Raw genomic sequence first — 115343 nt, forward strand, 5'->3', positions numbered from 1 at the left:
AGTGAACACTTAAAAGTTTCACGAGTGCTTCACCGCTATAAAAAAATGATTGAGGAGTTGTAGGAAATTATGATGTTACATCCGTCTATTGATAGCTTACTAGAAAAAATCGATTCAAAATATTCATTGGTGATTTTAGCCAGCAAACGCGCTCATGAGTTACATGATAACGCAATGCCAATGTTAGAAGAGTATCAATCTTATAAAAATGTCGGCCGCGCTTTGGAAGAAGTAGAAGCAGGAGACTTAGTCATTGATCCAACAACTGTTGGACCAGAAGAATAAACGATTAAATAAAGAAATTCAACGAGAAGAAGCAAAGGCGAGTTTGTGCGCTTTTGCTTCTTTTCTATTCTAAATCCATGCTAAAAAAGTTTAACCAAGACTTTAACGGAATTCCAAAGACAAAACGACTTTTTTTTAGTAAAATAGAAAAGAATGATTTCAAACAAGGGAGTTGTTGGGTATGTTAAAAAACAAAAAAATTGCCGTTTATGTTACAGGTGGCATTGCTGTTTATAAAGTTTGTGATTTGGTGCGGAAATTTATTAAAGCAGGAGCAGATGTAAAAGTAGCAATGACTGCTTCTGCCACTGAATTTGTCACACCATTGACTTTTCAAGTGTTAAGTAAAAATGATGTTTACCTAGATACTTTTGATGAAAAGGTGAGTTCAGAAGTCGCACATATTCACTTGGCTGATTGGTGTGATTTAGCTGTCGTAGCTCCGGCAACCGCTAATATCATTGCCAAAATGGCGAACGGAATTGCAGATGACTTCGTTTCAACCGCTCTTTTAGCGACAACAGCCCCAATTTTTATCGCACCTGCAATGAATCAACACATGTTTGAAAATCCGGCAACTGTCCGCAATTTAACTACATTACAAGTCGATGGACGAATGATTATTGAACCAAATACTGGTTTTTTAGCAGAAGGCTATGTTGGAAAAGGTCGCCTACCTGAACCAGATGAAATTTTAGCATTTATTGAAGCTGGATTATTGGAACAACAAATTGATTTGCCATTATCAACTAAAAAAGTCATCATCACAGCTGGTGGGACCAAAGAACGAATTGATCCAGTTCGCTTTATTACCAATGATTCCTCAGGGAAAATGGGATACAGCTTAGCAAAATCAGCGAGCTTATTAGGTGCTGACGTAACCTTAATCAGCACAACGAGCAATTTGCCCTTACCCGTTAATGTGACGAGAGTCATCGTTGAATCCTCACAGGAAATGGAGCAAGCCGTCCTAGAACGATTTGCAACAAGCGATATCGTAATTATGGCAGCTGCCGTTTCAGATTATCGACCAATTCAAGAAGCGAAAGAAAAAATAAAAAAAACGGAGTCCTTGCTTACTTTAGAATTAGAAAAGACAACCGATATTTTAGCGACGCTAGGCAAAATGAAAGACCATCAATTACTAATTGGCTTTGCGGCAGAAACAACTAATTTAGCAGAATACGCTAAAGGAAAGTTAGCTAAAAAGAAAGCCGATATGATTGTTGCAAATGATGTCTCAAAAAGTAATGCTGGATTTAATTCAGATACCAATGAAGTGACCATTTTCACGAATGATCAAGAACCTATTCATGTGTCTGTCCGCAGTAAAGATTTAATTGCTGACGAAATTCTACAAGTGGCATTATCAAAAATCAAGAAATAAAGGGTGTGAGAAAACATGGTTTCCATTGCAAAAGTGATTGTTGACGTGCCAACAATGCAAACAAATCGACCTTATGATTATGGCATTCCAGAAGCATTTGAAAGTCAATTAAAACGTGGAATGCGAGTAGAAGTTCCATTTGGTAAAGGTGGCAGAAAAGTTCAAGGGTTTGTAGTGGAAATCCAACACTCAACAGATTATGAAGGCATCCTTAAATTTATTGACAACGTGATGGACTTAACACCCGTTTTGAACGAAGAAATGCTATCCCTAGGCACCTATATGGCAGCCACTACGTTTGCGTTTCAAATTACCTGTCTGCAAACGATGCTGCCAAGCGTGATGAAGGCGAAATACGAGAAAAAAATTCGTCTAGTCTCAGAATCAATCGATCCAGACATTCAAAAATTCTTTAAAGACAACCTAGAAATCAGCTGGGAAGAAGCCGAAGAAAAAGAGTTGCTAGTTCCTCTAATGAAATTAAAACAACAACAACTCGTTGAAGTGATTTATGTTGTAAAAAATCAAGCCCGAACGAAGAAGAAGCGGATGGTCAAAAATTTATTAACATTCACTGAAATCAAAGAAGCCCATGATTCTCTCGGGAAAAGAGGACCTAAACAACATCAATTACTAGATTTTCTTGAAACTTTAGGTGAGGAAACAACCAGTGTGGAAGAAATTACTCAATTAACAGAGTTGACTTCTGCTGTTTTAAGAGAAGGCGCTAATAAAAAATGGATAGAAATTTTTGAAACTGAAGTGTACCGTGATCCATTTAAAGATAAAGAGTTTGCACAAACAGAAGCATTTACGTTAACGTCAAGTCAAGCAGTAGCGTTAGCCCCCATTTTAAAAGCTGTTACAGAAGATCGCAATGAAACCTTCCTTTTAAAAGGCGTTACAGGTAGTGGCAAGACAGAGGTCTACTTACAAACCATTGCTGAAACACTTAAAAGAGGCAAGAGTGCCTTAATGTTAGTACCTGAAATTGCATTGACTCCGCAAATGGTCAATCATTTCAAAGGTCGTTTTGGCGAAGCGGTAGCTGTTTTGCATAGCGGATTATCAGTTGGTGAAAAGTACGACGAATGGCGTAAGATTGAACGAGGCGAAGCAAAGGTTGTAGTAGGGGCAAGATCGTCTATTTTTGCTCCAGTTGAAAACATCGGAGTCATTATAATTGATGAAGAACATGAAGCAACCTATAAGCAAGATGAAAGCCCTCGTTACCATGCACGAGATATCGCGTTGTGGCGTAGTGAGTATCATCACTGCCCAGTAATCTTAGGAAGTGCGACGCCCTCCTTAGAATCACGTGCTAGAGCGCAAAAAAAAGTATACACATTGCTTGAACTAACTGAGCGAGCAAATAAAAAAGCACTGCCGGAAGTTGAAGTTGTGGATATGCGAGAAGAAGTTAAAAAACAAAATCGTAGTAGCTTTTCATTAGTTTTACAAGAAAAAATCCGAGAACGCATTGCCAAAAAAGAACAAATCGTGTTATTGTTGAACAGACGTGGCTATTCTTCCTTTGTAATGTGTCGCGATTGTGGCTTTGTATTGCCTTGTCCAAATTGTGATATTTCATTAACGCTTCACATGGACACGAAGACAATGAAATGCCATTATTGCGGGCATGAAGAAGGAATTCCCCATACTTGTCCAAGTTGTAAAGGGCACAAAATCCGTTATTATGGCACAGGTACTCAAAAAATTGAAGAAGAGTTACTAACGCTGATTCCAGAAGCTTCTGTGATTCGAATGGATGTCGACACAACTAGAAAAAAAGGGGCTCATGAAAAGCTTTTAACGGCCTTTGGCAATGGCGAAGCAGATATTTTATTGGGTACACAAATGATTGCAAAGGGACTTGACTTTCCTAACATTACCTTAGTGGGTGTTATCAATGCTGATACAGCACTAGGGTTACCCGATTTTAGAGCAAGTGAACGAACTTTCCAACTCCTCACTCAAGTTAGTGGGAGAGCGGGACGTGCTGAACTGACTGGTGAAGTCATTGTCCAAACCTACAATCCAGAACACTATGCAATACAACTAGCAAAAGAACATGACTACGATCATTTTTATCAACATGAAATGCTTTTAAGACATCGTGGCGGCTATCCGCCTTACTACTTTACAATTCTAATTACCACAAGTCATGAAGAAGAGCTAAAGGCAGCCAAAAAAATGCAAGACATTATTCAGGTGATTAAACCTGTTATAAAGCCCGAGACAATTCTTTTAGGACCAACACCCAAAGCAGTGGCTCGTGTTAATAATCGCTACTATTATCAAACGATTATCAAATATAAAAATGAACCCCAACTGTTTACAACTTTACATGAAATTTTAAATCAATCGCAACGAGAAATGGCAAAAGGTTTGCAAGTCAGTATTGATTCTGAACCCATGCACTTTATTTAAGGCGAATTAGCAGAAAGAAGGAATCTATAATGGCCGTTTTACCAGTAGTGAAATACCCAGATGAAATTTTAGAAACCCCTACTAAGAGAGTCAAAGAAATTACAGATGAAATCATCCAACTACTTGAAGATATGTACGACACAATGATTCAACATGATGGCATTGGTATCGCAGCACCTCAGGTCAATCAAGATCTTAGAATTGCTATTGTCGAATTAGACGAAGATACTGGCTTATTTGAAATGATTAACCCAGAAATCATTGAATCATCTGGTAGCAGTATTGATGTGGAGGGTTGCTTAAGCTTTCCAGAAGTCTATGGAACTGTCGAGCGAGCTGAACGCGTTGTCGTTCGTTACTTTGACCGCACAGGTGAAGAATACGAAGTTGAAGCCGATGATTATCTCGCAAGAGCTTTTCAACATGAAATCGAACATTTAGATGGCAAATTATTTACCGATAAAATTATTGATCCAATAGCCCCTGAAGACTTGGAAGCCTATATGGAAGGAGAAGAGTAATATGACAAAAATCGTTTTTATGGGAACACCTGCATTTTCAGTTCCAATATTAGAAGCTTTAATTGAGGAAAACTATGAAATTCTTGCAGTGGTTACGCAACCAGACCGTCCAGTCGGTCGTAAAAAAATCTTAACTCCTCCGCCAGTCAAAGAAGCGGCATTGAAGCATCATTTAAAAGTTTTACAACCTGAAAAAATCAGTGGTTCTCCTGAAATGGCAGAAATTATCGAGTTAGCACCAGATTTAATTGTGACAGCTGCCTTTGGTCAATTTCTACCAACTAAATTATTAGAAGTGCCTAAATATCGTGCGATTAATGTCCATGCTTCATTATTGCCAAAATACCGTGGTGGCGCTCCAGTACATTATTCATTAATAAAAGGCGAAAAAGAAACCGGTGTTTCAATTATGTATATGGAAAAGAAAATGGATGCAGGAGATATTTTAAATCAGCGTTCCTTACCAATTACAAGAGCCGATGATGTAGGGACGTTATTTGACCGTTTGAGCGTACTGGGTCGTGATTTACTATTAGAAACCATTCCAGAACTCATTGCAGGAAATATCCAACCGATTAAGCAAGATGAAGAAAAAGTAACGTATTCACCTAATATTACCCGTGAAGAAGAAGTGATTGATTGGAATAAAAACGCTACTGAAATCGATTGCCAAGTAAGAGGCATGCGTCCGTGGCCAGGAGCGTATACAACACTTGGTGGGAATCGTCTTAAAATATGGGCAGTAACCCCGACTAAAAAAGAAACAAAGGCTGAACCAGGAACGATTATTACAATTGAACCGACAAGTATCGCTGTTGCTTGTGGCGCAAATACAGTTTTAGAATTAAATGAAATTCAACCAGCAGGAAAAGGACGATTATCAGTAGAAGAATACCTACGCGGTGTTGGCCATAAACTTGAAGTTGGAGAAATGGTGGGAACGAATGACTAACGAAGTGAAAAAAGAGAAACGCAATACTAAAAAAACAAGCCGTTACATTGCAATGTCTATCTTAGATAAGACTGAAAAAAATAATGCCTATTCAAATTTATTGCTAAATGATGCAATTGAAAAAAACAAACTGAGTGGACCAGATGCGGGGTTATTAACCGAGCTTGTTTACGGCGTTTTACAACGTAAAATCACCTTGGATTTCTATCTGTCAGATTTTATTGACCCTGCAAAAAAAGTGGATACATGGGTGCAAAATCTATTGCGTTTGTCGATCTATCAAATGATTTACTTAGACAAAATTCCACAACATGCGATTCTTTTTGAAGCCGCAGAAATTGCAAAGAAAAAAGGACACGATGGAGTTAGTAAATTTGTCAATGGAGTTTTGCGTAACGCTGAACGCCGTGGCTTTAAAAATATTGCAGACATCAAAGACGATATCAAACGTCTTAGTCTTGAAATCAGCATGCCAGAATGGTTGGTAGAAAATTTTGTTGCAGAACTTGGATTAGAAGAAACAAAAGCGATGGGACTTTCCTTATTACAACCAAGTCATGCGAGCGCTCGAGTAAATGAACGCTTTTTAACCGTTGATGAAGCGATTGAAGCGATGGAAGAAGAAGGCTTTGACGTTCGTAAAAGTGAAGTATCACCTGTGGGCATCATTAGCAATGGAGGACATTTTGCTTCTTCGCCGTTATTCTCATCCGGTCAATTAACCATTCAAGATGAAAGCTCAATGCTTGTCGCACCTGCGCTTCAAATCGAACCCCATCATTTAGTTTTAGATGCCTGTTCAGCTCCAGGTGGAAAAACGACTCATATTGCATCTTATCTGGATAAAGAAGCAGGTGGAAAAGTAATTGCTTTAGATTTACATGCCCATAAAGTTAAACTAGTAGAAGAAAATGCAGCTCGTTTACACGTTTCAGAAGTCGTAGAAGGCCGTACGTTAGATGCTAGAAAAGTTGATGAGGTATTTGAAGATGGATTATTTGATCGTATTTTAGTTGACGCTCCATGCTCAGGTTTAGGTTTAATGCGTCGCAAGCCAGACATTAAATACACTAAAAAAGCAGCAGACTTCAAAAATTTACAAAAAATTCAATTAGAAATCTTAGAAAGTGTAGCGCCAAAGTTGAAACTTTACGGTATAATGGTTTATAGTACTTGTACGATTACGAAACAAGAAAATACTGAAACCGTTGAAGCATTTTTGAAAAATCATCCAGAATTTGAGAAAATTGAAGTAGCCGTTGGCGAAAAATTACAGCCTTGTGTAACTGCAGATGGTTTTGTACAAATTTATCCTCATGATTTTGAAACAGATGGATTTTTTATTAGTTGCATCAAAAAAATAGCAGAATAATCAATCATGAAGACATAAACGAGGTGGAGAAATGCAAATTGTATTTCATAGTGATATTGGAAAAATAAGAAAAAATAATCAAGACTACGCTGGACATTTTAAAAATAAAAAAGGCATCACTTTAGCTGTTGTTTGTGATGGCATGGGTGGGCATAAAGCTGGTGATGTTGCCAGTGAAATGGCAGTTTCTCACTTAGGTCATGCTTGGGAAGAAAGTCAGCTAACGACTTCTGAGGAAGTAACAAAATGGATGTTAAAACATATTAGTATCGAAAATGAGCGCATTGTAGGGAAATCTAATCAGTATTCTGATTTAGATGGCATGGGAACGACATTAGTCGCAGCTGCATTATTCGATTCAGAAATCGTGATTGCCAATATTGGTGATAGTCGTGGTTATTTATATGGAAATGACAAAATGTTGCAACTAACAGAAGACCATTCGCTAGTAAATGAACTATTAAAAAGTGGTGAAATTTCATCCGAAGCAGCCGTTAACCACCCAAGAAAAAACGTGTTAACTCGTTCGTTGGGTGTTTCAGCAGAAATTGATATCGATATTGCGATTTTCCCTGTTGGAGTTGAAAATAGTTTATTACTTTGTTCAGATGGTTTAACGAATATGTTATCAGATAATGAAATCAAAGAGATCCTAAAAGAGCCAATTTCAGTTGATTTAAAAGTTGAAAAATTAGTATCATTAGCTAATGAACGAGGTGGAATTGATAATATAACCGTATTATTAGCTAATTTTGCCACAAGAGAGGAGCAATAATATCCATGGAAATAGGAAAAAAGTTAAGTGGAAGATATAAAATCATTGGTACTGTTGGTGGCGGTGGGATGGCAAATGTCTATCTTGCACATGATTTAATTTTAGATCGTGATGTTGCTGTTAAAGTATTGCGTTATGATTTTAGAGAAGACCAAGATGTTATCCGCCGTTTCCAAAGAGAAGCCCTTTCCGCAACAGAATTGGTTCATCCAAATATCGTGAGCGTTTATGATGTGGGTGAAGAAGATAATTCGCAATATATTGTGATGGAATATGTTAAAGGGACGGATTTAAAAAAATACATCCATAACTATTTTCCAATACCGTATCAAAAAGTGATTGATATGATGGAACAAATTCTATCCGCCGTGGCTGATGCCCATCACAATCGGATTATTCATCGTGATTTAAAACCACAAAATATTTTAGTTGATGAAAATGGTGTCGTAAAAATTACTGATTTCGGAATTGCGGTTGCACTATCTGAAACTTCCATTACACAAACAAATTCCTTATTAGGCTCTGTTCATTATTTATCACCAGAACAAGCAAGAGGCAGCATGGCGACGAAACAATCGGATATTTATGCCATGGGGATTATCTTGTATGAGATGTTAACAGGCACCGTTCCCTTTGAAGGCGAATCAGCTGTCTCGATTGCGTTAAAACATTTCCAAGAAACGGTTCCATCGGTAAAAGACTTTGATACGAGAATTCCACAAGCCTTGGAAAATGTCGTTTTAAAAGCGACTGCTAAAGAAGCAACAGATCGTTATACTTCAGCAGAAGAAATGGCGAGTGATTTAGCAACATCTTTGTCACCACAACGACTTGATGAACCTAAATTTGAGCCAGCTAGCATGTTAGAAGTGACTAGAATTCACGAACAGCTACCTGTTGAACCACCTGTTGAGGAAAAATCCGCTTCTCCAATTAAAGAAGAAGTAACACAAGATAATCAAAAAAAGAAAAAAAAGAAAAAGAAAAAACTAATTTTCTTCTCAATTTTAGGCATCTTACTACTAGCAGTGATTGGCTTTTTTGCCATTGCCTTAAGCGCCCCAAAAGAAGTAACGATTCCTGATTTATCAGGAATGACAGAATCACAAGCAGAACGTGAATTGGCTAAGCTTAAGTTGAAGGTAGGAAAAGTAACAGAGGAAGCCAATGAAAAAATTGCAGAAGGCAAAGTGATTCGAACAGATCCTAAAGAAGAGAAGGAAGTAAAAGAAAACTCAGCTGTAGACTTATTTATCAGTTCAGGTAAAAAAACAGTGAAGTTTGGGAATTATGTTGGCGATGACTACCAAGAAGTCAAAGCAAAATTAGTACGTCAAGGATACAAAGTAGAATTTACTGAAGAGAGTAGCGATTCTGTAACCTCAGGGTCAATTATTAGCCAAGATCTTGACTCAGGTTCAGAAGTGATTCCAAGTGAAACAACAGTTAGTTTTGTAGTCAGTTCTGGAGAAAAAGGACAAACCTTGATTGATTTTGCAGGTTATTCGAAAAAAGGTGTTCAAGATTATGCAACTAGCTTAGGTCTAAAAGTAACATTTACAGAAGAGTTTTCAGATGAAATCACCAATGGACAAGTAATCTCTCAAGAACCAAAAGCCGGTTCAACCGTTTATAGTGGTAACTCTATTTCAGCTGTTATTTCAAAAGGCCCAAAAGAAGTTCCAGTCAACACCTTTACTAAATCAATTACAGTCCCTTACAAAGCATCTCAAACAATGGATAGTGCAGTAAGCAGCGACAGCAGTTCAAGCGATAGCAGCAGTTCACAAAATTCAGCATCTTCAAGCAGTACACTTACACCAAATACAATTGAAATTTATATTGAAGACGATGAACATAGTTACGGAACAGTTTACCAAAAACTGACGATTACGAAAGACACCGTTATTGACTTGACCTTTAAATTAAAAGAAGGAACAGCAGGGAAATATAAAGTAGTACGTGATGGGGTTACCATTCTAGAAGATAACAACGTTGTGAAATAAGTTAAAAGCCAATTCATTCTTACTAAATGAATTGGCTTTTTAAATATCTCTAAAATCATCAGAAAATAGTTGCAATCTAAGCGTTCTTTCAGTAGAGTAAAATAAGAGAACTTTTATTCAATAAAAGGAGTGGATTTTTTGACAATTGGTCAAATTCGAAAAGCATTAAGTGGGTTTTATTATGTCTATCATGAGGGCGAAACTTATCAAACAAGAGGAAGAGGAAATTTTAGAAATCAAAATCTAACCCCATTAGTTGGTGATGAGGTCCTTTTTGAAAGTGACAACGTAACAGATGGAATTTTAAAAAAGCTTTTGCCTCGAAAAAATGAACTGATTCGACCAGCTGTTGCCAATGTTGATTTAGGCGTTGTAGTAATGTCAGCGATTGAACCAACTTTTTCAACCAATTTATTAGATCGTTTTTTAGTCACGCTGGAAAGTAAAAAAATCAAAGGCTTGATTTACATTACTAAAACAGATTTACTTGATGAAACAGCCTACCAAGAAATGATCGCTTTTAAAAAAGCCTATCAAAAAATTGGTTATTCAGTTATTTTACCTGATCCAAAAGAACCTCCCCAAGCTGTTGAGGAACTGACTGCTGCGTTTAAAGATAAGTTAACCGTTTTTATGGGGCAATCAGGAGCAGGAAAGTCAACGCTACTCAATCAAATCGCGCCAGAACTTGATTTAGAAACAGGTGTCATTTCAAACGCCTTAGGCCGTGGAAAGCATACTACAAGGCACGTCGAACTACTGCCACTATTTGGTGGACTTGTAGCAGATACACCCGGTTTTGGTTCAATTGAATTTGCTGAAATCGAATCAGAAGAACTTCCAGAACTTTTCCCTGAATTTGTTGAGGTTCAAGCAGGATGTCGTTTTAGAGGCTGTATGCATCGTAAAGAACCTGGCTGTAAAGTTCAAGAAGAATTGGCAACTGGAGAAATTGAAGCGTATCGTTACCAACATTACTTGCAATTTTTAGAAGAAATTGAAAATCGCAAACCTAAATACACAAAAAAACATTAAAAAGGAGCATCACTATGAAAATTTCACCATCTATTTTAAGTGCCGATTTTGCTAATTTAGAAAGAGATATCCGTATTGTCGAAGAAGGAGGCGCAGATTATATTCATGTGGACGTAATGGATGGTCATTTTGTGCCAAATATTACCCTTGGACCAAACATCGTTTCAGCGATTCGTCCAGTAACCAAACTTCCTTTAGATTGCCATTTAATGATTGAAAATCCAGAAAAATACATTGAAGATTTTGCAAAAGCGGGTGCAGATATTATCACGGTTCACGTTGAAAGTACACCACACATTCATCGTGCTATTCAAATGATTAAAAATGCAGGGGTTAGAGCGGGTGTTGTATTAAATCCGGGAACACCAGTAGCAGCTGTTGAATACGTTCTTTCAGAATGTGACATGGTTTTAGTCATGACCGTTAATCCTGGTTTTGGTGGCCAAAGTTTTATTCCAGAAACATTGAAAAAAATTGAAAAGCTAAAGCAATTAAAAGAAGCAAACCACTATCATTATGAAATTGAAGTTGACGGTGGCATTGTGCCAGAAACAGCAAAACAATGTAAGCAAGCGGGGGCAGATGTTTTTGTAGCAGGTTCTTACGTTTACAATGCTGAAGATCCTCAAAAACAAATTCAACATTTGAAGGAGGCTCTTGCTAAATGAGTTCGAAAGTAATCGCTATTTTGCTGGGTGGACCATTAGAATCAGTTCCTGATCTTATGGAGTGGTCAAAAAAAGTAGATGGTTGGATTGGTGTCGATCGTGGCTCATTACGCTTAGTAAAAGCTGGCATCAATCAATTAATTGCGTTAGGTGACTTCGATTCCATTACAGCAACGGATTACGAACTTATTCAAGAGCATGTAAAAGATGTTCGACGATGCCAGTCTGAAAAAGATGAAACAGATGCAGAGTTGGCTTTATCAGTAGCGTTAGATGAACTAGAAGCTACAAAAGTCATTTTATTCGGAGCAACAGGAGGTCGTTTAGATCATTTCCTTTCCAATCTGTGGATGGTCTTACAGCCACGTTTCAAAAAAAATGCAGCTAAAATTCAATTAGTCGATCAAAACAATTCCATTCGTTATTATCTACCAGGACATTATCAACTGACAAAAGAGCCAGATAAAAAATATTTAGGTTTTACGTGTCTGACACCTGTTACAAAGTTGTCTTTATTTGATGAAAAATATCAATTAGATCAAGCTGACTTTGCGTATCCAACATCATTAGGAAGTAATGAATTCCTAAAAGAGACGGGTGAATTTTCTTTTGAGTCAGGAATCATTGCAGTCATCCAAAGTAAAGACTGAGAAAAAATCCCAGCTAACACGTCGTTAGCTGGGATTTTTTAGATAAAAAAAGAACCTATCTCTGATAAGAGCAGGTTCTTCAATGCTTTAAATTAAACACGTTCAACTTTACCTGATTTAAGTGCACGAGCTGAAACCCAAACTTTTTTAGGTTTGCCGTCAACTAAAATACGAACTTTTTGTAAGTTAGCTTTCCAAGTACGTTTGTTAGCATTCATCGCGTGAGAGCGACGGTTACCACTTTTACTCTTGCGTCCAGTAATTACACAAACTTTTGCCATTATTCTTTCCTCCTTTGCCGATATCTCGAAGCAAAGCTTCAATAATTCATACCTCAATAATTTATCATAATTAGCGATGCTTTGCAATAGTTTTCTTTCAAGTATTTTTACTTGACACTTAATTGAACCTATAAAAGAGTAAAATAGTAGTGAGAAATTGTTTATTTTGATTGTCAAAGTCTAAAAAATTAGTTATATTGTTTTAAGTAAATGGCATGTTTATAAGAGTTTATCGGATAAACCTTTTAAAATCGAGGGAGCTATGCTAAAATATAGAATAGTAATTTATGGCTTATTTAGCCAAAGGGAGGATTTTTAACATGGCAGTTAAAATCAAAACACAATTTGGAACAATCGACATTACTAATGAAGTTATTGCAACTGTAGTTGGTGGTGCGGCAACAGATATCTATGGAATCGTGGGTATGGCAAGTAAAAACCAAATTCGTGACAACTTAAATGATATTCTAAAAAAAGAAAACTATTCACGTGGCGTTGTAGTCAAACAAGAAGAAAATGGAGTAGCTGTAGATGTCTTTATCATCGTAAGTTACGGAACAAAAATTTCTGAAGTTTGTCGTAACGTACAAGAAAAAGTGAAGTATAATTTAGAAACAATGTTAGGCGTATCAGCAAATGCAGTGAACGTATATGTTCAAGGCGTTCGTGTAATGAAAGACTAATAACAAATGGTCAATGTCACTCATTAAAATAAGAGTGACAAAGGAGGATAATATCGGTGGAAGTAACAAAATTAGAAGGTAAACAATTTCAGGCAATGGTCGCAATTGGCGCGAATCGTCTAAATAAAAATGCTGAGTTTGTCAATTCATTAAATGTTTTTCCAGTTCCAGATGGAGATACAGGAACAAATATGAATTTATCAATGACAAGTGGTGCAAAAGCTGTCAACTCTTCAACTTCTGAAAGTATTGGAGAATTAGCTGAAGCTTTATCAAAGGGATTATTAATGGGAGCTAGAGGAAACTCTGGTGTTATTTTGTCGCAATTATTTAGAGGGTTTTCAAAAGCAATCGTTGGAAAAGAAACATTAACAGCCAGTGAATTTGCAGCAGCCTTTACAAATGGTGTTGAAACAGCTTATAAAGCAGTTATGAAGCCCGTTGAAGGTACCATTTTAACAGTAGCTCGTGAATCAGCAAAAGCGGGTGAGCGTAAAGCAAAAGACACAACTGATGTCATCGAAGTGATGGAAGCCGTTGTTCGTGGTGCAAAAAAATCATTAGCTAAAACGCCGGATTTATTACCCGTCTTAAAAGAAGTGGGTGTTGTAGATAGTGGTGGTCAAGGTTTACTCTTTATTTATGAAGGTTTCCTAGAAGTTTTATCAGGAAATGTTGTCGAAGAAGACTACCATCAACCAAACCAAAAAGAGATGACCGAAATGGTGAATGCAGAACATCACCGTAGCGTATCAAACCATATTGCGACAGAAGAAATCAAATTTGGTTACTGTACTGAAATCATGGTTAAAATTGGCGAAGGCGAAACAGTCGACAGCGAATTTGATTATGACACTTTCCGAAATCATTTAAATTCAATTGGCGATTCTTTATTAGTTGTTGCTGATGACGAAATTATTAAAGTTCATGTTCATACAGAACGTCCAGGCGAAGTCATGAATTATGGTCAAAAATTCGGTTCATTAATGAAGATCAAAGTAGACAATATGCGTTTACAACATGAAACCATTTTAGAACACGAAAAAGAAACACCAGCAGCGCCTGCTAAAAAAATTCCTTATGGCATTATTGCAATCGCAGCAGGTGAAGGCGTGCAAAACTTATTCAAGAGTTTAGGGGCTCACTATATTATTAGTGGCGGCCAAACAATGAATCCAAGTACAGAAGACATTTTAAAAGCAGTAGCAGCAGTAAATGCTGAAAAAGTGATCATCTTACCAAACAATAAAAACATCTTTATGGCTGCCGATCAAGCTGCAGAAGTAAGCGAAACGCCAGTTGTTGTCGTACCAAGTAAAACCATTTCACAAGGAATGACAGCAATGTTAGCCTTCAATGAAATGAATGATTTAGCAACAAATAAAGAAGAAATGACGAATGAACTTGAAAACGTTGTTAGTGGTCAAGTAACTGTCGCTGTTAGAGATACCGCAATTGATGGTGTTTCAATTAGTAAAGACGATTACATGGGGATTATCGAAGGCAAAATTAAAATTGCTAAACCAAGTCGTGAAGAAGTAACAGTGGAAACATTGAGACAAATGATTTCAGAAGATAGCGAAATCGTGACGATTATTCTTGGTGAGGATGCTGAATTAGCAGAAGCAGAAAATATTGCTGCAGCAATTGAAGCCGATTTTGAAGATGTTGAAGTAGAAATCCATGAAGGAAATCAACCTGTTTACCCATACATTCTTTCTGTTGAGTAGAAGGGTTTAGTAAAGTAGGGATAGTTATGGCAAATCGCTTTCACAGTGTGTTTGATATTATTGGTCCAATTATGGTAGGTCCTAGCAGTTCTCATACTGCAGGAGCTGCTAGAATTGGTAAGGTAGTAAGAAAAATTTTTGGTTCAATGCCAACACAAGTCGATATTTATTTGTATGAATCATTTGCCAAAACGTATCGTGGACATGGAACGGATATTGCGTTAGTTGGCGGCTTATTAGGAATGGATCCAGATGATGAACATTTGGCTGATTCAATTGAAATTGCAAACGAAAATGGGATGAAAGTAGTTTTTATTCCAACAAATGATGAAGCAGACCACCCAAATTCAGTTAAAATGGTCGTTTCTAATGAAACGAAATCATTATCTGTCGTAGGGGCTTCAATCGGTGGCGGTAAAATTCAAATTTCTGAAGTGAACGGGTTTAAAATTCAGTTGGAAGAAAATCAACCAACTTTCTTAATCGTTCATCAAGATGTCCCAGGTATGATTGCAAAAGTTTCTAATATTCTAGCAGAACAAGCGATTAATATTGGAACGATGACTGTTTCGAGAGAATCAAAAGGCAAGCAAGCCATTATGATAATCGAAGTCGATCAGTTTGAAGTTGGCGAAACACTAAAAGAATTAAAAGAAGTTCCGCATATTATGCAAGTGAGCTTTTTCAAATAGATACGTTAGAAAAGCTGAACAAGTAGTATTTGTTCAGCTTTTCTGTTAATTATTTTAATTTAAGGAGATTTCAATTATGTTTCAAAATGTAAGTGAACTAGTAGAACAAGCCAACCAATTAGGCAGTGTCTTTGAAGTAATGATCGCACTAGAAATGGAAACCACACGCATGCCGCGCACCGAAATTTTAAAAAAAATGGAACAGCAGTTGACAGTAATGGAAAATGCTGTTGAAAAAGGTGTCAATGGTGTCTCTTCAGCAACTGGTTTGACAGGCGGAGACGCGACCAAATTAAAAGAGTACATCGAAAGGGGTAATTTTTTAAGTGGAGAAACCATTTTGACAGCTGTTCGTAATGCTGTTGCTACGAATGAAGTCAATGCTGCAATGGGATTAGTATGTGCAACACCAACAGCAGGAAGTGCTGGCGTAGTTCCAGGTGTGCTATTTGCTGCTAAAGATCGTTTAAACATGAATAGAGAAGCGATGGTACGTTTTTTATTTACTGCAGGGGCATTCGGGTTAGTAATTGCCAATAATGCTTCCATCAGTGGCGCAGAAGGTGGTTGCCAAGCTGAGATTGGAAGTGCTAGTGCCATTGCCAGTGCGGCTTTAGTTGATGCTAGTGGAGGCACACCAGAAATGTGTAGTGCCGCGATTGCTATGACGTTGAAAAACATGATGGGCTTAATTTGTGATCCTGTTGCAGGTTTAGTTGAGGTTCCTTGTGTCAAACGGAACGCCTTAGGTGCAGCACAAGCCATGATTTCAGCAGATATGGCCTTAGCTGGAATTACAAGTGTGATTCCAACGGATGAAGTCATTGAAGCAATGTATAAAGTAGGACGTCAAATGCCGTCTATTTTCAAAGAAACTGCAGAAGGAGGGTTGGCAGATACGCCAACAGGACGTGAAATTAAAATGCGTATTTTTGGCAATCCTGCATAAAATATGGGGAAATCAATCTATGATCCAGTAACCGTGCTTCCTCAAGTTGGTGCTAAACGCTTGGAGGCACTCCATCAGCTTGGTATTTTTACCGTATTAGACTTACTTTCTCACTATCCTTTCCGTTATGAAGACATTCAAGTCAAAGACTTATCAGAAATTGAAGACCAAGAAAAAGTAACTTTAAAAGGCGATGTTGTTTCAGAAGCTGTTTTAACTAGATTTGGACCAAAAAAAAATCGCCTTGTTTTTCGCATGGCCATCGATCACGCTGTAATTGCGGTTACTTTCTTTAACCAACCCTACTTAAAAAGTAAAATTCATGCAGGCGAGGAAATTGCGGTTTTCGGAAAATGGGACGACAAACGAAAAAGTTTAACTGGAATGAAAATTCTTGGGGCACAGATAGAACAAGAAGAAGCCGGTTTTGAATCAATTTATAGCGCAAATAAAGGAATTAAGCAAAAAACCATTTTAAATCTAGTAACCGAAGCCTTTGCTCGCTATGAAGCATTGATTCCAGAGATTATCCCAGCCTATTTAAAAGAAAAATACCGATTAATCAGTCATCGAGATGCCATCTACGCGATGCATTTTCCAACAAGCGAAGAACAGACGAAACAAGCGAGACGTGAAGTTGTTTTTGAAGAATTTTTTGTTTTTCAAATGAAAATGCAAGTGTTAAGAAAACAAGAAAAAGCGGTTGGTAAAGGGACAGAATTGACATACAACGTTGCAGATTTAAGACGTTTTATTGCCTCATTACCCTTTGAATTAACAAATGCTCAAAAAAGAGTTGTCAATGAAATTTGCGGTGATCTTCGAAAATCCCTACATATGCATCGTTTATTACAAGGAGATGTAGGGAGTGGAAAGACCATCGTAGCTGCCATTGCTCTCTTTGCAACAAGCAACGCAGGCTTTCAATCCGCTCTAATGGTACCAACTGAAATTCTAGCAGAACAACATATGGAAAGTTTGGTACAGCTTTTTGATCCATTAGAAGTGCGAATTGCCCTGTTGACAGGTTCCACAAAAACTAAAATGCGTCGTGAAATCTTAACTGAATTAGCAAATGGGGAATTGGATGTCCTAATAGGAACCCATGCGTTAATTCAAGAAGATGTTTCCTTTCACAATTTAGGTTTAGTCATTACGGATGAGCAGCATCGCTTTGGTGTGAATCAACGGAAAATTTTAAGAGAAAAGGGAGATCACCCTGATGTTCTCTTTATGACTGCGACACCTATTCCCAGAACCCTTGCAATTACAGCATATGGCGAAATGGATGTGTCGATTATTGATGAACTTCCAGCCGGTCGAATACCTATTGAAACAACTTGGACCCGACCGAAAAACTTTGAACATACCTTGCATTTTATTGAAACTCAGTTAAGAAAAGGTTCACAAGCTTATGTGATTTGTCCTTTAATTGAAGAATCAGAAAGCTTAGATGTAAAAAATGCTACCGATATTTATGAAAAGCTACAAGCGTATTACGAACCTAATTTTCAAGTAGGATTGTTACATGGGAAAATGAAACCTGCTGAAAAAGAAGCTGTAATGGAGCGCTTCAAAAACAACCAATTGCAAGTTTTAGTTTCAACAACCGTTATTGAAGTTGGTGTAAACGTGCCAAATGCGACTACAATGGTTATCTATGATGCCGATCGTTTTGGATTATCACAACTACACCAATTACGCGGACGTGTTGGACGTGGAACGAAAGAATCTTATTGTATTTTAGTGGCAAATCCTAAAAATGATACCGGCATCGAACGGATGAAAATCATGACAGAAACGACAGATGGCTTTGTTTTAAGCGAAAAAGATTTAGAATTACGTGGTGCCGGTGATTTATTCGGGTCAAAACAGTCAGGTGCTCCAGAATTTAAAGTCGGCGATATTATCGGTGACTTTGGTGCGTTAGAAGCAGCAAGAAATGAAGCGGCTCTTTTAGTTAACCAAGAAGCATTTTACGTTTCACCTGACTATCAAAGTTTGCGTCGTGAAATTGGGATTGAAAATATGGATTCCCTTGGCTTTGATTAACCGAAAGAATCCAGGGAATTAATTAAATTCAGTTGCCATCTAAAAAAAATATGAGATAATAGACAAGTAACATAGTTTTAGGGTACCAATTAAGGAGGGTAACTTTTGAGAATTGCAGTAGACGCAATGGGAGGCGACAACGCTCCTAAGGCCATTGTAGAAGGTGTTGTAATGGCAGCAAAAGAATTTAACGATATTGAATTTATATTATATGGAAAAGAAGATGCGATTCGTAAATATATGACGGATGAAACAAATATTAAGATTGTTCATACCGATGAAAAAATCGCAAGTGATGACGACCCTGTTCGTTCTGTTAGAAGAAAAAAAAATGCTTCCATGGTTTTAGCTGCGCAAGCCGTTAAAAATAAAGAAGCCGATGCTCTTTTTTCAGCAGGGAATACGGGTGCATTGTTAACAGCGGGCTTATTAATCATTGGTAGAATTAAAGGAATTGATCGTCCAGGCTTGATGCCGACATTACCTGTTGTAGGAAATGATGAACGAGTCTTTAACTTAATGGATGTAGGTGCTAATGCAGATACAAAACCTGAAAACATTCATCAGTATGCCATTTTAGCTAGCTATTATGCAAAATTTGTTCGAGGTGTTAAAAAACCAACTGTTGGACTTTTAAATAACGGAACAGAAGAAAATAAAGGCAATGATGTGACAAAACGTGCCTATGCATTGTTAGCCGCAGAACCAGAAATTGACTTTATTGGAAATGTTGAGGCGCGTGAATTATTAAATGGCGTTGCCGATGTGGTGGTTACGGATGGTTTTACTGGAAATGCTGTGTTAAAAACAATTGAAGGAACCGCAATGTCCATGATGAAATTGTTAAAAGCAGCAATTTATGACAATGGTGTGAAAGAAAAAATTGGAGGCGCGCTATTAAAAAATGGTTTAATGGATATGAAAGAAAAATTAGACTATTCAAGATATGGCGGAGCTGTTTTATTTGGAGTAAAGGCACCTGTTGTAAAAACACATGGTTCTACTGAAAAAGAATCTGTTTATTTTACCATCAAGCAAATTCACGAAATGCTAGAATCACATGTGATCGACGATTTAGTGACGTATTTTGAAACAAAAGAGACACCAATTGAAGATTAAATTTAGTATAAAATAAAAAAATACTAGACAAAAGCATTCTTTATCAGTAAAATAATTGTGATACAAATGGAACATACGTTAAAGACTATCAAACAAAATGATCCAGTAAGTAGATGGAGGTGGAGCAGTTGTCTCAAAATGAAACTTTTGAAAAAGTTGCAAAAATTATTGTAGAACGTTTTGGCGTGGACAATGAAAAAGTCACTAGTGAATTGACTTTTAAAGACGATTTGGGAGCAGATTCATTAGACATCGTTGAACTTGTAATGGAATTGGAAGATGTTTTCGGTACTGAAATTTCCGACGAAGATGCCGAACAAATCGAAACCGTTGGCGATGCAGTGAAATACATCGACGCTCATCTTCAATAATAATGAATAAATTCAACAAAACCCAGCTTGTAGGATCTTTTAGATTTTACAGACTGGGTTTTTATAGTGGAAAATGAGAGTTAAAAGATGAAAACCCCATTATTATTAAGAAAACCTTTTTTTTCAGCGGAAAAATTTTATTTTTATAGAAAAACCAAGTATAATAGAATAGGTTTAACTTGTTATACTTAAAAAGGAGTGTCGAAATGAATGAATTATTTTTAAACGAACTGAAAGAAAAATTTGGCATCACGTTTAAAAACTTAGCTTTTTTACAAGAAGCATTTACCCATTCATCATATGTGAATGAGCACAGGGATTGCAAAATTCAAGACAACGAACGAATTGAATTTTTAGGAGATGCCGTTTTAGAATTAACAGTTTCTCGCTATTTATTCGATCATTATCCAGAATTACCTGAAGGAAAGTTAACTAAACTGCGTGCAACAATTGTCTGCGAAGCCAGTTTAAGTTTATTTGCTAAAGAATATGGATTTGATAAATACATTCGTTTAGGCCGTGGAGAAGAAAGAATGAATGGCAGAAATAGACCCGCGCTACTTTGCGATTTATACGAATCTTTTATCGGAGCGCTTTATTTGGATCAAGGAATTGAGGCTGTTTTAGACTTTCTAAGACAAACCATGTTCCCTAAAATTGCAACCGGTGCTTTCTCACATGTGATGGATCACAAAACAAACTTACAAGAGTGGCTCCAACAAGACGGTGAAATCATCATTGAATATCGTTTAATTGACGAAGTTGGTCCAGCCCATGAAAAAGAATTTATTGTAGAAGTCAGTGCAAAAGGAAAAGTGTTAGGCTCAGGAAGTGGAAAAACGAAAAAAGCAGCAGAACAATCTGCTGCTGAAAATGCTTTAAAAACAATTCAATCAAGATAAGAAAGGAGCCACGACTACAGTGCATTTAAAAAGAATTGACATTACTGGATTTAAATCCTTTGCAGATAAAACGATCATTGAATTTGTAGATGGCGTTACTGCAGTCGTTGGTCCTAATGGTAGTGGGAAAAGTAACATTACAGAAGCTATCCGTTGGGTACTAGGTGAAACTTCAGCTAAAAGTTTGCGTGGTGGCAGAATGAACGATGTGATTTTTGCAGGTTCTGAATCTAGAAAGCCTTTAAACTTCGCTGAAGTGACTCTTGTCTTAGAAAATGAAGATCATTTTTTACCGCTAGATTTTAGTGAAATCAGCATTACAAGACGCTTAAATCGCAATGGAGATAGTGATTTTTACTTGAACAAGCAAAGCTGTAGATTAAAAGATATCGTTGATTTGTTTATGGATTCAGGATTAGGAAAAGAATCGTTTTCCATCATTTCTCAAGGGAAAGTAGAAGCCATCTTCAATAGTAAACCAGAAGATCGACGCTCTATTTTTGAAGAAGCAGCAGGGGTTTTAAAGTACAAAACACGTAAGAAAAAAGCGGAGCAAAAATTATTTGAAACAGAAGATAATTTGAATCGCGTTCAAGACATTGTGTACGAACTAGAAGATCAAGTCGAGCCTTTGCGAGAACAAAGTAGTATTGCCAAAGATTATTTATCCCAAAAAGAACAATTAAGTGAAGTTGAAATTGCTCTAACCGTTGTTGAAATCGACTTATTGAAAGAAAAATGGCAAGCAAGCCAAAAAGAACTTTCCCAGTATCAACGTGAATTAGCAACAATTCGAGATCTGCTTAAGCATAATGAACAATCAGTTGGTGAACTACGAGAAAAGCGTCAACAATTAGATAGCGAGTTAGATCGAACGCAAGCGTTACTTGTCACGATTATTCAACAATACGAACAAACAGAAGCCTCAAAGAAAGTTTTAAGTGAACGAAGTAAAAACACAAAAGAAAATCTAGAACAATTCCAACAAAACAAAGCAAAAATTGAAGCAAAAATAAGCCAATTAAATCAGCAACACGAAGAAATTAAAGAACGGATTGCCGTTAAACAAGAGGAAGAAAAAAAACTAAAAGCAGACTTACTTCAAGCAGAAAAAGAACGAAATATGCTTTTAGAAGACAGCGCTTATACCATAGAAACTTTACGAGATGACTATGTGGAATGGATGCAAAAACAAACCACACTAAGAAATGAACAAAGTTACTTAGAAAAAAGTTTTCTTCATAGTTCACAAAAAAACAAACAATCCGACGAAGCCGGCAAACGATTGGAAGAAGAATTAACCGAAGCCATCGCTAAAAAAGCAGCTGTCACAGAACAATTAAAAACCATTCAACAAGATTTGGCTACTAAATTATTAAATCATCAAGAGTTACAAACTGAATATCAAAAAAATCAAGGAACGTTAGAAATCTACGAACGAAATATGTTTGATGCAATGCGTTTAGTTCAACAAGCCAAAGCAAAAAGAGACAGCTTATCTGATTTAAACGAAGATTATGCTGGATTCTATCAAGGTGTTCGAGAAGTTTTAAAACGTAAAACCGAGATTGGCGGAGTTATTGGTGCAGTTGCGGAAGTCATCAACGTTCCAAAGCAAACGGAATTAGCCATTGATATCGCTCTTGGTGCTCAGAGCCAAAATGTCATCGTAAAAGATGAAGAAAGTGGACGAAAAGGAATTACCTACCTCAAACAAAAACGTTTAGGTCGCGCCACTTTCTTACCACTTACAACTATTAAGCCAAGGCAATTGCCAAGTAGCGTAGAAGCAACGGTTCGCAACAATGCTGGCTTTATTGGAATTGCTAGTGAATTAGTCGACTATCCAGCAGAAGTAGCAACAGTCATCCAAAACCTATTAGGGACCACGATTATTGCGGAAGATTTAACCTCAGCAAATGCTATTGCACGTCTTATTCAATTCAAATACCGTGTTGTAACGTTAGACGGTGACGTTATGAATGCTGGTGGATCAATGACAGGTGGAGCTAGTAAAAAAGGCAATCAAGGCAGTATTTTTGCTAGGAAAAATGAGCTTGCTACCTTAAATCAACAGATAGAAGCAATGGAAAAAACATTAAACGAAAAAGAGATTGAAGTACGAAGTTTAAAACAAGCTTTAAAAAAAGCTGAGCATCACTTAGAAGAGCTCCGCATGGCAGGCGAACAAAAACGCTTGGAAGAACAGCAATTAAAAAATGATTGCGAGTTATACAGCGAAAAAGAACGTCGTTTATCTCGTGAATTAAAAGCTCATAGCTTTGAATTTCAAGAAGCAAAAGAAGAAGCCGATCATTATCATTCAAGGACAGTCGAAATTAAAGCTGAAATGCTCCTAATTGAAGATGAAATGAAAAAAATCAACCATCAAATTGACATGCTTTCTTCCGAAAACGAGAAACGAACACTCTTACAAAAAGAAGCCAGTGAAAAAGTTCAACAATTGACAGCTACTGTTGCCGTCGTTAAAGAGCAACTTGCAGGCTCAAGAAAAGAACAAGCCAATTTATTGGAAGCCATCCAACAAGAAGAAGAAAATGTGAATGGGATTCAGTTACAAATCCAAGCAATTGACGAAAACAATGGCAACCATCAATTGACAAAAGAAGAATTAGAAGTGAAAGTAGCGTCGTTGCTTTCAGAAAAAGAAACGCTTGAAGGTCAAATGCTTGAAGGCAAAGAAAAGCGTAGCATTATGGAAGCAGAAATTGATGAGCTTGACCGCTCAATTGCAGAACAGAATAATCAACAACATATTGTGTTAGAGCAAAAATCAAAAGCGGAAGTAACGATGAATCGTCAAGACGTTGAAATCGAAAATCGCTTAAATCATTTAAGTGAAGAATATGGATTGAGCTTTGAATTTGCAAAAGCGAACCATTCTTTGACGATAACACTTGAAGAAGCACGTCAAAAAGTGAAGTTATTGAAATTAGGAATTGAAGAACTAGGCTCTGTGAATCTAGGGGCAATTGAAGAATTTGACCGTGTGAATGAGCGTTTTACATTTTTAACCGAGCAACGAGACGATTTATTAACGGCAAAATCAAGTCTATTTGAAACGATGGATGAGATGGATGAAGAAGTGAAAAAACGTTTTTCTGAAGTGTTTGAAGCGATTCGTGAAAAATTTTCCGATGTGTTTCCAAAAATGTTTGGCGGCGGATATGCAGAACTAAGGTTAAGCGATCCGTCAGACTTGCTAAATACCGGAATCGAGATTATTGCTCAGCCGCCAGGGAAAAAATTACAAAATTTAAGTTTGCTCTCTGGTGGAGAACGCGCCTTTACAGCAATTGCGTTGTTGTTTTCAATTATTCAAGTGCGTCCCGTTCCATTTTGTATTTTAGATGAAGTTGAAGCCGCGTTAGACGAAGCCAATGTTGCGCGATTTGGACGTTATTTAAATCAATTTGAAGGGGATACGCAGTTTATTGTCATTACGCATCGCAAAGGAACAATGGAAGAAGCCGATGTTTTGTATGGAGTAACGATGCAAGAATCAGGTGTTTCCAGAATTGTTTCCGTTCGCTTAGAAGAAATTGCAGAAACAGGCGAAATTACAACGACGAGTTAACGAAAAAAGCAAAAAGACAAGAAGTTTTTCGTCTTTTTGCTTTTTTTGATTCACAATACTTTCAAGAACACGTATACTAAAAGAGTAGACAGATAAGAAGGAGCAAACGAATGATAAAATTAATTGCAATCGATTTAGATGGAACACTATTAAATAATGAAAAACAAATTACACCACGAACCAAGCTTGCTTTGCAACGTGCTAAAGAAAAAGGTGTTAAAGTTGTTTTATGTACAGGGCGCCCTTTACTGGGAATGGTTCACTATTTAGATGAACTAGGATTGCGCGACGAAGGTGACTTTGGAATCACGTATAATGGCGGTTTAGTTCAAAAAACTAATAATGGCGAAATCTTAGCTCAAAAAACGCTGACCAAACACCATATTGAAGAGCTTTACCAATTGAGTCAAGCCCTTGAATTGCCGATGAATTTTATCGATTTGAAACAGGTGTATGCTTTGCCACATCCTGAAAATCGCGCTTCTTTATATGGCACCGTGATGAAAGCTTTGCCAATGGTTTCCGTTGTGATGGAAGAAGTGCCAGCAGACATTGCGGTTAACAAAGCTGTTTTTTGTTTCGATCAAGTAATTTTAGACGAAGCCATTACCAGAATTCCAGCTAGCTTAACTGAAAAATATACCATCATGAAATCAAGACCATTTTTACTAGAACTATTGCCACAAGGTGTTGACAAGGGTCAAGGAATCGCCTCACTTTGCAAGTTGCTAAATATTGACGCCAATGAAGTAATGACCTTAGGCGATGAAGAAAATGATTTGGCAATGATTGAATTCGCAGGGTTAGGTATTGCAATGGGGAATGCGACAGATGAAGTCAAAAAAGCAGCCCAATTTGTCACAAAAACAAACGAAGAAGAAGGCGTTGCCTACGCTGTTGAAGAATTCGTTCTTGCTGGAAAAACACTGGAGAATATCTAACAGAATCTAGTTTGAAATTGTGTTACAATAAGAACAAAGAAAGCAATGAAATGAGGAAATAATATGGGATTTTTTGATAAAATAAAAAAAGCTTTTACAGGTGAAGAAGTCGAAACAACAGAAGTCACCGAGAAATACGAAAAGGGCTTAGAAAAAACACGTAAAAGCTTTTCAGAACGAATGAATGAATTATTTGCCAACTTTAGAACCGTTGACGAAGACTTCTTTGACGAACTAGAAGAGGTTTTAATAGGCGCGGATGTAGGCTTTGATACCACAATGGAAATTACCGATGCCCTACGTCAAGAAGTAAAATTAAGAAATGCTAAAAATCAAGGAGCCGTTCAAGAAGCGATTATTGAAAAATTAGTCGAAATTTATGAAAAAGGCGAACCTGAAAAACCAGAAATCAACTTAAATCCTGATGGTTTAACGATTATGCTTTTTGTTGGCGTAAACGGAGTAGGAAAAACAACTACAATTGGAAAGCTAGCCCACCAATACCAAGCAGAAGGCAAAAAAGTATTATTAGCTGCAGGGGATACCTTTAGAGCAGGCGCCATCGATCAGTTGGTCGTTTGGGGCGAGCGTGTGGGGGTAGATGTTGTTCATGGCGTACCAGGTGGAGATCCAGCAGCAGTCGTTTACGACGCAGTAAAACAGGCTAAAAGCGAGCATGCGGATATCTTAATGGTAGATACAGCCGGTCGCTTACAAAATAAAGTCAATTTAATGAACGAGCTTGAAAAAATGAAACGCATTATTGAACGAGAAGTCCCAGGAGCGCCTCATGAAGTATTACTGGTACTAGATGCGACAACAGGTCAAAACGCAATGATTCAAGCAAAACAATTTAAAGAAACAACTGACGTCACAGGTCTTGTTTTAACAAAATTAGACGGTACAGCAAAAGGCGGAATTGTTTTAGCAATCCGTAACGAACTGCACATTCCAGTTAAATTAGTCGGACTTGGCGAAGGAATGGATGATCTACAAGAATTCGATCCAAGCGAATACGTTTACGGTTTGTTTAGTCAGTTATTACTAAAAAATGAAGAAAAGTAAAAAAAGTAAAGCTCTAAATTTATTTAGAGCTTTACTTTTTCATTTTAAAGAAGAGAGGCAATTTCAACCTTTACCAAAGCAACCTATTCTTTTTTGATAAATTCCTATTTTATAACGAATAACTATTGACTAAAGACTGAAAAATAGGTACGCTAGTGAAGTGTGTAAACTAAAATCACTTGACAGAACGTCTAATAAGAAAGAAGGATCAGAAATGGAAATTGAAAAAACAAATCGTATCAATGGCTTGTTTGAATTTTATGAGTCCTTACTAACTGAAAAACAACAAAATTACATGCAGTTGTATTATGCAGATGATTTTTCATTAGGCGAAATAGCTGAAGAGTTTGGTGTCAGCCGTCAAGCAGTGTATGACAACATCAAAAGAACCGAACATATCTTGTTAGAATATGAAAAAAAATTGCATATCGTAGCTGATTTTAAACGCACGGAACAGATTGTAGAAGAATTGGCAAGCTATGTGGAAGCCAACTACTCAACTGATAAAAAGTTAACGACACTTATCCAGCAACTTCAAGATGAAAAAGATGAAAAATAAGGAAAAGGTGAATTTATATGGCATTTGAAGGATTATCAGAACGTCTCCAAGCAGCAATGAATAAAATGCGTCGCAAAGGGAAGATTTCTGAAGCAGACGTAAAAGAAATGATGCGTGAAGTTCGACTTGCATTACTAGAAGCCGATGTAAACTTTAAAGTAGTAAAAGAGTTTGTAAAAACGGTCAGCGAGCGATCTATTGGGGAAGAAGTGTTGGAGAGTCTATCTCCTTCTCAACAAGTGATTAAGATTGTAAACGAAGAATTAACTGCTTTAATGGGCGGAGAACAATCAACGATTCAAACGGCACCAAAGTCACCAACTGTTATTATGATGGTTGGGTTACAAGGGGCAGGTAAAACAACAACAGCTGGGAAATTAGCTAACTATCTAAGAAAAAACCAAAACCGTCGACCAATGCTTGTAGCAGCGGATATTTATCGTCCTGCCGCAATCCAACAATTAGAAACGATTGGGGAACAATTGGATATTCCTGTGTTTTCAATGGGCAATCAAGTTAGCCCCGTTGAAATTGCACAAAAAGGGATTGAAAAAGCAAAAGAAGAGCACCGCGATTTTGTTATTATCGATACAGCCGGTCGTTTGCATATCGATGAAACCTTAATGACTGAATTAACTGACATTAAAGCATTGGCCAACCCTACCGAAATCTTCTTAGTAGTAGATGCAATGACAGGGCAAGATGCCGTTAATGTAGCGGAATCCTTTAATGAACAATTAGACATCACAGGAGTCATCTTAACTAAATTAGACGGCGATACTCGTGGTGGGGCAGCCCTTTCTATCCGTTCAGTGACAGGAAAACCAATTAAATTTACTGGACAAGGTGAGAAGTTAGACGCTTTAGAACCTTTCTATCCAGAACGGATGGCAAGTCGTATTCTAGGCATGGGGGACATGTTGACGCTGATTGAAAAAGCGCAACTTGACTTTGACGAACAAAAAGCCGAAGAAATGACGAAAAAATTAAAAGAAAATAGCTTTGACTTTAACGACTTTATCGATCAAATGGATCAGTTAAATAACATGGGACCATTAGAAGATATTTTAAAAATGATTCCTGGTATGAGCAACGCACCAGGCTTAGATCAAATTAAAATCGATCCAAAAGATACCGCTCGTATGAAGGCCGTTGTTTTATCAATGACACCACAAGAACGCGAAAATCCGGATATTTTATCTCAAAGTCGCCGTCGTCGTATCGCTCGTGGCTCAGGTCGCCCAATTGCCGAAGTAAATCGCATGATCAAACAGTTTAATGAATCTAAAAAAATGATGAATCAAATGTCAAAAGGCAATTTTAATGGCATGGATAATATGTTTGGTAGTGGTATTAAAGGCAAGCTAGGCAAAATGGCCATGAACCAAATGGTGAAAAAAAACAAAAAGAAAAAGAAAAATAAGCGCAAAAAATAAGCGTTAAAAAGCTTGCAACCAAAGTGTTTCACTCTGATTTGAAAAAAAAATCACCCTGTAAAGAAAAAACACTTTACAGGGGAGTGATTTACTGGTAATATATATAAATGTGAGATAGTTATTGGAGGTGTAAAGAGACATGGCAGTAAAAATTCGTTTAAAACGTATGGGATCTAAAAGAAACCCATTTTATCGTATGGTAGTCGCTGATTCACGTTCTCCACGTGACGGACGTTACATCGAAGTAGTAGGAACATACAACCCAGTTGTAAGCCCTGCAGAAGTTAAAGTGGAAGAAGAAAAAGTATTAAGCTGGTTAGCTACAGGCGCACAACCTTCTGATACAGTTCGTAACATCCTTTCAAAAGAAGGTATTATGAAAAAATTCCATGATTCAAAAAACGTTAAATAAAAAGGATGTTTTCTATGGCTGACATGAAAGAATTAATTCTTACAGTTGTTCGTCCTTTAGTCACCCATCCGGAAGAATTGGATATTGTGATTGAGGAATCTAATGAGTATCTTGAGTATCAATTATCGGTTCATCCAGATGATATTGGTAGAGTAATTGGCAAACAAGGTCGCGTAGCTAAATCAATTCGTACGATCGTGTACAGTGTGAGGGTCAATGGACCTAAACGTGTGCGATTATCGATTGTCGAATAGTAAATCCAAAATAATAACGAAAAAACCATTTCAACTGAGATGGTTTTTTATTTTCCCACTATTTCCAAAGAAATCATTGAAAATGACAGAAATAATGCTAAAATATGGTACAATAAATAAGATCAAATAAATGAAAATGAGGGAATTAATGTGTCTGAATTATATAACGTAGGTAAAATCGTCAATACACAAGGGTTAAAAGGAGACGTTCGAGTGATTTCAAGAACGGATTTTCCAGAAGAACGCTATAAAAAAGGAGCAAAATTATTGCTTTGTCAAGACAATAAAGCACCATTAGAAATGACGGTTAACAGTCATCGTAAACATAAGAATTTTGATATTATTTCTTTTGTTGATCATCACAATATCAACGATGTAGAAAAATACCGCGATGCTATTTTAAAAATTACATCGGAACAATTACAAGAATTACCAGAGCATGAATTTTATTATCATGAAATTATTGGCTTAACTGTCATAGATGAAGAAGAAAATGAACTTGGCAAAATCAAAGAAATTTTATCTCCAGGAGCTAATGACGTTTGGGTAATTCAACGTCCAAAAGGAAAAGATTTACTAGTACCGTACATTGAGGATGTTGTAGTTAAAGTCGATTTAGAAAAACAATTGGTGATCGTTCATTTAATGGAAGGATTGTTGGATTAATGAGAATCGATGTCTTGACGCTATTTCCTAAAATGTTTGAAGGTCCGTTAACAGAGTCAATTTTAGGAAAAGCGATTGAAAAAAAACTGTTAGAAGTGAATGTTGCTAATTTTCGCGATTTTTCTGAAAACAAACATCAAAATGTTGACGATTACCCATATGGTGGTGGTGCAGGGATGTTGCTGACTGCTCAACCTATTTTTAGCGGAATCGAAGCGATTGAAGCAGAAACGCCAACGACTAAAAAAAGAGTGATTCTGTTAGATCCAGCTGGAGTCCCTTTTACCCAATCGGTCGCAGAAGAACTAGCAAATGAAGAGCATCTGATTTTTATTTGTGGGCATTACGAAGGCTATGATGAACGTATCCGGACGCTTGTAACAGATGAAATCTCATTAGGGGACTATGTGTTAACCGGAGGAGAACTAGGTGCTATGGTGATGATAGACGCGACTGTACGCTTATTGCCAGATGTGCTAGGGAATAACTTATCGGCTCAAACAGATTCTCATTCCACAGGCTTATTAGAGCACCCTCAATACACAAGACCTGCCGATTTTAGAGGAATGAAAGTTCCTGAAGTTTTAACTAACGGCAATCACAAATTGATTCACGAATGGCAGGAAAAAGAATCGTTACGTCGAACGTATTTGCGCCGCCCGGATATGTTGGCAGCATTAGACTTAACAAAAGAGCAAGAACAATGGTTAGCTGAAATTAAAGAAGAAGAAAAGTAATGAATGAAGACAACTAGCTGGATTAGTTGTCTTTTTTTAATTGGTAAAAAAGTGAATCAAAAGGGAGGGGATTTAAGGAGTTTTATGTTAATCTAGAGATAGATATTCAATCAAAAGAAATGATAAAAAATCGAAGGATAGAAAATGAACATAAAAATAGTCACAGGGGGGGAATGTGAATGGAAAAGAATAAAAATGAGTTGCATGGTCAATCAAAACAGCAAGATACGCTCGTTAACAATGAAAAAAAAATCATCTCTATCGATGCAGGTCGAAAATATATTTCTAAAGCTGAGTTGAAGGAAATTATCAATCAAGCCAATTTAATGGGGTATACAGGCATGGGGCTTATCGTAGGGAATAACGGTTTGCGTTTTTTGTTAGATGATATGACAGTAACAATAAATGAAAAGGTATACAAAAATGATGAAGTAGGTGCAGCTTTACTTAAGGGGAATCAACACTATTACAATGATCCTAATGGAAATGCGTTAACTCAAGCTGAAATGGATGAGTTGCTGCAGTTTGCGTCAGAAAAAGAGATTGAAATCATCCCTGTCATTAACAGTCCCGGTCATATGGATACAATCATAGCGATTATGAAGGAATTAAAGATTTTAAATCCAGCATTTAAATCGTCAAAAAGTACGATTGATTTAGACAACGACTTAGCTGTGGCCTTTACCAAAGCGATTGTAAAAAACTATGTGGCTTATTTTTCAACTTATGCTGAAATCATTAATTTTGGATGTGACGAATACGCCAACGATGTCGTGGAAGATGGCGGCTGGGTAGCCATTCAAAAACAAGGTACGTATCAAAAATTTATAGCTTATGCCAATGAATTAGCCCTAATGGCTAAAACCTATAAAATGAAACCCATGATCTTCAATGATGGGGTCTATTACAATAATGACGATACTTTTGGTCGTTTTGATAAGGACTTTATAATTGCTTACTGGACATCTGGTTGGGAAAATTACGATGTTGCTTTGCCTGAATATCTAGTGGAAAAAGGGCATCCAATTTTAAATACAAATGACGAATGGTATTGGGTAATTGGGAGAAAGACAATAGCAGATGGGTATTATAACTTTAACCAAGCAGTAGAAGGTATCACGCATTTAGAAGCTTCGATGGTTAAAGGAGCCAAAGGTCCACTTGCTACTATCGGGAATATGCAAGGAATCTGGTCGGATGAACCTAACCAGCCACTTGATTTGTCAGATTTGTTTAAATTGATGCATCTTTATTCTGATAAGTACTTAAAAGAATAGAAAAACGGTTCGTGTGAAGAGGTATAAACGAATACATCCATCAAACTGTAAAGAGAGGGTTCTATATGGCAGATAGTTTAGTGATGATTGATTTACAAAAAGGCTTGCATTCTCCAACAAATAAATAGCGATTCATGGTGCTTAATGGAGGAGCTGGACCATCAGCCAACAGATTATTACCTATTGAAAACCCACGCCAACTCTTTTTTCCAAACAAACCTACAAGCAACGTTAACTGAATTAGGAGTAGAATCAATTGAATTTTGTGGGGCGCCAACAGAATATTGCGTAGATACGACTATTCGAGTTGCCCACAGTTTAGGCCTATCACTGCTGGATGAAAAGTGACTTGCATACGACAGTGGACAGTCCATTATTAACAGCGCCAGTCATCATCGCTCATCACGAAGCAATTTGGGAAAATCGTTTTTTAAACTTACTATAAAAAAGGAGAATCATTATGAATCGAATCAATTTAATTTGTCTAGGAGTTACTAATTTAAAAGCATCATTGCATTTTTACAAAGAGCTAGGTTTTCAAACACCTGAAAAATCAGAAGATCCACAGATTGTGTTTTTTAATAACAAAGGAACCAAATTAGAATTATTCCCGATTGCAGAACTAGCCAAAGATATGAACCTTTCAGAGCCACCTAAAGAAAATAAGGCCTTTAACGGCATCACTTTCGCAATCAATGTAAAACATGAAGCAGAAGTGGATGAATTGATTCAAAAAGCGGCTACATTAGGCGGGGAAATCGTTAAGCCTCCTGAAAAAGTATTCTGGGGCGGTTATAGCGGTTACTTTAAAGACTTAGATGGTTATCATTGGGAAGTTGCCTACGCGGATAGTTGGAAATTTGATGACCAAGACATGTTGATTATTGAATAAAGTCAAAAATAAAATTATCAAGGAAAACCCCTTTACACCAAAGTAGAGATATGATAAACTATTTGAGGTGAGTAAAGAGAAACTTTACTCGATAAACGGTATTCCGCTAAGCCCAATTGGAGGCTTATGAATGGTTGTTGGAAGGAGAAAAAAACATGAGTCAATTAATGGAATCAATCACAAACGAACAATTACGTTCTGATATCCCAACGTTCCGTCCTGGAGATACAGTTCGTGTACACGCACGCGTAGTTGAGGGTACTAGAGAACGTATCCAATTATTCGAAGGCGTAGTAATTAAACGTCGTGGTGCTGGAATCAGCGAAACTTATACCGTTCGTAAAATTTCTGGCGGTGTTGGTGTTGAGCGTACATTCCCAGTTCACACTCCACGTGTTGCACAAATCGAAGTTATTCGTCATGGTAAAGTACGTCGTGCTAAATTGTACTACTTACGTGCATTACATGGTAAAGCAGCTCGTATCAAAGAAGCTCGTCGTTAAGATGAGTGTTGAGACCCTTGAGTATTCAAGGGTTTTTTGTTGTCCAAAAAGTTGCTGAATAGTGATTAGGATGCTACGATAAATAGGAAGAAACGAAAGGAGCAGAATATGAAAAAAATTGAACGCATTCTCTCAATCATTGTATTGCTGTTAGAAAATGAAGTCATACCAGCTACACAACTAGCTACGCGCTTCAATGTAACCAAGCGCACCATTTTTAGAGATATTGAAACAATTGAAATGGCAGGCTTTCCGATTGTTTCATTTACTGGGAGAAAGGGTGGCTATTCTTTATTAAATTCATTTAAACTTCGTACATATACCTATACAGATGCTGAAAAACAGGATATTTTAAGTGCTTTGCAAATGAAAGAACGATTTATCGAACCAACAGACAAACAACATACAATTAAAGAAAAAATTCATCTAATGCAATTGCATCCATCAAATGAAGTCACGAACCCGCTGATTTCGTTTGCATCTCCAACACTCCATCGTGCTGAGATTGAAGTGGAGACAAAGCAAAAAAATACCCAATTAACCAATGCCTTACACAACTATTTGAAGCTGACAATTGAGTATGTCAGCAACCAAGGCGAAGGAACTGAACGAACAATCCATCCTTATGAATTGATGCTGCTAAATGGCAGTTGGTACGTGCATGCGTATTGTGAAAAAAGAGCAGCATTTAGACACTTTAAAGTGACAAGAATACGGAAAATGACTATTTTGGATCAACACTTTGACCTACAAATACCACCTACAAAAAAAGAACTTCTCACAGGTGAGTGGGTCAAATTATATTTTAAAAAGGATGAGCTAGGAAAACTTTACGATTATTACACCCAAGATGAAATTCGAGTAGTAGATAATCACGTTGAGGTAACTTTTTTTTCAGAATATCAAAAGCATTTAATTCCATTTTTACTTATGTTTGGAAATGGAGTACAAGTGATAACACCACTATCTTTAAAAAAACAACATCAAGCAGCAATCATTCACTTACAAAAAGCGTATTCAAGTAATTGAACGATGACAGCTACTTGTCATCATTTGTGGGTTACATTGATATTGAAAAGAAATTATTTAATTAGAAAAGGGGAAAAATACCTATGAAACCAATTAGAAATATAGAGGTTGCTGCTGTTTTTAAAAAGTATCCAAAAATTTATCGTACACCATTATTAGAAATAAGGCAGCTTATTTTTGATACAGCTGATGGTATAGCAGAAGTTGGCGAAATTGAAGAGAGTTTAAAATGGAACCAACCGAGCTACGCAACCAATCAAACAAAATCAGGCACGTCGATTCGAATTGATCGATTTGGTGAACATCAGATAGCACTTTTTGTTCATTGCCAAACAACCTTAATTGAAGAGTTCAGACCTTTATTTAACGGTACGTTTGAATTTTCTAAAAATCGGGGAATCCTCCTTGATCCTCAAAAAGAACTTCCTATTCAAGAATTGGCCTTTTGTATTGAAAAAGCATTGACGTACCATCTAGTTTGAACTTAAAGAAACGGACAATGGATGAATTAGTTAAATGTAAAAAAAGAAACCCCCACTAATTATGGAGGCTAGAAAAAATTATTTTTTGTATTATTCGAAGTTAAAATAAGGATTCCATGTCATGATGTCTAAATAGTCATCATTTGCATCTCCTGTTATAGAAGTATTTTCTACAACTTTTGAGTTATAAGCAACTCTATAAGTGACTGTTCCCCCAGACATATTGGTAAGGCTAATATTGATTGTATTAAAACCAAGCCGATGCTTCGGATCTAAATTTTTTTAAAACTGTGATGATACGTAACCTACAGTACCTACATATGGTGGCACAAAATCTTGTCCATCATCATATCTTATTGTCTTAACTACTGCTTCAGTGGTATCTTCTTGTGTTTTTACTTGGAAGGCTAAAAGAGTAGAATGTTTTTTGTCTTTAAATAAGCTTTTTTTTAAATTATAGGATTCTCCATTTTCAAGAGTAACCATTTTAACATCGGTTGTGATTCTAGTACTAGGGTGCAATGCGTCCCTTTCAATCGTTGTTTCTTGAGCAGTTGCTGTGCGGGTAAATACGAATGCTGAAAATAAACTTAATCCAATAATTAATAATTTAATTTTTTTCATTTCAAAATCCCCTTTTATATTAATCATATACCTATAGTTATTTATTGTTAAAATAAAAAAACGTATATTTTTTTATTTTAACAATCTAATTTTTTTAACAGCTTTAATCCCTAAAAAAATACTTACAAATAAAGTATAAACCAATATCTTTAAGGGAATGAAGGGAAAAAATAACTTAAAATTCAAAGAAATAAACAGAACCCTAGTTTTTATCCAAGGTCGGTGCTATAATAGTTTTAAATTCTTTATGAAAGAACAGCTTTTTATGAATGAAGGGGTCTAGTAAAAATGAGAAATTATTATTTTTTGGAATACGGTAGTTCAAAATGTGTTTCAGTGGTAGAAAATGACTTAGAAGAACGCTTTAAATTAGAGTTCAATAAGCATGGCGATCACCTATTAGGAAGCTGTATTAATTATTCAGGAAAGTACGCTGACCAAATGTTGATTAAACAGAATTTATACGGCGAAGAATGGCAATATCCTGAACATAAAGAGTATGAAACCATTGTTGCAATCAGTTTCGTTGAAGGACGAGACAAAGAAAAAATGAACAAGATTGAAACGATTAAAAAATGGTTTACTGAATTAGAGCATGTACAACTTTTAAAAGAAGAAACACTTAAAGGTTAAAAATAGAGAGTGAACATTTCGTTATTTTAACAAATGTTCCTTTTTTTCTTAAATAATTGACTATAAAAAGGAGTTTAACAATGACTGCTATCCAAGCATTTGAAGAATTACTTAGAGCAAAACAAATCCCATTAGTTAAATCAACAGAAAATTCCAATGGGACTTCTTATAGTGGGAGTTTTCAAGCAAGCCCTGAAAATGAAATTCTTTTTGACATTGTCTTCAAAGAAGCGACAAAACAAACGGATGTTACAATCACATATCATCGATTAATAGCGTGTTCTAATGAAGACAATCGTCTTCAACTAGTAGCGTTAATCAATCAATTAAACCAAGAAAAAACCTCTTATTATCGTTTAGTTTTAACAAATGAGGGAGAAGTTTCTTTATTATTTGAAGGTCGAACAGGAGAAGAGATTTTACCACTTTATGAAATTTTATTAGTAGGTTCTTCGCTATTAAGTGATTTGATGAGGGAATTAAAATTCGGCTTAGTTTAGGGGGCGCATCTCAGTGAATCAAAACGAAAAAAGTATTTATCAAACAACAGCCATTAATGAAACTGGAGTTGCTGGTGTTGCGTATATTGAAGGCAGTGAGGGCTGGAAAGTAAACGTGTCTAGTCCAGTCAGTAAAGAGCCTGGGACGAACCCAGAAGAATTGCTAGCATTGGCATATAGCACCTGTTTGAATGCAACGGTTGAAACAATTTTAAAAGAGCAACAACAGCCCAAAAAAAGCTCAGTCAAAGTAACGATTGCACTGATTCCTGAAACAATCGGGTATCATTTTAATGTAACAGCAAAAGTATTTATTGAATCCCTTAGTCAACCTGAAATTCAAGAAATAATTGAATTAGCCAATCAGCGATGCCCCATTTCTAAACTGATGAAGGGCAGTCAAACAGTCACTGTAATGGCCACAACGACTCCATAAAAATAGCACCTAAATCCTTTAACGGTTTAGGTGCTATTTTGTATTTTGCTTAGCGGAAGTTCGTAAATTGCAACTCAACTTTTAAATCAGCATCTCTAAGTAATGAAATGACTTGTTGCAAATCGTCACGACTTTTACCTGTGACGCGAATTTGGTCATCTTGAATGGTGCTTTTAACTTTAATGCCAGATTGTTTAATCAAGGTATTGATTTTTTTTGCATTTTCTTTATCAATCCCACTAATTAAATCAGCGTGTTGACGAACATTTCCGCCAAACGCTTTTTCGCTTTCACCATAATGAATATTTTTAGTTGGGACGTCACGTTTAATTAATTTACTCGTTAAAATATCTTTAACTTGACCAATCTTATACTCATCTTCAGAGACAAGAACTAATTGATTTTTTTCCAGTTTAATTTCACTAATAGACCCTTTAAAATCAAAGCGATTGGTAATTTCTTTTTTTGCAAGTGCAATTGCATTTTTTACTTCTTCTTGGTTGATTTCCGATACAATATCAAAACTAGCTTCTTTTGCCACTAAAAAAGTCACTTCCTTCCTTTATTTCACAATTCATTGAACGCTTACATTCTACCATTTTACAGTCAAAATGTGAAGAAGCTAAGAAAACGAAAAAACTCAGTAAATTTTTCTTTCTTTATCTTGAAAAACTTGTTATATTTTAATCTGATAAATCGATTGGAGGTTTCTTTAGTGGCAAAATTAAAAGTTCCCAATATGTGGGCAGAGTTTTCAAAAAAAATGTTCTTTATTTTCTTTGCAGCACTAACAAATGCAATTGCGTTAAATAATTTTTTGATCCCAGCAAGAGTGTATGGTGCTGGTTTAAATGGGGTTTCACAGTTGATTTCCTCGTCTCTTTTTGACTTTGCTCATATTCATGTCAGTACAGGACTTTTAATTATCTTGTTCAATGCACCGATTGCCTTACTTGGTTGGTACAAAATTGGACGTGATTTTACGCTGTATAGCTTTATGACGGTTGCGTTAATGTCGATTTTTTCAATGATTTTTCCCATTATTGAATTAACTCCAGATCCTATTATGAATGCCGTTGCAGGCGGCGTAATGAGTGGCGTGGGGATTGGTTGTGCGTTGAAGTACGGTTTTTCAACAGGCGGAATGGATATCATTTCAATGGTATTGTCTAAAACAACTGGACGCTCGATTGGAAGTTTAATGTTTGGCATTAATTTAATCATCATTTCAACAGCCGGTTTTGTTTATGGATGGGAATATGCATTGTATACATTACTATCCATCTATGTGATGACTAAAGTTGTCGATACGATTCATACGAGTCATCAAAAAGTAACAGCCATGATTGTCACAAAACACAGCGACGAAATGATCAAAGCCATTAATGATAAATTAATTCGTGGCATTACAGTGATACCAGCTAAAGGCGGCTATACTGGAGACGATAGTGCCGTTTTAATGATCGTTATTACGCGTTATGAATTGTACGATCTAGAAATTGCAGTTAAAGAAACCGATACAAGTGCTTTTGTTAATATTTTACAAACGAATAAATTGATTGGCGAATTTTGGGATACAGATCAGCAAAAACGCCAAAAAGAGCAATTATAAATTAAAAAGGTTCAAAGGAATTTTCCTTTGAACCTTTTTTATGTGACACTTCTAAATTTAAGCTAAGTGTAAGTAATTTTCTAAATAAGAGGCAAGACCATCTTCATTATTTGTTTTTTGAGTGATATCATTAGCAATCGATTTTAATGCATCAATTCCATTTTTCATGACAACGCCATGTCCAGCATATTGAATCATTTCATAATCGTTGTCCTCATCTCCAAAAGCGATGATATCTTGCTGTTTAAAGCCGTATGCATCAGCGATACACTCAACCCCAAGAGCCTTTTGAACACCAGCAGAAACAATCTCTAAACAAGGTGTGTCGCCGCCCCAAGTTCGAATCTCAATCGAATCGCCATAGCGAGTAATTAATTCATTAGTGATGAAAGCTTGGTTTTCTTTTTTAGTAAAGACACAAACAGAAGTTGGATCATCTTTTAAATTCTTAGCTGTTAATGTGTTCGTTCCTTTTTTTCCATCTGGAAAAAAATCTTTGTTAGGCATATAAAATTGATCCGCATAAACACTGTCTTTTACTTCAGCTGCAATCATGTCAATTTCCATATGTTTTTTTAGCGAAAGCATGTCTAAAGCGATATCACGATGGAGCGTTTTATGGTATTGAGCAGCCCATTCTAATTCATGTGGCATGTGACAAAGCGCACCATTGAAATTGACAATCGGTGTGTCTAAGCCTAATTGTTGGTAATATTGTTTACTAATACGGTACGGACGACCTGTTACAATTGAAATCATATGTCCTGCATGTTGAGCTTTTTTAAAGACTTCGATTGTTTTAGGGGTAATTTTTGATTCGTTGTTTAGTGTCGTGCCATCTAAATCGATGGTAATTAATTTTTTAGTCATACATACCTCCAGAAGATTAATTTTCACAAAAAAGAGTACTCTTATGTTAAAATCAACTAAGAGAACTACTAATAGTGTACCATAAAATGAAAACATTTGTGACGTACTTTCATAAAAGAAAAGAGGAAAAGAAAATGATTGTAGTAAAACATGTCGTTGTAGCAGAAATTCCTTTGTTAGAAATGGTTGAATCTGATATCGACCACCAAAAGCTCCCAACTGTCTTGTTTTATCATGGTTGGGGAAGCTGTAAGGAAAGTGCGATGGTAAATGGGTATGAACTGGCAAAACAGGGATTTCGCGCGGTATTACCAGAAGCGTATTTACATGGTGAACGAAAAGAAGGCACCTTGAATGAGGAAGCGTATATGGAATTTTGGCAAGTTGTGGCACATAGTATCGAAGAATTCCCAACGTTAACTGATTATTATATTTCAAAAGGTTTAACAGACCCTAATCGAATAGGTGTAACGGGTTTATCCATGGGAGGCATTACAACCTGTGCTTTACTCACACAATATCCTTCCATCAAAACAGCCGTTTGTTTGATGGGCAGTCCGGCACCCGTTTTATTTTCAAGATGGTTATTAAACTCTTCATGGGCGGAGGGTTTAAATATTGACGAAGCGAACTATCAAGCAGAATTGGAGCAATTAAAGCCGATTGATTTAAGCTTACAGCCAGAAAAAATAGCCGGTCGATACTTGCATTTTTGGCATGGAACAGCAGACAATACCGTTCCATACCAACCAACCCTTGATTTTTACGAAAGAGTGATCAATGAGCAGCCTGAAGCAGCAAAACATGTTAGCTTTACCTCCACAAAAGGTGCAGGCCATAAAGTACCGTATGAAAGCTCAGTTGAAATGGCGACATTCTTTGCGAAACGCCTTTAAGAATTATCTTATTGAGAGATTTACTTTTTTTCTGAAACACGGTATGATAGTGTGGAACTTACGTGGAGGTGACGTTTATGACAGATGAAAATAAAAATTGGTCGCAAGAAGAAATAGATGGAATCAAAGAACGAATTATTCAAGCATTAGAACAAGTAATCGATCCAGAGCTAGGAATTGATATTGTGAACCTTGGCTTGGTTTATGAAGTAGAATTAGAAAATAACGGTCACTGTATTGTAAAAATGACGTTAACGACAATGGGATGCCCATTAGCAGACGTTATCACCGATCAAATTATGACAGCCTTAAAAGACGTACCAGAAGTAACCAAATCAGAAGTGCAGTTGGTTTGGTATCCTGCGTGGACAACGGATAGAATGAGCCGTTATGCACGGATTGCGTTGGGGATTAGATAATTTAATTGAAGATTAATCCTTCTGTAGTGTCAAAAAACTCTTTCACTAACACTTAGTTGTTAGTGAAAGAGTTTTTTTGAAAAATAAAATTGGTTAAGCAAGCAAATGGTTTGGAGGACACTGCATTGAAAAATATAAAATTAATTAGTCTAACCAGTCTATTAACAACTCTAGTAATAGTAACGATCTACACTATTTTAAATTCTCCATTATTTTTTGATCCACCAGATAGTTACCGTGAGCATGGAACGTCAGCAACTGGAAATTTTATCAGAATTGATGAGGAGTACACGATAAATACGACGAGTGCAATAACTTCAAGCTTGTATTACAAGACCGGCACAGCAAGCTCTATTCCTAATATTGTTGAACATGTCAATCAGGTGAATTCAGATAAAACTTATATAATAATTAGGTCGGTTTCTGATAATTTTTACAGTTTTTTTAATAAAAAATATCGGTACTATATCGTGAAAAAGACAAATCAACAAGTAGTTTCTTTTGAAACAGAAAAAGAATTTGTAGCTGAATGCCAAAAACTTAATATTTACCCTAAACTAAGGAGCTTAGATAAGTTCGATTGGTACAATAGCGAGGAAGTATATTAGCTAAATTTTTATATTTGATGAACTTAAAGCTTATCTTTTTCTCTTATTATTAAGATTCGTTAGTATTTCTAATATTTTTTTGAAACCGCTTTACAAAAGAGAGTCGTTTAGATTAATATTAATGTAAAAGGAGGTTCATCATGAAGAAAATCGGCTTTGTATTAACAGTCAGCACTGGAATAAATTATGGTTCAATATTTTCTGTACCACTTATCAAGAATCACGATGATTTAAAAGAGTATTTTTCTAAGTATTACGACGTTTCAATTAACTATATTAGGGATAAAGACGCAGTTGATTATTTGATCGTTCCTAAACCCTTTACGCCGTTTGATAATGAAAATAATCTCCCAATAATCGAAGTACCAGCAATCTTATTTATGGAAAAGGATTTTGAAAAAATCAAAACGTATATTGACAATTATTTTTCTGTTAATCCTTAAAAAGATAAAAGAAAAAGTACTCTTATGTTTTTTTTGCGGTTGTCAAGCTTCGAGAAGCGGATATTTTCAATAGGAAGAAGTCTGATAAAAAACGGAAAATGTTGAAGAGTTCTAAAACTCTCGTAAATGTCATTTTGAAAAAAACTGTCCAAAATAAAAGAGCTACAAATTAACTTAGTCAACAAATACAGCTTTTTTGCATGACTGCTAATTGTATTATTAAGTTTTCAATGTCGAATCTTTAAAAAGAGTCTGTTGAAAAACCAAATCATGGTATAATGTGAATGTAAAACGAATACATTCATAAGGGGGAAAAGAAATGCAAGAAAAGAAAACATTTTATTTAAACGGTTACTTAGGCATTGTTTTACTCATTTTACTAGGTTTGTTTGGAGCATTTTTAGGATTTAATGGAGTTGTTAATGAAAATATCGGCTTAATTGTAGCAGGAGCTTTATTTTTAATTATTGCGTATTTATTTTTCACATCGCTAACGATCGTAGCACCCAATCAAGCCAAAGTCATTACCTTTTTTGGAAAATACCTAGGAACCATTCGAGCAAATGGCTTATTTATCACAGTTCCTTTAACTCAAAAAGCAATGATTTCGTTACGTGTTCGTAATTTCAATAGCGCCAAGCTTAAGGTGAATGATGTGGATGGAAATCCCATTGAAATAGCAGCAGTGGTCGTTTTTAAAGTAGTAGACACTGCCAAAGCTTCTTTTGATGTTGATTTCTATGAAAATTTTATTGAAATCCAAAGTGAAACGGCAATTCGCCATGTAGCGACAAAATATCCTTATGATTCATTTACCGATCAAGACATTACATTGCGAGGAAATGCTTCTGAAGTATCGGAAGAACTAGCCCAAGAATTGCAAAATCGATTAGAAGTGGCGGGTGTTGAAATTATTGAAGCACGCTTAACGCATTTAGCGTATTCAACCGAGATTGCTAGTGCGATGCTGCAACGTCAACAAGCAAAGGCCATTTTAAGTGCCCGTCAAATTATTGTTGAGGGAGCGGTAGGCATGACACAACTAGCTATTGCCCAATTAGAAGAGCAGTCTGTCTTAAAATTAACGGATGAACGTCGCCTACAATTAGTTAACAATTTATTAGTATCTATTATTACGGATAAAGGAACGCAACCAGTTATCAATACTGGAGATGTCGAATAAATCTTTTAGCATGGGAGTCATTTCCATGCTTTTTTTGTTGCAGTTCAAGTAAAATAAAAGGATTATCATGTTTTTGTAATCGATTCATAAGTATTTTTAAAGAACGCTGTTAAAACCGCTGATAATTCCTTTTAATATAGAAGGAAAGTGTTATAATAAACGCAAGCTTAAGAAATGTAGAAATCCATCAAATGGGAGCGCATGTATGTTAAAAGGAAAAGAAGCAACTGAAAAACCAGATTTTAAAGCAACATCAATTCGTCGTATTGGAGCAGCTATTTTATATGGAATGCTAGCAAGTATTGGAATTAATTTTTTCTTAGTACCCGCTAAAGTCTATTCAAGTGGAATCACCGGTTTAGCGCAATTATTATCAAAAATTTTAACAGATTATATCCACTTGAATTTATCTATTTCAACATTAATCCTCTTATTAAATTTACCCTTAGTATTTCTTTCATGGAAAAAATTAGGCAGTAGTTTTACTTGTTATAGTTTGATTTCGGTGATTGCCTCTTCCATCTTTTTGAAGATCGTTCCTGTTATGACGATTACCACAAATCCATTAGTCGCCGCAATTTTTGGTGGTGGATTGTGTGGAATGGGTGTTGGAATTTGTTTGCGATATGGACTTTCAACAGGTGGCGTTGATATTATAGCGGTTGTCATTCAGCTAGCAACAGGTCGTAAAGTCGGGCAATTAGGCTTTCTAGTTAATGGGATGATTTTGATTGTAGCAGGCTTTTTATACGGTTGGGAATTAGCCTTATATAGTATTATTGCCATCTATGTTAATGCACATATGGTTGATTTTTTCCATACACGACAACAAAAAATGACCGTGACGATTATTACGAAAAAATCAGAAGAATTAGAAGAGGCGCTGACTTCGAAGTTTATTCATGGGGTGACAGTTATTGATCATGGTTATGGCTTATATACAAAAGAACCTGTAAAAATGTACATTACTGTTGTCTCAAAATATGAATTGTTTTATTTGGAAGCACTCGTTCAAGAAGCCGATTCTAAGGCCTTTGTAAATGTGCAACAAACAACAGACCTAGTCGGTAATTTTAGGCAAATATAAAAAAATAAGAAACTTGATTTAAGAGAAGCCTATCCTTTTAAATCAGGTTTTTTTTGTAAAAAAATTTTTAGATTTTTTAAGGGTTATTTATTGACCTTTTTTGACCAATGGGTGTATAATTGACTCAAAGATAAATTTAAGGGAGGTTACAAACATATGGATTTAGAAAAATTAACATCAACGATGCAACAAGCTTTAGGAGACGCTAGAGAAATTGCGATTACAAGACACAATCAAGATATCGACATTGTTCATCTATGGAAAATCTTTTTAACACCTGATCATTTTGCAAGAGGATTGTATCAAGATCTTGGTTTAAATATGAACCAATTTGAACAAAAAGTTGATGCAGAGTTAGATCGTTACCCATCGATTGAAGGCGGAAATGTTCAATATGGACAAGGTCTTAGCCAAAATTTATACAATTTACTAATTGAAGCAGATAAAATCAGAGAAAGCTTTAAAGATGAATACACATCTACTGAAACAGTAGTTCTTGGTTTAATGAAATTAAAAAATTATTCTTTGACAAAATATTTAAAAGAACAAGGAATTACTGAAAAAGCCTTAAAAGAAGAAATCGAAAAAATGAGAGGAGGAGAGCGTGTGACATCTCAAAATCAAGAAGAACAATACCAAGCGCTAGAAAAATATGGAACAGACTTAGTTCAAGCCGTAAAATCAGGGAAACAAGATCCTGTTATTGGACGTGATGAGGAAATTCGAGACGTTATTCGGATTCTATCTCGTAAAACAAAAAATAACCCAGTCTTGATTGGAGAACCTGGGGTTGGTAAAACCGCGATTGTTGAAGGCTTAGCGCAACGAATCGTTCGAAAAGACGTACCAGAAAACTTAAAAGATAAAACGATTTTCTCATTAGATATGGGGGCGTTGATTGCAGGCGCTAAATTCCGTGGTGAATTTGAAGAGCGTTTAAAAGCAGTTTTAAAAGAAGTGAAAAAAAGCGACGGTCGTATTATTCTCTTTATTGATGAAATTCATACAATCGTAGGCGCTGGTAAAACAGAAGGCAGTATGGACGCTGGGAACCTATTAAAACCAATGCTGGCTCGTGGTGAGTTGCACTGTATTGGAGCAACAACATTAGACGAGTACCGTGAATACATGGAAAAAGACAAAGCCTTAGAGCGTCGTTTCCAAAAGGTATTGGTAAATGAACCAACCGTTGAAGATACAATTAGTATTTTACGTGGGTTAAAAGAACGCTTTGAAATTCATCACAGTGTGAATATCCATGATAACGCCTTAGTTGCAGCCGCTACTTTATCAACTCGTTACATTACAGATCGTTATTTACCAGATAAAGCGATTGATTTAGTTGATGAGGCTTGCGCAACAATTCGAGTTGAAATGAATTCAATGCCAACGGAACTAGACCAAGTGACAAGACGTTTAATGCAACTAGAAATTGAAGAAGCGGCTTTGAAAAAAGAAAATGACGATGCAAGTAAGAAACGTTTGAACTTGTTACAAGAAGAATTGGCAGATTTAAGAGAACAAGCCAACCAATTGAAAATGAAATGGGAAACCGAAAAAGAAGAAGTATCTAAATTACGTGACAAACGTGCCGAACTAGACCAAGCACGTCGCGAACTTGAAGATGCAGAAAGTAGCTACGATTTGGAACGCGCAGCAGTCTTAAGACACGGTCAAATTCCCGCTCTAGAAAAAGAGCTAGCTGAAATCGAACAAGAAGGAGCCAGCTACAAACAAGAAAATAGCCGTTTAGTACAAGAATCGGTCACTGAAAATGAAATTGCAGAAGTAATCGGCAGAATGACCGGTATTCCAGTTTCTAAACTAGTTGAAGGCGAACGAGAAAAGCTATTGCAACTAGGTGAAACCTTGCATAAACGCGTGATTGGTCAAAACGAAGCTGTTGATAGCGTAACAGACGCGGTTATTCGTGCCCGTGCAGGCTTACAAGACCCTAGTCGTCCGTTAGGTTCGTTCCTATTTTTAGGACCAACAGGTGTTGGGAAAACAGAATTAGCTAAAGCTTTAGCAGAAAACTTGTTTGATTCAGAAGACCACATGGTTCGAATTGATATGAGTGAGTATATGGAAAAACACAGCGTTTCCCGTTTAGTTGGTGCGCCTCCTGGTTATGTAGGGTATGAAGAAGGCGGACAATTAACAGAAGCAGTTCGCAGAAGTCCTTACACTATCGTTCTATTAGATGAAATTGAAAAAGCTCATCCCGATGTTTTCAATATTTTATTACAAGTATTAGATGATGGTCGCTTAACAGATTCGAAAGGACGCGTCGTTGATTTTAAAAATACTGTTTTAATTATGACAAGCAATATCGGTTCTAACTTATTATTAGAAGGAACTGATGCAGAGGGTCACATTGAACCAGCGGTGGAAGATGAAGTAATGACCTTATTAAAAGGCTCCTTCAAACCAGAATTTTTAAATCGAATTGACGATACCGTCTTATTTACGCCACTTAGCCTAGAAAATGTGAAGGGCATCATCGTTAAAATGACGAAAACATTAAGCCAACGTTTAGCGGATCAAGAAATTTTATTAGAAGTTTCTGAAGAAGCTCAAACATGGATAGCAGAAAATGCTTATGACCCAATCTATGGCGCAAGACCATTGAAACGCTTCTTAACCAAAGAAGTGGAGACGCCGCTTGCAAAAGAAATCATCGCAGGTCGCGTTTTACCAAAAACCAAAGTCATTGTAAGTTTGTTAGACAATCATTTGGTTTTTGAAAACATTGCTTTAAGTGATGAAGAATTTTCAGAAAATAGTTAAATTAAAAAGACCTAGAGGGATTTGCTCTAGGTCTTTTTTGTTAATTCTCAGTTTTAGCAGGGGCAGATTCGTTGACAACCGCACCGATTCCAAGACAAATCAATCCAGCAATCAAACCAATGATTGTAGCTGTTTTGAAATCATAGGTACCATTTACAAGCGCACTACCGATGTAGTTGACAGCTTGTCCAACAGCGAAAGCCCAGAAAAAAGTGGTTAAATATTTCATAGTTTTGCACCTCTTTTCATTCGCCTTCATTTTATCACATTCTCCCTAATTGTAAAGAATTATCTCCAAGTTGGAAAAAAGAAGATGTTCGATTGCGAATCCTTCCTATTACAGGGTATAATAAACAAGAGAAAAGCGAATAGGAGTGAAAAAAATGTCTTTTGTACAGTTACAAGTAATTAGCGCATACAGTTTATTAAAAAGTACCACTTCTATTGAACAGCTTGTTATTTGTGCGAAAAAAAATGGCTACAAAGCAATTGCCCTAACCGATTATAATGTCTTATACGGCGTTGTTGATTTTTATAAAGCTTGTTTAAAACATGAAATCAAACCTATTATTGGTTTAACGATAGAAGTAACCGGTGCAATGCACCCAGAAACAACGTATCCAATAGTTTTATTGGCAAAAAATTACCAAGGCTACCAAAATTTAATGGCTTTATCAACCAAAAAAATGCTAGTAACAGATCATCAAGTTTTGGAATATCAACTATTAAAAGACTATTCAGAAGACTTGATTGCAATCACCCCAGGAGAAACGGGTGAAATCGAACAAGCACTTTTAAACCATCATCTTGAAGATGCCCAGCAAATGGTATCCAACTGGTTAGCTATTTTTGCTAAAGATCAATTTTATCTTGGCGTTCAACTTCATCAAACGATAAGGGATATTAATGAGGAACTGCAAGGACTAGCACAACAACATCAAATCAAAACGGTTGCCATGCACGATGTGCGTTATTTATCACCAAATGATGATTTTAGCACAAAAGTTTTACGAGCAGTTGACGAAGGCATCAAATTAGATTTAAGCATCACCTCAACAAGTGGCCCTTATTATTTGCCAACAGTTGAGACCATCGAAGCGAAATTTAGTGAAGCCGGGTTGACAGAAGCGGCGCAAGAAACAGAAAAAATTGCCAATACCATTCAAGTCGAGATTCCACTACACCAACACTTATTACCAAAATTCCCATTAAAAGAGGGGCAAGAAACGGCTGGATTTTTACGAGAACGTTGTTTTGAAGGGTTAAAAAAACGCGTTCCAGCAGCAGATGAACGTTATCAAAAACAATTAGAGCATGAATTGACAATCATCCATAAAATGGGATTTGAAGATTACTTTCTGATTGTTTGGGATTTAATGGCATACGCCCACCGTTCGAAGATTATCACAGGTGCTGGTCGTGGTTCAGCAGCGGGCTCCTTGGTTTCTTATGTGCTGGAAATCACCGACGTCGATCCAATCGAATTTGATTTATTATTTGAGCGTTTCTTGAATGAAGAACGTTATACAATGCCTGATATTGACCTAGATTTTCCTGATAATCGTCGAGAAGAAATGCTTCAATATGTTAAAAATAAATACGGACAAGATCATGTTGCACAAATTGCCACATTTGGAACCTTAGCTGCTAAAATGGCCTTGCGAGATGTGGCACGTGTTTTTGGTTTAAACCAAAACGAAGCCAATGTTTGGTCAAAAGCAATCCCAAAAGTTTTAGGAATTACGTTAGAATCAGCCTACAAACAATCCAAATCACTCCAACAACTCGTTGCAAAAAATGACAAAAATAAATTGCTTTTTGATACAGCAAAAAGAATAGAAGGTTTACCTCGCCACATCTCAACTCATGCGGCTGGTGTAGTTATTAGTGATCAACCACTCGTTTCACTAATCCCTTTGCAATTAGGAAGTGGAGAAATTCATTTAACACAGTACGCGATGGGAAATGTCGAAGAAATTGGCCTGTTAAAAATGGATTTTTTGGGTTTACGAAACCTTCAAATCCTAGACAACGCTATTCAATTAGTCAAGCAAGAAAAGGGGATAGTGATTGATTTACATCAAATCCCAATGGATGACGAAGAGACCTTAACTATCTTTAGAAAAGCAGATACATCAGGTGTATTTCAATTTGAATCGACAGGTATTAAAAATGTCCTTCGAAAACTAGGGCCAACATCCCTTGAAGATATTGCCGCTGTAAATGCTTTATACCGTCCAGGTCCTATGGAACAAATCGACCTGTTTATTGACCGTAAAAAAGGCAAAGTGGCGATTGCTTATCCAGATGATAGTTTAAAAGATATTTTAGGAGTCACGTATGGCGTGATGGTCTATCAAGAACAAGTGATGCAAGTCGCTTCGAAAATGGGTGGTTTTACTCTTGGGCAAGCAGATATTTTAAGAAGAGCCATGAGTAAAAAAGAAAAATCAGTAATTGACAGAGAACGAGGACATTTTATTGAAGGTGCTTTGGCGAAAGGCTATAGTGAAGAAACAGCGGCAACCGTCTATCAATATATTGAACGCTTTGCGAACTATGGTTTCAACCGTTCACATGCAGTAGGATATGCTTTTATTGCCTATCAACTTGCGTATTTAAAAGCACATTACCCTCATGCTTTTTTTGCCGCCTTATTAAATTCGGCTATGAATAATCCAACAAAAATTAAAGAATATCTACTAGAAGCAAAAAAACGTAAAATTGACGTTTTCGCTCCAGATATCAATAAAAGCTTTTATGTTTTCTCATTAAAAAAAGGCGCGATTCAATTTGGGTTAGGCAGTATTAAAGGTGTGCGACGCGATATGATTTTAGAAGTGATTCGCTTAAGAAAAGAATATGGACCTTATCGTGATTTAATTGACTTTTTACGAAAAATTGATCCGAAGTGGTTGAAATTTGAGTTGATTGAACCTTTTATTTATGCAGGCGCTTTTGATTCATTTGAGTACCCTAGAGGCGTGTTAATTGCTTCTTTGGAAGGGATTATTGATAACATTAAAATTAGTGGCAATAACGAAACTCTGATAAAATCGTTAGAGCCAAAATATGAAGTAGCACCAGATCTGACATTAGATACACGCTTAGAAAAAGAGGAAGAATTTTTAGGTGCCTATCTTTCAGGGCATCCGGCTGAGCGTTTTGAAAATGTTCGTTTTTTAAAACAAGCAGGCTATATTAAAGATTTGCAAAGCAATCAACTGGCTAAAATTATAGGTGCTGTGAAAAGCAGTCGTTTGATTCGAACTAAAAAAGGCGAACAAATGGCATTTGTGGTGATTAACGATCAATCAGGTGAATGCTCGATTACACTTTTTCCAAAAACCTATCGTCAGTACGCGAAATATTTAGAGAAAAACAACATTCTTTATATTGAAGGCAAAGCTGAGGAAGGTTTGCAAGAAGAAAAACAATTAATCGTTAATAAAATAGAAGATGCGAGTGAGTTAAGTAAGAAAAGTAGTTTCGATAAGCTTTTTATACGTGTTCAAACAGACAAAGAAAAAACAGAAACGTTGACTGAAATGCATCAAATCTTAAAAGCTGAAACTGGGAATGTACCTGTTATTTTATATTATGTTGAATCCAATAAAAAAATCGTTTTAAATGACACTGAATGGGTAACTATTTCAGAAGGCTTATTGTCTCGATTAGAAGAATTACTAGGAAAACAAAATATTGTTTGGCAAAAAGGGACTTAATTTTCAAAGAAAACGGTTCAAACAAAGAAAAAACGGACTTTTTTTGAAAATTGCTCATTTTGAAAAGACAATTGCTAAGAAAAGTGTTAGAATGTTGATGTGAGCTTTTAAGTTTGTCATGAAACAACACGTTTTGGCAACTCAATGACAAATGAAAAGGTTTAGGAAGCCGTAAAAAATAACATGACTGTTTAGGGATTATTTTTTACAATAATAACGTATGAGGTGAGAGGTATATGAAACGTATCGCTGTTTTAACAAGTGGTGGAGACGCTCCTGGTATGAACGCTGCCGTTCGCGCGGTTGTTCGTAAAGGAATCTACGAAGGTATGGAAGTTTATGGAATCAATTATGGTTTTGCTGGCTTAGTAGCAGGCGACATTCGTAAACTATCAATTAGTGATGTAGGAGATATGATCCAACGAGGAGGAACATTCCTATATTCTGCACGTTATCCGGAATTTGCCACTGAGGAAGGCCAATTAAAAGGGATCGAGCAATTGAAAAAATTTGGTATTGAAGGATTAGTTGTGATTGGTGGCGATGGTTCTTATCATGGAGCGATGGCTTTAACAAAACATGGTTACCCAGCAATTGGTTTACCAGGCACAATCGATAATGATATTCCAGGAACTGATTTTTGTATTGGATTTGACACAGCCACAAACACGGTTTTAGAATCAATTGACCGTATTCGTGATACTGCAACAAGTCATGTTCGTACTTTTATTATTGAAGTAATGGGACGTGATGCTGGGGATATCGCTCTTTGGGCTGGTGTTGCTGGTGGAGCAGAACAAATCATTATCCCTGAAAAAGATTTTGATATGGCAGAAGTTGCTAAAACAATTCAAAAAGGCCGCGATCGTGGTAAAAAACACAGTTTAATCGTGGTTGCAGAAGGCGTAATGGGTGGCAATGAGTTTGCTGATGAATTAGCAAAACATGGCGATTATCATGCACGTGTAACAGTTTTAGGACATGTTCAACGTGGTGGAGCACCAAGCGCTCGTGACCGTGTACTTGCTAGTACTTTTGGTGCACATGCTGTTGATTTATTGAAATCTGGAAAAGGTGGACTTTGTGTTGGAATTCGCGACAACAAACTTGTGGAAAATGACATTATCGACGTCCTTGAAAATGGCAAACATAAAGCCGATTTATCTTTATACCAATTAAATCAAGAAATTTCTTATTAAGCGAAGCATAACTTCTAACCTCTTACTAATCCTAGGCGGTTAAAAATAAATTTTGGGAGAGATAATTAAATTATGAAAAAAACAAAAATAGTATGTACGATTGGACCTGCAAGTGAATCAGTAGAAACATTGGTGAAATTGATTGAATCAGGCATGAACGTTTGTCGTTTAAACTTTTCACATGGTGATTTTGAAGAGCACGGAAACCGTATCAAAAACATTCGTGAAGCATCAAAAATCACGGGTAAAATGGTTGCGATTCTTTTAGATACAAAAGGTCCTGAAATCCGTACGCATGACATGAAAGATGGAAAAATTGATTTTTCAACTGGCGATGTTGTTCGTCTTGCAATGACGCAAATCGAAGGAACAAAAGAAAAATTTTCAATTTCATACCCAGAATTAATCAACGATGTAAACCCAGGGTCACACATTTTGTTAGATGATGGTTTAATCGATTTAGAAGTAACAGATATCGATAAAGCAGCAAATGAAATCGTAACAGTTGTTAAAAATGCTGGAACATTGAAAAATAAAAAAGGTGTGAATGTACCAAACGTATCAATCAATTTACCAGGAATCACTGAAAAAGATGCAGCAGATATCCGTTTCGGTATTGAAAACGATGTTGATTTTATCGCAGCAAGCTTTGTACGTCGTCCAAGTGACGTTTTAGAAATCACTCAAATTTTAGAAGAAAACAATGCAACACACATTCAAATCATTCCTAAGATTGAAAACCAAGAAGGTGTGGACAACATTGATGAAATTCTAAAAATTTCTGATGGTTTAATGGTTGCTCGTGGAGATCTTGGAGTTGAAATCCCAACTGAGGAAGTTCCAATTGCTCAAAAATTATTGATTTCAAAATGTAACGCTTTAGGTAAACCAGTTATTACTGCAACTCAAATGCTTGATTCTATGCAAAAAAATCCACGTCCAACACGTGCTGAAGCCAGTGATGTTGCCAATGCGATTTTTGATGGAACAGATGCTATCATGCTTTCAGGTGAAACAGCTGCTGGGGATTACCCAGTTGAAGCCGTTCAAACAATGAACCGCATTGCAATCCGTACGGAAGAAGCATTAGTAAATCAAGATGCATTTGCATTAAAAGCATATAGCAAAACAGATATGACGGAAGCAATTGGTCAATCAGTTGGTCACACTGCACGTAACTTAGGAATTCAAACAATTGTAGCTGCTACTGAATCTGGTCACACTGCACGTATGATTTCTAAATACCGTCCTAAATCACATATTGTTGCAATTACATTTACAGAACGTCAAATGCGCGGTTTAGCTCTTTCATGGGGTGTTTATCCTCAAGTAGCTGAAAAACCAAGCTCAACAGATGATATGTTCAACCTTGCAACTCGTGTTTCTCAAGAATCAGGATTTGCTAAAGAAGGCGACTTAATCATTATCACTGCGGGTGTTCCAGTTGGTGAACGTGGAACAACGAACTTAATGAAGATCCAATTAATTGGTTCTAAATTAGCTACTGGCCACGGTGTTGGTACGACTTCAGTTATTGCGAAAGCAGTTGTAGCAACTTCTGCTGAAGAAGCAAACAAAAATGCAATTGATGGCGGAATCTTAGTTGTTAAAACAACTGACAAAGATTACCTTCCTGCAATTGAAAAATCAGCTGCTATCGTAGTTGAAGAAGGTGGCTTAACTAGCCATGCTGCAGTAGTTGGAATTGCTATGAGCATTCCGGTTATCGTTGGCGCAACAAATGCAACATCATTAATTAAAAATGATGAATTAATCACTGTTGATTCTCGTCGTGGAATCATTTACCGTGGTGCTACAACAGCTATCTAAATTTTAAAAAAGTTAAAAACTCATAAATCAGAAATACCTGATTTATGAGTTTTTTTATTTACATAATAAAATTATGGTAAACTAATTATTTTCTTTCCTTCTTTCGATTTTTTCGTTAAACTAGTTAGAGAGAATAAAGGAGTGAGAGCGTTGTTAGAAAGTTGGCTATTTTTAGGTATTATTTTAATCATTGCATTAATTGCAAAAAATCAATCGTTGATTATTGCTACAGCATTTATTTTACTAATTAAATTAATTCCTCAAACAGATAAATTATTAGAAATGGTTCAATTGAAAGGGATAAATTGGGGAGTTACGATTATTACCGCTTCTATACTAGTCCCAATTGCAACAGGTCAAATAGGATTTAAAGATTTACTTGAAGCGTTTAAATCCCCCGTGGGTTGGGTAGCAATCCTTTGTGGAATCGGAGTATCATTACTATCAAGCAAAGGAGTGGGCTTACTGTCTGCTAGTCCAGAAGTAACAATTGCCTTGGTGTTTGGAACCATCATGGGAGTTGTTTTGTTAAAAGGTGTTGCAGCAGGACCTGTTATTGCGGCAGGTTTGACCTATTGTATTTTACAAATTTTGCCTTTTACGAAGTAATGACTCAGATTTTAAAAGGATTCGATAGGCAAGAGAGCCATTCTACGCTATAATAGAACAAGAAGAAAATGATGGAGGCATAATAATGAATCAATCCTTAGGTACAGTTGTTACGGGAATCGTAACAGATGAAAATGATAAATCTTATTTTATCCAAAAAGATGGTGTAACATACAAATTAGCTAAAACAGAAGAAACAAACTATGAATTAGGTGACCCAGTAGAAGGTTTTGTATACATTTCAATGAATAAAGACTTTGTTATGACACAGACGATTCCTAATGTTCAAGCTGGAAAGTTTGCTTGGGGAATTGTTATAGATACGAGAAAAGACTTAGGTGTCTTTGTAGACATCGGCTTGCCAGACAAGGAAATGGTCGTTTCTTTAGATGAACTTCCAACTGAAAAACATTTATGGCCTAAAAAAGGCGATCAGTTATTGATTGGCATTCATGTTGATGCAAAAGACCGTATGTGGGGAACTTTAGCGCCAGAAGAATTTTACTACTCAATCGCTAAAAAAGCGACAGATGAAGAAGCGTTAAAAAATAAAAATATTAAAGGTACTGCGTTCCGTTTGAAGGTAGTGGGCACTTATTTAATCATGGAAGAAGATTATTTAGGTTTTGTACACCCTAGTGAGCGAAAAGATGAGCCGCGTTTAGGTGAGGTCGTTGAAGGCCGTGTTATTGGAGTTCGTGAAGATGGGATTTTAAATATTTCGTTGATGCCTCGTGCTCACGAAGCAATTGAAGACGATGCTGGTATGTTACTAGCGATTTTAGAACGCACCCGTACAGGAAGTTTCCCTTACACAGATAAAAGTGATCCAGAAGAAATTAAAGAACGTTTTGGAATCAGTAAAGGTCAATTTAAACGTGCGTTAGGAAATCTAATGAGACAACGCAAAATCATTCAAATAGATGGTGAAACTCGCTTAGTTGAATCGCCAATTGAGAATGAAAGTGAGTAAAGTCTCATAAAAATGTTCAATAACACTTAAATTGATTGCAATTAGATTGTAATTTTTATAAACTAGAAGAGAAGATGTAGAAGTCAGATTATAAAGATTATAAATAAGAGAGGCTATTACTTTGAAAACAACAGAATCTCCTTTACTAAAAATCAAAAATCAATTACATGAAGCAGGTTTCAAATTAACGCCACAACGGGAAGCAACTGTAGCGGTTTTACTTGAAAAAGAAAAAGACCATTTAAGCGCTGAAGAAGTTTACATGCTTGTTAAAGAAAAAAGTCCAGACATTGGTTTAGCGACAGTTTACCGGACACTAGAAATTTTAACAGAATTAAATATTGTCAATAAAATCAGTTTTAACGATGGTCTAGCTCGTTACGACGTTCGTAAAGAAGGCGCAAAACATTTCCACCATCATTTATTATGCATTGAGTGTGGAAATATTGAAGAAGTTCATGAAGATTTACTTGAAGAAATTGAACCAATTGTTGAAAGTCGTTTCCATTTTATCGTAAAAGATCATCGTTTAACTTTTCATGGGATTTGTCAAGAATGTCAAGAAAAAGGGAAACACTGAGCAACAATTAAAAATGAGAGAAACAATTGACTTTGTTGGTTGTTTCTTTTTTTCTTAACAAAACACTGTTGGAGGTGACGAAAGTGGAGAACGATTTAACAGAGTATCTGCATTATTTAACGATTGAAAGAGGTCTTTCCAAAAATACAATAGAAAGTTATCGTCGTGATTTAATAAGCTATATTGAATTTTTGACTATGAATCAAGTCAAAAATTGGTCGGAAGTTGATCGTTATTTAGTTCTTACTTTTTTACAGCAATTAAAAGACGAAGAAAAAGCAGCTGGTACTGTGATTCGAATGGTATCTAGTTTAAGAAGATTCCATCAATTTTTAAAACAAGAGAGACTATGTGATACAGACCCCATGTTGCACATCGATACGCCTAAAAAAGCTCAAACCTTGCCTAAAACACTGTCGATGAAAGAAGTCGAATGCTTGATTGAAACACCGGACACGAATACTACTTTAGGGTTAAGAGATCGAGCGATGTTAGAGGTGATGTATGCAACTGGATTACGGGTCAGCGAATTGACAGAGCTAAAACTAAGTGATTTACATTTATCGCTAGGGTTAATTCAGACAATTGGAAAAGGGGACAAGGAACGGATTATTCCACTTGGTGATTTGGCGATTGAATGGATTGAAAAATACATGAAATATAGCCGAGTTAAGCTTGAAAAACCTGGAAAACGTGAACTAAATCTATTTTTAAATCATCATGGCAAAGGTTTAACGAGACAAGGCGTTTGGAAAAATTTAAAAGCGATTGTGAAAAAAGCAGGAATTGAAAAAGAGGTAACTCCTCATACTTTACGACATTCATTTGCAACCCACTTGCTAGAAAACGGAGCTGACTTACGAGTTGTTCAAGAGTTATTAGGACATGCAGATATTTCAACTACTCAAATCTATACGCATATCACCAAACAAAGGATGACGTCTGTATACAAAACCTATCATCCGAGGGCATAAAAATAAAAAATCGTTGAAAATAGAACATTCTTTTAGCTAGTTAGATTGTGAAAATGTCAAGATTATGGTAAAGTTAAATGAGCAATTTACGGGGATTGAAATGGGGAAAATAAATGAATTTAACTAAACTACCAGGTACAATGACAATCAATACTGAAGATCATCTAACGATTGGAGGAATTGACACAGTTTTACTTGCTGATAAGTACCAGACGCCATTATTTGTTTACGATATCGCTTTAATTCGAGAACGTTGTCGAGAGTTTAAAGAAACTTTCGAACGTAAACAAATCAATGCACAAGTAGCTTATGCTAGCAAAGCCTTTTCATGTTTAGCGATTTATCAATTGATGGCTCAAGAAGGAATGTCTCTTGACGTAGTTTCAGGTGGAGAATTGTATACGGCCATTCAAGCAGGTTTTCCAAGCGAGAAAATCCATTTTCATGGAAATAATAAAACAATGACAGAAATCAACGCCGCCTTAGATTATCAAATTGGCTGCTTTGTTGTAGATAATTTCAATGAATTAAACTTGTTGAATCAGTTAGCAAGTAAAAAAGAAGTCATTGTCAAAATTTTACTTCGTGTAACGCCTGGCGTAGAGGCACATACACATAATTATATTTCAACTGGACAAGAAGATTCAAAATTTGGGTTTGATTTAATGAATGGTCAAGCTGAACAAGCAGCGATTCAGGCAATAGAAATGTCAAATGTTGACTTAATTGGTCTTCATAGCCATATTGGGTCACAAATTTTTGAATCGGATGGTTTTTTAATGGCAATTGATAAGTTACTGTCAAAAACAATTGACTGGCAAAATACTTTTGGCTTTAAACTAAGTGTGTTAAATTTAGGTGGTGGATTTGGCATTCGTTACACGGAAGAGGATCAACCGTTAGCTATTCCTGAACTGATGGAGTCGATTATCGACGAAGTTATTTTGAAAACAACAGAATTGGGCGTTGAAATGCCTGAAATCTGGCTAGAACCAGGCCGAAGCTTGGTTGGTGATGCTGGAACTACTTTATATGAAACGGGCTCACAAAAAGAAGTTCCAAATGTGCGGAACTATTTGGCCGTTGATGGAGGAATGTCTGATAACATTCGACCAGCACTTTATGATGCAAAATATACAGGTGTTTTAGCAAATCGCGTGACCGAACAGCCAACAGAAACCTATTCAATTGCAGGGAAATGTTGTGAGTCAGGAGATATGTTGATTTGGGACTTGCCACTGCCTAAAGTTCAAGAAGCTAATATTTTAGCGGTCTTTAGTACAGGCGCATACGGCTATTCAATGGCGAGTAACTACAATCGTATTCCTCGTCCAGCAGTTGTTTTCGTTGAAAATAGTACCGACTTTTTAGCAATTCGACGTGAAACCTATGTAGATGTGATGCAACTTGATATTCCTTTTCCAACAGAATAGACACGAATGGAGGTTCATCAATGCTAATTAATTATAAAAATGATTACGAGAAAATCATGATGGGGCTACTATCCTTTATTCCTGATTTAAAAGACGTGAGTCGCTTGAAATCGGAAATCGAATGGTATGAAGCTGATGAAAATCGGCAACTATATTTATGGCGCAGTGAAGAAAGTACAGACATTATTGCAGTTGTAGGTGTAGAAATAAGTGAGGAAATGGTCTTACTTCGTCATATTTCAATTAATCCTTCTTATCGTAAAGAAGGGATTAGCTATCAAATTATTAATGAACTTGAAAAAAAAGCACCAGATAAAAAAATAATTGGTACGTTAGAAACAGCTCCAATTGTAGCAAAATGGGAGCAACAAAGAAGTGAATAGAAACTAGGTTGAAGGAGCGAATCAATGAATGGCTGAAATTAATGTGAAAATTGATGTGTTTGAAGGGCCGCTTGATTTGTTGCTTCATTTAATTCAACAATTAGAGTTGGATATTTACGATATTCCAATGGCTGAAGTCACAGCACAATACCTAGCTTATCTTCATACAATGAAAGAACTAGAGCTGGATATTGCAGGAGATTATCTAGTCATGGCAGCTACTTTAATGGCCATTAAAAGCAAGATGTTGCTGCCTAAACAAGAACTTATTTTAGATGACGAAGATGAGTCGTTTTATGAAGATGGAGAAGATCCGCGGGATGCTCTTGTTGAACAACTATTAGAATATCGTAAATATAAATATGCAGCGACAGTATTAAAAGATAAAGAAGAAGAACGAAGCCAGTATTATACGAAAACACCAACAAATTTACAGCATTTACAAACAGAAGTTCCTTTAAAATCAGAACAAATTACAACAATTGATTTGTTTATGGCTTTTCATGAAATGCTAACAAAAAAGAATCGTAAAATTCCAATGCAAACAAAAATCAAAGCAGAAGAAATTACGATTGACGATAAAATGAAACTGATATTAAATAAATTAAACAGTCATCAAAGTCGTAATGGTTTGTTATTTGAAGAATTTTTTGACGCTACAACTAAATCAGAACTAGTCACAACTTTTATGGCGTTACTAGAATTGATCAAAGAAGGAACCATTAGAATCAATCAAGAAGAAATTTGTGGAGATATTTTAGTGTTTGAAAATCAAGAGTCCGTCAATCAAGGAGAAGGTAAGAATGAATGAAATAGCAGCGATTGAAGCATTGCTTTTTGTATCAGGTGATGAGGGCTTATCATTAGAAGAGATGGCGTCATTACTAGATACATCTACACAATTTACGTATCAATTATTAATGCAGTTGCAACAACGGTACATTGAATCTAAAACAAATGGACTAATGCTACTTGAAGTAGGCAATCATTATCAATTGGCTACTAAAAAAGAATACGCTGATTTAATTAAAAAATATGCAGTCTCGCCGTTATCCACGAATTTATCACAGGCCGCATTAGAAACGCTTGCGATTATTGCCTACAAACAACCGTTAACCCGGATGGAAATTGATGAAATTAGAGGCGTGCAAACAAGTGGTGCTTTGCAAAAACTTCTTTTAAGAGGATTAATTGAAGATAAAGGGCGAGTTAATGGGCCAGGTAGAGCTATTTTATATGGAACATCCGCTTATTTTATGGATTATTTTGGCTTAAAAGATATAAAAGAATTACCAACAATTGATGAATTAGAACAAAGTCCTGATGAAAGCGAATCAGATTTATTCTTTGAAAAATTTAATCAACAATTTCAACTAAATGAAGAATAAAGGGGATTAAATAATGGAACGTTTACAAAAAGTAATGGCACACGCAGGTGTAGCTTCTCGAAGAAAAGCAGAAGAATTAATTGCAAAAGGTCACGTAAAAGTGAATGGAAAAGTTGTAACAGATATGGGGGTTCAAGTTGGAAACTCAGATAATATTGAAGTAGATGGTGTTCCAATCGACCGTGAAGAACCAGTTTACTTTTTATTGTACAAACCAAGAAATGTGATTTCTGCCGTGAGCGATGATAAAGATCGACCTGTTGTAACGGACTTTTTTGGTTCCGTAAAACAACGTATTTATCCAGTTGGACGTTTAGATTATGATACGACAGGATTATTGCTTATGACAAATGACGGAGAACTTTCTCAAATGTTGATGCATCCTAAATACCATGTTGCAAAAACCTATGTCGCTAAAGTAAAAGGTGTTATTTATCCAACTGACACGAGAAAGTTAGACAAAGGAATTGTCATTGATGGCAAAAAAACGTCTCCTGCACAAACAAGAATTATTTCAGTCGATAAAGTAAAGCAGACTTCAATTGTTGAAATTACTATTTTTGAGGGACGTAATCATCAAGTGAAAAATATGTTTATGGCAATCAATCATCCTGTTCAAAAATTAAAACGTGAAACGTATGGTGGTTTAACTTTAGAAGGTTTAAAACCAGGAGAATGGCGTGAATTAAAAGGTTTTGAAGTGAATCAACTTCGTGTTCTTGCTAAAGAAAGTCAACAAAATAAAAAATAAGATCAGCCCCTTTTGGTTGATAAATGAAACAGTTGTTGTGTATAATTAGTGATATAATAACAATTTTTAGATAGGGTTGGAGAAAGAGGTGTTTATCAAATGAATAATGATGCAATGAATATACTGGTTGTTGATGATGAAGATCGAATTCGTCGTTTATTAAAAATGTATTTACAGCGAGAAAACTTTATCATTACTGAAACAGACAATGGAGAAGATGCTCTTTTTCTAGCTCTTGAAAATGATTATGACTTAATTTTACTTGATTTGATGCTTCCTAAAATGGACGGTATTGAGGTTGCTAAACAACTACGTGAAAAAAAAGAAACGCCAATTATGATGTTGACAGCAAAAGGTGAAGAAACGAATCGGGTTCAAGGCTTTGAAGTTGGTGCAGATGATTATATTGTAAAGCCGTTTAGTCCAAGAGAAGTTGTCTTACGAGTAGCCGCAATTTTGAAACGAACACAATTAGCAAAACCTAAAAAACAAGAAAATCCAGATTTAATTATTTTTCCTCATCTAGAAATTGACAATCAGGCTCATCGCGTTTTATCTGATGGAAAACCTGTCAATTTAACACCGAAAGAATACGACTTACTTCTTTATTTAGCACAAGCTCCTGATCAGATTTTTGGCAGAGAACAATTGCTTAGAGAAGTTTGGAAATATGAGTTTTTTGGTGATTTAAGAACAGTGGATACTCATGTAAAACGTTTGCGTGAAAAACTAGCACAACAATCAGAAGTAGCCTCTAAAATGATTGTGACTGTCTGGGGCTTAGGTTATAAGTTTAATTCTCACTACGAGAATAAGGAGTAGTAACCTTATGACTAAACTAAACAGCATTGTGTTTCGAACGTGGCTAGTGACGATGGCAATTGTTGCATTCTGTTTGATTTCTAGTACAGTAATTTATTCATACATTTATCAAAAACACGTTCAAGAAATCTATTTAAGTGATTTTAAAGACGCCATTAAAAGTATTGAAAAGCGGGTAATCGATGATCCGCTTTTTGTTTTAGAAAATACAGATAAATTTACTTCTTATGATTCACATTTGTTTTTTTATCTTGAATATGATGATCAAAAAGCAGTTTTTTATAATGATTTCTATAACGAACTACCTAAAAATTATTTGACGCAATTATTGAATCGTAAAGATGTAAAAGAAATTATTCATTCTGGTAAAGACAGTGTGTTGTTAGAAGAGGAAAGCGATAAAGAAAGTAAAAATGGTTCTTTTATTCTAAAAATAAATTTCTTTGAACACGATGGTAAGCGTGGCGTTCTCTATTCGTACGGTGATTTATCTTTCTTAACAAAGATTGATAAAAAAATGACGGAGTGGACGGCTTTTATTTTTGTGATGCTCCTCATGTTATCTGTGCTGTTTTATCAATTCCTTAAATATAGAATTGGTACTCCGTTAGCAAAAATGCGTGATATTGCTTTTGAATACGCCAAAAATGACTTTTCACATCAAGTGCCTGTTAACTCCAAAGATGAGTTGTCACAGTTAGCACTAGCGATGAATAAAATGGGGAAATCATTGGAAGCCATTGGAATGTCTACCAAACAAGAAAAAGAATTATTAGCTCATATTGTGTCTTCCATGACAACGGGTATTTTGTATTACAATCGAGATAAAACACTTTTAACTTCCAATCCAACAGGAGATGAATTTTTAAATCGTTGGCGCTTAAATGGTCAATATCATGAAAGTGAAATTCTTCCGTATGTCTTAGATGGGAAAATAGACGAAGTAATCGAAAAAAGAAATGGATTGAGTTTCGAATTAGAGATTGATGATGCTTATTTTACTTTAAACTTAGTACCCCTTTTCAGTGAAGCGCCTTGTATTGTTCGTGGTGTGTTGATTACGATTCAAAACATGACAAAAGAACGTCGATTAGACACGATGAGAGTGGATTTTATTAACAATGTGTCTCATGAATTAAGAACACCCTTAGTGATGATAAGAGGTTATAGCGAAGCAATACTAGATGATGTTGCTGAAACAAATGAAGAAAAACATGAAATGGCAAAAATTATCTGGGAAGAATCAGAACGAATGAGCCGGATGGTTAACGAGATGTTAGATCTGTCAAGAATGGAAGCAGGCTATATTGAGTTAACAAAAACAGAGGTCGATTTATACGAATTTTTTAAAGACCTCTTGACGAGATTTAGCCAATTAGCGGAATCTAATCATGTCCGTCTTGAATTAGATATCCAAGATGGCATGACGAGTTATTGGATGGATGAAGATAAAATGAATCAAGTTTTATTTAATTTAATCAATAATGCCATTCGCCACACAAGTTTAGCTGAACCAATTGATGGAATACGTTATGTTAAATTATTGATTCATTTAGATGAAGTTATGGACGAATTGTTAATTGAAATTATCGATAATGGAACTGGAATTCCAAAACAAGATTTGCCCTTTATCTTTGAACGTTTTTACAAAGCTGATAAGGCCCGAGTGATGAATAAACAAAATCAAACGGGAACTGGAATTGGCTTATCAATCGTTAAAAATATCGTTGAAGAACATGATGGCTATATGGAAGTTCAAAGTGAAGTTAATACTAAGACACGTTTTATCATTCACTTGCCTTACTTGGATGAACAAGACAAACACGAATAATAAAAAAACAATTCCTAAAAATAAGTAGGGATTGTTTTTTTGCTTACTATTTGTTAGCATTTCTGTTGCTAATTAAATTAAAATTGTGTATAATGTTACTTGTACATGAGAGTGTATAAAATAATACAATGATTCGTCTTCAGGGGCAGGGTGAAATTCCCGACCGGTGGTAAAGTCCACGAACTGATTGTTTCGGCAATTGGTTGAATTGGTGTAATTCCAATACCGACAGTAAAGTCTGGATAAAGAAGATGGGGCTTATTTGAGTGAATTCAATGGCTCTGTTTAACTTTTTTTCTGAAGAAAAAGTTAGGCGGGTTTTTTATTTTTCTCAACTATTCCATAATCGCTCTAGATGAATCCTTTTAGGAGGATTTTTTATGAAAACCAGTAATACCAAAAGGTTAGTCGGGATCGCAATGCTAGGGGCAATTGCCTTTGTGCTGATGTTTTTTGCTTTTCCAATCTTACCAAGTGCCAGTTTTATGAAAGTCGATTTTAGTGACGTGCCAGTCTTAATGGGGATGTTTTTATACGGACCTATTGGAGGTGTACTAGTGGCGCTAATTAGAACCGTCCTTCACTATATTCAAACAGGTGGAGATATGGGGTATCCAATTGGCGATATTGCGAGTTTTATTGCGAGTTTAGCATATGCAATGCCAATTTATTTTATTGTCACTAAGCAACAGCGTTATGATATGAAAACGCTAGTAATGGCTAATATTGTTGGAACTGTCTCTTTAACTACAGTTTTATCAATTGCAAATTGGTTTGTTATTACACCATTGTATATTACAATCATGGGCTTTAATTTAGGGCCAGTGAAAGAGATTGTTTTATATGGCGTAGTGCCTTTTAACATTTTAAAAGGACTAGTGGTGGGAATTGTCTTTATTGGACTATTTGCAAAATTAAAACCCTTTATTTTAAGAAATCAATTACGAAATTATTAATCTACTAAAGAAATGTTGTTAAATTTAATCCATTTAACAACATTTCTATTTTTATGAAATTCAAATAAACACAGCAAATTGACTTCTATACCAGTTTTTACTACTATGAAATAGAGGGACTAGTCTATAGAAAATGGTGTAGTGCTTCTAACGATTGCGCCAGTTGGACAAGCTAGGTAGGCTGCTTTAAAAGATTCCACGTCCTCTTTGCCTAAAGGGAGAGTTCCTTTATTATTATCTGAAATTGTATAAGCAATACCCTCTTCGTTATAATTAAATACTTGTGGTGCTTTGATTTGACACAAGCCACAAGCAATGCATTTCTCTTGATCCACTTTTGTATAATACATAATTTAACCTCTTTTTATTTTACTTGGAAGGAATGAACCAATTGGAATCATCACTTTATTTAGAGTACCTCTTCTTAAGTTTATTTTCAAGAAAAGAAGCAAGAAAACCGATATCTGTCTTTCATATTCTGACTGGAAAGCGCACGGCATCAATCTTATATGTAGCAGAAAGCTATCAATTAAAGCATTTTTTTAGTTGTTTTCGTCACTTGAAAAAAGAGGAATACCTCAAAAAAATGGATATCCTAATCGAAAGAAATGAATTAAAGACAACATCAGACAGCCTTGTCTATTTGACTGAAAAAGGTGAAAAGGCGGTCGCTAATTTTTTTGAAAATCATTATTATCCTACCCATTTTAACGGTTTATTAGAGGGAAGAAGTTTAAAATCATTTTGGAGGTTATTAACCTTTGTCACTCAAGTACTTTCTGAAATGAGCCATGAGAATGTTCGTTACTTGCCAATTGAAAAAGAATGGAAACAGCAAATCTGGTTAAAGAGTTGGTTGCAAATGCAAAAAAAAATGCTTTCAAAAGAAATGTTAAGTCAAAGTTTTGCAAAAGAATGGATGGCGTTGTTAGCAATGATAGAACCCATTGGAGCAACTGTTATTAGCTTGAAACTGACGGGCTACAAAACCTATGGAAAAACAGCAAAACAAATTTCAATTCTTTTAGAACGGGAATTAGATGAAATCCAAGTAATTTTAACAGATGGCTTGTTTCAGTGTATTAAATACATCAAAGAATCAAATGAGTTCCCGCTTTTCTTAGAACTTTATCTAGAAAGTATTCGCAAAATCAGTTTATTCAATCAAAGTACGCTAGAGACTAAAAAATTAATTGACGAAGGAAGCTCTCTTGATGAAGTTGCGACAAAACGTGGGTTGAAACTCAGTACCGTTTCTGAGCATTTAATTGAATTAGCAATTCTTGATGAAACTTACCCAATTAAAGAACTAATACCTGAGCGTGACTATCGACAAATAATGGGATTATTTGAACTAAATCCAACAATTGGTTATTATGAGATAGAAGAACAAGGTTACCAAATTCCTTTTTACATCTATCGTTTACTTCAAATTGAAAGAAGGCGAACAAATGGTTGAGCCAATAATCTTGAAAAAAACATTGAAAGCCTATTTTGGTTACGATTCATTTAGAGATGGGCAAGAAGAAACGATTACTGCCGCATTAAAAGGACAAGATACATTGGTGTTATTGCCAACAGGAACAGGAAAATCAATTTGTTACCAGTTAACCGGTTATTTATTAGAAGGCACTGTTGTCATTGTTTCACCACTACTTTCATTGATGCAAGATCAAGTGGAGCAATTGCAATTATTAAAAGAAAAAAGAGTGGCTGCATTAAATAGTTTGCTAGATTATTCAGAAAAAGAATTCATTATCCGTCACTTAAATGAGTATAAATTTTTATTTCTATCTCCTGAAATGTTACAAAATGAACGTATTCTAGCAGCATTGAAACAACTAAAGATTTCGTTATTTACAATTGATGAGGCTCACTGTATTTCACAGTGGGGCATGGATTTTAGACCTGATTATTTGGAACTTGGAAAAATCAGAGCAGTATTAGGGAATCCTCTTACGATGGCATTGACTGCGACAGCTAATCGTCAAGTTAAAGAAGATATTTTAGCCTGTTTAAAATTAGATCCACTTCAAACAACTCAAATCGTACATTCTGTTGATCGAAAAAATATTGCTCTTGTAACAATTACGTGTGATAAAGACAAAAAAGAGCAATTGCTCAAGCAAGTTAAGAAATTAAAAAAACCGGGAATTATTTATTTTTCAAGTAAAAAAATGGCTGATGACATGGCTGATTTTTTAAGGAAAAGCTTAGCAATTCGTGTTGCTAGTTACCACTCTGATTTAGAAACCGCCGATCGGATTTTGTTGCAACAACAGTTTATTTATGATGAAATTGATGTGATATGTGCGACAAATGCATTTGGTATGGGTATTAATAAAAAAAATATTCGTTTTGTAATCCATTATCATATGCCAGCAAGCGTCGAAGCTTATTTACAAGAAATCGGGCGTTGTGGTCGTGATGGAAAGCCTAGTGTTGCCATCTTGCTCTATGAGCCCGGTGATGGATATATACAAGTGCGATTACAAGAAAATGATTTGCCAACAGAAGCGATGTTAGAGCATGTTTATCGAAAGAATATCGTGCTTGAAGGAAGTTGCAGTGTTAGTCAGCAAAGGCTGTTAGAAAATTATTTAGCTTCAAAAATCCCACTTGCTCAGGCTAAACAACAGTTAAGAGCCAGAGTGATTCGTAAAGAAGAACAGTTGCGTTATATGATTACTTATGCAGAAACAAAAGAATGCAAAAGAAGAGTGCTTCTACACTATTTTGAAGAAAAACTTAATAAAACGGTAGAAAATTGTTGTAGCAATTGTGGCATTGATGAAGAAATTTATGAGATAGATGAAAAAAACCTTGAAAACAGAGCGTTTTCCAGTGTTGATTCTTGGGAAAAAATTTTGCAAGAGATGTTTTCGTTAGAAACTTTTAAAAGACAAGACTAACTGAACTATGGTACAATAAAAGCGAACTATTTTTAGGAGGAAGTCTAAATGAGTAAAAATAAATCAAATGACCCATCGAAAGAAGCGTGGTCGCGTAAATTCAGTGAAGAAGAAGGAACGACTGAAGGCAATTATTCTAGAACGGCGCGTAAAAAATCTAAGGGTGGAATTTCTCCAATCCTAACTACTTTATGTGTATTTTTGGCCTTATTAATTATTCTGCCAATTGCAACTTATTGGTGGTATACAAATGCAGCTTCATCTGAAGATCCAAAATCCAATGATGATCAAGTAACGATGAGCAGTAGCAGTGAAAGCAGTAAAAAAGAAAGCTCTACTTCAAAAGAAGAAAGTTCTAAAGAAGAGGTATCTTCAAGTGAGGAAGCTGTTTCACAAGAGCAGCCACCAGCTGAGTCTTCATCAGAAGAAGTGACTCCGCCAGAGGAATCAACTCCACCTCCAGCAAGCGAAGAACCACCTGCAACAGAAACGTCAAAAACTCATATTATTCAACAAGGAGATACTTTATACAGTATTGCAAAAAATAATGGGTTAACAGTTGATCAGTTAAAAGCATTGAATCAATTAACTTCAAATAATGTGCCTGTTGGTACTGAATTAAAGTTAAATTAATTTCTTAAAGCCGTCAGATATGGCGGCTTTAATTTTGTGAAAAAGTTGATTTTTAAGAGAAAGAAGGCACATTATGAATCCAAAAAAATTACGAATTGCAATTGACGGTCCTGCTTCTGCTGGGAAGAGTACCGTTGCTAAAATAGTGGCAAAAGATTTAGGCTATGTTTATTGCGATACTGGAGCGATGTATCGTGCGTTGACTTACTATGCGTTACAAAATGGTGTCACGCCAGAAGATGAAGCAGGGCTTGTTGAACTATTAAAAAAAATGAAGCTACGTTTCGATCCAAGTACAGCCATCCAAAAAGTATTTATCAACAATGAAGAAGTAACAGAGGCTATTCGACAACCAGATGTGACGAATAATGTTTCAGCCGTTTCAGCTCATGGAGAAGTTCGAAAACAATTAGTTAAGTACCAACAACTTATTGCAGCTGACGGAGGTATCGTAATGGATGGACGCGATATTGGAACGGCGGTTTTACCTGATGCTGAAGTGAAAATATTTATGGTTGCAAGTGTTTCCGAACGAGCAGAACGTCGGTTTAAAGAAAACACTGAAAAAGGCATTATGACCCCTCTTGAAACTATCGAAAAAGAAATTGCAGAACGCGATTACAAAGATTCAACGAGAGCCGTTTCGCCTTTAATTCAGGCAGAAGATGCCTTTTTAGTTGACACAACAAGCCTGTCAATAGATGGAGTCGTTGCTAAAATCAAAGAGATTATCGCAAAACAGCAATAATATCAAAAGAATTGCTTTAAAATAGTGATGTTTTAGTGGCATTATTTTAAAATATTCGTTAAAATAGGTAAGAAGGACTTTAATAGCTGTTAGGAGGATTTAATGATGACAGAACATGTAGAAAAACAAGAAGTAGAAGCAACAGAAACAATGATGGATGCAATGAATAGTGTCCAAGAAGTTAATATTGGGGATATCGTAAAAGGTGAAATCCTAAAAATCCAAGATAATAAACAAGCAATTGTTGGGATTATTGGAGGAGGCGTTGAAGGCGTAATTCCTTTCAACGAATTATCAGCTTCACCATTTGAAAATGTAACAGATATTGTGAATGTTGGGGATGTTGTTGATTTAGTTGTTATTAAACCAATCATGGACAAAGAGAATGGAAGCTTTTTACTTTCTAAACGCCGCATTGACGCTAAAAAAGTATGGGAAGACATCCAAAAAGACTTTGAAAATGGAACAATTATCGAAGCACCCGTTACAGATGCAGTTAAGGGTGGACTAGTAGTGGACGCTGGCGTACGTGGATTTGTCCCAGCTTCAATGGTAGATGCACACTTTGTTGATGATTTTTCAGTATATAAAGGTCAAACACTACGTTTCAAAATCGTTGAAATTGAACCAAGTGAAAATCGTTTGATTTTATCTCATAAAGCAGTTGTTGAAGCTGAAAAAGAAGTTGCTAAAAAAGAAGTATTAGCTAAATTAGTTGAAGGCGATACTGTGACCGGAACGGTTGCACGCTTAACAAACTTTGGTGCTTTTATTGATTTAGGTGGCGTGGACGGTTTGGTTCATATCTCACAAATCTCTTACGACCACGTTAAAAATCCAGCAGATGTATTAACTGTTGGCGATTCAGTCGAAGTGAAAATCCTTTCAATTGATACTGAAACTGGACGCATCTCATTGTCAATCAAAGATACACAACCAGGACCTTGGGATAATATTGAAGAACGTGCAGCAGTTGGAACAACTCTAACAGGAACAGTGAAACGTTTGACAAGTTTTGGTGCATTTGTTGAAGTATATCCTGGTGTTGAAGGTCTGGTTCATATCTCACAAATTTCTCACAACCATATTGCAACACCGCATGAAGTGTTACATGAAGGTGATGAAATTAAAGTGAAGGTCTTAGATGTTAACCCTGGTGATCAACGTTTATCTTTAAGCATTAAAGCGTTGCAAGAAAAACCAGCTGGACTTAAAGAAAAAGAAGAAGTAGTAGATTATGAATTGCCAGAAGAAGATACAGGTTTTACTTTAGGAGATATTCTAGGGGAACAACTTTCTGATATGACAACTGAAGACGATCAATAATAAAAAAAAGAGAAGCGTTAAAAAGCGCCTCTCTTTTTTTAAATGGAAAAGTTCTAATGAAGCGAGTACTTCCTATAAGAAAAGCTTGCATGTTGAAAGGTTATTCTATAAACTACTAGATGGAACAGTAAAAAAACTAAGCTAGAAGTTTATCCTTGAAAGAGAATTCGTACTTTTAAAAAGTGTCTTTCAATGGACATGTGGGAAACAAGGGAACATTAAATAATTGCTTAGCACTCATTTTGATCCAATAAAATAAAAGAAAAAGAAGGAGGCTAAATCTATGGCAAAACCAGTTATCGCCATTGTGGGTCGTCCAAATGTAGGAAAATCAACAATCTTTAATCGTATCGTAGGTGAACGTATTTCAATCGTAGAAGATGTATCAGGAGTGACTCGTGACCGTATTTATTCGCAAGGAGAATGGTTAGGTAAAGAGTTTAATATTATTGATACAGGTGGAATCGATATTGGAGACGAACCATTTTTAGAACAAATTAAACAACAAGCAGAAATTGCAATTGACGAAGCCGATGTTATTATTTTTATTACAAGCGGTAGAGAAGGCGCAACCGATGCAGATGAAAATGTTGCAAAAATTTTATATCGTACTCACAAACCAGTGTTATTAGCTGTTAACAAAGTGGATAACCCTGAAATGAGAAATGATATTTTTGACTTTTATTCATTAGGATTAGGCGATCCTTATCCAATCTCAGGAAGCCATGGTTTAGGCATCGGGGATTTACTAGATGCGGCAATCAGCCATTTTCCAACGGAAGAAGAAGAAGAATATGATGAATCTGTTATTAAATTCAGTTTCATTGGTCGACCAAATGTAGGTAAATCATCACTTGTTAATGCTATTCTTGGTGAAGAGCGTGTGATTGTATCTGACGTTGCTGGAACTACCCGTGATGCGATTGATACAAAATTTGAATCAGCTGATGGAACAGAATTTGTCATGATCGATACAGCAGGTATGCGTAAACGTGGGAAAGTTTATGAATCGACTGAAAAATACAGTGTGTTACGTGCGTTGAGAGCGATTGAACGTTCAGATGTGGTTCTTTGTGTGTTAGACGCAGAAGAAGGCATTAGAGAGCAGGACAAGAAGGTAGCAGGATTTGCCCATGAAGCGGGTAAAGGGGTTATTATTGTTGTAAATAAATGGGATACCCTAGAAAAAGACAACAGCACAATGAAAAAATTCGAAGAAGATATTCGTGAATCATTTGCTTACCTAAGCTATGCACCAATCGTTTATGTTTCTGCTAAAACAAAACAACGTCTGCATACATTGCCAGAAGTTATTGAACGCGTTAGCATGAGTCAAAACTTGCGTATTCAATCAGCAGTCCTAAATGATGTTATTATGGATGCTGTTGCAATGAATCCGACGCCAACAGATAAAGGCAAACGTTTGAAGATTTATTATGCAACTCAGGTTGCTGTAAAACCACCTACTTTTGTCATTTTTGTTAATGAACCTGAAATGCTTCATTTTTCATATTCACGTTTCTTAGAAAACCGTATTCGTGATGCCTTCACCTTTGAAGGAACACCAATTAGAATCATTGCTAGACAAAGAAAATAAGCATTTTAACACATTCGAGACGTCATTTCAAATAATTTGAAAAAAATGGAAGAAATGATTAAAAAATGCGCTTAAAATAGTAAAAATCATTGCAGTATCAGCATTTGTATGATATCTTTTTAGAAGAAATGTTGTTTCTGAATTTCAGTTCAATAATTTCTTTCAAGCCAATTTTGGACCACTCAATTTTGGTATTATCGATGTATATTTGCTTATATTAAACAAAGCATTTATTCTTCTTTTCGAGGGAGGTGAAATACACATGGCTAACAAAGCAGAATTAATCGAAAGCGTTGCAACTTCTACAGGTTTAACTAAAAAAGATGCAACTGCAGCAGTTGATGTAGTATTTGAAACTATCCAATCTACTCTAAGTGCGGGTGAAAAAGTTCAATTAATCGGTTTTGGTAACTTTGAAGTGCGCGAACGTGCTGCACGTAAAGGTCGTAACCCTCAAACAGGGGAAGAAATCCAAATCGCTGCAAGCAAAGTACCTGCATTCAAACCAGGTAAAGCTCTTAAAGATGCAGTTAAATAAGACTAAAAGTGAAAGGTTACTGTACTTGTACGGTAGCCTTTTATTCTATTTTTTGTTATACATAGTTGTAAAATTATTAAAGAAGTGAGAGGATGGGTGTCATTTGCAGCAGCAGATTCATCAAGTCGATGGTGTCTCCACGATTTTTTTTGCAGAAACGCTAAATAAATTGGTTGTTGATTACATGCCACGATTTAAAAACATTGAGCAACTAATGATTATTACGAACCAAACCACATATGAACGTTACTATGAGAAGCTAACGCTACTTTTTAAACAGCAAGAATTACTTTGGTACATTTGCCCGAATTCATTAGAGGCTAAAAGTTTTAAAGAACTTTTAGCCTTGATGACTTATTGTGATGAAGTTGATTTGAATGAACAATCTTTGATTGTAGCTATCGGTACTGAACCCGTTATTCAATTAGGAAATTTTTTTGCTCATCTTTATTTTAAAAAATATCCACTAGTAGCCATTCCAACGAGTTTAGAAGCACTTAGTGGAAGTATCAGTGGAGAAGCTTACCTAACTCAAGACGGGAAAGTGACTGGTCTAGTTAATCAAACCATTTCTACTATTTTTTTAGATGGTCGTTTGCTCTCAATAGATGATCTGGAAGAAGCTCAAAGAGGTTTTGCTAGTTGGTTACAAGTAGCAATTAGTCACAACAAAGCTTTGTACGCTCAATTACTAAAAGGCTTTAACGATTCAAAGGATTTACAAGAGAATAGTATGATTCCTTATTTATCGACATATCTAGCTACAGTGAATGAGCTTCATCAAAAAAAAGCATCAATGAAATTGTTAGGGCTAGATTTTCAAAAGGCATTAACGACCTTTAATGGCGAAAAACGATTGACAACAAATAGTGATACAATTATTGGAATAACATTAGGATTCATTGCTTCTCAGCAACGAAATGGATTTTCAGCAGAACTAGAAATTTGGCTTAAACAAATTCAATGTCTGGGTTATCAACTAGATTTACCGGAAAATTGGTTTGTAACGGATATCGTTGAAAATCTACATCAGCATTCTGCTCAGTTTTATGTACTGTCAAAAGATGGGAAATTGACAAGGGAAGAGTTTCAAAAATCAGAGTTATTAACAATAATCATGAAGTACCAAGAATTATCAAAAAGGAGTTTTTATAGATGAGTTATGGAGAACAAATGATTGCGGCACTACAAGACAATCAGTTAATGGAAGCACAAGACTATTTTCAAGAAGCTTTGGCAAAGGATTTACCAGATGAGTTGTATATTCTAGCAGATACATTATACGAATTGGGATTTTTAGATGAAACAAAAGCAATCTATGAACAACTATTAAAAGAATTCCCAACAGACGATGAATTAAAAATCGGTTTAGCTGAAATTTCAATTGAATCAGATGAGATTGATGAAGCAATGGATTGGCTGTTAGAAATTGAAGAAGACAGTCCAGCATATCCGCAAGCATTACTTGTCTCTGCTGATTTATATCAAGTTCAAGGTTTATATGAAGTTAGTGAGCAAAAGCTCTTACAAGCAAAGGAAATCCTTCCTGAGGAGCCTATTTTAACATTTGCCCTAGCGGAGCTTTATTTTACAATGGGGAAATATGCGCAAGCAATTCATGGTTATGAAGAGTTATTAGCGCAAGGAATTGACGATATGACAGGAATTAATCTATCTGCTCGTTGTGGAAGTGCCTACAGCGCGGTAGGCGACTTTGAACAAGCGATTCCTTATTTAGAAACAGGTGTTGAAGAGAATGAATCCACCGATTTATTATTTGAACTGGGTTTCACTTATTTGCAAAATAAAGAATTTCGTCGAGCAAGTGAAACTTTATTTAAGTTAAAAGAATTAGATCCGAGTTATACCTCGCTTTATCCGTATTTAGCTAAAAGTTTAGAAGAAGAAAATCAGTTAGATAAAGCTTCAGAAGTAATTCGAGAAGGTTTACGAGTAGACCAGTTTAATCATGAACTTTTCTACTATGCTGCTCAAATCTTCTTAAAATTAGACAACGAAGAGCAAGCAGAAACTTATTTAGAAGAAGCCTTGGCTCTTGAACCTGAGAGCGAAGTGATTCAACTTGCTTTGACTAATTTGTTTATCAAACAAGAGCGCTTTGAAGAGAGTGTTGTAGCTATTCAAAAAGCGTTGATTAACGAAGAAGCAGATCCACAATTTTACTGGAACTTAGCGATTGCCTATGAAAACCTTGAAGAGTACGATGCTGCGAATGAAGCGTATCAAAAAGCCTATGAAGCATTTAAACAAAATAAAGATTTTCTTAAAGCCTATGCGCTTTTCTTGAGAGAAGAAGGCAATCTGAAGTTAACAAAAACAGTATTATCTGAATACCTTGCACTTGAACCAACCGATGAAGAAATGATCTTACTCTTAGATGAAATCAATAGCGAATATTAATCAAATACGTTATAATAAATGGAATCAAGCAATGACTATCCTATGCGATTGCTAAGAATAGGGGGACGCCCAAGATGAGTACAAAAGTATCACTAGAAACCAAAAAAGCTTTTTTAAGTTTATTTTTAGATCGCTATCAGTTGAAGAGAAGAGAATCTATGTGGATCATCAACTATTTACTCAATCATGATGTTATTTTAAGTCGGGTGCATTTTGTTGAAGCTGTTGAAACAACTCCTAGAGGAATGGCATTATCTACTATTGGAATGCAAGAAGCGCCTTTTCAATTTTATAAAGAAGGAACAATTTTTAATGACCCCGAGCAAGCTTTTCATGAAGTCCGCTTGAATTGGAATGACGATTTATATGTCGAATTGTTTTTTCAAGATCAATGGCATGTACCAGAATATTTAGCTGTTTTGGAAGATAATCCATTCCATCGTTGGAATGATACAATTAGCGACCAAATAAAAGCGGAGGTTGAAGAAGCACTCTTTAGTTTGACGTTAGCCAAGCAAAAAACAGAATTGTTAAAAAAAATTGACGATGCGCTAGAAAGTCAAAATAAAGAAGAGTTTATAGAATTATCTGCTGCATTAAATTCACTTGAAAAAGAAATCAGTCGTTTTTAATCTTACAAGCAAAACTATCTAGCCAACGCGCCTTTTGGGAAGTTTGCTAGATAGTTTTTTAGTCTTTGAAAACATGAAATAGTTTGTTACTATAAAAGAGTAGCAACATACTAAATTGAGGTGATTATGATGGTTGATAAAACATTAAAACAAATGCAAGATGAGGTTGATGGGTACATTACTCAATTTAAGACTGGCTATTTTTCGCCACTAGGTCAAATGGCAAGATTGACTGAAGAAGTTGGTGAATTGGCAAGAGAGGTCAATCATTATTATGGTGAGAAACCAAAAAAAGCGAGTGAAGAAGCGAAAGAAATTGCAGAAGAACTGGGCGATTTATTATTTGTCACAATTTCAATGGCTAATTCATTAGACATTGATTTAACGCATTCATTCAATCAAGTGATGGAAAAATTTAATCAACGGGATAAAAACCGTTTTGAAAGGAAAGAAAATTAGGATGATTAAAATAGTAGTAGCAGGTTTCAAAGGGAAAATGGGATTGACAGCCACTAAGATGGTAATAGAAAATGAGAAATTTGAATTAGTAGGCGTCTTAGATCCAATGGCAACGGAAGCGAATTTAAATGAATTACCAGAGTTTGTTCAATTGGATATCCCTGTGTTTCATCAAAAAGAAGAGCTTGTAAAACAAGTGAAGCCAGACGTTTGGATTGATTTTACCATTCCTAAAGTAGCGTATCAGCACACTTTATTTGCTGTTGAGAATGGCATTCGACCAGTTGTAGGAACAACAGGTTTTACTGAAAGCCAAGTAGCAGGGTTGATTACACAAACAAAAGAGCAACAGCTAGGTGGATTAATCGCCCCTAATTTTGCCATTGGAGCCATTTTAATGATGCAGTTTGCAGCAAAAGCAGCAGAATACTTTCCAGATGTTGAGATTATGGAACTACACCACGACCAAAAATTAGATGCCCCAAGTGGAACAGCGATTAAAACAGCAGAAATGATAGCTGAAGTTCGAGGGTACCATCAACAAGGAAATCCAGCTGAAAAAGAATTAATTAAAGGAGCACGTGGAGCAGATTTTGAAGGCATGAAAATTCATAGTGTTCGCTTACCAGGCTTAGTAGCACATCAACAAGTTCAATTCGGTAGTGCAGGTGAAGGGTTAACGATTCGCCATGATTCCTATGACCGCGCGTCCTTTATGACAGGTGTTGCATTAGGTTGTGAAAAAGTGATGGAATTGGATCAGTTAGTTTATGGGTTGGAAAATCTTTTATGAGAAAATTAGATTCTGAATTTATGAAGGCTTTGCCTGTTATCCAAAAAATTCAAGAAGCAGGATATGAAGCGTATTTTGTAGGCGGAAGTGTGCGGGATAGGATTTTAAAAAAGCCAATTGCTGATGTGGATATTGCAACAAGTGCATTTCCTATGGAAGTCAAAGAAATTTTTCCTAGAACGGTAGATGTTGGGATTGAACATGGTACGGTGATGGTTCTATTTGAAGGCGAAGGCTATGAAGTCACCACGTTTAGAACAGAGTCGACTTACCAAGATTATCGACGACCAGATACGGTTACCTTTGTTCGTTCATTAGAAGAAGATTTAAAACGTAGAGACTTTACGGTAAATGCGTTAGCCATGAATAGTGAAGGAGAGCTAATTGATTATTTTGGCGGTTTGAAAGATATTGAAAAAAAAATAATCAAAGCGGTCGGATCTGCTTCGGAGCGTTTCCATGAAGATGCGTTACGAATGATGCGAGGCGTTCGCTTTGTTAGTCAATTAAATTTTTCAATGGAAACTAAAACCGAATTGGCTATAAAAGAGCACCATGCTCTTTTAGAAAAAATTGCAGTTGAACGTATCCAAGTTGAATTTGTCAAATTATTATTGGGACAGGGTCGACAAATAGGGTTAAGAAAAATGATTGAAACAGAGTTGTATCAATTTTGTCCAGGATTAGCGTCTAAAAAAGTGGGATTAACCACTTTTGCAAAATTTGAAACGCGATTAGTGACGTCAACTAGTGCTTGGACTTTATTAACTTATTTTATTGAATTACCGGTTTCAGAAATTGAGCACTTTTTAAGAAATTGGAAATGCTCTAAAAAAGAAATTAAGCATATAATCAAAGAACGGATTGCCTTTGATCAAAGGCTAGAATCTTTTTGGAATAAAGAGCGATTGTATCAAGCAGGTCTTGACATTGCATTGGAAGTTGAAACCTTAGTTGACGGTTTTCAGCAAGAAAGCCAATTAGAGACTGTTCAAGAGCTATATGAGGCTTTGCCAATCAAAGAGCGTCAAGAGATGAACGTGAGTGGGAGCGACTTAATAACAGCCTTAAAACGACCTGCTGGTCCTTGGTTAGGAGAATTGTTAGCAAAAATTGAGTATCAATTATTAATTGGGGCCATTCCAAACCAACAACAAGCGATTCTTGAATGGGCTTTAGAGGCTGTAAAAGGAGAAGAAGCATGATGATGGAAGAACAAAGTAAACGATTTTTAGTGAAAAATGAAGATACTGCTTTGGCTTTTGGATCGGGAGATTTACTTGTCTTAGCCACGCCACGTTTAATTGCAATGTTAGAAAACACAGCAAAAGAAATGCCTTTAGAGCTTCTGAAAGATGATGAGACGACAGTTGGCATCGAAATGAACTTAAAACATTTAAAAGCTACAGCAGTTGGAAAAGAAGTTGTGTGCTTTGCAAAGCTGACAGAAATAAAAAAATCAATTTTATTTTTTGAGATAAAAGCAACTGTTGGTGAGGATGTTATTGCAACTGGAACTCATATTCGCGCTATCGTAAATAAACAGCTTTTTATGAAAAAAATTTAAATTTAATTAAAAAAAGAGTTGGTTGTTCTTTTAACAGCCAACTCTTTTTTTTATTGCTAAATAACTAGGTATTTTCTTTGTAGTAACAAGGGTTTTATTTTTTTTGAAAATTTAATTACAAAAAATAAGTAAAAAGTCTTTACTTACTAAAAGAAAGATGTTAACATATTGTTTGTAAGTAACTAAGAGGAGGAAACAAATTATGTCAAACCAATACACAGAATTATTAAAAAATCGTCGTTCAATTTATGGATTAGGTAAAAATGTTTCATTATCAAATGACAACATCGTTTCATTAGTAAAAGAAGCAGTAAAAGAAAGTCCATCTTCATTTAACTCACAAACTTCACGAGTGGTTGTTTTATTTAATGAATCTCATGATAAATTATGGGATATCGTTGAAGCAGCACTTCGCAAAGAAGTACCAGCAGATGCCTTTGAAGCGACTTCAAATAAATTAGCTTCATTCCGTGCCGGAAAAGGAACGATTCTTTATTTTGAAGATATGGATATTGTTAAAAATCTACAAGAACAATTTGCATTATATGCGGATAACTTCCCAGTATGGTCTGAACAAGCAAGCGGAATTGCACAACATTCAGTTTGGACTGCATTAGCAGTAGAAAACATTGGTGCTAGCTTGCAACATTACAACCCATTAATCGATGACGCTGTTAGAGCTGAATTTGATTTACCAGCTTCATGGAACTTAAGAGCGCAAATGCCATTTGGTTCAATTGAACAAGCCGCTGGCGAAAAAGAATATATGGATGATGCAGCACGTTTCCGTGTATTTAACTAATAAATGATTTTTCAAACACCTTCATAACAGAATTGTTATGAAGGTGTTTTTTTGTATTTATTCATGAATTGTTTTTACTGAAGCAATTTTCATGAAGGTATGTTAAAATAATAATGTGAGGAAGCTTAATTCGTTAACGCTAACACTCTAATTCTAGCTGGAAAGCAAAGGAGATCAGACTTATGAAAAAAGAAGTAACAGCACTTAAATTTATTTTCCGCAATGGTGAAACTTGGACAATTGAAAAGCAACACATTGGGGATCTTTGGATCAAACAAATTACAACAAGTTTTGGACGTATTGGAGACAGTGATTTCCAAGAAATTCATCCTTGTGAATCATTAAGAATTGAAATTGCTCAAGAAGCCGATCACGTTCATACAGATGATATCAACTTAGGTGGTTTGGAATTAGGCATGTTCGAGCGTGCAACACAGTACCCTGATATTGAAATGATGGACATCTTATATAAAGATGCTGATCACCCATTATCAAATGTTATCGTCGCAACAGACCGTGTCTATTTCCCATATAAAGCAAAAGACGTGGATGGAAATGACAATGAATTCCAAAGTGCATTTATTGCAAATAAAAATTTATATGTTGTGATTGATCCAACTAAAACAGCAAAAGAAATTTATTCTGACAAACTTTAATCCTGTATTCGCAACTAAGCTGAAAAGCTTAGTTGTTTTTTTGTTTTAAAGTGAACGCATTTTTGTAATTTTCTTCGCTTCATAGTATGATGAGAGATGACGAAAACATAACGAATCAAGAATTAGGTGAAAAAAGTGAAAACGAAGACAACATATGCAGTTGTGGACATTGAAACAACTGGTGGAAATGCCTTAAATGGAGATAAAATTATCCAATTTGGCTGCGTTTTAATAGAAGATGGAAAAATTGTTCAACAATTTGCAACAGATATTAATCCCTTGATTCGCATCCCAAAACAAATTGAGCATTTAACTGGAATTACAACAAAACAGGTAGCAAATGCGCCGTATTTTGAAGATGTTGCAACAACGATTTACAATTTATTAGAAGGTTGTATTTTTATTGCTCATAATATTCAATTTGATTATCAATTTTTAAATAATGAATTTAAACAAGCGGGTTATCCTCCGCTAACGCTAAAAGGAATGGATACAGTTGAACTAGCTCAAATCTTATTGCCTACAGCTCCTAGTTTTAGGTTAACCGATTTAGCGAATCAATTTCATTTTCAACACAGTAATCCTCATCAAGCAGATAGTGATGCTTATGTGACGGGAGAGTTATTTTTAATGTTGCAGCAAATAGCGATGAATTTGCCCTTGGTTACATTGGAAAAAATGGTGGAATTAGCTCTTTTTTGTTCAATGAATACAAATGAATTTTTTATTGATTGTCTTGAAAAAGTACGCAGTGAAATTCCTCCTTTACCGGAAGCTTTGATGATTAAGGATGGGTTAGCACTTCAAAAAAAAGAGATTCAATTGGAACAAGTTGGCAACTGGGAAGAAACAAAAAACTATCCACTGTCATTAGTAGAAAAGGAGCAATTATTTGCCGATCATTTGGTTATTCGTGAAAGCCAAGTGACTATGATGGATCGAGTTTACGATACTTTCCAAAAAGATTCGAATGCACATCTAGCAATTGAAGCCGCTACTGGCGTGGGGAAAACGTTAGGTTACCTAATTCCATTAGCGTATTTAGCCGATCATAAAAGACCAGTTGTGATTAGCACTTATACGACATTGTTGCAAAAACAACTGATTGAAAAAGATATTGTTCAATTAAATAAATTAGTGCCTTTTAACGTAAATGCAGCTATTTTGAAAAGTAAAAATCATTACCTTCATTTATCACGTTTTGCTGAGGAAATAAAATCAGAAACCTTAAACAAGAATGACGCTCTTTTAAAAATGCGTTTACTAACTTGGTTAACACAAACAGTAACTGGCGATTTAGATGAACTAAATATGACCAACTTTAACGGAATCTTTTGGAAGAAAGTTTGTCACCATGGCTGGTTAAACGATCCTAGAGAGGATCCTTGGTATAATGAAGATTTTTATTTATTTGCCAAAAAAGTCGTGCAACAGGCGAGCATTATTATCACTAATCATGCTTTTTTATGCCATGATTTTAAACGAGAGGTACCGGAACTTCCTGAAGTAGATCGATTTATTATTGACGAAGCGCATCATTTATCGGATGTAGCAGTTGCTGCTTCTAGTGAGACGTTTAGCTACTACCAAGTGCACCACGCTTTGAAGTTGATCGGGCGTATTGATAGTGAAGATAGTTACTTAAATCAATTTGAAAGTTTGTCAAAAAAAGTAAAAAGTATTTATGCGTATCAATTAAGTAATATAGAAATGAGCGGGTTGTCTTTAAGTGAAGAACTAGCGGAATTTTTAGATGAGTTGTTATTGATTTGTCATCAAATGGCTACAAAAAAATTGGATAAAAGTGAAGAAATTAATGTAATGCTGAGTGACACAATCCAGTGGTCTCTTGAAAATAAACGAAAAATAAAAAAAATTAGTGCACAATTTACGGAAATTTGTCAGCTTGGTTTTGAATTGGTTCAGCAGCTAATACGTGAGCCAGAAACATTAAGTTTAACAGAAAGTTATTTTGTTGAAGATTTCAATGTGTTGTTAACTAGTATAGAGCAACAGGGGACAATGTTTAAAACTATTTTTAACAATGAAAATCCCTATGCAGTTACTTGGTTTTCTTATAAGGAAAAGAGTCCTAAAAATAGTTTTAAAATCAAACGCTCTACTATTAATAGTGCGGAATTTTTAAAAGAACATTTGGTTGAACAGGCCAAACAGATTGTCTATACAGGAGCAACACTGGAAATCAGAGGAACATTCGATTATTTTGAGGAACAAATTGGTGAAAAAGAGTTAGATACATTAATATTAGCATCCCCTTACGATTACAAAAACCAAGCAAGACTCTATTTACCCACTGAAATGGGAAGCATTAAATCAATGTCGAAGAAGCATTACGTAGAATCGATTGTAGCACAATTAATTCAATTGATTGAAAATAGCCAAGAAAATATTATGGTTTTATTTAATGCCTTTGAACCTTTGCATGATGTGTATCGCTTGTTACAACAAAACCATTTATTTAATCAACGTGAAATTTTAGCTCAAGGAATTTCAGGAAGCCGAGAACGAATTTTAAAACGCTTCTTTCATGCGAATGGCGGCATTTTATTAGGTGCAGATAGTTTTTGGGAAGGCGTGGACTTGCCAGGGAAATCATTAAGAATCATCATTGTGACCCGATTGCCTTTTGATTCACCAGAACAACCCTTTGTAAAATCAAAATACCATTACCTTGAAACATTAGGTGAAAATCCTTTTTCAGTTGAAGCATTGCCCAAAGCTACGTTACGTCTAAGACAAGGATTAGGTCGTTTGATTCGTTCAGAAACCGACAGAGGAATAATGTTGGTTTTAGATGACCGCTTATTTAAAACAAACTACGGCAAACAAATGTTGCACTCATTGCCGACAGACTTGCCTAAAAAAGAACTCCCTATGACTGAAATCGTAACTGAAATTCAAGATTTCTTAAGCTAAATTAAAGAATTTTTTAGCATTTTCAAACCGCAAAAGTAAAAAAGTTTGGTATAATAAGACGACTGAAGAAAGATCTTCTAATGTAAAGTAGGTGAAAAAAATGAAAAAATGGTTTGTGTTAATTTTAACCATTATAATGGCAACGATTGTAGTTGGCGCTGCAACGATTTATTATCAAGGGAATCACCCAATGTCAAAAGCGAAATCAGAAGCAATCGAGATTGCTAAAAGTGAAACAGATTTAAAAGAAGTGGATAACTTCTATTGGTACAATGGCAAGGAAACCTATTTTACAGTAACGGGTAAAACGAATAAAAATAAAGCGATTATTGTGATTATTGCAAAAAAAGGTGGAAAAACAACGGTAATCGATGCAGATAAAGCAATTTCTGAAGGACAAGCTCGAAGCATGACAAGAGAAGCTAAAAATCCAGAAAAAATATTAGAATCACGAATTGGAATGGATAAAAAAGTCCCAATTTGGGAAGTAGCTTATCAAGAAAAAAATGGTCGACTAGGCTATCATGTGATAACCTTAGAAGATGGCGAATACATTCGTGATATCGGCAATATTTAACTAGGGGGGAATTGACATGAGCAAATTAGCTAAAAGAATGGAGCATATTTCCGAATCCATTACGTTAGCAACATCAGCAAAGTCTAAAAAATTGATTGCTCAAGGCATTGACATCATTGGTTTAGGAGTAGGGGAGCCTGATTTTCAAACAGCTGATACGATTAAAGTAGCGGCAATTGAAGCCATTCAAAATGGACGGGCAAGTTATTATACACCCACAGCGGGCTTGCCTACATTACGAGATGCAGTTAGAGAGCGAACGTTACTAGATACTGGATTGGTTTATTCTGATGCAGAAGTTATTGTAACGGATGGAGCAAAAAATGCACTTTATAATCTATTTCAAGCTATCCTCAATCCTAAAGATGAAGTGTTGGTTCTCGCGCCGTTCTGGGTGAGCTATACGGAACAAGTCAAGTTAGCAGAAGGAACTCCCGTTTTGGTCAATGGACGACCTGAAAAAGACTATAAAATCACAGTTTCAGAGTTAGAAGAAAAGAGAACAAACCAGACCAAAGCACTTATTTTAAATTCTCCTTCAAATCCTACAGGGATGATTTACACGAGAGAAGAACTGCTAGAAATTGGCAATTGGGCAGTAAAACATAAAATTCTTATTATTTCTGATGAAATTTATGGTAAACTCATTTATAATGGACATGAGTTCATTTCAATTGCGACTTTATCTGATGAAATCAAGCGACAAACTATTTTGATTAACGGCGTTTCTAAAACGTATGCAATGACAGGGTGGCGAATTGGTTATGCTCTAGGAGACAGAGACATTATCAAAGGCATGATTGATGTTGCAAGTCATTCTACCAGTAACCCAACTGCAGCCAGCCAATATGCCGCAATCGAAGCCTTAAATGGCAATCAAGAAATTGTCGAAACAATGCGTCTTGCTTTTGAAGAACGTTTAAATATTGCGTATCCTTTATTAGCAGCCATTCCAGGATTTGAAGTGATTAAGCCCCAAGGAGCTTTTTATCTGTTTCCAAATGTTAAAAAAGCAGCAACAGCGTGTGGTTTTGATTCAGTAGATGCTTTTGTTGACGGTATTTTAGAAGAAGCCCATGTAGCCGTTGTTCAAGGATCTGGATTTGGCGCAAAAGATAATTTTAGAATCAGCTATGCAGCGGATTTAGAAACACTTAAAACGGGAATTGCAAGAATTCATCAATATGTACTAAAAAAAATGAATAACTAAACTATAGTTTAACTAAAAGGAGTATACAAAACGTGAAAAGAATTACAATTAACGAAGCCAAACACCATGTTGGAGAAACAGTTGAAATTGGCGCATGGGTTGCCAACAAACGTTCAAGCGGTAAAATTGCGTTTTTACAATTACGTGATGGATCTGCCTATTTTCAAGGAGTTGTCGTAAAAAGTGAAGTTGGAGATGATATGTTCCAACTAGCAAAAGGACTAAACCAAGAAACATCGATTTTAGTAAGAGGGGTTATCCAAGAAGACAGCCGTTCAAAATTTGGTTATGAAATGACGGTTACAGATGTGGAAGTTGTTGGAGAAAGTCAAGATTACCCAATTACACCAAAAGAACATGGAACTGAATTCTTAATGGATCATCGTCATTTATGGTTGCGTTCATCTAAACAACACGCCATTATGCAAATTCGTAACGAAATCATCCTTGCGACTTATGTCTTCTTTAATGACAATGGATTTATCAAAATTGATCCACCTATTTTAACGGCAAATGCTGCTGAAGACACAACAGAGCTATTCCATACTGAATACTTTGATCAAGATGCATTTCTTTCTCAAAGTGGCCAATTGTATATGGAAGCTGCAGCAATGGCCTTTGGGAAAGTCTTCTCATTTGGACCAACTTTTAGAGCAGAAAAATCAAAAACACGTCGTCATTTAATTGAATTTTGGATGATTGAACCAGAAATGGCCTTTATGGACCAAGATCAAAGTCTTGAAGTTCAAGAACAATATGTAGCTTTCTTAGTTCAAAGAGTGTTAGATAACTGTGAACACGCATTGCATGTCTTAGATCGTGACGTTGACTTATTGAAAAAATATACTGAACTGCCATTCCCACGTATCTCTTATGACGATGCTGTCGTTTTATTAAAAGAAAATGGATTTGAAGACATTGAATGGGGAGATGATTTTGGATCGCCTCATGAAACTTTTATCGCTAGCTCATTTGACAAACCTGTCTTCATTTTAAACTATCCAAAAGCAATTAAACCATTCTACATGAAACCACATCCAGATCGTGATGATGTTGTTTTATGTGCAGATATGATCGCTCCAGAAGGTTATGGTGAGATTATTGGTGGTAGTGAACGTGAAGTTGATTTTGATAAACTTCAAGAAGCTATCAAAAAATTTGGTTTAGCAGAAGAAGATTACTCTTGGTATTTAGACTTACGTAAATATGGAACAGTTCCTCACTCTGGTTTTGGCTTAGGCTTAGAAAGAGCAGTAACTTGGATTTGTGGTACAGAGCATATTCGTGAATCTATTCCATTCCCACGTCTATTAAACCGCATCTACCCTTAATCTAAAAAATAAATCTAGCAATTTTCAGGCTTCCATAAGAAGTGTTGGAAATTGCTATTTTTATTGATTGATTTAGGATTGTCTTCCTTAAAAAAATAGCGTACTATAATAAGTGACGTAAGGAGATTGATAACATCATGGATAATCATATTTTACAGAGTTGGTTAAAGGCGGGAAATACGTCTATTTCGAATCTCTTATTAAAGCACTATCATAAAATTGGTTTAACGAATAATGAACTAATTTTAGTCATTCAATTAAAATCATTAATGGATGAAGGGATTTTATTTCCAGACACACAAGAAATCGCAATGCGCATGAATGAGTCCACAGATGGCGTTTTTCATGGGATTCACCAACTGATTCAAAAGAAAGTTCTTGCCATTGAGACAGACAAAACAGCTGATGGAAAAACACAAGATGCGTATAGTTTAACGCAACTTTGGGATAAATTAGCATTGCTACTTATAAAGACGGAAACAGAAACTGTCAAAGTTGAAGAAGTTCAAAATGAAAAAGAGTTGTTTCAGCAATTTGAATCCGAATTTGGCAGACCTTTATCCCCTATTGAAATTGAAACAATCGGCATGTGGCTTGATGAGGATCATTATCCAATCGATTTAATTGAGCTGGCTCTTCGAGAAGCCGTCCTCAGCCAAGTGTACAATTTAAAATATGTTGATCGAATTCTTTTAAATTGGGAACGAAAAAATATTCGAACAAAAGATCAAGTAGTAAAAGAGTCTACAAAACATCGACAAAGTCAAGTTAAACAAAGCCAAAATCCAACCAATGAATCTGCAAAAAATACAACAAAAGTACCGTTGCACAATTGGTTGAATAACGACTCATTTTAGAAATAAAAAGGAGGATACCGTTTGTACTCAAAAATAAAAACCATTCGCGCAATTGATGTGATGGGGGAGATGTTTCCAAATGCAAAATGTGAATTGGTACATGACAATGCATTTCACTTGCTGATTGCAGTAATGCTAAGCGCTCAAGCAACGGATATTTCAGTGAATAAGGTTACACCAAACCTTTTTAAAAAATATCATACCCCAGCTGATTTTTTATCTGTTCCTGTAGAAGAACTAATGAATGACATTAAAACGATTGGTCTGTATCGAAATAAAGCCAAACATATTCAAGGCTGTTGTCGAAAATTAATTGAAGAATTCAATGGTGAAGTACCTCAAACGAGAGAAGAACTGATGAGTTTACCTGGAGTTGGTCGAAAGACGGCTAATGTGGTTTTAGGAGATGCATTTGGGATTCCGGCAATTGCTGTAGACACTCATGTTGAACGAGTGACAAAGCGTTTAGGTATTTGCCGAATTAAGGATAGCGTGCTGCAAGTAGAAGAAACGATGATGGAAAAACTGCCTGCAAAAATGTGGGTAGATGCCCACCATCGATTGATTTTTTTTGGGCGCTACCATTGTACTGCAAGAAGTCCAAAATGTGATATCTGTCCATTATTAACTCAATGTAGAGAAGGAAAACAACGTATGGGACTATAAATATCAAATTTAAAAAGAGCGATTTAAGAATAACTCATTCTTAAATCGCTCTTTTATTTGTATTACTTTAGATTGAAAATCCATAAAAATTTCCCTAGAGAACTAAAATTCTTACTTCGGGTGCTTCGAGGAACAACTGTCGAAGAAGAATCAGAACCATTTCCGCCAGAACTAGTGTCTGGTGGAGGTGTACTGGAACTTGTTTCACTACTACTTGATTCAGGCGGAACGATTTCAGAGCTAGCTTCACTACTAGCAGGTGGTTCAGTAGAATCTATTACAGACTCACTGGAGCTTTCAGCTTCCTTTGAATCTACCTGAACACTAGTTGAAGCTGTTGCGCTTCTTTGTCCACTAACAGAAGCAACCAATGAAATAGAGTTTGTACCACTCGTTGGTTTTTGAACCGTGTAGGAGAGATCACTTGTTTCATAAGTTTGTCCATTAACATTTAATAGATAACTCACTTTAGCATTTTTACTTGAAGATTTATAACTATCCCAAGAGATTGAGATAGCATCTGTTTCTTTGTTGTAACTTGCAGTTAAACCAGTCGGAGCAGGTAATGTTTCAGGTGTGTTGCCAGTACCATTTGATGTATTTGTCGGTGCTGTTCCTTTTACAAATAATTCAGTTACAATATTACTACTTGGAACATTTGGACCAGGTTTAGCAGCAGGATTACTTCCGTTTAAGACAGGTGAAGAAACAACGGTTGCAGGTTTCTTCCAGTCTTTTGTTTCAATATCTTTTGAAACATGAGTCATTAATTCTTTATAAATACGAGCAGGTAATTTTTGAGAATTTGGATTTAAATCATGATTATCTGCATTTGGATCATCATATCCAACCCATACAGAGATAGAGTAGTTCGTTGTATACCCACTAAACCAAGCGTCTGGTGAGGAAGTACTAGGAAACTTATCTGCGATTTTATCATCATAATTCGTTGTACCAGTTTTACCAGCTTGAGCTAAGCCTGGGATTTCAGCAGCTGTACCCGTTCCTTTTTTAATAACGTCTTTTAACATGTCCGTCATCATATAAGCAGTAGAATCTTTCATAGCTGTTTCACCTTTTGACGTTAAATCAATTTCTTGATTGTTTCGTAAAACAACTTTGTTGACAGCATATGGTTGATAATAGGTACCACCATTTGCAAAAGCTGCATAAGAAGCAGACAATTGAACAGGTGTTACATCGCCACCAATTGCATTTGATTCAACAAGCCCCTCATAGCCATCAGGTTGTTTGATGTTGATGCCAACTTTTTTCAAAAATTCATTGGATTTATCTAAACCAACTGTTTGCAATGTTTTTAAAGCTGGAATGTTACGAGAATCAGTAATTGCTTCTCGAATGGACATCTGACCTTTATAAGCTTTGTCATAGTTTTTGATTTGTGTTTTCCCATCTGAGTAGGTGTATGGCGCGTCAACTACTTGTTGGTAAGTTGAATAATTCAGATTTTCAATTGCTGGAGCATAATCTGCTAGAGGTTTCATTGTTGAGCCGATACTTCGTTGCAAGTCAGTTGCGCGATTAAGTCCAAGCTGCGCAGTTTGTTTACGACTTCCGCCAAGAGCTTTGATTTGGCCAGTATTGACGTCAACCATTGAAACACCCGCTTGAATTTGATCATCGGGGTATTTAACATAGTTTTCAGTATTTAAGGTATCATATAAATGTTGTTGTGCATCCATATCAAGATTGGTATGAACAGTGACGCCGTCGGTATAAATATCTACATCAGTTTTCTTTGATACTTCTTCAATAACTTCTTTCAAATAAGCATCAATTACTAGATTATCAGCACTTTCTTCCGTGTGATCTACTAAACCGCTATTAATAGGTTCTGCTTTAGCAGCATCTCGTTCTGCTGCAGTGATTTTTTCATTACTTGCCATAGCATCCAGTACCATATTTCGACGAGCTAACGCTTCATCTGGATTTGTATAAGGATTGTAACTGTTTGGAGCTTGAGGCATCCCAGCAAGTAGCGCTGCTTGAGAGAGACTGATTTCATTCAAGGGTTTACCAAAATAATATTGACTGGCTTTTCCAACACCGTAAACATTATTCGCCAAGTAAACTTTATTGATATAGAATTCTAAAATTTGTTCTTTTGAGTATTTACGCTCTAATTTTAGTGATAACCATGCTTCTTGAGCTTTTCTTTTCAACGTTTGATCGGAGGATTTTGTTGAGAAGACAGAAAGTTTTACTAATTGTTGGGTTAAAGTACTCCCACCTTGTGAGGCAAAACCGCCTTTTAGGTTAGCAAGGACCGCACCACCAATACGAATTGGATCGATTCCGATATGTTTATAGAAGCGTCGGTCTTCAATTGAAATGACTGCGTCTTTTAACGATTGTGGAATTTGCTCTCCTTCTACGATTTCTCTATTTTCGCCACCGATTTCTTTAAAGACATTTCCTTTACTATCTAAAATTTTAGATGAAAAGGAACCGTTTAGTTCTTTTTCTGTTAAATTAGGTGCAGAAGAAGCATAATAGGCAAATAATCCGATTCCTGCTAATAGCACAAGAACGCCAATTCCAATTAGTGAAAGTAGGATTTTTTTCCATAATTTCATTTTTCCACCTTTTTTTGGTTTTTTATTTGCAACACGTGACATTTCTTCATTATCGCTTGTCATGATTGTTCGACTCCTTTGAAAAGCTTTTTTCTATTAAAACATCTACCACATCTAAAAATGGAATACGTGGTGATAATCCATAATACAGTTCATAACCATTTTTTTCAAGTTCTTCTAATGGAATTGACTTTCTACCTTCATTGTTTTTTAAATCCCAATAGTCAATCAAAACGCGAGCTTCTAATAAAAAAAGCCGATTAACGCTGGTAAATCTCATAATTACAAAACAAATAGCCTGTTGAGCTAAACATTGCTTCATGTGCAAAATTTGGTGTTCATGAAAGTTTTTTAATGGAAAAGAGCGTTTGTTTTGTGTTTCTTTTGCCTCGAAATCTAAGTAGAAACCTTGATAAACACCATTATAATCCGTAGTGGAAGCTTGTCTGAAATAGGCTTCTTTAATAACTGCGGCACTTCGTTTTGGGTAATCAACTTGTACAATTTGGACGGGCGTTGGTTTTTTATGGATGACCGCTTTGTTTCGAGATAAATAAGTTTCATTACTGGCGTTAATGTCATCTTCTAAAGACATTCCTCTTTTGGAAAAAGAATGGGCTGTCTTTTTTACTTGATTTTTTTTGTTATTTTCGGCACTATGAGAATAGCTTTTACCATTTGGATATCCAATTGCCAATAGTCATCACACTCCTAGTAGCTTATTATATCAAATAAACTAGGCGATTGGAAAGTAGAAAGGAGCATGCTTATGGCAAATTTAGTAATTAGCGGTTATCGTTCTTTTGAATTAGGTGTTTTTAAAGAAGACGATCCTAAAATTGCAGTTATAAAAAAATGTTTATCACAAGAAATTACACAGTTAGTTGAAAATAATCAAGTTGAATGGATTCTGATTGGGGGACAATCAGGCGTTGAACAATGGGCAGCAGAAGTTGTACAGGAATTAAAAAAAGACTATCCTCAAATAAAATATAGCGTTATTTTTCCGTTTTATGAATTCGGATCAAATTGGAATGAAGCAAATCAATTAAAATTGCAAAAAATCAAACAAGCAGCCGATTATACTGACAGTACCTCTCATAAACCATATGAAAATCCAGCGCAATTAAAAAATCACCAGCAATTTTTATTAGATCATAGTGAGTTAGCGTTACTTGTTTACGACCCTGAATTTGAAGGGAAAACAAAATACTTATATGAAGCAATCCAAAGAAAACAAGAAAAAACAACGTACGAATGTTTGCTAATCGACTTCGATCAATTGCAAAATCAGACATTTGAATAAAGAAATTAGTTTTTTTTTTCGATAATTTTTGATACAATAGGAAAAAGTATTGAATTTATGCTATAATGAAATAGCGACAGTATAAAAATGAGGTGTAACCATGGCAAATAGAAACTTAACAACTAAAGATATCTTACAAAAAGAATTTAAAACAAGCATGCGTGGCTATAGTCCGGCAGAAGTCGATGAATTTTTGGATAATGTGATTCGAGATTATGAATCTTACAATAAAGAAATCACGCAGTTAAAAGCTGAGCATGAACGTCTTTTAAGTAAAGTCGATGAGTTGACAAAACAAGCAACAATTGCAAAACCAGCATATTCTTCACAACCTAACAATACTGTAACAAACTTTGACATTCTGAAACGTTTATCTAATCTAGAACGACATGTGTTTGGTTCAAAATTAGATGAAAATGAAGAAGTCTAAGCTTAGATAGAAACTATTTGTAAATTTTGGGTAATTGCGGTCTAGCTTGACTAGGCTGAGGAAAGTCCATGCTCGCACAAGCTGAGATGCTTGTAGTGTTCGTGCTTAGCGAAACCATAAGCTAAGGCCTTTATCAAATGATAAAGTAACGGCGGAAAAAATAGCTAAGGTTGTAAAACTATGCTTGAGTATTCCTGAAAAGTGCCACAGTGACGAAGCCATTATGGAAACGTAATGGGTGGAACGCGGTAAACCCCTCGAGCGAGCAACCCAAACTTTGGTAGGGGCACTCTTTCTAAGGAAATGAACGAGAGAAAGAGGCAAGTAATTGCAGACAGATAATTACCTCGGGAGTGTGCAGTCACCTGACTCGCATTCCCTGACAGAACATGGCTTACAGAAATTTACAAATTCAGGTAAGAATTCCATCTTCATTTGAAGGTGGAATTTTTTTATTATTTAAATAAAAAATTTAACAGACGATCTGTATTTTTATGAAAATTAAAGGATTTAATGGTATACTAAAAAAGACTATTTTTTAAGGTTCGTTTAAAATATAGAGACTGTTCAAAACTAATAAATAGAAGTGAGGAAATAGAATGAAAAATTTTCAACTTGTTGCGACTGCAGCTAGTGGAATCGAAGCTTTAGTAGGCAGAGAGATCAAAGATTTAGGGTATGAATGTCAAGTGGAAAACGGGAAAATATTTTTTGAAGGTGGCATGCGTGATATTGCTAAAACCAACTTATGGTTGCGTACGGCCGATCGTGTGAAAATTATCGTTGGTGAATTTAATGCCTATGAGTTTGATGAGTTGTTTGAAAAAACAAAAGCATTGCCGTGGGAAGACTTATTGCCAATGGATGCCTGTTTCCCAGTTGCTGGTAAATCAATCAAATCTAAATTATATAGCGTTTCAGATTGCCAAGCTATCGTAAAAAAAGCAATTGTAAACCGACTAAGTGACGTGTATCATCGTAATACACGTTTACCAGAAACAGGTGCATTGTATCAGTTAGAAGTGGCTTTATTAAAAGATAAAGTAACAATTACATTAGATACAACTGGACCAAGTTTATTTAAACGAGGATACCGTACTTCAAAAGGTGGCGCACCGCTAAAAGAAAATATGGCTGCAGCTTTAGTATTATTAACATCTTGGAGAAAAGACCGTCCATTTTATGATCCTGTATGTGGGAGTGGTACAATTCCAATCGAAGCAGCGTTAATTGGTCATAACATTGCACCAGGATTCAATCGCAGTTTTGCTTGTGAAGAATGGGATTGGTTTGACGAGGAGATTTTTAAAGAAGTTCGTACAGAAGCTGAATCTTTAGCAGATTACGATATTGAGTTAGATATTGTGGGAAGCGATATTGATGGGAAAATGATTGAATTTGCAAAAGAAAATGCGATTGAAGCAGGTCTAGGAGACAGCATTACCTTTAAACAAATGCAATTAAGTGATTTTACCACAGATAAAGAATATGGTGTAATTATAGCAAATCCACCATATGGTGAGCGTTTAGGAGAAGAAGAAGCCGTTCAAACGCTATACAAACAAATGGGTACAACCTATCGTCCGTTAAAAACATGGAGTAAATATATTTTAACAAGCGATTTAACATTTGAAAGTTACTATGGAGAACGAGCAACGAAAAAACGTAAGCTTTATAATGGCGCACTTCGTACCGATTTCTTCCAGTATTGGGGCGAACGTCCACCAAGAGCACCAAGAACTTAAAGGAGTGAATTTAGATGGGGGAACAAGAAAAAGGTTTTTTAGAATTAACTAAAGAAATTGCTTTACTAAATGAAGCAGTTGCGCTGTTAGAGTGGGACTCATTAACTGGAATGCCTGAAGAAAGCAGTTCTTATCGTGGTGAATTGGTAAGTTATCTAGCGAGTCATGCATTTGAAAAATCAACTTCCACTGAAATGGCTCATTATTTAAGTGAACTTCACAAAAATCAAAGCGAACTGTCTAATGAGTTAAAAAAAATGGTGGAAAAAGTTCAAAAAGAATATGATTTAAATCATAAAATTCCACAAAATGAATACAAAGATTTCATCAAAGTAACGAGTGAAGCGGATGCAACCTGGAAAAAAGCAAGAGAAACCCAAGATTTCAAGGTATTCTTGCCATCGTTAGAAAAAATTATTGCTTATGAAAAGAAATTTATTACCTATTGGAAAAAAGACGAAGCAACAAATTACGATGTTTTATTAAACCAATATGAACCAGGCATGACGGTTGCTAAGTTAGATAAATTATTTTTTGAACTAAGAGAAGGAATTCTAGCAATTTTAGCCAAAATCAAGGAAAATGGGACACCCCCTAAAACTGATTTTTTAACTCGTTTTATGAGTAAAGAAAATCAAAAGGCTTTTTCTACAGCAGTCGTAAAAAAAATGGGGTACCGTTTTGAAGCTGGAAGACTGGATGATACAATTCATCCGTTTATGCAAAGTATGAATCGTAAAGATGCTCGAATTACAACTCGGTGGGATGAACATAATTATAAAATGGCAATTTTTGGTATTATTCATGAAGCCGGACATGGAATTTATGAACAAAATATTTCTGGAAAATATGATTACACGCCGTTGAGTGGTGGTGTTTCAATGGGAATTCATGAGTCACAATCCTTGTTTTATGAGATTGTTATGGGTAGCGATAAACTATTCTGGTTAGATAACTACTCATTGTTGCAAAGCTATGCAGACGGCGAGCTAGATGATGTTGATTTTGAAACATTTTACAAGGGATTGCATGAAACTAAATCTTCCTTGATTCGAATTGAAGCTGATACATTAACGTACCCCATTCACATTATTATTCGTTATGAAATTGAAAAAATGATTTTTAATGAGGAGGTTGATGTGAAGGACTTGCCTCAAATTTGGAATCAAAAATATCAGGAGTACCTTGGAGTAACACCAACCAATGATTCTGAAGGGATTTTACAAGATGTCCATTGGAGTGGCGGTAGCTTTGGTTATTTCCCATCCTATGCTCTAGGCTTTATGTATGCAGCGCAATTGCAACATACTATGGCAAAAGAAATTGATTTAGAAGCAATTTATAAAACTGGCGACTATGAACCCATCCGTCAATGGTTAACGGCGCACATCCATCAATATGGTGCCTTTAAAGAGCCGAATGAATTGATTTTAGAAGCAACAGGAGAAGCCTTAAATCCTCGCTATTTACTAGAATTGCAAGATAGAATTTACCAAATGGTTTATGATTATTAAGTAAAAGATCCTAAGAATCGATGATTCTTAGGATCTTTTTTTTTAACAATATTAGCATTGACTTTCTTTAAAAAAAAGATTAAACTTAAAATAACTTAAAAATAATAATAAAAAAACTTAGTTTAACTTAAAAAGAGGTGGTATAAATGAATCAAAAAGATCGTTTGAAAACTATTCTTGAGTTATTAGAAGAAAGAAAAGAACTCTCAACAGAAGAGCTGATAGAAGAATTGGCCGTTTCAAAAGATACCATTCGACGTGATATTTTAGTTTTACTCAATCAAGAATTAGTTGAGCGCTATCGGGGAGGTATTTCTTTACCCGTTATGAAAGAAAAAATTCAAACGTATACCGATAGAATGATTGCAAATGCTAAAGCAAAAAATGCAATTGCCTTAAAAGCGATTGAGGAAATAAAACCACATCAAGTTCTTTTTTTTGATGTCTCCACCACTGTTCAAATGATTGCAGATCACTTAAACCATGAGCAATTAATGATTGTCACTCAATCGGTTGACAATGCTTTCGTTCTTTCCAAAAAAAATAAAACCAATGATGTTTTTTTACTGGGTGGATTATTTGATGCTCAGTCGCACTTGATTTATGGAGAAGCAACCATTGAACAATTGTCTACTTTTTTATTTGATTGTGCCTTTATTGGTGCTGCAGGGATTTCCACTAACGGTGTCTTTTATTCGGAGTTAACGGATATTCAAATGAAGAAGGCTATTATAAAAAATGCTAAAAAAGTATGTTTAGTCGTTGATTCTTCAAAAATGGCTGTTGAAACTTCTTTCAAATTAGCATTTAGCGGAATTGACTTGATTATTTCAAATCGACCGTTTTCAAAAGAACTAAAAAATAAACTAGAAGATTATAACATTCAAATAATCATTACAGAGGAGTGAGCTTGTTGAATCTACTAATAAAAAATGCCCATATTATTGAAGAGGGAACAAGAAAAAAAGTAACCATTGAAATTGAACACCAATGTATTAAGCAAATTACTACAGAAAACATTGAATATTTGGAAGATACAGTTATTATAGATGCTAAAAATCAACTTGTTATTCCTGGAATGGTGGACGTTCATATTCATGGTGCCAATAATTTTGATATGATGGATGGCACAACCGAAAGCATTCAGGTAGTTTCGAAAAAATGTGCCGAGACAGGCTGTACCAGTTTTTTAGTTACTTCAGTTAGTTCCTCACTAGAATCTCTTCTTAAGATGATTCGTAGCACTAAAGAAGTGATTGGAAAAGAAGAAGGTGCTAAAATTGCTGGAATCCATCTAGAAGGTCCCTATTTAAATGTATTAAAAAAAGGCATGCAAAATGAAAAGTATCTACGCCATCCTAATTTTGAAGAAATGGATCTTATTTTTAAAGAAGCAGGAGACTTAATTAAAATGGTAACCATCGCTCCAGAATTGCCAGGAGGAATTGACTTGATCCACTATTTAACAAAGCGCAATGTAGTGGTGGCAATTGCTCACTCAAATGCGACTTATGAAGAAGCAACGCAAGCTTTTGAAGAAGGTGCTAGTCATATTACTCATTGTTTCAATGCAATGCCCGTAATTCATCATCGTGCCCCAGGATTGGTAGCAGCCGCTTTAGAAAATGATGGTGTTAGTTTGCAAGCCATAGTTGATGGAGTACATTTACATCCAGGTATTATTCGCTTGATGCATAAAATCAAAGGGCCCAATAAAATCGTGTTGACTACAGATGCCTTACAAGCAATGGGTGTGGGAGATGGTGATTATGTATTCGGCGGACATCAAGTATCCGTTAAAGAGGGCATTGCCAGACTTCAAGATGGAACGCTAGCTTCTAGTACCATTACAATGAACCGCTCATTAAAACTAAGTAGTGATTTTGGCATTCCGCTTTCTGATAGTATTAAAATGGCATCCACTACGCCAGCAAATATACTAGGGCTCAATTCTATTGGGGAAATTAAAGAGGGCTACGTTGCTGACTTAGCAATGTTAGATGATCAATTTAACGTAACTCAAACCATTATTAATGGAGTGGTTTATTCGTAAACAGGCACATGTATTGTAAAGCTTAGTAGTTATCTACTAAGCTTTTTCTTTTAACTTTAATTGTAGAGCTTGTCTAGCTAAGTGGTCAGCGCCTTTATTTTGTGCTTCAGGAATCCAATTAATAAAGAACAGTTCTATTTGATTTAAAATATGATGAATGGGTTTTAAATAAGTCGCGAATTGATCATTTTTAGCATAATTACGTTCAACTGAATTCGCTACGATTTTACTATCGGTATAAATCATGACCGTTTCAGTTAAAAGATGTTGTTTTTCTATATGTTGTAAGGCAATTAAAAGAGCCTGGAATTCAGCTTCGTGGTTGCTACAGTTTTCTTGTAAGGGAATGGCTAATTGTTGGTACAATTGTTTGGGGCCAGAAATGACAATGCCAACGCCGCTTGGACCGGGATTGCCTTTTGTTGCAGCATCTGTATAAATTTTAAGCATGACAAAAAGAGTCTCCTTTTCAATTTTATAAGTTTCTTAATAGCTTCCCAAATTAATCTATGATACTATAGAATCATCCTAACAATAAAAGGAGGAATCCTGGTTGAAGAACGAAGCAACAATAAGGTATCGTCTTTCTTTGGAGCCTGCTTATCAAATTATTTATTGGTCTATTAGTTGGACTACTTTTTTTATTAGTTTAATAGGTATTTTAGAGATTCAACGGGTAAATGTAGTAAGTATTCTTGCAGCAATTATTTTTATTTTAACAGCCTACATTGGACTAGGATCTTATCTAACGATCAATCATACGAATATGGAATTTTCATATTTAAGAGGTATGAAAAAAGAAAGTATTCCACTTGAATCGATTAAAAAAATTAAGGGGCATCATTTAAGTCAACAAATTGATTTTAAAACAGAACGTCCGAAGTTTTGGTTTTATTTCTTTAATAAAAAAATAAAAACGCAATTTTATCAACATTTCGTAACGGATTATCCAGCGATTCCTTTATCTGAAGAATTTATTAAAACCCCAACGTATATGGATACATCGGTCTTTCAAAACGATCAAAGAGATTAAGTGATTTAAAAAACGATACCTGATAAAGGGTATCGTTTTTTTATTCAATCGTTACTTTAGTAGCTTGAGGACCTCTAGTTCCTTCAACAATCGTAAAGACGACTGTTTGTCCTTCATTTAATGTTTTAAATCCATCGCCTTCAATTCCAGTGAAGTGTACGAAAATATCTTCCCCATCATTGTATTCAATAAATCCGTATCCTTTGTCATTACTAAACCATTTTACAGTCCCAGTTTCCATATGTAACGTCCCCCTCTAGTTTAGAATCCAACGTCACCAAAATTAATATATGGCTTATTCTTATTATAGAAATATTCTATGAATTCGTCAAATATAAATAGCTAAAATAACGTTAACTTATAAAAATTAAGTTTCTTTTTCGGTCACAATTGTTGTATAATTAAAGTGAGATAAGAACGAATTAAACATTAATTGATTTAATGTTCGGATATAATAGGGAGGAATTCATAAATTGACATTAACAGACATTGAAATTGCGCAAGCAGCTGAACTAAAACCAATTCAAGAAATTGCACAAAAAGTAAAATTAGATTCGGATGACTTAGAACTATACGGTAAATATAAAGCAAAAATAGACTTTACTACAACAAAACGTCTTGCTGGTCAAAAAAATGGCAAGTTAATCTTGGTAACAGCAATCAACCCAACTCCAGCTGGTGAAGGAAAATCAACTGTAACGATTGGATTAGCAGATGCGCTTTCATCTTTAGGGAAGAAAACAATGATAGCTTTACGTGAACCGTCGCTAGGGCCTACAATGGGCGTAAAAGGAGGGGCTTGTGGTGGTGGATATGCTCAAGTGATTCCAATGGAAGATATTAACTTGCATTTTACAGGGGATATGCACGCTATTACAACAGCAAATAATGCGTTATCAGCTTTTATTGATAATCATTTATTTCAAGGGAATCTCTTACAAATCGATTCAAGAAGAGTGATATGGAAACGCGTTGTTGATTTAAATGATCGCGCGTTGCGTCATGTGACGATTGGTTTAGGTGGACCAATGCAAGGCGTTCCAAGAGAAGACGGATTTGATATTACGGTTGCAAGTGAAATTATGGCGATTTTATGTTTAGCAACAAGTTTAACAGATTTAAAAAAACGCTTAGCTCGAATTGTAATAGGCTACACCTTTCAAAAACACCCTGTGACGGTTGCGGACTTAAAAGTAGAAGGCGCGTTAACGTTGTTATTAAAAGATGCGTTAAAACCAAATCTCGTACAATCAATTGAACACACGCCGGCTCTGGTTCATGGCGGTCCCTTTGCCAATATCGCTCATGGTTGCAACAGCGTATTAGCCACGCAAACAGCTATGAAATTAGCCGATTACACGGTTACTGAAGCAGGATTTGGTGCGGATTTAGGTGCTGAGAAGTTTTTAGATATTAAAGTTCCGCAGCTTGAAAAAGCACCAGATGCAATTGTTGTTGTCGCAACAATTCGTGCACTAAAGATGCATGGTGGTATTTCTAAGGATCAATTATCTACTGAAAATGTTGAAGCTGTAAAAGTGGGGTTTAGTAATTTACAAAAGCATATTGAGAATATGCAGTCTTATGGTTTGCCTGTAGTTGTAGCGATTAATGAATTCAGCAGCGATACAAAAAATGAAACACAATTAGTTAAAGAATTATGCCGTAAATTAGGCGTTGAGGCAGCGTTGACAGCTGTCTGGGAAAAAGGTTCAAACGGTGGCGTAGAGCTAGCCAACGCTGTTTTAATGGCGATTGAATCAAGTTCAGAAGGATTCCAACCATTGTATAATGCAGAAGAAACGTCAATTGAAGAAAAAGTCACTAAAATTGTTCAACAAATTTATGGTGGAAGTAGAGTTTTATTTTCTAAAAAAGCGTTGACACAGTTAAAAACATTTAAAACTTATGGATGGGAAAAATTACCTGTTTGTATGGCAAAAACACAATATTCATTATCAGATGATCCTTCTCTTTTGGGTAGACCAACTGATTTTGATGTGACGATTCGAGAATTTGTACCTAAACTAGGAGCTGGCTTTATCGTTGCGTTAACAGGAGATGTTATGACGATGCCAGGCTTACCTAAAAGCCCAGCAGCTTTAAATATGGATGTTGATGCTGAGGGGAAAGTTTCGGGTTTATTCTAAAAAATAGAGGTATGGGACGTAACGATGTCTCATATCTTTTTTAGGTCAGGAGTGAAAAGAATGGAAACAGCATTGACGAAAGAGCTAATAAGATTAGGAAAAGAGCGTGTTAAGAATTTACCAGTTGAAGGTTTTGTACCAGGACAAGGATCGTTACATCCATTGTTTATGTTGATTGGTGAAGCACCTGGTGAAACTGAAATTGGAAATTTAATTCCGTTTAGTGGGCGTGCAGGGAAAGAATTAATGAAATTTTTTGATAGGTTAGAAGTTTCAAGAGAAGATGTTTATATAACGAGTACCGTGCGAAGTAGACCTTATAAAATTAAACAAAAAGTGAGTGTGAAAACAGGAGAAAAAACAATCCGAAAATACAATCGTCCTCCAACAAAAAAAGAAATCATTGCGCACGCCCCATTGTTAGATGCAGAAATTCAAACTGTAAATCCGCCGATTATTTTGACTATGGGGAATATCGGATTAAAAAGAATCCTTGGGAATGTCGGGACGGTTACAGAGCTTCATGGCCAGCTCTATACGGGACCCATTCAAAAATTACAATCGCTAAATTCAAACCAGTTTATATGGACAGAAAAAAACTATCGAGTCTTTTCAACGTTTCATCCTGCTGCTATTTTTTATAACCGCCAGTTGCAGTCGCTGATAATGGAAGATTTAACAACATTTAAAAGGCTGATTCATTAAGGAAGTCTTCATCAATTCGATTTAGACTATTTACCGATGAAGATCCATGTTAGAATGAGAAAGACTGAATTTTGGAAATGAATAAAGAAAGTGGCGAATAGAAATGAAAGATTTAAAAGTAATTGGCTTAACGAAAACCTATGGAGAAAAAGTTCTCTTTGACGATATTTCCTTTACTATAAAAGAGGGAGACCGCGTAGGATTGATTGGAACGAACGGAACTGGAAAATCAAGCTTATTGCGAGTACTGACAGAACGAGACGGCAGTGAAGCAGGTGAAATTCAAATGCCAAAAGATTATCGAATTGGCTATTTGGAACAACAAACACAATTAAATCCAGAACAATCAGTATTTGATGCAGTTTTTGAAGGCGATACTCCGATATTAAAAGCCCTTCGTCACTATGAAATAGCTTTAGAAAATTTAACGTTAGATTCAATGAATGAAGCCTATCAAAGAGCCTATTCAAATGCTGAACAAGAAATGAATCGTGAAGATGCGTGGACAGCGGATACAAATGCTAAAACGATTTTAAATCAATTGGGTATTCATGATTTAGAACAAAAAGTTGCAACGCTTTCTGGTGGGCAAAAGAAACGTGTTGGATTAGCTCAAGTATTGATTCAAGCACCAGACTTATTGATTTTAGATGAACCAACTAACCATCTTGATTTTGAAACGATTACTTGGCTAGAGAAATATTTAAGTAATTACAAAGGCTCGTTGCTACTTGTAACACATGATCGTTATTTTTTAGATCGTGTTGTGAATCGCATGATTGAATTAGCTCACGGTAAAATCACTACGTATACAGGAAACTATGAAGTTTATGTTAAAGAGCGCGCAGAGCGAATGCTTGAAATGGAAAAGCAAGATCAAAAGAGAAAACAAATGTACCTAAAAGAACTAGATTGGATGCGAGCTGGAGCAAAAGCAAGAACCACCAAACAACAAGCTAGAATTGATCGATTCCACGATTTAGAAGGAAATTTAAATCAAGCTAAAACAGATGGGTCTGTTGAGATTGTAATGGATGGAAGTCGCTTAGGAAAACGTGTTTTTGAATTAGTAGATGCGGGGTTAACTCTTGAAAATCATGTTATTTTAAATAACTTTAATTTATTAGTGCAAACCAAAGATCGAATTGGAATCAGTGGACTAAATGGTGCGGGGAAATCAACTTTATTGAATGTGCTAGCTGGCAGAATGATTCTGGATAGTGGGAAATTAGTAGTTGGCGAAACGGTTAAAATTGCTTATTATACTCAAATGACAGAAGACATGGATCCTAACAAGCGCCTAGTTCAGTACCTTCAAGAAGTAGGAGAAGAAATTGAAACTACCAATGGAGAAAGAGTAAGTGTTACTGAGCTGTTAGAGCAATTCTTATTTGAACGTCACATGCATGGTGCGTTAATTGGAAAATTATCAGGTGGCGAAAAACGTCGTTTGTATCTATTGAAATTATTGATGGAGCGCCCAAATGTGTTATTATTAGATGAACCAACAAATGATTTGGATATTGCAACATTAACAGTCTTGGAAGATTATATTGAAACCTTCCCTGGTGCTGTGATTTCTGTTTCTCACGATCGTTACTTTTTAGATAAATCAACGAATAAACTACTGATGTTTGAAGGCAACGGGCAAGTTACACCTTACTACGGAAGTATCACTGAATTTTTAAAAGAAGATCGAACGTTAAAAGTGGAGGCAGTTGTGCCAACAAAAACTATCAATCAAGTCAATTTAGTAGAGAGTGAAACCAAAGAAAAAAAGAAATTAACCTTTGTAGAACAAAAAGAATGGGACACGATTGAAGACGATATTGCTAAAATAGAAAAAGAGATTGAAGAGTTAAAAGAAGCAATGGCACAATCAAATAGCGACTTTACAAAACTACAAGAATTACAAGAAAATGTCACTCATTTAGAGGAAGAGCTTGAAGCTAAAATGGACCGTTGGGAATTTTTAAGTCAATTTGCATAAAAAAGAAAGATCGATTAACTGGAGGCGTTCATGTGGAAAAAGAGTATTTAGCATTAGGAAAAAGAGTATTGGAAACTGGAAATGTAAAAACAGATCGTACAGGAACTGGCACAAAGAGCATCTTTGGCCATCAAATGCGTTTTGATCTGTCAAAAGGGTTTCCACTGCTTACAACTAAAAGGGTTCCTTTTGGATTAATAAAAAGTGAATTATTATGGTTTATTAAAGGCGATACCAATATTCGTTATCTACTAGAGCATAATAACCATATTTGGGATGAATGGGCATTTGAACGCTTTGTAAAAAGTGCAGATTATTCAGGACCGGATATGACAAATTTTGGTCGTCGTGCAGTTACAGATGCCGATTTTAATGAAATCTACCAAGTAGAATTAAAAAAATTCTGCGAACGCGTTTTAACAGATGATGACTTTGCTAAAACATATGGTGAACTGGGAAATATTTATGGTTCTCAGTGGCGTCATTGGAAAACAACTCAAGGAGAAACCATTGATCAATTAAAAGATGTGATTCAAATGATCAAAGAAACGCCTGATTCAAGACGTTTGATTGTTTCTGCTTGGAATCCAGAAGATGTTCCATCAATGGCATTGCCTCCATGTCATTCGATGTTTCAATTTTATGTAGCAGACGGGAAATTAAGTTGTCAATTGTATCAACGAAGTGGAGATATCTTTCTAGGAGTTCCTTTCAACATTGCGAGTTATGCGTTGTTAACACACTTGATTGCCCATGAAGTAGGCTTAAAAGTGGGGGATTTTGTGCACACAATTGGGGATGCACATTTATACTCGAACCATATGGATCAAATGAACCTGCAATTGTCTCGAAGTATTCGCGAATTTCCGACGTTACAATTAAATCAAGAAAAAACAAGTATTTTTGATTTTGATGTAGCGGATATTCAAATTGAAGATTACAACCCACATCCAGCAATTAAAGCACCGATTGCTGTTTAATCAATAGAAAAGAGGGGAAAATTCATGATTGCGTATTTATGGGCACAAGATGAAAATGGTACAATTGGGTATCAAGGCACGTTACCTTGGCGTTTGCCGAATGATCTAAAATTTTTTAAAGAAAAAACAATTCATAATGCAGTTGTGATGGGCAGAAAAACCTTTGAAGGAATGGGGAAACGCCCATTACCAAATCGCATAAACATTATTTTAACTACAGATCCGACTTATGAAGCAACTGGTGTGACTGTGATGCACAGTCGCCAAGAAGTACTGGATTTTGCTAAAACCTATGAAAAAGATACGTTTATCACTGGTGGTACAGGAGTATTTAAAGACTTTTTGGAGGATGCTGATGTTTTGTATCGCACAATCATTAAAGGTGAATTTAAAGGAGATACTCAATTTCCACCTTTAAATTGGCAAGAATGGAAAATCATAGAAGCAACTCCAGGTATTTTAGACGAAAAAAACCGTTATCCTCATGTTTTTGAAACATATGTTAGAAAATAAAAAAATGGCAACTTCAATTTGAAGTTGCCATTTTTTATCAATTTTATTTTTTAAGCATACAACAGAATTGAAAAATACATAAATCCTGTGCCAAGCATCACGAATAGATGCCATAAAACATGCATAAATCGAACGGAGCGCATGCTGTAAACCAGAGCTCCGACGGTAAATGAAACGCCGCCTGCTACTAATAACCAAAAACCAATCGGGCCTAAACCGCTATACAAAGGTTTCATTGCAATTAAGCATAGCCATCCCATAATAATATAAATGACCGTTGATGCATTTTGATATTTTCCTAACCAAATGCATTTGTAAACCACCCCTAGAATAGCCATCAACCAAATCACACCGAACAATGACCAACCTAGTGGACCGCCAACAGTAACCAAACAGTAAGGAGTATAGGTTCCGGCAATTAAAAGGTAAATACTGCTATGATCAAAAATTTGAAAAATCTTTTTTGCTTTTGTGAACATTAGGCTATGAAAAAGAGTGGACGCAAGGTAAAGTAAAATCAACGTTGTTCCGTAAATTGCGTAAGAGACAACTTCTAGTGCTGAACCATTTTGGGTTCCTTTGATTAATAATAAAACTAAACCAGCAATGCTTAAACCAACTCCGATTCCATGAGTAATCGCATTGAAAACTTCGTTGACAATTAAGTAACTTTTAGAAAAATGTTGTGTTGTGTTTGTTGTTTCCTTCAATTAAATCCCCCCGATAAGTTAAAACTTTAAAAAATCTCACGTTTCCCTAGTGTACGAAAATATGAGAATCTGTTATACTATTTTAATAAGAATAAAATAGCGCTAGGTCACTTTTAAGTGATTCACTTATTTGTTTTAATCATTATAACATGAACCTATCTATTTTTGCAGAAGAAAGAGTGGGATTAATAAAAAATGAAGAAATTTAAAATTGTAACAGATTCATCTGCTGAGTTAGGACCAGATGAAATTAAAGAATTAGCGATTCATGTTTTGCCTTTAACAGTGATGATCGATGATGTTGTATATGTTGACGGGGTCACATTGCAAAAAGAAGAATTTATGGAAAAAATGCAACAAGCAAAAGCTTTACCAAAAACAAGTCAGCCACCAATTGGACAATTTGTTGAACTGTATGATGAATTAGGAAAAGATGGCAGTGAGGTTATTTCTATTCACATGACAGAAAATCTTAGTGGAACCGTTAATACCGCTCGTCAAGCAGCTCAATTATCGACAACAGAAGTTACGGTTATCGATAGTGATTTTACGGATCGCGGCTTGTCTTTCCAAGTAATTGAAGCAGCCAGAATGGCTTTAGCGAACGCCGATAAAGAAGCTATTTTAAAACGAATTGACGAAGTGAGAGCCAATACTAAATTATATATTTGTGTTGTGACATTAGAAAATCTTGTAAAAGGTGGTAGAATTGGTCGTCTGGCAGGAGCATTGTCAAGCTTTTTAAATGTAAAAGTGATGATGGAGCAAGTAAAAGGACAATTAGAATTACGTGTTCGTGGACGCGGAATGAAACCAGTTAATAAGTGGCTTGTTGAATTACAAGAGAAATTAAAAGAAACACCTAATATTCGTGAAGTATCATTTTCATATGCAGACGATGAAGAGGCTTGCGAAGAAATTAAAAATCAATTTCAAGCAACATTACCTGACGTACCAATGCGCGTTAGATTAACCAGCCCAATTATTTCAACCCATGCGGGTAAAGGTGCTTTTGCAGTCATGTACTATACCGATTAGTAAGTATCCTGCATAATTATTTATGGACAGATTCTACTATAAGTAGAACTGTTCTTTTTAAATTAAGAAAGGAAAAATAAATGAAACAGTTAAAATCACTAATAGGCGTACTCCTTTTTTTAGCAGTAGCGACATTTGTTGTTTTTCAAGTGCTGAATTTTTTAAGTGGCAATGAGACAGCAACTCAAAAGGCAGTTACAAAGATTACGAATAAAGTACAAAAAAAAGATATTTCCATTGTTGCAGTAGGAGATTCTTTAACAGAAGGCATTGGCGACGGGACCTCAACTGGAGGGTACGTTTCAAGAATTGCTGACTTATACGCAACAGATAAAAAAATCAACGATATTACAACGGCTAATTATGGGATATCAGGCAATACAAGTACGCAAATTCTAAAACGAATTCAAACGAAAACAGATATTCAAGATTCTTTGAAAGACGCAGATGTCATTGTTTTAACTTTTGGTGGGAATGATTTAATGAAAGTGATTAAATCCCAACTATTAAAAGTAACAGAAGACAGTTTTGCAAAGCCAGAAGCAGCATATAAACAACGAGTAGAAACTATTTTTTCAGAAACTCGAAAGTTAAATAAACAAGCGCCGATTTATGTTTATGGTATTTACAATCCTTTCTATCTATACTTTTCAGATGTTCCTGAAATGCAGACAGTGGTAGATTCATGGAATGATGCAACGAAATCCGTTGTTGATGAGCAAAATAAAGCACACTTTATTCCAATCAACGACTTACTTTCTAAAGGAAACCAAGTTGAGTCTACTGAAAATGAAGATACCTCATCTACTTCTTCTCATCAAAAGGCTGAAATTGTCAATGATTTATTATTTGAAGAAGACAGTTTTCATCCTAATGAGGAAGGCTATGACATAATGGCAAAAGCACTTTACGAAAATATGCAGAAAACAAAAACAGAATGGCTTCCGTAAAAAGTAAATAGAGAAAGCAGTGAGGAAATGGTAGAAGAAACCAAACAAAGAAAACAATTCAAACGTCCTATTAATCCATGGAAATGGGCATTTTTAATTTTAATAGCTATATTATTAGGAATCGGTATTTGGGGTGGAACGAAAATTTTTGTACCTGTTAATACTGTAACTGAGCAAAAAAAAGTGCAGAAAACAGAAGATGTTTCATTTGAAGTGAGTACTCATAAAAAAGAAGTCAATGAAATCGTTGCTCATGGGATTGATCGCTTTATAAAAAAAGGAGACATCCAATATCAGTTAGTGTTCAATGAACAAGCTGAAGTAATCGGCACGTTTAAACTCTTTAATCATGATGTTCATTTTTATCTATATTTAGATCCCTTTGTAATGGAAAACGGCAATGTTCAGTTAAAAGCAACGAATCTAAGCATTGGAAAGTTAAATTTACCGATCGGGTACGTGATGAATTTGATTTCCAAACAATATAACTTGCCTAAATGGGTACAAATCGATAGTAAAAAACAATTAATTGTTTTAAACTTGGATGAGTATAAGTTAGAAAATGGCTTGAAAATAAAAGCTAAAAAATTCGATTTGAAAAATGACGACATTCGATTTAGTGTCTATTTGCCATTAGAAGAACTTGTTAAGAAATAAGGGGGACTGTTAATGAAGGAGACAGCGATTTTTGCTGGCGGCTGCTTTTGGTGCATGGTAGCGCCTTTTGATCAGATGAAAGGGATTGAAAAAGTGATTTCTGGATATACGGGAGGGCACGTAGAAAATCCAACGTATGAAGAAGTTCTAACAAAAACAACGGGTCATACGGAAGCTGTTGAAATTACTTTTGATCCAGACCTGATTAGTTATGAAGAATTGGTGGATATTTACTGGAATCAAACAGATCCAACCGATGCCATGGGGCAATTTCAAGACCGAGGTGATAATTATCGACCTGTGATATTTGTGAAGGATGGCAAACAACGTAAAATAGCAGAAGCTTCTAAGCAACGTTTAGTTGAAAGTAAGATGTATTCGAAACCTATTGTCACACAAATTCAACCAGTAGCGCCTTTTTACCCTGCTGAAGATACGCATCAAGATTTTTATAAAAAGAATCCAGCGCGATACCAAGCAGAACAAAATGAACGACAATCCTATCAATTGAATAAAGGAGCTGAATTAAAATGAGGCAGTCTTTCTTTCACTTTTTAATGACAGAACGAGACCCTCATAAAAATGATGAAGTCACAAAGTTTGCTAATGATGTTTACTTGGATGTCAGCTTTCCAAAACAATCAGAAAATTATCAAGAAATAAGTGATTATTTAGAGTTTTATGGGGACTATTTAAGTTCAATGAGTGTCTTTGACAACGCGTGGGAGCGATATCTTGAACGTAACCAAACATTAAGCAGTTCAAATTAGGGAGGAAATAACAAAATGAGTATTCATATTGAAGCATCACAAGGACAAATTGCAGAAACGGTATTATTGCCAGGGGATCCATTACGAGCAAAATATATTGCTGAAACATTTTTAACAGATGTTGAACAATACAACCGCGTTAGAAATATGTTTGGCTATACAGGCTTATACAAAGGCGAGCGTATTTCTGTTCAAGGTACGGGAATGGGCATTCCGTCGATGATGATTTATGCTGATGAGCTAATGAATAGTTACAATGTTCAAAATCTAATCCGTGTAGGCACGGCAGGTGGAATGCAAGCAGACGTTAAAGTACGAGATATCGTTTTAGGACAAGGGGCAACAACGGATTCTTTTATTAACCGACAAGCATTTGATGGGAAAGTAGATTTTGCTCCTTTAGCTAATTTTGACCTTTTAAAAACTGCTTACGATATTAGTACTGAAAAAGGATTATCAGTTAAAGTTGGAAATATTTTATCAGCAGATCGTTTTTATAACGCAGAACTTGATAAAGTAAAATTAGCGGATTACGGCATTTTAGCTGTTGAAATGGAAGCAGCTGGCTTATACACACTAGCAGCAAAATATAACCGTAAAGCTTTAGCGATTCTAACGATTAGTGACCATATTTTCACAGGTGAAGAAACTTCTTCAGATGAGCGTGAACGTACATTTAGTGACATGATGATTGTAGCATTGGAAACAGCTCTTAGACAAAAACAATAAAACAGTGGAGGTGTTCCTTTGAATCAAGAACCGAATGATTTAAAACCTAAGAAAACTAAAAAGAACATTACTTTAAGTGTGTATGTCACATCTCTTATCTTGGTCGCGGTATTAGCGGTGGGTGGAACTTATTTCCTAACTGAAAAAAACCAAAATCAAGTAGCCGTTGATTCTTCAAATGCGGCTAAAGTAGATCAGAATTTCAACAAATTACAAGAAGTCTATTCGAAGTTATCGACTCAATTTTACAAAAAAGTCGACAGTACTAAACTATTAGAAGGAGCCTTGTCTGGCATGGTAAATGCGACAGGGGATCCTTATACGCAGTACCTAGATGTTGCAGAGGCAACGGATTTAGACAGCACGATTTCAGCTTCTTTTGAAGGAATTGGTGCGGAAGTAATGAATCAAAATGACGCCATCACCATTGTTTCTCCAATTGCGGGTTCGCCAGCTGAAAAAGCAGGACTTTTGCCAAATGATGTTATTTTAAAAGTAGACGATCATGAGATGGCAGGTCTGACTTTAAATAAAGCAGTTTCGTATATTCGTGGTGAAAAAGGGACCGACGTTGTCTTGAAAATCCAAAGAGGAACAACTACCTTTGATGTAACGTTAAAACGTGATACGATTCCAGTTGAAACAGTAAAAAGTCGTCTGGATGAAAAAGATCCAACAATTGGATATATCCAAATTACGAATTTTTCACAACCAACTGCTTCTGAAGTTGAAAAAGCAGTCAAAGATTTACGTGGAAAAGGTGCAAAATCCTTTATACTAGATGTTCGTGGAAATCCAGGTGGTTTATTAGATCAAGCATTAAAAATTTCTAACATGTTTGTAGAGGATGGCAAAGTCTTGATGCAAACGAAAGAACGAGACAAAAAAGCAGATATTATGAAAGCTGATGCAACATTAGGCGACTTTAAAGTAACAGAACCTATCACATTGTTAGTAGATGAAGGGAGCGCTAGCGCTTCTGAAATTTTAGCAGGTGCTTTAAAAGAGTCAGCGAACACGACCATCATTGGTACGAAAACCTTTGGTAAAGGAACGGTTCAAACAGTAGCAACTTTTGATGATAAGAGTGAATTGAAAATGACAATTGCTAAATGGTTAACACCATCTGGTCAATGGATTAATAAAAAAGGCATCGAACCCACAATTGCCATTGATTTGCCAACTTATACAAAATTATTACTAATTGATCCAAAGAAAACCTATCAACAAAATGATGTGTCAGATGAAGTGAAGAACTTGCAAAGTGTTTTAAACGCATTAGGTTTTACTTCTAATGACGCAAATGGTTACTTTGGAACAGGAACAACCGAAGCGGTTAAGGCCTTTCAAACTGTCCATAATTTACCTTCTGATGGCATTGTGACAGATAAAACATCTACCGCATTAATCGAAGCATTACGAGAACTAATGAAACAAAATGACACGCAATATGAAAAAGCTGTTTCTTATTTACAAACAAAATAATAAAAAAAGAGCTCTATTTTCTAGAATTTAATTAGGAAATAGGGTCTTTTTTTGAAGGATTAAAAAAAAAAAAATGAAATGTAGTAAAATAATAGTTATTTCAGTCATTTTCTTGTATGATAGAAGGTAGTAAAGTTTACAAGTTTGGAGCGAAAGGACATGAAAAAAACTTGGAGAGATCATTTATGGGATTGGTTTAAAGCCGCTGTCTTAGCGATTGTCCTCACTGCTATTTTAAGAAATTTTATTTTTATTCCAATGAATGTACAAGGATCATCTATGATTCCAACACTGCATCAAGGAGATCAAATGGTCGTTGAATCATTTTCAAAAATGAAACGTTTTGATATTATTGTTTTTAAGGATGCGTCTAATCGAACCTTAGTGAAAAGAATTATTGGACTACCGGGTGAATCGATTGCCTATCGTAATGATCAACTTTATATTAATAATCATAAAATCAACGAGCCTTTTTTAAAAAATAAACTAGTAACGCAGGCTGGAGAAACGTGGACATCTGATTTTGAATTACAGCAATTGACAGGTGAGAAAAAAGTTCCTGAAAATGAGTATTTTGTTTTAGGGGACAATCGTAGGTCAAGCAATGACAGTCGTGTTTTTGGATCGATTGCCAAAGATGAGATTATTGGGAAAACGATTTTAGTGTATTTTCCGTTTAATAGAATAAGTGTTTATTAATGCTGATAAAAGAAAGTAGGAAATGATATGAGTAGAACGAATTATTCAGATGGACGAGATGAATCTGCAGAAATTTTTGAGCCTCGTAGTAAGGCACATCATTCTAAAACAAGAAAAAAAAGGTCAAAAAAAGGCAAAAAAAATGAAATTCTAAGTACCTTTGTTTATATTGTCGTGGCATTAGCGATATGTTTGTTGATTCGTCAGTTTTTATTTGCACCAGTAAGTGTAGATGGAGAGTCAATGATGCCAACGCTAAAAAACCATGACCGCTTGATTTTAAACAAAATAAAAAAAGTGGATCGGTTCGATATTATTGTTTTCCCAGCACCTGACGCACCAGACAAAGAATATATTAAACGTGTGATCGGCTTGCCAGGGGATGAAATTTCGATGCAAGATGATGTTTTGTATTTGAATGGCAAAGCGGTTCAAGAGCCTTATCTAGATCAATACAAAAAGAAATTGAAAGAAAAAGGGCAACTATTAACTGGTGACTTTACGTTAATGGGGAAAACGGGTGTTGCTAAAGTCCCAGAAAATGAATATTTTGTAATGGGAGATAATCGAGGCAATTCAAAAGATAGTCGTATTTTTGGGTTTGTGCATATTGATACGATTTCTGGAACGACAGATCTTCGCATTTGGCCGTTTACTCATTTTGGAACACTAAAAACTGAATAATTTAGTGAATGAAATGACAGCTTTTAGGTCATTTCTTTTACTGATGTTCGCTAACCGATAAATTTTAAGTATAGAGGAGCAACAACATGACAATCCAATGGTTTCCTGGTCATATGGCCAAAGCAAGAAGAGAAGTATCCGAAAAATTAAAATTAGTAGACGTCGTTTTTGAGCTAGTAGATGCTAGACTACCACTTTCAAGTCGAAATCCAATCTTGGATGAATTAATTGGACAAAAACCGCGTGTTATTATTTTGAATAAAAGTGATTTAGCTGATGAAAGACAGACTAAAGCATGGGTTTTATATTTTAAAGAGCAAGGAATTTCTGCTGTTCCAATTATTGCGCAAGAAGGCAAAGGCATGCAAAAAGTAATGGCTGAAGCGAAATTGCTATTAAAAGAAAAATTTGATCGTATGAAAAGTAAGGGGATTAATCCACGAGCGATTCGTGCTATGAGTATTGGAATTCCAAACGTTGGGAAATCAACGTTAATCAATCGTTTTATCAAAAAAAATATTGCTAAAACCGGGAATAAGCCTGGGGTCACAAAAGGGCAACAATGGTTGAAATTAGGCAAAGAATTGGAATTGTTAGACACTCCAGGAATTCTATGGCCCAAATTTGAAGATCCTGAAATCGGAAAAAAATTAGCTTTAACGGGAGCAATTAAAGACAATCTATTACAAATGGATGATATTGCTCTATACGGCTTAAATATTATGAGAACTTATTACCCACAACAATTGATGAAGCGTTTTAAAATCAACCAAGAAGAATTAGCTTTAGATTTACCAGAATTATTGATGCTAATTAGTGAAAAACGGGGTTTTAGAGATGATTACTCTAGAGCAAGTGAAATGATTGTCTATGAAATTCGAAGTGGTAAAGTGGGACGCTATACATTGGATCATGCGCCAGTTCATTTTGAAACAATAGAAGAGGCGTAAGTATGAATAAAAAATTGACTATCCTAGAAGTGAAAGAACTATTAAAAACGATTAATACGACAAATGATCCGTTATTTGAACGTTTAACTAATGATGAGCGTAAAGGTGTTCAAATCGCGATTAAAGCCTGGCATAAAAAACAAGCCGATGCACTTAAGCTAGAGGAAAAACATCAAGAAATGTTGCAGTTTGAAGAAGAATTATGGCAAAAAAATTGTCTTCATATTGCAGGTATTGACGAAGTCGGCCGTGGTCCATTAGCTGGTCCAGTTGTCGCAGCAGCAGTTATTTTACCTAAAAATTTTCATGTATTAGAAATCAATGATTCTAAACAATTATCTGAAGCGAAACGTGATGCTTTATTTGAAAAAATTAAGGATGAAGCATTGGCGATTGGAGTTGGGATTAAAGACGAGTCCACTATTGATCAAGTAAATATCTATCAAGCTACTAAATTGGCGATGATTGAAGCAGTTGAAAACTTAACAATTGATCCTCAACATCTATTAATTGATGCGATGCAATTAGATCTCCCTATTCCACAAACAAGTATTATTAAAGGAGATGCTAGAAGTTTGTCAATTGCAGCTGCAAGCATTGTAGCAAAAGTGACCAGAGATCGAATGATGAAAGATTATGACGAGCAATATCCTGGATACGGATTTGATAAAAATGCGGGTTATGGAACAAAAGTGCATTTAGAAGGTATAGAAAAGTATGGAGTTACCCCGATTCATCGGAAAACCTTTGCTCCAGTTAAAAATCAATTATTGAAAGAAAGATAAAGAGAAATTCTCTTTGTCTTTCTTTTTTTAAATGAATGGACTCTTTTTGGCGAATAGTAAGAATATACACTATTAAAAAGGGAGATACGCATATGAATGTAACAGAATTAAATGAATGGTTGTTTCATCTGGCACATTGTCATGGAGTTGGAGCAAGTAGCAGCATTCGAATGGTTGCAGAATTAATGGAGAATCCATCCTTGTCATTATTTGAGTTAGCATTTAGTGCTAATTTAAGTTCAAAAAACATGAAGTTATTTTATGAAAGCTATGAAAAAATAGATCGTCAAGCGGCTCTTAATTATTATAAAGAAAAAAATATTAATTGGATTACTATCTTAGACGACGATTATCCAAGCTATTTAAAAGAAATTTACAATCCACCAGCCCTACTTTTTTATCAAGGGGATAAAGACTTATTAAAAGAAAATTTATTAGCAATTGTAGGTTCGCGTTTAAAAACAGCATATGGAAGTGCCGTTTTAAATTTATTTTTACCGAAATTGCTTAAACATCAAATTGTTACTGTAAGTGGATTAGCTAAGGGAATCGATGCTGAAGTTCATGAAAAAACAATTAACTTAAAAGGCAAAACCATTGCAATAGTCGGAACGGGTTTAGACTTAGCTTACCCAAAAATCAATAAGGATTTGCAACTGGAAATTGCGAAAAATCATCTATTGGTATCAGAATATCCCATGGGATCAGCTCCAGAAAGACATCATTTTCCATTAAGAAATCGTATTATAGCAGGTATAAGCTTAGGAACATTAGTTGTTGAAGCTAAAAAAAGAAGTGGTAGCTTAATTACTGCTAATTTAGCTTTACAAGAAGGGCGCGAAGTTTTTTCAGTTCCTGGAAGTATTTTAAGCTCTTATTCAAAAGGAACCAATGAACTTCTTTTAAATGGAGCAAAATGTGTTGTAGATGCCGAACAAATCTTAGAAGATTTGTAAAAATAATAAAAAAATTTTTTAAAAATTAAATAAAGGCTGGAAACACCTTAATATCAACGTCGTTATCTATTAGAACCTCTTTATTTTTAATTTTTCCTACTATATAAATACAAAATTTTAGAACAGTTAGTTGACAAAGTGCTACTAGATGGCATAAGATGATAAACGATTTCAGTTTTTAATTTATCATTAAATAAAAGCTCATTCGAAAGGAGCAACTTTGTGGCCTATAAATATTTGGTGATTGTTGAATCACCTGCAAAAGCAAAAACTATTGAAAAATACCTAGGGAAAAATTATAAAGTAGTCGCTAGTCTAGGACATATTAGAGATCTTCCAAAAAGTAAAATGGGTGTTGACGTTGAAAATAACTATGAACCTCACTATATCTCAATTCGAGGTAAAGGTGACTTAATTAAGGAATTAAAAAAGTTTGCTAAAAAAGCAGACAAAGTTTATCTCGCAGCCGATCCAGATAGAGAAGGGGAAGCTATCGCATGGCACCTTTCACACTTACTGAATCTGGATATTGAAGATAAAAATAGAGTGGTTTTCAATGAAATTACTAAAGAGGCTGTTAAAGAAGCATTTAAAGAACCTCGTTCGATTAATATGGATTTAGTCGATTCACAACAAGCTAGACGTATCTTAGATCGATTAGTAGGTTATACAATCAGCCCTATTTTATGGAAAAAAGTAAAAAAAGGACTTAGTGCAGGTCGCGTTCAATCCGTTGCATTAAAATTGATTATTGACCGTGAAAAAGAAATTATCGCTTTTAAACCAGAAGAGTACTGGACGATTGGTGGAAATTTCAAAAAAGGAACGAAAAAGTTTAAAGCGAATTTTTATGGCTTAAAAAACAAAAAAGTAGCCTTGAAAAATACTGAAGAAGTACAAGAAGTTATTAAAAGATTAGATGGTCCTGATTTTGAAGTTACTAATGTTACAAAAAAAGAACGCAAACGAAATGCAGCTCTTCCTTT

The 115343-nt window shown here is 35.6% G+C and carries 119 protein-coding genes, 1 other RNA gene and 1 riboswitch (2 of these 121 cut by a window edge); of the genes, 109 read left to right on the plus strand and 11 right to left on the minus strand.

Annotated elements, in window-relative coordinates:
- From gmk to BR52_RS04035, 12 genes are all read left to right on the plus strand, one after another.
- On the plus strand, positions 1-63 hold the 3' portion of the coding sequence (gmk, locus tag BR52_RS03980; RefSeq protein ID WP_034569395.1) for a guanylate kinase. It extends 552 nt beyond the left edge of the window; 63 of the gene's 615 nt are visible here — the last part of the coding sequence; its start codon lies off the left edge, out of view; the stop codon is at positions 61-63.
- 6 nt (positions 64-69) lie between these two features.
- On the plus strand, positions 70-285 hold the full coding sequence (gene rpoZ, locus BR52_RS03985) for a DNA-directed RNA polymerase subunit omega (RefSeq protein ID WP_034569396.1): 216 nt from the start codon (positions 70-72) through the stop codon (positions 283-285).
- Positions 286-466: 181 nt separating this feature from the next.
- Positions 467-1672 carry a bifunctional phosphopantothenoylcysteine decarboxylase/phosphopantothenate--cysteine ligase CoaBC gene (gene coaBC, locus BR52_RS03990; protein ID WP_034569399.1) on the plus strand — a complete coding sequence of 402 codons (1206 nt, stop codon included), beginning with the start codon at positions 467-469 and terminating at the stop codon, positions 1670-1672.
- Positions 1673-1687: 15 nt separating this feature from the next.
- Entirely contained in the window at positions 1688-4102 is a 2415-nt protein-coding gene (gene priA, locus BR52_RS03995) for a primosomal protein N' (RefSeq protein ID WP_034569402.1), read from the plus strand.
- Between the two features lie 29 nt (positions 4103-4131).
- Positions 4132-4623, plus strand: a complete 492-nt coding sequence (def, locus tag BR52_RS04000; protein ID WP_034569405.1) for a peptide deformylase — start codon at positions 4132-4134, stop codon at positions 4621-4623.
- A 1-nt stretch (position 4624) separates the two neighbouring features.
- Positions 4625-5575: a methionyl-tRNA formyltransferase gene (fmt, locus tag BR52_RS04005; protein ID WP_034569407.1), complete on the plus strand. Its 951-nt coding sequence runs from the start codon at positions 4625-4627 to the stop codon at positions 5573-5575.
- Positions 5568-6947 (plus strand): 16S rRNA (cytosine(967)-C(5))-methyltransferase RsmB, encoded by a 1380-nt coding sequence (rsmB, locus tag BR52_RS04010; protein ID WP_034569410.1) that lies wholly within the window; start codon positions 5568-5570, stop codon positions 6945-6947. Before fmt ends, rsmB begins: the two co-directional genes overlap by 8 nt.
- A gap of 31 nt (positions 6948-6978) precedes the next feature.
- A complete protein-coding gene (locus BR52_RS04015; RefSeq protein ID WP_034569413.1) occupies positions 6979-7722 on the plus strand; it encodes a Stp1/IreP family PP2C-type Ser/Thr phosphatase in 744 nt (247 codons plus the stop codon).
- A gap of 5 nt (positions 7723-7727) precedes the next feature.
- Positions 7728-9728 (plus strand): Stk1 family PASTA domain-containing Ser/Thr kinase, encoded by a 2001-nt coding sequence (gene pknB, locus BR52_RS04020; protein WP_034569414.1) that lies wholly within the window; start codon positions 7728-7730, stop codon positions 9726-9728.
- Between the two features lie 138 nt (positions 9729-9866).
- The gene (gene rsgA / locus BR52_RS04025) at positions 9867-10763 is read left to right on the plus strand and encodes a ribosome small subunit-dependent GTPase A (protein WP_115588671.1); all 897 of its coding nucleotides are present in this window, start codon (positions 9867-9869) and stop codon (positions 10761-10763) included.
- Between the two features lie 14 nt (positions 10764-10777).
- Entirely contained in the window at positions 10778-11431 is a 654-nt protein-coding gene (gene rpe, locus BR52_RS04030; protein ID WP_034569420.1) for a ribulose-phosphate 3-epimerase, read from the plus strand.
- A complete protein-coding gene (locus BR52_RS04035; protein WP_034569422.1) occupies positions 11428-12081 on the plus strand; it encodes a thiamine diphosphokinase in 654 nt (217 codons plus the stop codon). The genes rpe and BR52_RS04035 overlap by 4 nt, the downstream gene beginning before the upstream one ends.
- Before the next feature lie 92 nt (positions 12082-12173).
- On the opposite strand, the gene rpmB is transcribed toward BR52_RS04035, so the two are convergent.
- Positions 12174-12362: a 50S ribosomal protein L28 gene (gene rpmB / locus BR52_RS04040; RefSeq protein WP_034569423.1), complete on the minus strand. Its 189-nt coding sequence runs from the start codon at positions 12360-12362 to the stop codon at positions 12174-12176.
- 320 nt (positions 12363-12682) lie between these two features.
- Here rpmB and BR52_RS04045 point away from each other — a divergent pair, with 320 nt between their 5' ends.
- The 23 genes from BR52_RS04045 to BR52_RS04155 all read left to right on the plus strand — a co-directional run bounded on the left by BR52_RS04045 (position 12683) and on the right by BR52_RS04155 (position 34711).
- Complete coding sequence (locus BR52_RS04045; protein ID WP_034569426.1) at positions 12683-13045, plus strand: Asp23/Gls24 family envelope stress response protein; 363 nt, start codon at positions 12683-12685, stop codon at positions 13043-13045.
- Positions 13046-13140: 95 nt separating this feature from the next.
- Positions 13141-14775, plus strand: a complete 1635-nt coding sequence (locus BR52_RS04050; protein WP_436627661.1) for a DAK2 domain-containing protein — start codon at positions 13141-13143, stop codon at positions 14773-14775.
- Positions 14776-14801: 26 nt separating this feature from the next.
- Positions 14802-15467, plus strand: coding sequence for an L-serine ammonia-lyase, iron-sulfur-dependent subunit beta (gene sdaAB, locus BR52_RS04055; protein ID WP_034569430.1), 666 nt, complete (start codon positions 14802-14804; stop codon positions 15465-15467).
- A gap of 76 nt (positions 15468-15543) precedes the next feature.
- Entirely contained in the window at positions 15544-16416 is an 873-nt protein-coding gene (sdaAA, locus tag BR52_RS04060) for an L-serine ammonia-lyase, iron-sulfur-dependent, subunit alpha (protein WP_034569431.1), read from the plus strand.
- 3 nt (positions 16417-16419) lie between these two features.
- The gene (gene recG / locus BR52_RS04065; RefSeq protein ID WP_034569434.1) at positions 16420-18468 is read left to right on the plus strand and encodes an ATP-dependent DNA helicase RecG; all 2049 of its coding nucleotides are present in this window, start codon (positions 16420-16422) and stop codon (positions 18466-18468) included.
- Positions 18469-18573: 105 nt separating this feature from the next.
- Positions 18574-19587 (plus strand): phosphate acyltransferase PlsX, encoded by a 1014-nt coding sequence (plsX, locus tag BR52_RS04070; RefSeq protein ID WP_034569436.1) that lies wholly within the window; start codon positions 18574-18576, stop codon positions 19585-19587.
- 113 nt (positions 19588-19700) lie between these two features.
- Complete coding sequence (gene acpP / locus BR52_RS04075; RefSeq protein WP_051915626.1) at positions 19701-19958, plus strand: acyl carrier protein; 258 nt, start codon at positions 19701-19703, stop codon at positions 19956-19958.
- Between the two features lie 206 nt (positions 19959-20164).
- A complete protein-coding gene (gene rnc, locus BR52_RS04080; RefSeq protein ID WP_034569440.1) occupies positions 20165-20860 on the plus strand; it encodes a ribonuclease III in 696 nt (231 codons plus the stop codon).
- 19 nt (positions 20861-20879) lie between these two features.
- Positions 20880-24458 (plus strand): chromosome segregation protein SMC, encoded by a 3579-nt coding sequence (gene smc / locus BR52_RS04085; RefSeq protein ID WP_034569443.1) that lies wholly within the window; start codon positions 20880-20882, stop codon positions 24456-24458.
- Positions 24459-24568: 110 nt separating this feature from the next.
- Positions 24569-25399: a sugar-phosphatase gene (gene yidA, locus BR52_RS04090; protein WP_034569445.1), complete on the plus strand. Its 831-nt coding sequence runs from the start codon at positions 24569-24571 to the stop codon at positions 25397-25399.
- Between the two features lie 63 nt (positions 25400-25462).
- Positions 25463-26464 (plus strand): signal recognition particle-docking protein FtsY, encoded by a 1002-nt coding sequence (gene ftsY, locus BR52_RS04095; protein ID WP_034569448.1) that lies wholly within the window; start codon positions 25463-25465, stop codon positions 26462-26464.
- A 214-nt stretch (positions 26465-26678) separates the two neighbouring features.
- Positions 26679-27023 carry a putative DNA-binding protein gene (locus tag BR52_RS04100; RefSeq protein ID WP_034569450.1) on the plus strand — a complete coding sequence of 115 codons (345 nt, stop codon included), beginning with the start codon at positions 26679-26681 and terminating at the stop codon, positions 27021-27023.
- 17 nt (positions 27024-27040) lie between these two features.
- Positions 27041-28459: a signal recognition particle protein gene (gene ffh, locus BR52_RS04105; protein WP_034569452.1), complete on the plus strand. Its 1419-nt coding sequence runs from the start codon at positions 27041-27043 to the stop codon at positions 28457-28459.
- Positions 28460-28598: 139 nt separating this feature from the next.
- Positions 28599-28871: a 30S ribosomal protein S16 gene (gene rpsP, locus BR52_RS04110; RefSeq protein WP_034569454.1), complete on the plus strand. Its 273-nt coding sequence runs from the start codon at positions 28599-28601 to the stop codon at positions 28869-28871.
- 14 nt (positions 28872-28885) lie between these two features.
- On the plus strand, positions 28886-29125 hold the full coding sequence (locus tag BR52_RS04115; protein WP_034569457.1) for a KH domain-containing protein: 240 nt from the start codon (positions 28886-28888) through the stop codon (positions 29123-29125).
- A 150-nt stretch (positions 29126-29275) separates the two neighbouring features.
- Complete coding sequence (rimM, locus tag BR52_RS04120; RefSeq protein ID WP_034569459.1) at positions 29276-29791, plus strand: ribosome maturation factor RimM; 516 nt, start codon at positions 29276-29278, stop codon at positions 29789-29791.
- Positions 29791-30528 carry a tRNA (guanosine(37)-N1)-methyltransferase TrmD gene (trmD, locus tag BR52_RS04125; protein ID WP_034569462.1) on the plus strand — a complete coding sequence of 246 codons (738 nt, stop codon included), beginning with the start codon at positions 29791-29793 and terminating at the stop codon, positions 30526-30528. The genes rimM and trmD overlap by 1 nt, the downstream gene beginning before the upstream one ends.
- Before the next feature lie 179 nt (positions 30529-30707).
- Positions 30708-31805 (plus strand): beta-N-acetylhexosaminidase, encoded by a 1098-nt coding sequence (locus BR52_RS04130; protein WP_051915627.1) that lies wholly within the window; start codon positions 30708-30710, stop codon positions 31803-31805.
- Positions 31806-31949: 144 nt separating this feature from the next.
- Complete coding sequence (locus tag BR52_RS13065; protein WP_051915628.1) at positions 31950-32153, plus strand: isochorismatase family protein; 204 nt, start codon at positions 31950-31952, stop codon at positions 32151-32153.
- Between the two features lie 112 nt (positions 32154-32265).
- Complete coding sequence (locus BR52_RS04140) at positions 32266-32697, plus strand: VOC family protein (RefSeq protein ID WP_034569466.1); 432 nt, start codon at positions 32266-32268, stop codon at positions 32695-32697.
- A gap of 155 nt (positions 32698-32852) precedes the next feature.
- A complete protein-coding gene (rplS, locus tag BR52_RS04145) occupies positions 32853-33200 on the plus strand; it encodes a 50S ribosomal protein L19 (RefSeq protein WP_034573490.1) in 348 nt (115 codons plus the stop codon).
- Between the two features lie 108 nt (positions 33201-33308).
- Positions 33309-34229 carry a helix-turn-helix transcriptional regulator gene (locus BR52_RS04150; protein ID WP_034569468.1) on the plus strand — a complete coding sequence of 307 codons (921 nt, stop codon included), beginning with the start codon at positions 33309-33311 and terminating at the stop codon, positions 34227-34229.
- A gap of 83 nt (positions 34230-34312) precedes the next feature.
- On the plus strand, positions 34313-34711 hold the full coding sequence (locus tag BR52_RS04155; RefSeq protein ID WP_034569470.1) for a DUF1801 domain-containing protein: 399 nt from the start codon (positions 34313-34315) through the stop codon (positions 34709-34711).
- A 282-nt stretch (positions 34712-34993) separates the two neighbouring features.
- On the opposite strand, the gene BR52_RS04160 is transcribed toward BR52_RS04155, so the two are convergent.
- Positions 34994-35335 carry a hypothetical protein gene (locus tag BR52_RS04160; protein WP_034569473.1) on the minus strand — a complete coding sequence of 114 codons (342 nt, stop codon included), beginning with the start codon at positions 35333-35335 and terminating at the stop codon, positions 34994-34996.
- A gap of 288 nt (positions 35336-35623) precedes the next feature.
- Between BR52_RS04160 and BR52_RS04165 the strand changes: the two genes are divergently transcribed.
- The 3 genes from BR52_RS04165 (at position 35624) to BR52_RS04175 (ending at position 36904) form a co-directional block, all read left to right on the plus strand.
- Positions 35624-35968 (plus strand): hypothetical protein, encoded by a 345-nt coding sequence (locus tag BR52_RS04165; protein WP_034569475.1) that lies wholly within the window; start codon positions 35624-35626, stop codon positions 35966-35968.
- 80 nt (positions 35969-36048) lie between these two features.
- Positions 36049-36468 carry a hypothetical protein gene (locus BR52_RS04170; protein WP_034569477.1) on the plus strand — a complete coding sequence of 140 codons (420 nt, stop codon included), beginning with the start codon at positions 36049-36051 and terminating at the stop codon, positions 36466-36468.
- Between the two features lie 13 nt (positions 36469-36481).
- A complete protein-coding gene (locus BR52_RS04175; RefSeq protein WP_051915629.1) occupies positions 36482-36904 on the plus strand; it encodes an OsmC family protein in 423 nt (140 codons plus the stop codon).
- Between the two features lie 49 nt (positions 36905-36953).
- Here BR52_RS04175 and BR52_RS04180 read toward each other — a convergent pair whose 3' ends face one another.
- Positions 36954-37445, minus strand: coding sequence for a YajQ family cyclic di-GMP-binding protein (locus BR52_RS04180; protein ID WP_034569481.1), 492 nt, complete (start codon positions 37443-37445; stop codon positions 36954-36956).
- Positions 37446-37619: 174 nt separating this feature from the next.
- On the opposite strand from BR52_RS04180, the gene BR52_RS04185 reads away from it, so the two are divergent.
- Positions 37620-38516 carry a YitT family protein gene (locus BR52_RS04185; protein WP_236707202.1) on the plus strand — a complete coding sequence of 299 codons (897 nt, stop codon included), beginning with the start codon at positions 37620-37622 and terminating at the stop codon, positions 38514-38516.
- 57 nt (positions 38517-38573) lie between these two features.
- Here the strand turns inward: BR52_RS04185 and BR52_RS04190 are convergent, their stop codons facing one another.
- Entirely contained in the window at positions 38574-39386 is an 813-nt protein-coding gene (locus BR52_RS04190; RefSeq protein ID WP_034569482.1) for a Cof-type HAD-IIB family hydrolase, read from the minus strand.
- A gap of 134 nt (positions 39387-39520) precedes the next feature.
- Between BR52_RS04190 and BR52_RS04195 the strand changes: the two genes are divergently transcribed.
- From BR52_RS04195 to clpB, 7 genes are all read left to right on the plus strand, one after another.
- A complete protein-coding gene (locus BR52_RS04195; RefSeq protein ID WP_034569485.1) occupies positions 39521-40282 on the plus strand; it encodes a prolyl oligopeptidase family serine peptidase in 762 nt (253 codons plus the stop codon).
- Between the two features lie 77 nt (positions 40283-40359).
- Entirely contained in the window at positions 40360-40701 is a 342-nt protein-coding gene (locus tag BR52_RS04200; RefSeq protein ID WP_034569488.1) for a metal-sulfur cluster assembly factor, read from the plus strand.
- 125 nt (positions 40702-40826) lie between these two features.
- Entirely contained in the window at positions 40827-41309 is a 483-nt protein-coding gene (locus BR52_RS04205) for a DUF3997 domain-containing protein (protein WP_034569490.1), read from the plus strand.
- Between the two features lie 140 nt (positions 41310-41449).
- Positions 41450-41752, plus strand: coding sequence for a hypothetical protein (locus tag BR52_RS04210; protein WP_034569493.1), 303 nt, complete (start codon positions 41450-41452; stop codon positions 41750-41752).
- Between the two features lie 319 nt (positions 41753-42071).
- Entirely contained in the window at positions 42072-42935 is an 864-nt protein-coding gene (locus BR52_RS04215) for an SPFH domain-containing protein (RefSeq protein WP_034569495.1), read from the plus strand.
- 205 nt (positions 42936-43140) lie between these two features.
- Positions 43141-44022: a YitT family protein gene (locus BR52_RS04220; RefSeq protein WP_051915630.1), complete on the plus strand. Its 882-nt coding sequence runs from the start codon at positions 43141-43143 to the stop codon at positions 44020-44022.
- 156 nt (positions 44023-44178) lie between these two features.
- Positions 44179-46812 (plus strand): ATP-dependent chaperone ClpB, encoded by a 2634-nt coding sequence (clpB, locus tag BR52_RS04225; RefSeq protein ID WP_034569498.1) that lies wholly within the window; start codon positions 44179-44181, stop codon positions 46810-46812.
- A 40-nt stretch (positions 46813-46852) separates the two neighbouring features.
- Here clpB and BR52_RS04230 read toward each other — a convergent pair whose 3' ends face one another.
- Positions 46853-47041, minus strand: a complete 189-nt coding sequence (locus BR52_RS04230; protein WP_034569501.1) for a YjzD family protein — start codon at positions 47039-47041, stop codon at positions 46853-46855.
- 154 nt (positions 47042-47195) lie between these two features.
- On the opposite strand from BR52_RS04230, the gene dnaE reads away from it, so the two are divergent.
- The 15 genes from dnaE (at position 47196) to BR52_RS04305 (ending at position 64266) form a co-directional block, all read left to right on the plus strand.
- Entirely contained in the window at positions 47196-50537 is a 3342-nt protein-coding gene (gene dnaE / locus BR52_RS04235) for a DNA polymerase III subunit alpha (RefSeq protein WP_034569503.1), read from the plus strand.
- Between the two features lie 236 nt (positions 50538-50773).
- Complete coding sequence (gene pfkA / locus BR52_RS04240) at positions 50774-51736, plus strand: 6-phosphofructokinase (RefSeq protein ID WP_034569506.1); 963 nt, start codon at positions 50774-50776, stop codon at positions 51734-51736.
- A 72-nt stretch (positions 51737-51808) separates the two neighbouring features.
- On the plus strand, positions 51809-53566 hold the full coding sequence (pyk, locus tag BR52_RS04245) for a pyruvate kinase (protein ID WP_034569508.1): 1758 nt from the start codon (positions 51809-51811) through the stop codon (positions 53564-53566).
- 150 nt (positions 53567-53716) lie between these two features.
- Positions 53717-54175, plus strand: a complete 459-nt coding sequence (locus tag BR52_RS04250; RefSeq protein ID WP_034569510.1) for a DUF441 domain-containing protein — start codon at positions 53717-53719, stop codon at positions 54173-54175.
- A gap of 85 nt (positions 54176-54260) precedes the next feature.
- On the plus strand, positions 54261-55148 hold the full coding sequence (locus BR52_RS04255; RefSeq protein ID WP_034569513.1) for a CvfB family protein: 888 nt from the start codon (positions 54261-54263) through the stop codon (positions 55146-55148).
- 121 nt (positions 55149-55269) lie between these two features.
- Positions 55270-55728 carry a ferric iron uptake transcriptional regulator gene (gene fur / locus BR52_RS04260; protein WP_034569515.1) on the plus strand — a complete coding sequence of 153 codons (459 nt, stop codon included), beginning with the start codon at positions 55270-55272 and terminating at the stop codon, positions 55726-55728.
- 83 nt (positions 55729-55811) lie between these two features.
- The gene (xerD, locus tag BR52_RS04265) at positions 55812-56702 is read left to right on the plus strand and encodes a site-specific tyrosine recombinase XerD (RefSeq protein WP_034569517.1); all 891 of its coding nucleotides are present in this window, start codon (positions 55812-55814) and stop codon (positions 56700-56702) included.
- A 113-nt stretch (positions 56703-56815) separates the two neighbouring features.
- Positions 56816-58135, plus strand: a complete 1320-nt coding sequence (gene lysA, locus BR52_RS04270) for a diaminopimelate decarboxylase (RefSeq protein ID WP_034569520.1) — start codon at positions 56816-56818, stop codon at positions 58133-58135.
- Positions 58136-58155: 20 nt separating this feature from the next.
- Positions 58156-58518, plus strand: coding sequence for a GNAT family N-acetyltransferase (locus BR52_RS04275; RefSeq protein WP_034569522.1), 363 nt, complete (start codon positions 58156-58158; stop codon positions 58516-58518).
- Between the two features lie 28 nt (positions 58519-58546).
- Positions 58547-59329 carry a segregation/condensation protein A gene (locus BR52_RS04280; protein ID WP_034569525.1) on the plus strand — a complete coding sequence of 261 codons (783 nt, stop codon included), beginning with the start codon at positions 58547-58549 and terminating at the stop codon, positions 59327-59329.
- Positions 59322-59906, plus strand: a complete 585-nt coding sequence (gene scpB / locus BR52_RS04285; RefSeq protein ID WP_034569527.1) for an SMC-Scp complex subunit ScpB — start codon at positions 59322-59324, stop codon at positions 59904-59906. The genes BR52_RS04280 and scpB overlap by 8 nt, the downstream gene beginning before the upstream one ends.
- 13 nt (positions 59907-59919) lie before the next feature.
- Positions 59920-60657, plus strand: coding sequence for a pseudouridine synthase (locus BR52_RS04290; protein WP_034569530.1), 738 nt, complete (start codon positions 59920-59922; stop codon positions 60655-60657).
- A 99-nt stretch (positions 60658-60756) separates the two neighbouring features.
- A complete protein-coding gene (locus tag BR52_RS04295) occupies positions 60757-61479 on the plus strand; it encodes a response regulator transcription factor (RefSeq protein WP_034569533.1) in 723 nt (240 codons plus the stop codon).
- A 7-nt stretch (positions 61480-61486) separates the two neighbouring features.
- Positions 61487-63310, plus strand: a complete 1824-nt coding sequence (locus BR52_RS04300) for a HAMP domain-containing sensor histidine kinase (protein ID WP_034569536.1) — start codon at positions 61487-61489, stop codon at positions 63308-63310.
- 131 nt (positions 63311-63441) lie between these two features.
- A riboswitch (FMN riboswitch) is annotated at positions 63442-63567 on the plus strand.
- 123 nt (positions 63568-63690) lie between these two features.
- Complete coding sequence (locus BR52_RS04305) at positions 63691-64266, plus strand: ECF transporter S component (protein ID WP_034569541.1); 576 nt, start codon at positions 63691-63693, stop codon at positions 64264-64266.
- 119 nt (positions 64267-64385) lie between these two features.
- Here the strand turns inward: BR52_RS04305 and BR52_RS04310 are convergent, their stop codons facing one another.
- Positions 64386-64616 carry a ferredoxin gene (locus BR52_RS04310; RefSeq protein WP_034569544.1) on the minus strand — a complete coding sequence of 77 codons (231 nt, stop codon included), beginning with the start codon at positions 64614-64616 and terminating at the stop codon, positions 64386-64388.
- A 32-nt stretch (positions 64617-64648) separates the two neighbouring features.
- Between BR52_RS04310 and BR52_RS04315 the strand changes: the two genes are divergently transcribed.
- From BR52_RS04315 to nth, 22 genes are all read left to right on the plus strand, one after another.
- Positions 64649-65725 carry a YpbB family protein gene (locus BR52_RS04315; RefSeq protein ID WP_081890696.1) on the plus strand — a complete coding sequence of 359 codons (1077 nt, stop codon included), beginning with the start codon at positions 64649-64651 and terminating at the stop codon, positions 65723-65725.
- The gene (locus BR52_RS04320; RefSeq protein WP_034569550.1) at positions 65718-67178 is read left to right on the plus strand and encodes a RecQ family ATP-dependent DNA helicase; all 1461 of its coding nucleotides are present in this window, start codon (positions 65718-65720) and stop codon (positions 67176-67178) included. Before BR52_RS04315 ends, BR52_RS04320 begins: the two co-directional genes overlap by 8 nt.
- Positions 67179-67226: 48 nt before the next feature.
- Positions 67227-67811 (plus strand): LysM peptidoglycan-binding domain-containing protein, encoded by a 585-nt coding sequence (locus BR52_RS04325; protein WP_034569552.1) that lies wholly within the window; start codon positions 67227-67229, stop codon positions 67809-67811.
- 73 nt (positions 67812-67884) lie between these two features.
- Positions 67885-68559 carry a (d)CMP kinase gene (cmk, locus tag BR52_RS04330; protein ID WP_034569554.1) on the plus strand — a complete coding sequence of 225 codons (675 nt, stop codon included), beginning with the start codon at positions 67885-67887 and terminating at the stop codon, positions 68557-68559.
- A gap of 105 nt (positions 68560-68664) precedes the next feature.
- A complete protein-coding gene (gene rpsA, locus BR52_RS04335) occupies positions 68665-69885 on the plus strand; it encodes a 30S ribosomal protein S1 (protein ID WP_034569556.1) in 1221 nt (406 codons plus the stop codon).
- A gap of 283 nt (positions 69886-70168) precedes the next feature.
- On the plus strand, positions 70169-71482 hold the full coding sequence (gene der, locus BR52_RS04340; RefSeq protein ID WP_034569559.1) for a ribosome biogenesis GTPase Der: 1314 nt from the start codon (positions 70169-70171) through the stop codon (positions 71480-71482).
- 262 nt (positions 71483-71744) lie between these two features.
- Complete coding sequence (locus tag BR52_RS04345) at positions 71745-72020, plus strand: HU family DNA-binding protein (protein ID WP_034569562.1); 276 nt, start codon at positions 71745-71747, stop codon at positions 72018-72020.
- 103 nt (positions 72021-72123) lie between these two features.
- On the plus strand, positions 72124-73179 hold the full coding sequence (locus tag BR52_RS04350; protein ID WP_034569565.1) for a dehydroquinate synthase/iron-containing alcohol dehydrogenase family protein: 1056 nt from the start codon (positions 72124-72126) through the stop codon (positions 73177-73179).
- Positions 73176-74441, plus strand: coding sequence for a tetratricopeptide repeat protein (locus BR52_RS04355; RefSeq protein ID WP_034569567.1), 1266 nt, complete (start codon positions 73176-73178; stop codon positions 74439-74441). The genes BR52_RS04350 and BR52_RS04355 overlap by 4 nt, the downstream gene beginning before the upstream one ends.
- Before the next feature lie 74 nt (positions 74442-74515).
- Positions 74516-75073, plus strand: a complete 558-nt coding sequence (locus BR52_RS04360; protein WP_034569569.1) for a ReoY family proteolytic degradation factor — start codon at positions 74516-74518, stop codon at positions 75071-75073.
- 129 nt (positions 75074-75202) lie between these two features.
- Complete coding sequence (locus BR52_RS04365; protein ID WP_034569572.1) at positions 75203-75532, plus strand: nucleotide pyrophosphohydrolase; 330 nt, start codon at positions 75203-75205, stop codon at positions 75530-75532.
- Position 75533: 1 nt separating this feature from the next.
- A complete protein-coding gene (dapB, locus tag BR52_RS04370) occupies positions 75534-76325 on the plus strand; it encodes a 4-hydroxy-tetrahydrodipicolinate reductase (protein ID WP_034569575.1) in 792 nt (263 codons plus the stop codon).
- Positions 76322-77530, plus strand: a complete 1209-nt coding sequence (locus BR52_RS04375; RefSeq protein ID WP_034569578.1) for a CCA tRNA nucleotidyltransferase — start codon at positions 76322-76324, stop codon at positions 77528-77530. The genes dapB and BR52_RS04375 overlap by 4 nt, the downstream gene beginning before the upstream one ends.
- Positions 77530-77892, plus strand: a complete 363-nt coding sequence (locus BR52_RS04380) for a thioesterase family protein (RefSeq protein ID WP_081890753.1) — start codon at positions 77530-77532, stop codon at positions 77890-77892. The genes BR52_RS04375 and BR52_RS04380 overlap by 1 nt, the downstream gene beginning before the upstream one ends.
- A 202-nt stretch (positions 77893-78094) precedes the next feature.
- Complete coding sequence (locus BR52_RS04385) at positions 78095-78694, plus strand: nitroreductase family protein (RefSeq protein WP_034569583.1); 600 nt, start codon at positions 78095-78097, stop codon at positions 78692-78694.
- Between the two features lie 182 nt (positions 78695-78876).
- Complete coding sequence (locus tag BR52_RS04390) at positions 78877-79350, plus strand: hypothetical protein (RefSeq protein ID WP_034569586.1); 474 nt, start codon at positions 78877-78879, stop codon at positions 79348-79350.
- A gap of 135 nt (positions 79351-79485) precedes the next feature.
- On the plus strand, positions 79486-82287 hold the full coding sequence (gene dinG, locus BR52_RS04395; protein ID WP_236707201.1) for an ATP-dependent DNA helicase DinG: 2802 nt from the start codon (positions 79486-79488) through the stop codon (positions 82285-82287).
- A 100-nt stretch (positions 82288-82387) separates the two neighbouring features.
- Positions 82388-82864 (plus strand): cell wall elongation regulator TseB-like domain-containing protein, encoded by a 477-nt coding sequence (locus BR52_RS04400; RefSeq protein WP_034569592.1) that lies wholly within the window; start codon positions 82388-82390, stop codon positions 82862-82864.
- 16 nt (positions 82865-82880) lie between these two features.
- On the plus strand, positions 82881-84074 hold the full coding sequence (locus BR52_RS04405; protein ID WP_034569595.1) for a pyridoxal phosphate-dependent aminotransferase: 1194 nt from the start codon (positions 82881-82883) through the stop codon (positions 84072-84074).
- Positions 84075-84106: 32 nt separating this feature from the next.
- Positions 84107-85405, plus strand: a complete 1299-nt coding sequence (asnS, locus tag BR52_RS04410) for an asparagine--tRNA ligase (RefSeq protein ID WP_034569598.1) — start codon at positions 84107-84109, stop codon at positions 85403-85405.
- Positions 85406-85542: 137 nt separating this feature from the next.
- Complete coding sequence (locus BR52_RS04415; protein ID WP_034569601.1) at positions 85543-86262, plus strand: DnaD domain-containing protein; 720 nt, start codon at positions 85543-85545, stop codon at positions 86260-86262.
- A 21-nt stretch (positions 86263-86283) separates the two neighbouring features.
- On the plus strand, positions 86284-86928 hold the full coding sequence (gene nth / locus BR52_RS04420) for an endonuclease III (RefSeq protein WP_034569604.1): 645 nt from the start codon (positions 86284-86286) through the stop codon (positions 86926-86928).
- Between the two features lie 62 nt (positions 86929-86990).
- On the opposite strand, the gene BR52_RS04425 is transcribed toward nth, so the two are convergent.
- Both BR52_RS04425 and recU read right to left on the minus strand, forming a co-directional pair.
- Positions 86991-89588: a transglycosylase domain-containing protein gene (locus BR52_RS04425; protein ID WP_051915631.1), complete on the minus strand. Its 2598-nt coding sequence runs from the start codon at positions 89586-89588 to the stop codon at positions 86991-86993.
- On the minus strand, positions 89575-90222 hold the full coding sequence (recU, locus tag BR52_RS04430) for a Holliday junction resolvase RecU (RefSeq protein ID WP_034569606.1): 648 nt from the start codon (positions 90220-90222) through the stop codon (positions 89575-89577). Before recU ends, BR52_RS04425 begins: the two co-directional genes overlap by 14 nt.
- Before the next feature lie 72 nt (positions 90223-90294).
- Here recU and BR52_RS04435 point away from each other — a divergent pair, with 72 nt between their 5' ends.
- The 7 genes from BR52_RS04435 to nagA all read left to right on the plus strand — a co-directional run bounded on the left by BR52_RS04435 (position 90295) and on the right by nagA (position 96573).
- Positions 90295-90831: an SLOG family protein gene (locus BR52_RS04435; RefSeq protein ID WP_034569609.1), complete on the plus strand. Its 537-nt coding sequence runs from the start codon at positions 90295-90297 to the stop codon at positions 90829-90831.
- 100 nt (positions 90832-90931) lie between these two features.
- Positions 90932-91261, plus strand: a complete 330-nt coding sequence (gpsB, locus tag BR52_RS04440; RefSeq protein WP_034569612.1) for a cell division regulator GpsB — start codon at positions 90932-90934, stop codon at positions 91259-91261.
- 22 nt (positions 91262-91283) lie between these two features.
- Positions 91284-91663: RNase P RNA component class B (gene rnpB, locus BR52_RS12690), an RNA gene on the plus strand.
- 197 nt (positions 91664-91860) lie between these two features.
- Positions 91861-93006, plus strand: coding sequence for a THUMP domain-containing class I SAM-dependent RNA methyltransferase (locus BR52_RS04445; RefSeq protein WP_034569614.1), 1146 nt, complete (start codon positions 91861-91863; stop codon positions 93004-93006).
- A gap of 14 nt (positions 93007-93020) precedes the next feature.
- Positions 93021-94520: a carboxypeptidase M32 gene (locus tag BR52_RS04450; RefSeq protein WP_034569616.1), complete on the plus strand. Its 1500-nt coding sequence runs from the start codon at positions 93021-93023 to the stop codon at positions 94518-94520.
- 146 nt (positions 94521-94666) lie between these two features.
- Positions 94667-95428: a DeoR/GlpR family DNA-binding transcription regulator gene (locus BR52_RS04455; RefSeq protein WP_034569618.1), complete on the plus strand. Its 762-nt coding sequence runs from the start codon at positions 94667-94669 to the stop codon at positions 95426-95428.
- Between the two features lie 5 nt (positions 95429-95433).
- Entirely contained in the window at positions 95434-96573 is a 1140-nt protein-coding gene (nagA, locus tag BR52_RS04460; RefSeq protein WP_034569621.1) for an N-acetylglucosamine-6-phosphate deacetylase, read from the plus strand.
- Positions 96574-96609: 36 nt separating this feature from the next.
- On the opposite strand, the gene BR52_RS04465 is transcribed toward nagA, so the two are convergent.
- The gene (locus tag BR52_RS04465) at positions 96610-97023 is read right to left on the minus strand and encodes a ribonuclease HI family protein (RefSeq protein ID WP_034569623.1); all 414 of its coding nucleotides are present in this window, start codon (positions 97021-97023) and stop codon (positions 96610-96612) included.
- Between the two features lie 103 nt (positions 97024-97126).
- Here BR52_RS04465 and BR52_RS04470 point away from each other — a divergent pair, with 103 nt between their 5' ends.
- Positions 97127-97606: an EbsA family protein gene (locus BR52_RS04470; RefSeq protein WP_034569624.1), complete on the plus strand. Its 480-nt coding sequence runs from the start codon at positions 97127-97129 to the stop codon at positions 97604-97606.
- Between the two features lie 40 nt (positions 97607-97646).
- Here BR52_RS04470 and BR52_RS04475 read toward each other — a convergent pair whose 3' ends face one another.
- Positions 97647-97847: a cold-shock protein gene (locus BR52_RS04475; protein WP_034569626.1), complete on the minus strand. Its 201-nt coding sequence runs from the start codon at positions 97845-97847 to the stop codon at positions 97647-97649.
- 232 nt (positions 97848-98079) lie between these two features.
- Between BR52_RS04475 and BR52_RS04480 the strand changes: the two genes are divergently transcribed.
- The 5 genes from BR52_RS04480 (at position 98080) to BR52_RS04500 (ending at position 103944) form a co-directional block, all read left to right on the plus strand.
- On the plus strand, positions 98080-99756 hold the full coding sequence (locus BR52_RS04480) for a formate--tetrahydrofolate ligase (RefSeq protein ID WP_034569628.1): 1677 nt from the start codon (positions 98080-98082) through the stop codon (positions 99754-99756).
- Positions 99757-99816: 60 nt separating this feature from the next.
- Positions 99817-100461, plus strand: coding sequence for a uracil-DNA glycosylase (locus BR52_RS04485; protein ID WP_034569629.1), 645 nt, complete (start codon positions 99817-99819; stop codon positions 100459-100461).
- A gap of 103 nt (positions 100462-100564) precedes the next feature.
- Positions 100565-102451 (plus strand): ABC-F family ATP-binding cassette domain-containing protein, encoded by a 1887-nt coding sequence (locus tag BR52_RS04490; RefSeq protein WP_034569630.1) that lies wholly within the window; start codon positions 100565-100567, stop codon positions 102449-102451.
- A 32-nt stretch (positions 102452-102483) separates the two neighbouring features.
- Positions 102484-103431 carry a thymidylate synthase gene (locus BR52_RS04495; protein ID WP_034569631.1) on the plus strand — a complete coding sequence of 316 codons (948 nt, stop codon included), beginning with the start codon at positions 102484-102486 and terminating at the stop codon, positions 103429-103431.
- 24 nt (positions 103432-103455) lie between these two features.
- A complete protein-coding gene (locus BR52_RS04500; protein WP_034569632.1) occupies positions 103456-103944 on the plus strand; it encodes a dihydrofolate reductase in 489 nt (162 codons plus the stop codon).
- Positions 103945-103994: 50 nt separating this feature from the next.
- Here BR52_RS04500 and trhA read toward each other — a convergent pair whose 3' ends face one another.
- Positions 103995-104654, minus strand: a complete 660-nt coding sequence (gene trhA, locus BR52_RS04505; RefSeq protein ID WP_034569633.1) for a PAQR family membrane homeostasis protein TrhA — start codon at positions 104652-104654, stop codon at positions 103995-103997.
- A gap of 195 nt (positions 104655-104849) precedes the next feature.
- On the opposite strand from trhA, the gene BR52_RS04510 reads away from it, so the two are divergent.
- From BR52_RS04510 to topA, 13 genes are all read left to right on the plus strand, one after another.
- The gene (locus tag BR52_RS04510; RefSeq protein WP_034569634.1) at positions 104850-105692 is read left to right on the plus strand and encodes a DegV family protein; all 843 of its coding nucleotides are present in this window, start codon (positions 104850-104852) and stop codon (positions 105690-105692) included.
- Between the two features lie 80 nt (positions 105693-105772).
- Positions 105773-106642 carry an SGNH/GDSL hydrolase family protein gene (locus BR52_RS04515; RefSeq protein WP_034569636.1) on the plus strand — a complete coding sequence of 290 codons (870 nt, stop codon included), beginning with the start codon at positions 105773-105775 and terminating at the stop codon, positions 106640-106642.
- 27 nt (positions 106643-106669) lie between these two features.
- The gene (locus BR52_RS04520; RefSeq protein ID WP_034569638.1) at positions 106670-107299 is read left to right on the plus strand and encodes a YpmS family protein; all 630 of its coding nucleotides are present in this window, start codon (positions 106670-106672) and stop codon (positions 107297-107299) included.
- Positions 107300-107311: 12 nt separating this feature from the next.
- Entirely contained in the window at positions 107312-107833 is a 522-nt protein-coding gene (gene msrA, locus BR52_RS04525; protein WP_034569640.1) for a peptide-methionine (S)-S-oxide reductase MsrA, read from the plus strand.
- Positions 107830-108069, plus strand: a complete 240-nt coding sequence (locus tag BR52_RS04530) for a YozE family protein (protein WP_034569642.1) — start codon at positions 107830-107832, stop codon at positions 108067-108069. Before msrA ends, BR52_RS04530 begins: the two co-directional genes overlap by 4 nt.
- 15 nt (positions 108070-108084) lie before the next feature.
- Complete coding sequence (deoD, locus tag BR52_RS04535; protein WP_034569645.1) at positions 108085-108798, plus strand: purine-nucleoside phosphorylase; 714 nt, start codon at positions 108085-108087, stop codon at positions 108796-108798.
- An 18-nt stretch (positions 108799-108816) separates the two neighbouring features.
- The gene (locus BR52_RS04540; RefSeq protein ID WP_034569648.1) at positions 108817-110283 is read left to right on the plus strand and encodes a S41 family peptidase; all 1467 of its coding nucleotides are present in this window, start codon (positions 108817-108819) and stop codon (positions 110281-110283) included.
- A 159-nt stretch (positions 110284-110442) separates the two neighbouring features.
- Positions 110443-110982 carry a signal peptidase I gene (lepB, locus tag BR52_RS04545; protein WP_034569650.1) on the plus strand — a complete coding sequence of 180 codons (540 nt, stop codon included), beginning with the start codon at positions 110443-110445 and terminating at the stop codon, positions 110980-110982.
- A gap of 27 nt (positions 110983-111009) precedes the next feature.
- The gene (gene lepB, locus BR52_RS04550) at positions 111010-111666 is read left to right on the plus strand and encodes a signal peptidase I (protein WP_034569652.1); all 657 of its coding nucleotides are present in this window, start codon (positions 111010-111012) and stop codon (positions 111664-111666) included.
- Between the two features lie 86 nt (positions 111667-111752).
- Positions 111753-112616, plus strand: coding sequence for a ribosome biogenesis GTPase YlqF (gene ylqF, locus BR52_RS04555; RefSeq protein WP_034569655.1), 864 nt, complete (start codon positions 111753-111755; stop codon positions 112614-112616).
- 2 nt (positions 112617-112618) lie between these two features.
- Complete coding sequence (gene rnhB, locus BR52_RS04560; protein ID WP_034569657.1) at positions 112619-113401, plus strand: ribonuclease HII; 783 nt, start codon at positions 112619-112621, stop codon at positions 113399-113401.
- Positions 113402-113493: 92 nt separating this feature from the next.
- Positions 113494-114357 (plus strand): DNA-processing protein DprA, encoded by an 864-nt coding sequence (gene dprA / locus BR52_RS04565; protein WP_034569659.1) that lies wholly within the window; start codon positions 113494-113496, stop codon positions 114355-114357.
- 222 nt (positions 114358-114579) lie between these two features.
- A protein-coding gene (topA, locus tag BR52_RS04570) for a type I DNA topoisomerase (RefSeq protein ID WP_034569661.1) crosses the window boundary here: on the plus strand, positions 114580-115343 show its 5' end (the start). The gene runs 1315 nt beyond the window's last position; only the first 764 of its 2079 coding nucleotides appear in the window; it begins with the start codon at positions 114580-114582; its stop codon lies off the right edge, out of view.

It is taken from the genome of Carnobacterium divergens DSM 20623 (genome assembly GCF_000744255.1).
Lineage (GTDB): Bacteria > Bacillota > Bacilli > Lactobacillales > Carnobacteriaceae > Carnobacterium > Carnobacterium divergens.

What these genes read in the sequence shown, in the direction of transcription:
- rpoZ (WP_034569396.1), top strand. Translation starts at nt 70, where the DNA reads ATGATGTTACATCCGTCTATTGATAGCTTACTAGAAAAAATCGATTCA.
- coaBC (WP_034569399.1), top strand. Translation starts at nt 467, where the DNA reads ATGTTAAAAAACAAAAAAATTGCCGTTTATGTTACAGGTGGCATTGCT.
- priA (WP_034569402.1), top strand. Translation starts at nt 1,688, where the DNA reads ATGGTTTCCATTGCAAAAGTGATTGTTGACGTGCCAACAATGCAAACA.
- def (WP_034569405.1), top strand. Translation starts at nt 4,132, where the DNA reads ATGGCCGTTTTACCAGTAGTGAAATACCCAGATGAAATTTTAGAAACC.
- fmt (WP_034569407.1), top strand. Translation starts at nt 4,625, where the DNA reads ATGACAAAAATCGTTTTTATGGGAACACCTGCATTTTCAGTTCCAATA.
- rsmB (WP_034569410.1), top strand. Translation starts at nt 5,568, where the DNA reads ATGACTAACGAAGTGAAAAAAGAGAAACGCAATACTAAAAAAACAAGC.
- BR52_RS04015 (WP_034569413.1), top strand. Translation starts at nt 6,979, where the DNA reads ATGCAAATTGTATTTCATAGTGATATTGGAAAAATAAGAAAAAATAAT.
- pknB (WP_034569414.1), top strand. Translation starts at nt 7,728, where the DNA reads ATGGAAATAGGAAAAAAGTTAAGTGGAAGATATAAAATCATTGGTACT.
- rpe (WP_034569420.1), top strand. Translation starts at nt 10,778, where the DNA reads ATGAAAATTTCACCATCTATTTTAAGTGCCGATTTTGCTAATTTAGAA.
- BR52_RS04035 (WP_034569422.1), top strand. Translation starts at nt 11,428, where the DNA reads ATGAGTTCGAAAGTAATCGCTATTTTGCTGGGTGGACCATTAGAATCA.
- rpmB (WP_034569423.1), bottom strand. Translation starts at nt 12,362, where the DNA reads ATGGCAAAAGTTTGTGTAATTACTGGACGCAAGAGTAAAAGTGGTAAC.
- BR52_RS04045 (WP_034569426.1), top strand. Translation starts at nt 12,683, where the DNA reads ATGGCAGTTAAAATCAAAACACAATTTGGAACAATCGACATTACTAAT.
- BR52_RS04050 (WP_436627661.1), top strand. Translation starts at nt 13,141, where the DNA reads ATGGTCGCAATTGGCGCGAATCGTCTAAATAAAAATGCTGAGTTTGTC.
- sdaAB (WP_034569430.1), top strand. Translation starts at nt 14,802, where the DNA reads ATGGCAAATCGCTTTCACAGTGTGTTTGATATTATTGGTCCAATTATG.
- sdaAA (WP_034569431.1), top strand. Translation starts at nt 15,544, where the DNA reads ATGTTTCAAAATGTAAGTGAACTAGTAGAACAAGCCAACCAATTAGGC.
- recG (WP_034569434.1), top strand. Translation starts at nt 16,420, where the DNA reads ATGGGGAAATCAATCTATGATCCAGTAACCGTGCTTCCTCAAGTTGGT.
- acpP (WP_051915626.1), top strand. Translation starts at nt 19,701, where the DNA reads ATGGAGGTGGAGCAGTTGTCTCAAAATGAAACTTTTGAAAAAGTTGCA.
- rnc (WP_034569440.1), top strand. Translation starts at nt 20,165, where the DNA reads ATGAATGAATTATTTTTAAACGAACTGAAAGAAAAATTTGGCATCACG.
- yidA (WP_034569445.1), top strand. Translation starts at nt 24,569, where the DNA reads ATGATAAAATTAATTGCAATCGATTTAGATGGAACACTATTAAATAAT.
- ftsY (WP_034569448.1), top strand. Translation starts at nt 25,463, where the DNA reads ATGGGATTTTTTGATAAAATAAAAAAAGCTTTTACAGGTGAAGAAGTC.
- BR52_RS04100 (WP_034569450.1), top strand. Translation starts at nt 26,679, where the DNA reads ATGGAAATTGAAAAAACAAATCGTATCAATGGCTTGTTTGAATTTTAT.
- ffh (WP_034569452.1), top strand. Translation starts at nt 27,041, where the DNA reads ATGGCATTTGAAGGATTATCAGAACGTCTCCAAGCAGCAATGAATAAA.
- rpsP (WP_034569454.1), top strand. Translation starts at nt 28,599, where the DNA reads ATGGCAGTAAAAATTCGTTTAAAACGTATGGGATCTAAAAGAAACCCA.
- BR52_RS04115 (WP_034569457.1), top strand. Translation starts at nt 28,886, where the DNA reads ATGGCTGACATGAAAGAATTAATTCTTACAGTTGTTCGTCCTTTAGTC.
- trmD (WP_034569462.1), top strand. Translation starts at nt 29,791, where the DNA reads ATGAGAATCGATGTCTTGACGCTATTTCCTAAAATGTTTGAAGGTCCG.
- BR52_RS04130 (WP_051915627.1), top strand. Translation starts at nt 30,708, where the DNA reads ATGGAAAAGAATAAAAATGAGTTGCATGGTCAATCAAAACAGCAAGAT.
- BR52_RS13065 (WP_051915628.1), top strand. Translation starts at nt 31,950, where the DNA reads ATGGAGGAGCTGGACCATCAGCCAACAGATTATTACCTATTGAAAACC.
- BR52_RS04140 (WP_034569466.1), top strand. Translation starts at nt 32,266, where the DNA reads ATGAATCGAATCAATTTAATTTGTCTAGGAGTTACTAATTTAAAAGCA.
- rplS (WP_034573490.1), top strand. Translation starts at nt 32,853, where the DNA reads ATGAGTCAATTAATGGAATCAATCACAAACGAACAATTACGTTCTGAT.
- BR52_RS04150 (WP_034569468.1), top strand. Translation starts at nt 33,309, where the DNA reads ATGAAAAAAATTGAACGCATTCTCTCAATCATTGTATTGCTGTTAGAA.
- BR52_RS04155 (WP_034569470.1), top strand. Translation starts at nt 34,313, where the DNA reads ATGAAACCAATTAGAAATATAGAGGTTGCTGCTGTTTTTAAAAAGTAT.
- BR52_RS04160 (WP_034569473.1), bottom strand. Translation starts at nt 35,335, where the DNA reads ATGAAAAAAATTAAATTATTAATTATTGGATTAAGTTTATTTTCAGCA.
- BR52_RS04165 (WP_034569475.1), top strand. Translation starts at nt 35,624, where the DNA reads ATGAGAAATTATTATTTTTTGGAATACGGTAGTTCAAAATGTGTTTCA.
- BR52_RS04170 (WP_034569477.1), top strand. Translation starts at nt 36,049, where the DNA reads ATGACTGCTATCCAAGCATTTGAAGAATTACTTAGAGCAAAACAAATC.
- BR52_RS04190 (WP_034569482.1), bottom strand. Translation starts at nt 39,386, where the DNA reads ATGACTAAAAAATTAATTACCATCGATTTAGATGGCACGACACTAAAC.
- BR52_RS04195 (WP_034569485.1), top strand. Translation starts at nt 39,521, where the DNA reads ATGATTGTAGTAAAACATGTCGTTGTAGCAGAAATTCCTTTGTTAGAA.
- BR52_RS04200 (WP_034569488.1), top strand. Translation starts at nt 40,360, where the DNA reads ATGACAGATGAAAATAAAAATTGGTCGCAAGAAGAAATAGATGGAATC.
- BR52_RS04210 (WP_034569493.1), top strand. Translation starts at nt 41,450, where the DNA reads ATGAAGAAAATCGGCTTTGTATTAACAGTCAGCACTGGAATAAATTAT.
- BR52_RS04215 (WP_034569495.1), top strand. Translation starts at nt 42,072, where the DNA reads ATGCAAGAAAAGAAAACATTTTATTTAAACGGTTACTTAGGCATTGTT.
- BR52_RS04220 (WP_051915630.1), top strand. Translation starts at nt 43,141, where the DNA reads ATGTTAAAAGGAAAAGAAGCAACTGAAAAACCAGATTTTAAAGCAACA.
- clpB (WP_034569498.1), top strand. Translation starts at nt 44,179, where the DNA reads ATGGATTTAGAAAAATTAACATCAACGATGCAACAAGCTTTAGGAGAC.
- BR52_RS04230 (WP_034569501.1), bottom strand. Translation starts at nt 47,041, where the DNA reads ATGAAATATTTAACCACTTTTTTCTGGGCTTTCGCTGTTGGACAAGCT.
- dnaE (WP_034569503.1), top strand. Translation starts at nt 47,196, where the DNA reads ATGTCTTTTGTACAGTTACAAGTAATTAGCGCATACAGTTTATTAAAA.
- pfkA (WP_034569506.1), top strand. Translation starts at nt 50,774, where the DNA reads ATGAAACGTATCGCTGTTTTAACAAGTGGTGGAGACGCTCCTGGTATG.
- pyk (WP_034569508.1), top strand. Translation starts at nt 51,809, where the DNA reads ATGAAAAAAACAAAAATAGTATGTACGATTGGACCTGCAAGTGAATCA.
- BR52_RS04255 (WP_034569513.1), top strand. Translation starts at nt 54,261, where the DNA reads ATGAATCAATCCTTAGGTACAGTTGTTACGGGAATCGTAACAGATGAA.
- lysA (WP_034569520.1), top strand. Translation starts at nt 56,816, where the DNA reads ATGAATTTAACTAAACTACCAGGTACAATGACAATCAATACTGAAGAT.
- BR52_RS04275 (WP_034569522.1), top strand. Translation starts at nt 58,156, where the DNA reads ATGCTAATTAATTATAAAAATGATTACGAGAAAATCATGATGGGGCTA.
- BR52_RS04280 (WP_034569525.1), top strand. Translation starts at nt 58,547, where the DNA reads ATGGCTGAAATTAATGTGAAAATTGATGTGTTTGAAGGGCCGCTTGAT.
- scpB (WP_034569527.1), top strand. Translation starts at nt 59,322, where the DNA reads ATGAATGAAATAGCAGCGATTGAAGCATTGCTTTTTGTATCAGGTGAT.
- BR52_RS04290 (WP_034569530.1), top strand. Translation starts at nt 59,920, where the DNA reads ATGGAACGTTTACAAAAAGTAATGGCACACGCAGGTGTAGCTTCTCGA.
- BR52_RS04295 (WP_034569533.1), top strand. Translation starts at nt 60,757, where the DNA reads ATGAATAATGATGCAATGAATATACTGGTTGTTGATGATGAAGATCGA.
- BR52_RS04300 (WP_034569536.1), top strand. Translation starts at nt 61,487, where the DNA reads ATGACTAAACTAAACAGCATTGTGTTTCGAACGTGGCTAGTGACGATG.
- BR52_RS04305 (WP_034569541.1), top strand. Translation starts at nt 63,691, where the DNA reads ATGAAAACCAGTAATACCAAAAGGTTAGTCGGGATCGCAATGCTAGGG.
- BR52_RS04310 (WP_034569544.1), bottom strand. Translation starts at nt 64,616, where the DNA reads ATGTATTATACAAAAGTGGATCAAGAGAAATGCATTGCTTGTGGCTTG.
- BR52_RS04315 (WP_081890696.1), top strand. Translation starts at nt 64,649, where the DNA reads ATGAACCAATTGGAATCATCACTTTATTTAGAGTACCTCTTCTTAAGT.
- BR52_RS04320 (WP_034569550.1), top strand. Translation starts at nt 65,718, where the DNA reads ATGGTTGAGCCAATAATCTTGAAAAAAACATTGAAAGCCTATTTTGGT.
- BR52_RS04325 (WP_034569552.1), top strand. Translation starts at nt 67,227, where the DNA reads ATGAGTAAAAATAAATCAAATGACCCATCGAAAGAAGCGTGGTCGCGT.
- cmk (WP_034569554.1), top strand. Translation starts at nt 67,885, where the DNA reads ATGAATCCAAAAAAATTACGAATTGCAATTGACGGTCCTGCTTCTGCT.
- rpsA (WP_034569556.1), top strand. Translation starts at nt 68,665, where the DNA reads ATGACAGAACATGTAGAAAAACAAGAAGTAGAAGCAACAGAAACAATG.
- der (WP_034569559.1), top strand. Translation starts at nt 70,169, where the DNA reads ATGGCAAAACCAGTTATCGCCATTGTGGGTCGTCCAAATGTAGGAAAA.
- BR52_RS04345 (WP_034569562.1), top strand. Translation starts at nt 71,745, where the DNA reads ATGGCTAACAAAGCAGAATTAATCGAAAGCGTTGCAACTTCTACAGGT.
- BR52_RS04355 (WP_034569567.1), top strand. Translation starts at nt 73,176, where the DNA reads ATGAGTTATGGAGAACAAATGATTGCGGCACTACAAGACAATCAGTTA.
- BR52_RS04360 (WP_034569569.1), top strand. Translation starts at nt 74,516, where the DNA reads ATGAGTACAAAAGTATCACTAGAAACCAAAAAAGCTTTTTTAAGTTTA.
- BR52_RS04365 (WP_034569572.1), top strand. Translation starts at nt 75,203, where the DNA reads ATGGTTGATAAAACATTAAAACAAATGCAAGATGAGGTTGATGGGTAC.
- dapB (WP_034569575.1), top strand. Translation starts at nt 75,534, where the DNA reads ATGATTAAAATAGTAGTAGCAGGTTTCAAAGGGAAAATGGGATTGACA.
- BR52_RS04375 (WP_034569578.1), top strand. Translation starts at nt 76,322, where the DNA reads ATGAGAAAATTAGATTCTGAATTTATGAAGGCTTTGCCTGTTATCCAA.
- BR52_RS04380 (WP_081890753.1), top strand. Translation starts at nt 77,530, where the DNA reads ATGATGGAAGAACAAAGTAAACGATTTTTAGTGAAAAATGAAGATACT.
- BR52_RS04385 (WP_034569583.1), top strand. Translation starts at nt 78,095, where the DNA reads ATGTCAAACCAATACACAGAATTATTAAAAAATCGTCGTTCAATTTAT.
- BR52_RS04390 (WP_034569586.1), top strand. Translation starts at nt 78,877, where the DNA reads ATGAAAAAAGAAGTAACAGCACTTAAATTTATTTTCCGCAATGGTGAA.
- BR52_RS04400 (WP_034569592.1), top strand. Translation starts at nt 82,388, where the DNA reads ATGAAAAAATGGTTTGTGTTAATTTTAACCATTATAATGGCAACGATT.
- BR52_RS04405 (WP_034569595.1), top strand. Translation starts at nt 82,881, where the DNA reads ATGAGCAAATTAGCTAAAAGAATGGAGCATATTTCCGAATCCATTACG.
- BR52_RS04415 (WP_034569601.1), top strand. Translation starts at nt 85,543, where the DNA reads ATGGATAATCATATTTTACAGAGTTGGTTAAAGGCGGGAAATACGTCT.
- BR52_RS04425 (WP_051915631.1), bottom strand. Translation starts at nt 89,588, where the DNA reads ATGACAAGCGATAATGAAGAAATGTCACGTGTTGCAAATAAAAAACCA.
- BR52_RS04435 (WP_034569609.1), top strand. Translation starts at nt 90,295, where the DNA reads ATGGCAAATTTAGTAATTAGCGGTTATCGTTCTTTTGAATTAGGTGTT.
- gpsB (WP_034569612.1), top strand. Translation starts at nt 90,932, where the DNA reads ATGGCAAATAGAAACTTAACAACTAAAGATATCTTACAAAAAGAATTT.
- BR52_RS04445 (WP_034569614.1), top strand. Translation starts at nt 91,861, where the DNA reads ATGAAAAATTTTCAACTTGTTGCGACTGCAGCTAGTGGAATCGAAGCT.
- BR52_RS04450 (WP_034569616.1), top strand. Translation starts at nt 93,021, where the DNA reads ATGGGGGAACAAGAAAAAGGTTTTTTAGAATTAACTAAAGAAATTGCT.
- BR52_RS04455 (WP_034569618.1), top strand. Translation starts at nt 94,667, where the DNA reads ATGAATCAAAAAGATCGTTTGAAAACTATTCTTGAGTTATTAGAAGAA.
- BR52_RS04465 (WP_034569623.1), bottom strand. Translation starts at nt 97,023, where the DNA reads ATGCTTAAAATTTATACAGATGCTGCAACAAAAGGCAATCCCGGTCCA.
- BR52_RS04475 (WP_034569626.1), bottom strand. Translation starts at nt 97,847, where the DNA reads ATGGAAACTGGGACTGTAAAATGGTTTAGTAATGACAAAGGATACGGA.
- BR52_RS04485 (WP_034569629.1), top strand. Translation starts at nt 99,817, where the DNA reads ATGGAAACAGCATTGACGAAAGAGCTAATAAGATTAGGAAAAGAGCGT.
- BR52_RS04490 (WP_034569630.1), top strand. Translation starts at nt 100,565, where the DNA reads ATGAAAGATTTAAAAGTAATTGGCTTAACGAAAACCTATGGAGAAAAA.
- BR52_RS04500 (WP_034569632.1), top strand. Translation starts at nt 103,456, where the DNA reads ATGATTGCGTATTTATGGGCACAAGATGAAAATGGTACAATTGGGTAT.
- BR52_RS04510 (WP_034569634.1), top strand. Translation starts at nt 104,850, where the DNA reads ATGAAGAAATTTAAAATTGTAACAGATTCATCTGCTGAGTTAGGACCA.
- BR52_RS04515 (WP_034569636.1), top strand. Translation starts at nt 105,773, where the DNA reads ATGAAACAGTTAAAATCACTAATAGGCGTACTCCTTTTTTTAGCAGTA.
- BR52_RS04520 (WP_034569638.1), top strand. Translation starts at nt 106,670, where the DNA reads ATGGTAGAAGAAACCAAACAAAGAAAACAATTCAAACGTCCTATTAAT.
- msrA (WP_034569640.1), top strand. Translation starts at nt 107,312, where the DNA reads ATGAAGGAGACAGCGATTTTTGCTGGCGGCTGCTTTTGGTGCATGGTA.
- BR52_RS04530 (WP_034569642.1), top strand. Translation starts at nt 107,830, where the DNA reads ATGAGGCAGTCTTTCTTTCACTTTTTAATGACAGAACGAGACCCTCAT.
- deoD (WP_034569645.1), top strand. Translation starts at nt 108,085, where the DNA reads ATGAGTATTCATATTGAAGCATCACAAGGACAAATTGCAGAAACGGTA.
- lepB (WP_034569650.1), top strand. Translation starts at nt 110,443, where the DNA reads ATGAAAAAAACTTGGAGAGATCATTTATGGGATTGGTTTAAAGCCGCT.
- lepB (WP_034569652.1), top strand. Translation starts at nt 111,010, where the DNA reads ATGAGTAGAACGAATTATTCAGATGGACGAGATGAATCTGCAGAAATT.
- ylqF (WP_034569655.1), top strand. Translation starts at nt 111,753, where the DNA reads ATGACAATCCAATGGTTTCCTGGTCATATGGCCAAAGCAAGAAGAGAA.
- rnhB (WP_034569657.1), top strand. Translation starts at nt 112,619, where the DNA reads ATGAATAAAAAATTGACTATCCTAGAAGTGAAAGAACTATTAAAAACG.
- dprA (WP_034569659.1), top strand. Translation starts at nt 113,494, where the DNA reads ATGAATGTAACAGAATTAAATGAATGGTTGTTTCATCTGGCACATTGT.